The following is a 110,811-nucleotide window of genomic DNA, read 5'->3' on the forward strand; positions in this document are numbered from 1 at the left end:
GTCCACAAGGGCAAGGTCAAGCCGCGCCAGGTGACCACCCTCGCCCTCAGCTTCGACCACCGCCTCGTCGACGGCGAACTCGGCTCCAAGGTCCTCGCCGACGTCGCCGCGATCCTGGAACAGCCGAAGCGGTTGATCACCTGGGCGTAGACACGGCAGCGGATACGGCGGACACAGCCGGGCGACATACCTCGCCCCCGCGGCGGGCCGGGTCACCGACCCGGGTTCCTTCCGCGAGGGCGAGGAGACACCTACCTGCTGGAGACCGGGCTCACGGGCTCAGCCAGAACCTCAGAACTGCAGGGCCCAGGCGTCGATCCGTCCCGAGTCCCATGTGGCGTTGTCGCTGACCCGCAGCCTCCACGTGCCGTTCGCGGTCTCCGAGGAGGCGTTCACGGTGTACGTGGTGTCGATGTCGTTCGCGCTGCCGCCGGTGCCGTACGACTTCAGCGTGTACGCCGTGCCGTCCGGGGCGACCAGCTGGACCTGGAGGTCCCCGATGTAGCTGTGGACGATGCCCACCTCGACGGCCAGGGAGGACGGCGCGTTGCCCGGCACGCCGGAGACGGTCACCGGGGACTCGACGGTCGCGTTGTCCCGGATGGTGTAGTCGCCGGTGTTCTCGAAGCGGTCGCCCGGCGGGGGCGTGGTGCCGCCGTCGCCGACGTTCAGCAGCCGGTTCGGCGAACCGCTGCCCGGGTTCGAGACGACGCCGCTCGTGGCGGCGGACGTCAGCGCGGACGCGACCTGGGCGGGGGTGGCCGAGGGGTTGTCGGCCAGGTAGAGCGCGGCGGCGCCGGCGACGTGCGGGCTCGCCATGGACGTACCGGAGATGGTGTTGGTGGCCGAGTCGCCGGTGCTCCAGGCCGAGGTGATGGACGAGCCGGGCGCGAACAGGTCCAGTACCGAACCGTAGTTGGAGTAGCTCGCGCGGGCGTCGCTCGACGTGGTGGCGCCGACCGTGATCGCCTCCGTCACCCGGGCCGGGGACTTGGTGGAGGCGTTGGTGGACTCGTTGCCGGCCGCGACGGCGAAGGTGACGCCGGAGGCGATGGCGTTGCGGACGGCCGCGTCCAGGGCGCTGTCGGCGCCGCCGCCCAGCGACATGTTGGCGACGGCCGGCTTGACGGCGTTGCGGGCGACCCAGTCGATACCGGCGACGACCTGCGCGGTGGTGCCGGAACCGGAGTTGTCGAGGACCCGGACGCCGACGACCTTGGCCTGCTTGGCGACGCCGTACGCGCTGCCCGCGACGGTGCCGGCGACATGGGTGCCGTGGCCGTGGCCGTCCTGGGCGGTGTTGTCGTCGTCGATGGCGTCGTAGCCGTAGGAGGCGCGGCCGCCGAAGTCGTTGTGGGTGATGCGGACGCCGGTGTCGATGACGTACGTCGTCACGCCCTGCCCGGCGCTGTCCGGGTACGTGTACGAGTTGTCCAGCGGGCGGCTCTGCTGGTCGATGCGGTCCAGGCCCCAGGAGGGCGGGTTGGGCTGGGTGCCCGTGACGTGGAAGGTGCGGTCCTGGACGACGGAGGCGACGGCCGGGTCGGCGGCGAGTCGTTTCGCCTCGGTCTCGGAGGCCTCGACCGCGTAGCCGTTGAGGGCCTTGGTGTACGTGCGCTCGATGTCGGCGCCGTGGCGCTCGGCGACCGCGCGGCCCTCGGAGGAACCGGCCTTCGCCTCGTCCGCCTTCAGGGTCACGATGTAGCTGCCGGCGACCGCGTTCGCCGCGTCCAGGTACTGGACGTGGCCCTCCGCGGCGGCCGGGGCGGCGCCCGCGGGGAGCGCGGACACGAGGCCCGCGGCGAGGGCCGCGGTGGCCGCGGCGCTGACGGCGGCCAGTCTTCGCCGGGTGGTGCGGTGAGTGTGCTGACGCAGCACTGCCATGTGAGGGGTCCTCCTCAGTCGGTGGTGCGTGGTGGGGTTCGTGCACGCCGAGCAGGCCGCCCTCGGCCACGCCAATGGGTCATGAGCATGTCAATCCAGGGCGACTTTTGTGCGTCAGTCGAAAGATTGAGGCTTCCAGAGGATTTGCACAAGGGCCCTGCACGGATGTGCGGGCCCCTGTGCCGACTGAGCGACCCGCCCGCGGGCCTCGCTCCAGACCCACCGGCCAACCGTCGGTCAGCCGTCGGTCAGCCGCCGGTCGGTCGCCGGTCAGCAGCACCGGGCAGCCCCGGCGTGCCGCCGCTCAGTCGTCGGTGTGCCGCCGCTCAGTCCCCGAAGGCAGTGGCCCGGGTGCGCTTCTCCCACGCCTCGACGTCCTCGCGGACTTGGTCAAGGTGGCCGAGTACCGCGCTGACACCGTCATCGCCGAGCGGCAGGCGCAGCGGGGTGCGCTCGGCCGCCAGTGCGGCGAGAACGAGCGCCGCCGCCTTGGCGGGGTCGCCGGGCTGGTTGCCGTCGCCGCCGGAGACCAGCCCGCGGGTCTCGCTCACCTTCGCGTACACGCCGCTGTCCGCGCTCATCCCGGCGTTGCCCGCCCCGAACAGGCCGGTGCGGAAGGCCCCCGGCTCGACGATGAGCACCTTGATGCCGAACTCCCGCACCTCGTCCGCGAGCCCCTCGGACATGCCCTCCAGCGCGAACTTCGTGCCGCTGTAGGCCGAGAAACCCGCGAAGGACAGCTGCCCGCCCATGCTGCTCATCTGCACGATCGCACCCGAGCGACGTTCCCGCATGTGCGGCAGCACCGCCCGCGTCAGCGCGGCCGGCCCGAAGACGTGCACGTCGAACAGGGCGCGCAGCTCGTCCTCGCCCGTCTCCTCGAAGGCGCCGACGTGCGTACGGCCCGCGTTGTTGACGAGTACGTCGACCCTGCCGTGTCGCGCCACCACGTCCCGCACGGCGGCCTCCGCGGCGGCCGTGTCGGCGACGTCGAGGCGCAGCGCCTCCATCCGGCCGGGGTGGGCGTCCACGAGACCGGCGAGCGCCTCGGGGCGCCGTGCCGCACCGACGACCACGTCGCCGTCGGCCAGGGCCGCCTCGGCGATCGCCCGCCCGAATCCACTGCTCGCACCGGTGATCAGCCACACCTTGTCCATGCCGACTCCCTCACGACTCGTAGCTCCGCAATCGCCAACCACCCTGCCCTACAAGCCGGTTGCCCGTCCTAGATTCTCAGTGGCAGCCAATGGCCATGACGGCGGACGCGACCGTCCGAAGCCCTCGCGGGTCTGCGGGTCCGGCACGCGCGGGTCTGGTCAACGGCGCGGTAAAGCAGATGCGAAGCGTGTCCGACACTGTCAGGCTGCGCGCCATGGACCGCGATCTGATCTCTCGGCTGACACGCGCCGATCACTCCGTCAACAGCCCTCTTGACGACGAGTCGGTGCGCCGGCTGCTCCGTCGAACCGTGGACCGGGGCGGTGAACGCGTACTCGACCTCGGCTGCGGTGAGGCGGCCTGGCTCCTGCGGACTCTGACCACGCACCCGGACGTGACCGCCGAGGGCGTCGACACCTCGGCTCCGGCCCTGGCCCGGGCCAGGAAGGAGGCGACCGGCCTGGGAGTCGGCGAACGGCTCGTACTGCACCACCAGGACGCCGCCGAGTTCGCGTCCCCCCAGCCCTTCGACGCGGTGCTCAGCGTCGGTGCCGCCCATGCCTTCGGCGGTCTCCTGCCCACCCTCGACGCCGCCCGCCGGCACCTCGCCCCCGGCGGCCGCGTCCTGGTCGGCGACGCCTACTGGGAGCGCGAGCCCAGCACCGCGGCCCGCGAGATACTGGGCGAGTACGAGGACCTGGCGACCACCGTGGACCGTGTCGTCGCCCACGGCTGGACCCCTGTCTTCGGGCACCTCAGCACACGTCAGGAACTCGACGACTTCGAGTGGCGCTGGACCGGATCCGTGGCGACGTGGGCGCTGGACCACCCCGAGCACCCCGACAGCGCCGAGGCCCTCGAAGTCGCCACCACCCACCGCTCGCAATGGCTGCACGGCTACCGCGACAGCTTCGGCTTCATCACCCTCGTACTCCGCCGGACCTCCGAGTGACCACCGCGGCAGGTCACCGCCCCTCATACCCGAGGACGGTGACCTGCCGTACGAGCCGCTGTTCCCGAGGGCAGTTTTTCGGCCGTGTGCCAAAGCAGCACGCGGCGCTCGAAGATCGCTGGACAACTGCTCGAACGCGAGTCATCCCGCTCTCCTGCGAGAGGATTGGTTTCTGGTCATGCTGATCATGCGTTCTTGATCTACCTGCTCGGGCATGTCTAGCGTCACCCACATGGGGACCAACGCTTACGACGACCTTCTCGCGGACATCTACGACCAGATGTACCCGGACGCGCTCTCCGGCACGGCCGAGACCGTGGAGTTCGTCTCGACGCTCTGCCCGCCCGGGGGGTCCGTGCTGGAGCTGGGTGTGGGCAACGGACGGCTCGCCGTGCCGCTGGCCGGTCGCGGGGTGGACGTGTACGGCATCGACTCCTCGGCCCGTATGCTCGCCGACCTCGCCGTGCGGGACTCCGCCAGTGCCGTGAAGGCCATCGAGGGTGACTTCCTCACGGCCACCACGGGCCGGCGGCACGATGTCGTCCTGATGGCGCTCAACACGTTCTTCTCGCTGCCCGAGCAGGACAAGCAGATCGACTGCCTGCGCGCGATGCGGGAGCATCTCGCCCCCGGCGGGCGGGTGGTCCTGGAGGCCTTCGAGCCCACCCCGTACCACCGGCAGGAGGGCGAGAAGACCACGACCCGCTTCCTCGGTCCGGGCACGGTGATGCTGGAGAGCAGCCACGTGGTCCAGTCGCAGCAGCTCATCGTCCTGATCTTCGCCCTGCTCGCCGACGGCCCGACCCGCACCGCCCACACCGCGCTGCGCTACGCCTGGCCCGCCGAGATCGACGCCATGGCCCGGTGCGCGGGTCTGCGGCTCGTCGAGCGGTACGCGGGCTGGTCGAAGGAGCCCTACGGTCCCGGCAGCCAGCGCCATGTGTCGGTCTACGAGGCGGCGGACGCGGCGTAATGAGCGCCCTGCTGGAACTGGCGGACGTACGGCACGGGTACAGCGGCCGGGCCGTCCTCAACGGGGTGAGCCTGGCCGTCGGCGCGGGTGAGTGCGTCGTCCTGCTCGGTGAGAACGGCTCGGGGAAGTCCACTCTGCTGCGGCTCGCCGCCGGGCAGGAGCTCCCGGAGTCGGGCAGCGTCACCCTGCGCGGCACGGCCGTCTCCGAGGACGACTGGGCCGTACGGGCCACCGTCGCCGCCGTCCTGGACAGCGGGGTGGGCTATCCGGACCTGAGCGTCCGTGAGCATCTGATGCTCGTCGCCCTGGCCCACGGCCTGCGCGACGGGGCGGAGGACGCGGTGGACGAGGTGCTGGCCGAGCACCATCTGACCGAGCGCGCCGACGCGCTGCCACACCAGCTGTCCTCCGGGCAGAACCAGTTGATGGCGCTGGCGCACGCCTTCGTCCGGCCCGCCGAGCTGCTCCTGCTCGACGAGCCCGAGCAGCGACTCGACTCGGACGCCCGGGCCCGGCTGGCCGGACGGCTGCGGTCCGCGAAGGAGCGGGGGACAGCGGTGCTCCTGGCCACCCACAACCGGGAGCTGGCGGACGCCGTGGCCGACGCCGAGTACACCGTGTCCGGCGAGGGCCTGCTGGTCGCGGGTGTGTCCGGTGGCTGAGCTGATGACGCGTCCGGTGCGCACCGTGGACGAGGCCGACGCCGCCCAGCACACCGGCGCGGTCCTGGCCCGGATCCGGCTGGTCCGGGCGGGGCGGCGTGAGGAGCGGCGCAAGAGCATCGCCTACACGCTGTACTGCACGGCGCTGCTCGTCGGCATCTGGGGCGTCCCCCTGCTGGTCGCCGCAGCGCAGGCCGGCGCGGACGGCCGGCTGCGGGGGCCGGTGGCCGAGCGCGTGCTGTCGGCGCTGCCGACGGCCCTGCCCGCCGTGCTGGCCACCGTGGTGCTGATGCTGGCCGGGCGGGCCATGTGGCAGGGGCCGGTGCTGCTGGAGCGGGCAGCGCTGTCGTGGCTGCTGCCGCAGCCGGTGCTGCGCCGCGCCCTGCTGCTGCCCCGTTTCGTCGTGGCGTCGGTGACGACCACGGCGATCGCGACCGCGGTCGGCGCGGTGGCCGGGTTCCTGCTGCACGCCCTCGGGGCGGGCGCCTGGTGGGCCGCGACCGCCGGGGGAGCGATGACGGGCGCGACGGCCGGCTTCGCCGGGACCGCCCTGGCCACCCTGGTCCAGTTGCACAGCGACACCGGGCTGCGGCGCAGGACCTGGATCCGGCGGACGGCGTGGGCGGTGGTGGCGGTCCTCTGGCTGCTCGCCGCCGTCTCACTGGCGGGCGGCTCATGGGCCGGGGAACGGGTCGTGCCCTGGTCGGGGCCGTGGGGCTGGGCCGCGCTGCCGCTGGTGGCGGTGGCGGGCGGGGCCCCCGCGGCAGCCGGGTGGGCCGGGGTCGCCGTGTCGGCCCTGCTGCTGGGTGCAGCGGGCCGGGCGGGAGCCGACGCGGCAGCACGCATCCCGGCCCGGGTGCTGCGCACCCAGGCGGGCACCGCGCTGCGGGTGCAGGCGTCCCTGTACTCCCTGGACCTGCGGCAGGCACGAGCGGCCGTACGAGCCACTCGCTCGCGCACCGTGCGCTCCGCCGTGCGTCTGCCGTTCCCGCGACGGGGGTGGCTGCTCGTCCCGTGGCGGGATGCGACCGCGCTGCTGCGCGCACCGGGGCGGCCGGTGTGGGCAGCGATCTGGGCCGCTGCGGCCGTGGCGCTGCTGTGCCTGGACGACACACCGGCCGCGGTGCCGCTGATGGCGCTGCCGGCCGGGTATCTGGCCGCGGCGCAACTGGCGGAACCGGCCCGTCTGGAGACGGACGACGTCCGGCGCTCGGCGCATCTGCCCTGGCCCGCCCGGGTGCTGGCGCTGTGGCACGGGGTGGTGCCCGCGGCGGGGCTGCTGGTGCTGTTCGCCCTGGGCGCGGCGGCGGCCGCCGGGGCCGGCCTGTGGTCGGACCGGCTGCTGGTGCTGCCCGCGCTGGTGCCCGCGCTGGTCGGTGCCGCGCTGGTGAGCGCCTACCGGGGCGTCGTACCGGTGCATCTGATGATCGGTTCGATGACGCCGCTGGGCGACACGGGGCCACTGGCGGCGCTGCTGTGGCAGGCGCGGGGACCGCTGGTGGCGCTGGGCTGCCTGGCGATCGTGGACGGTCCGGTGCGCGGAGCGGAGCCGGGTGCCGCGGGGCTGCTGTGGCCCCTGGTCGTCGGGGCGGGGATGGCCTGGTGGGTGGGGGTGACGGCGCGCAGGACCATGCGGGGCCGGTGAGCCCACCGGGCACGTCGCTCTGCGACCGCCTCGCTTTACGGCCTTCCTGATCCACGGCCTTCTTGCTCCACGGCCTTCTTGCTCAACGAGTTCGTCCGACCGAATGACTTCGAGGGGGGAACGCCGTTATGACGGTGAACAGCGTGGCGTGGGCTTCGGCGCCGGCCACCGGGCTCGGCTCGTCGGCGACCGTGCACGTGCTGCTGGACCGGCTCGGACTGGGCGGTCTGGCAGGCTCGGACACGACGGCGCCGCTGGGCAGCAACCAGAGCGTGACGGGGACGACGGACACCGGTGTGGACGTCTTCGTCAAGCAGGTGGACGCGCTGAAGCCGGACGCGCGGCAACGGTTCGCCCGTATGCGCGACTTCGAGGAGTTCACAGCCGCCCACCCGGTTCCGGAGCTGCGTACACCGCGGCTGCTGGGCTTCGACGAACCCGAGCTGCTGATCGCCTTCGCCTGGCTGCGCGGCTCCCGGACGGGCAACGCACTGGCCGAGGACGACGCGTTCCCGGAGGAGATGGCGTACCGGACGGGCCGTGCGATCGGCGCGCTGCACGCGGTGGGCGGGCAGGCGGTGGCCCGGGCGCCGCGCCCGCTGGACACCTCACCGCCGATGCTGCCGCCGCTGGCGTTCCTGGAGGCCATCCCGCTGTCCACGTACGTGCTGTCGAGCGGGGCCATGCTCGACGCCTGGCGGCTCCTGCAGAACGACGGCGAGCTGCGGTCCGCGCTGACGGGGCTGCGCGCGCGGGAGCGTGCCGCGGCGCAGGCGCCCGCGCACTGCGACCTGCGGCTCGACCAGCTGCTCTGGCACGAGGGAGACCTGTACGTGTGCGACTGGGAGGAGTTCCGGCTCGCCGACCCGGCCCGGGACGTGGGCAGTTTCGCCGGGGAGTGGCTGTACCGGGCGGTGCTCGGCATCCCCGAGGGCTCGGCGGAGCGTGCGCAGCTCTCGCACCAGGACATCGTCGAGCGGGGTGTGAGCGAACTGACGCGGCTGCGGAGCCGTAACACCGCCTTCTGGGCCGGATACCGGGAGGCGGCCGGCCTGTCCGGCGGCGACGCGGCCGAGGTGGCGGCCCGCGCCACCGGCTTCGCCGGCTGGCATCTGATCGACCGGATGATCGCCTCCGCCGAGCAGCAGCCCAGCCTGGACACGATGAGCCGGGCCGCCTCGGGTATCGGCCGGACGGCGCTGCTCCAGCCGGAGAAGTTCGCCAGGACCATAGGTCTGGAGGGTTGAGATGACCGTCGCGGAGAACACCCGGCAGGGCGCGCTCGATCCCGCCGTCTCGCACGTGCTGGCCGCGGTCTCCCTGTCGCCGGACGGTACGGGTGTGCGTCTGGGCGACCGCGATGTGACGGCGGACCGTCCGCGCCGCCTGTGCCAGCGTCTGGGCACCGCGCTGTACGAGGTCTTCCACGCCGGGCACGCCTTCGGCGACAAGCCCGGGATCCTGCGCCGCGACCCGGCGCTGGAGGTGCCCCTGGCCCAAGCCGTGCCGCATGCGACCACACCGGTGGCCGCACGCCTGCTCGACGGCCCCGCCGAACGGGGCCCAGGTCCCGGCAGCCCAGGTCTCGGCGGCCCAGGTCCCGGCGGCCCGGTGGCCACGGTCGGAGGCGTACGGGTGCGGCTGCCGGACGCGGCACCGCCGGAGCTTGTGGGCGGCGTGTCCGGGGACGGGTACCACGTCCTGCGGTTACCGACCGCGCGGCCCCGGCTGTCCCCGGGCTTCTTCCTGGTGGACGGCTCCCGGGGCAGCTGCGGTCCCGGTCCGCTGGTGCGGCTGTACATCCATCTGACCGACCCCGGCGCGGCCGTGCGGGTCTGGAGCGCGGTGCTCGGCGTGCTGGAGGGGCTCGAGGTCCCCTACCGGTCCAAGATCACCTCCAGCCGGACGCTGCTGCCCCGCCTCGACGGGATGGTGGTCTATCTGGGCGCGGCGGCCTGGCACGCCGTACCCGCCGTCGCAGGGGCCGTGTCCGCGGCGGACGTCGGCCCGGAGACCTCGGCCTTCGCCCGCGCCCTCGCGCCCGGTCTGTCCCTGGCGTGGGAGCCGGACGACGCCCGGCCGGGCCGGTCGGGCGGCAGCTTCGGCCAGCACCGCAGCCTCGCGATCGCCGAGGGAGTCGTGGACGCGATGGCGGACGGCGACCTCTCACGTGCGCACACGTATGTGCTCACTCGGCTGGCCGAATCAGGAATCGACCCCTCCGCATTGCATCGGAATATTGATTCCCCAGATCTTCCTTTTCCCCATTGAACGCCTCCATGGAATATGTAAGCATTACATCGCGTGCGGGGCAGAAAGCTGACCTCCGTGCGATATTCATCCATATTTCCTCAGAGAAAGGTGAATTCCATGGACGCCGTTGAGCTCTTCGAGGGTTACTCCGCCTACGCCAGCACCGAGGAGGTCGCCGCCGCCGACGCTTCGGAGGCGCCGGCCATCACGAGCACCGTCACCTCCTCGCAGGGCTGCGCGATCACCGTCAGCGCCATCTTCGGCTGCTGATCCAGGCGACCGACCAGCGCCTCCGGGCCGGGGACAGTCGGATCCCGGCCCGGAGTGCCCGCGCGGAAGGCAGTAGATGACCGACCTGTCTCCCTCCCGGTCCGTGCTGCCCAACGGCCTTCGCACCGTCCACGGCCGGTACGGCCCGAAAGGCCTCGCGAGCGTCAGCGTGCACTACGGAGTGGGCTTCCGCTCCGAGCCGGAAGGCCGCAGCGGATTCGCGCACCTCTTCGAGCACCTCATGTTCCAGGGCAGCGCCAGCATCGCCCCTTCCCAACATTTCTCGGTTGTTCAGGGATCCGGCGGGACGGCCAATGCGTCAACCCGGCAGGATTACACCGAGTATTACCAGAGCGCACCAGAATCAGCATTGGAAAGAATGCTGTTCCTGGAATCGGACCGCATGGCCGCGCCGAAATTCACGGAGCGGAATCTGAGCACCCAGCTCGCGGTCGTCAAGGAAGAGGTCCGGCGCAATGTCCTGGACCGGCCCTTCGGCGGCTTCCCGTGGACCGAGCTGCCCGGGGCGATGTACCGGAAGTTCTCCAACGCGCACAACGGATACGGCGTCTTCGAGGACCTGGAGCGGGCGACGGTCGAGGACTGCGCCGCCTTCTTCGACGCGTACTACACCCCCTCCAACGCCGTACTCACCGTCGTCGCGGACCTCCCCGAGGAGCACGTCACCCGCTTGGTGACGCGGCACTTCGGCGCCCTGCCCGCGCGGCCCGCCGCGGTGGCGCCCGCACTGCCCGAGCCGCCGCCCGGCTCCACCCGCCTGCGCCGCGTCACGGACGCCCGGACCACGGCTCACGCCACCGCCCTCGGCTTCCGGCTGCCGTCCTTCCGTACCGACCCCCTCGGCTACGCCGCCCATGTGGTGCTCGCCGGAATGCTCACCGGCGACTCCCCCGGCGGCCTCGCCGCAGCCGCCGGAGCCCACCGGCTGCCCGTGACCTCGGTGAAGGCGCAGTGCGGCTTCTTCGCCCCCTTCGACGCGCTCGACCCGGACTCCCTCGTCGTGACGCTCCACCACGACGGCCAGGACCCCCGGCATCTGGCCGCCTTCGTCCAGCGGGAGCTGACCTCCCTGGCGGCGGACGGCCCGCGCCCCGACCGGCTCGCCCGGGCCGTCCGCCTGCTGCGCCTGGGCTGGGCCCGCCGTCACGCCGAACCTCTCCGGCAGGCCCGCGCCCTGGGCGCGTTCACCCTGCTGCACGACCGGCCCGACCTCGTCGCCGAGGTCCCGGCCCTGCTGGCACAGGTGGACCCCGCAGAGGCCGCCGCCGCGGCCGGCCGGCTGGTCTGCCAGGACCCCGCCGCCCTCACCGTCGGCCCTCCACCCCAAGGCGACCCCGCATGAGCAGCCTCCGCACACCGCTGCCCGGCCACGCCCGCTACCGCGGCGCCGCCGAGCTGGCGTCCGCCGCCGCACCGCGGCCGCTGCCCCCGCTCGGCTCCGACGACCGGATCAGCCTGCCCGCCGCCGCCTGGCGTGCGCTGGACTGCGGCCTGCGTGCCGTCGCCGTCCAGGACCCCCACGCGGCGACCGCGGAAGTCCAGCTGCAGCAGCCGTACACCCCGGGCACACCACGGGAGTCGGCGCTCGCGGAACTGCTGGCCGACGCGGTGCTGCGCGGCACCGACCACGAACTGCGCTCCGCCCGGACGGCGGAGTGGTTCATCACCACCGCCCACGTCGACCCGGCCGGCCTCGCGGACCTCCTGCGGGAGTTCACCCTCCCCTTCACTCCGCGGGCCGTCCCCGCCGATCGGGTGGCACTGGCCCGCACCCGGCTGGCGCGGCGCGCCCCCATGCAGGCGTCCAACCCCGCCACCGCCGCCCGTGAGGCGCTGTGGACCAGCCGGTTCGGGCCCCTCGGCTGCTTCGCCGGACTGCCCGGGCCGGACGACATCACCGCCCTCACCGCCGCCGACGTCGAAACGGCGAGGCGGTACATGCTGCGCCTGTCCGGCGCCCATCTCGTCGTGGTCGCGGACCTGCCCCCGGAGCACGCACTGGACCTGGCCGAAGCCGCGTTCGCCGGCATCGACGCCCGGCCCCCCGCAGCGCCTTCCCCCGCCGCCGGGCCGCTGCCCGCCCCGCGCGACCACCAGGTCGTCGTCCACCGCCCCCGCGCGCTCCAGTCGCACTTCCTGATGTCCTTCCCCAGCGTGCCCTGGGAGGACGACCGCTACCCGGCCCTGGCCCTGGCCAACGCCGTCTTCGCCGGATACTTCTCCTCCCGCCTGATGGGACGGATCCGTGAGCGCCTCGGCCTGTCGTGCCATGTGGTGTCGTACTTCGACCAGATGCTCGGCACGCACAGCGTCCTCCTCGAAGGCGCCTGCGCGACCGCCGCCACCGACACGGTGCTGTCCGAGCTGCGCGCCGAGTGGACCGGGATGGCGAACCGCCCACCGGAGCCGTCCGAGGTCGAGGACGCGCGCCGCTACTCGCTCGGCATGATCGCCGCCCTGCGCGCCTCGCCCGCCGCCCTCACCCAGTTCTTCTCGACGCTGTGCTGCTGGGGCATCCCCCTCGACTGGGCGGAGGACTACGCCCGGCGGCTGCGCACCGTCACCCCGGCCGAGGTGACGGCCGCCGCGCGCGCCTTCCTCGGCCCCGGCCCCACGTCCCGCGTCGTGGTCGGCGACGCCACCGTCCTCACCTCCGGAGAGACCCCACAGTGACCAGCTCCCCGTCATCCGGCACGCCCCAGGCCGCGAACCCCTTCGCCGCCCCCGCCCCGGCCCTGACCTTCGAACGCCTGCTCCTGGTGGGCACCGGCGCACTGCACGCCTGGCAACTGCCCACCTGGGTCAGCTGGCTGCGCATGACGTACCCCCGGCTCGACCTGCGCACCGTCGTCACCCGCAGCGCCGAGCGCTTCGTCGCGCGCCAGGCGCTCACCGCACTCGGCGGCCGCGAGACCCTCGTCGACGAGTGGCCGCCGGACACGGACACCGGGGCCGGGGCGCTCCACGTCGAGCTCGCGCAGTGGGCCGACGCCGTCCTGGTCTACCCCGCCACCGTGAACTTCATCAGCCGGTACGCCACCGGCATGGCCGACACCCCCGTCCTCCTCGCCCTGCAGTGCCTTCAAGCCCCGGTCGCGGTCGCCCCCTGCCTCCCCCCGGGCGCCGACCGGAGCGAGACGGTCCGCACGCACCTCGCCACCCTTTCCGCACAGAAGAACGTCGTGGTCGTCCCCCCGGTCCCCGGCCGCAGCATCACCACGGGCCGCGACGACGCCCGCGTGCCGCCCCCCATGCCGGCGGTCGTCGAACAGCTCCAGGCCAGGCACACGGCGCTGCGGACGGAAGCGGCATCGGCATGAACCACTCCGCGCTCGGTCCCCCCGTCCGCGACATGCGCACGGGCCGCCTCCACACCCGCGTCTACCGGTCCGGCGACAGCCACCTCTGGCGCCGCGAGGTCCTCCAGGACGGCATCCCCGCCCGCGCACTCCCCGCGCTCCCGGCCGGCACCGGACTGGCGGCCGCCGAGCTCGCGGAAGACGGCGCGTACGAGTACCGGGTCGCCGGCGGCTCGTCCCTCGGCCACCTGATCTGGCCCCCGACAGCCGACCCCGCGGACCCCGCCCACCGCGACACCCTCACCCCGGCCATGGCGAGTACGGGCCGTGCCCTGCGCTCCCTCCACGCCCAGGGCCCCGTCCTCATCGACCCGGCCCCCGTCCCCCCACCCGTCACCCGCCTGGCACGCTGGCTGCACTCGGCCGACGACCACGCCCACCACCGCCTGACCGCCGTCCTCGGTCCGGCCCGCCTGCGCGAACTCTCGGACTGGTGCGACGTCCTCGCCACCCCCACCCCGGCCCGCCCGTGGACACTCCTGCACGGCGAGCCCTCGGTCGGCCTGATCATCCCGTCCCCCGCACCGGCCCACGCCGTCCTCCTCACCGGCGAGACCCTCTCCCACGGCCCGGCGGCCTTCGACACCGGCTGGCTCATAGGAGAGCTGGCCGAAATGGCCCGCCTCTGCGGCCCCACCCATGCCCCGCCCTTCGCCGCCCTGGCCACCGCACTCCTCACCGGCTACGGCCCCCTCGCCCCCGACGACCTCACCCCCCTCGCCCTCGCAGCGGGCCTGCGCAGCGTCGTCCACGTCGCGGACTACGCGGCGTACGTCGGCTGGACCGACGGCCTGGAACACTGCATCGCCCTGCTCCCCGACCTGGTGGACACGTCGGGCCGAGCCGCTCTGGACGCCGTCGCCGCGCCGCTGTCAACCGCCGCTCCCGAGGCGTGACCGGTGCATCGAGGAGGCTCAGGACCGCCGACGCCGCCCACCAGCGCCTGTGAGCGACCGAGGCCCTCACCGACTCCCGTCCCTCAGCTGACATCCGCCCCTCACCGCGGCCAGGCGGTCAGCAGATCACCGGGGCCGTGGGTGGCGTCGCCGCGGGCAGCCGGTCGTCGGGCAGCCGCTTCAGGTTCTGCGGACTACTGCGGACTACTGCGGACAGCACAACGCGTTCCGGCTCAGTCGGCGGTCCCCGGCTCCACGACCCACTCGGCGTGCAGACCGCTCACCGAAGCAATCATGTCGAAGTCGCCGTCGTAGTGCAGGACCGTGGCTCGATGCCGCTCAGCGGTTGCCGCGATACGGATGTCCTGCGGACTGGCCGCGGACCGGAGGACACCCTTACTCGGATGACATGGGCCTCTCGTCCGTCATACCCAGACGAGCCTGTTCCTCCTCGACGATCCGACGTGCCAGCTCGGTGTCCGACACGTCGACCGCGTCCGGGGTGGCTTCGGCCACGGCGCTGCGGCGGGCATAGGCATCGAACAGGCGCGTCTTGGTCTCCAGCATCTTCACCATGCGTTCGTCGACACCTCCGGTGGCGAGGAGACGGTGCAGGCGAACCGGCCTGACCTGGCCCATACGGTGGGCCCGGGCCACCGCCTGATGTTCGATGGTCGGCTTGATCTGGGGTTCGCAGATGACGACGACGGAGGCGGCCTGCATGTTAAGGCCGACGCCCGCTGCCTGGATCTGCCCCAGGAGCACCGCCGGGCCCTGGACACCGGCGAAGTCGTCGACGATCTCCTGGCGGCGCTGGGCCGGGACGCCGCCGGTCAGCGGACCGAACACCGGAGTGGCCCTGGCGGTTCCGGCCGCAAGGGCCTCCTTCACCACGCCCAGTACGTCCCTGAAGTTGGAGAAGACCACGGTCTTCTGCCCGTTCTCGCCGGCCTCCTGAACGATCTCCCGGAGCCGGTCCAGCTTGGCCGACTTCTCGGGACGCATGTAAGCGGCCCTGCGCATGGCCATGAAGTTGCCCGCGCGCACGGCTTCGCGGTAGGCCTCCTCGTCCGAAGCGCTCAGCTCCTCCCACTCGTCGGTCTGCTGAAGGCTCGGGAGTTCCGTCAGCACGTCCTCCTGGTTGCGCCGCAGGTAGACCGGGGCCACAGCCTTGCGGAAGGCAACCGATCCGGCCAACGCATCCCGTTCGCCCAGGGAGTCCGCGACGTCGCCGTCGAGCATCTGGACCAAGTTGCGGAACTCCACGACCCTGTTCTCCATCGGGGTTCCGGTCATGAGAAGGGCGCGCTCGCAACGCTCCGCCCACAGGCCGACCGCTTGGGACCGCTTGGCCTTCGGGTTCTTCACGGAGTGCGCTTCGTCGACCACCAGCAGCCCGACCTCCCCGCCGCCCGGTGTGGGAAAGCCGCGCAGCGCGTCGAACGTGGTCACCCCGACGCCGCCCCGCCCCTTCCAGTCGGCGAACGCGTAGTGCCGGTCGGGACCGTGGAGCACCATGACGCGCAGGGCGCTGCGGGCCTCGATCTCCCGTGTCCAGTTCACGAGGACGCTCGCCGGGCAGACCACCATGAAGTGACTCTGCCCCTCGGCGGCCAGGTGGGCGAGAACGGCGATCGCCTGGATGGTCTTCCCGAGGCCCATCTCGTCGCCGAGTATCACCTTGCGCTGCGCCAGCGCGAACCGTGCGCCGAACGCCTGGTAGCCGCGCAGGGAGACCCGCCGGTGCGTGTCGTCGAGGTGCTGGGTCCGTACCCGCTCCGCAATCTCGTCCGGCAGGAAGCCCTCTGCGGCAGCCGCGTCCGGCAGCCGCCCGGAGATCTCGGCGAGCAGGCTGTAGTACTCGGCGGAGCGGAGTTCGAAGTCCACCCAGGCCGCGACGTCGGACGAGAGCCCCCGGAGCAGGTCCACCGACGCCTGGGCGAGCAGCTCCGGCAGACCGGCCTGCTCCGCCTCGTCCACCAGCGACCGGGTCTCGGCGACCGCCGCCCACGCGCGAGCCTTCTTCTCCCGGCCGGCCAGGAGCATCCGGACCCTACCGGTGGCGGGCCTCGCGTCGGCCAGCAACGGACCGAGCCGTTCCGCCAGGACGGTCGCCTTGTCGACCGCACGCCGGGCGTCCGGGCCGGCCTCCACCAGGACGTGCAGGGCCATGACGAGCGCGGTGGTGCGCGGTTCCGGCCGGTCCACGTCGATGTGGACGGCCACGGTCTCGTGCACAGCCTCGGAGAGCCTGCGGGCGGCGGCGAGCATCTGGTCGACGGTGCGCTGCCCGACACCGGGAATCTGCCGCAACCGGTAGGGACCCGCTTCGAGAACACTGCCCAGGGTGCGCAGTCCGCTCTTCTCGACGCTCCCCAACCGCAGCCGCCCTTCGGTGACGTCCTGCAGCCGGGCGACGGGAATGGCGTCGAGCTCCCGCTTCACCGCCGCGTCATGGATCGGCTTCAGTGCCGCCCGTACCGCCTCCACCGCCCTTCCGTGGTCACCGACCACTGCCTGCGCCGCCTCATACAGTCGCGCTCCCCTCACGACCGTGTCCCGCTCGCCCCGCCCCACGCTCCCCGCCCTTCTCCGCCCCTCCTCGGCATCTTCCCACCGCCCGCACCGGGCCTCGACCGGCGGTCGCCGCTCCGTACGGATCTACCGAGCCCCGGGGCAGTCATTCATACCTCCAGGCTTACGACCGCCGGTGGCTCGCGTTCGCGGACGCACACCTCCAAAACCTCACCGAATCGGCCTCAGCGCCGAAACTGCCCACGCCGCCGAAACCCAGCGGCGACGACCTCAAGCCCTTCCTCGGTCACTGGAGCCCCTACGGACCCCGCTCCTACTGAGCCGGACCAAGGGAAATCACACCGCCACGAGCCGGACTCGCTCGCCGCACAGCTTGGCCATGTCGTCACTATCGGAAGTCAGCATGACCACGGGGCGGCGCTGTCGCAGCGCGGCCTCGGCGACGGCCGCATCGATCGCGTACTTGTGCCCGTGCAACCCGGCATTCATCAGCAGCTTCGAGGCAGCCCTCGCCTCCTCGTCACCGACCGGGACGACCCGCAGCCCGGAAAGCACCCAGTTCAGGCGTGGCTTGTTCGTACGGGCGTGGACGGCCTCGATGATGGTGAGCGCACTGATCACGACCTCCATGCCGCGCGAGCGCGCCTCAGCGATCAGAGCCACCACCTGTTCTTCGTCAGCGAGCAGCTTCGAGAGTCCCTCGCTGTCGAGGACGAGCGTCCCCTCGTGACTCAGCCTGCGGCGGGCCACTCGGCCTCCTCGGCGAACACCTCGTCGAAGACCTGCCGCGCCCGCTGACGAGCCTGCTCGGAGACCGGCCCCTTGCGGCTCTCGTAGTCCGCCAGGTACTCGTCCAGGACCTGCCCGCGCAGCTCACGCTCGACCGCCTCGGCGATGAACGCGGAGAACTCCCTCTTCCCCACCCGCGCCCGGATCGCCTCCGCGGTCCCCTCCGGCAGCGACAGGCTCACCCGCGTCGCCGGGCCTTCCCCGATGCTGTACGTCGTCTCAGCCATGCCCCTGATTGTGTCAAACGAGTAGGAAAAGCGCAGGCCCGCACTACCTTCACACTCGGCCAGCGCCCCGCTCGCACAATCCCAGCACGGGCACCCCGATCCCATCTCAGCACCATCCCAGCACGGTACGGATGACCAGGATGACGACAGGTGACGAGGGGTCAGCTATCCCAGCACCATCCCAGCACGGGAAAAACCAAGGGCCCGACTCCGAAGAGTCGGGCCCTCTCTGACCTGCATGTTTGCCAGATCGGCGACGTCGCGGTACGTCAGCCGCTACACGTGAAGCGGAATGCCTGCGGGCTGATCCTGACCTGCGGTGGAGCCCCGTCCAGGGCCCTGACCTGGGATTTCCCGGTTGGCATGCGTTGGCTCCCGACGGCCATTTACGGGTGTCCCGCGGACTGGCTGCGGACTGGCTGAGGGTCACTGGCCTGGAAATACATGGCACAGGGGGACAGCCGGTCGATGAGACTGCGCAGGTGAGTCGCCGCTACCCCTGCAGGGCGTCTTCGATGCCGTCCGGGTCGGCGGCCACCTCCGTCGCACGGTGGTTGACGATCACGGTGACATACGAGCGGTCCTCGTCGTCCAGCAGGTGGCCGATGACCGCCAGGACGTGGGCGAGCGAACCCGCGTACGTCTCCAGCGTCTCCGGCAGGTGTCCCCGGTCGGCCAGCCACGCCATGTGGTCCGGCACGGTGCCTGGATCGCTGGCCACCCGGCCGTGCTCACGGCACCAGATGTGGAACAGTTCGGCGCGGTACCGCGGGGCGCGGGGGGTGTTGTGCGGGGTGGCCTGCTGTACACGGCGGGCCACGGCCGACGACAGCGTGCGTCCCGAAGGCGTGACCACCTTGTCCACGCCGGGCGCCGGAAGCGAATCGGCCGCCGCCAGAGGCACCTCCACCGAGGCGTCCAACGACGAATGCGCTGTCCCCGGCCCAAACCCACCCGGCACCTCGTCGACCTCGGCCCAGGCCCCGCCCCTCATGCGCCGGGCCTCGTGCTGGACCGGTCCGGAGCCATCGACCGCGCCATCTCCTCTTCGGTCACGCTCGCTGCCCCTGGTATCCAGGGGCTTTGATTGGAACCATTTCGTTCGGTTCCTCACGGCCCGCTCGATGCCGCCTCGGGCACGCACGGGCCCCTGCCTCGGCTCGCCTTGGCGCCGTTTGCGGCCCTTCCGCGGACGTCATGGTCCCTCGCCGGGCGAGGTGCTGTCGGGGTAGGCCGCCTGGAGGACGTCCGCGAGGTGCCTGATCTTGGCAGGGTCTTCGGTCCCCGACACCACGATGCTGGTGGATCCCAAGGCGATGGTGACGGCGGCCTGATCGTCACCGCGCGACCGGAACCAGTTGGAGACAACCTGAATGAATCCGGGAAGGGCCAGCGTGCCGGAGATCACGATGGCGAGAACATCGAGAGCATCGCCGAGTTTCCCGGGCGTGGGCTCCGGCTTCTCCCATCTGATGCGGCCGATCCTTCGAGTTTCGGGGTCCCGGACGAGGAACGTCCTCAGCTCTTCCAGACCTCCGGCACCGTTCGGCTGAGTGATCTCAATCTTTGCGATCATGATTGCCCCTCCATCTGTTAGGCATGATCCCGACCAGGTCCCCGTCGCCGCCGATTTGGCGGCCCGGAAGGGGGTAGCCGCGTGCTCTGGCGATCCGTTTGGCGTAGCGGTAAAGGGCATCGGCGTCGATGACCGGTGGGCCACCGGGAATTCCATCCGACAGCGCCTTGATGAGCTGCCCCGTGAAGGCGGTGAACCGTTCGCTGCGCGGCGCCAGGGCCGCCGTGGTGGCGTTGGCGGACGTCATGACATACGTTCCGTCGATGGCGGCGGCGCTCGCCAGGTCATCGGGCCCGAGGACGTCCAACGCAGCTCCGCTGTAACAGCTGTCCAGGATGACGACGCGGCTGGAAATCTGGCTGTCTGCGATCTGGATCCGCAGGCTGTTGAAGTCGAGCGCGGACCACGGCCGTGACCGTGAGGAACCCACCAGCCCGAGCAGCAACCGTCCGCGGTCGGTCCAGCCGTGGCCCGAGAAGTAGATGAACAAGGCCCCGCCCGCCGGATCGGCGGCATCCGATGCCTTCTCGATCGCCTCATGGACTTCTGTGGTTGTTGACGGGGCATTGACCACGAAGATGCTGTGCCTCGGAATGCCGAGGCCGTTGGCCATGAGGTCTTCGAGTGACGTGAGATTGTTCGCGATCGACGGGACAGCGGGCATCTCCGCGTAGCCGGAGACGCCAATGAGTACTGCAGCTCCCGTTTGCCAGCAGGGAAGGTGAGTCGGCACCCGTTGCTGCCCAACCAGGGATCGCTGAGAGACCCATTGCATTACTCTCTGTGTCTCGGCCCGACTCTCCCGATCGGCCCTCCCCAGAAGCTCGAGCCAACTGACGCTGTTGTAAGGCTCGCCAGCCCATTCCGCCATGACACTGATTACGGCCAGAAGTTTGTCCCATTGACTGATATGGGGCACAGCAAAGTTGTCGTACGGGCCCAACCACCGGTGCACCGTCGAGAGAGAAGGTCCGCCCGTCGCGGAGGCTGGCAGAAAGTGTTGCGCCTCCCACACGATCTGCCTGACGGAGTATTTCCCTTTGCCACGGCGCGCCTGCTGCGCACGCTCGCGCAGGCCCCGCAGCTCACGGTGGAGAAGCTCCTTGTCTGGCATACCAGCATGCGGGCCGGGAACCTGGACCACGGTGCCCGCCGGACCGTCCACAGAGAAGTGCGTTATCACCTGGGTGGTCGTTTGCTGAAGATTGGCGAAGTGCGCTATCGCCTCCCCTTGGATCGATCGGCCAGTTGCAGGGGCGGCGGGGTCCGTGGGTCCGGCATCAGGGAGGGCGGCCGACTGCGTAGGGGGTGGCTGCTGCGGCGCGGTGACCGGCTCCGGTAGCTGGGCCGCAGCGTGGAAGACCGGGTTGCCTGGGTATTCGCTGTGCGCCGCGCGCGCGAGCAGGGCCTCGCCGTCCGCCAGGACGCCCAAGTCGATCTGGCGGCGCACCTGGGACCAGTACAACCGTGCGGCCAGGTGATTGGACGGCAGCTCGCCCTCCGGGAAGCCGATCGACTGCAGGATGAGCTCGCCCTCATAAGGGATAATTACCCGCTCCAGCTCGTTGTACAGCTCGTCCGGGTTGACCATCGGTTCCTCCCCCGTGATCCACGTCCGCCGACACCTTACAGTCCGTGCCAGCAATTCACTGTGCGTGTTTACCGACTTTGCATGGTATTCGGTAAACCGACACCGGAAGAGGTGGGTCGTGGGCTCACAGTGCGGACCAGCCGTTCAAAGAGACTTCCGAGCCGTTAGCCAGATACTGATGGAGAGCGCTAGCGGTGGTGTCGACGAAGGCTTCGGGAATGGCGTCGGCGTCTACCCAGCGGACCTGGGAGTGCTTGCGGGGTTCGCGGTTTTCGGGTTCGCCTGTCCAGTCGTGGGCGGAGAACACGACCGTGAGGAAGCCGTTGGGGGCTTCCACGCCCCAGGCGCCGTGGATGATGTGGGCGATCTTGAGAGACTCGGGCTTCACGGTGAGTCCCGTCTCCTCGTAGAGCTCGCGCACGGCAGTTTCGGTGATGGGTTCGCCCGGCTCGCTCTTGCCGACGGGGAGGTCCCACATGCCCTGGGCGAACTTGGCGTTTTCGCTGCGCTGAAGGAGGACCACGCGGTTGGTGGCCTTGTCGTGGACGATGACTGCGGCGACCAGCAGGGTCATGGATTCGAGCGCAGGCTTGATGGCTTGTGAGCGGTCGTCGGTCTGCTGGGCCACGGTGTTCCCTTCGTCGGGCGGGTTGTTGGGCATGTTAGGCGAGTGCCTCGCGGGCGCGGCGGGCGAGATCGGCAGCGCCGGGAACGCGGCGGCGTTGGTAGACCGCGAGGGTGGAGCGGATTGAGGTGATCGCCTTGCGGGTGCGGTCGGAGGTCATGCCCTCCATGAGGACCAGGGCTTGGGTCCAGGCGGCGACGGCTTCGTCGGCGCGGGCCTGGGCGGCGAGGCTGTCGCCGAGGTCGGCGTGGGTGAGGGCGTGGACGCGCTTGTACTTCTCCGGGTCCCAGCGGGTGAGGGCATCTCGGTGCTGCTGCTCGGTGCCGATGTGGTCGGCGAGGTCGGTCAGGGTACGGGCAGTGTGACTGGCCACGGTGCCGGCGGCCGGGCCGCTCACGCGGGAGTAGCTGGGCTGGGGGCCGTCATCCCGTATGAGGGCGTCCTCGGCGGCCAGCAGGGCCCGTGCAGCCGACGGGTGCTCGTCGGTGGCTGCGTAGGCGCGGGCGTGGGTGATGTGGAGGAGGGCCTCGGTCTGGCCGTCGACGTGGCCAAGGCCGCGTCGCAGGGCACCTTCGACAAGGTCGACGCAGTAGTGGGGCTGTTTGAGGCTCAGGGCTTGGTGGGCGAGTGCGCGCATCATCCAGGCGGCGTGGCCGTGGGGGTCGGCTTCGCAGGCGAGCTTGTAGCCGACCTGGTAGTAGCGCTGGGCGGCCCCTTCCTGGCCGAGGTCGTGGTGCTTCCACCCTGCGAGGTAGGCGAGTTCGGCGACGGCGCCGAAGGCTGCCCGGCGTAAGGCTTCATTGGGGAAACATCCGCGCAGCATGGGGGCGGCTGTGTCGGCGAGGTACGCGGTGACGGTGGTCAGTCCGTGCCCGCCGCCGAGGCGCTCGTCGGCGGCGCTGAAGGCCGCCGTGATCTGCCGTACGACGTCCACGTCCTCTGCCCCGACCACGGACGTGCCGGTGCGGGCGCGGAGCATGCGGGCAGTGGCTTCGTGGTCGTATCCGAGCGGCATGGCAACGCCGGCGGTGGTGAAGGCCGCGATGGCGAGGAAGCGGCGGCGCTCGACGTCGGCACGGCCCAGGTCGGTAGCGGCGAGGACGGGGTCGGATTCCGCCGGCGCTTCGTCACTGGCCTGGAGGCCGATCTCGGTCTGGGTGATCCTGCGCCCCGCTCGACGGGACAGCGCCTCGGCCAGGTACTGACCTACCCGGCCCGACGGAGCACGAGTGCCGTTCACCCAGTGCGAGATGGCCGACTTGTTGGTCTGAAGGATCTCGCCGTTCTCGGCGGCGATGCGCCGCACGTCTCTGGCGAGAGCCTCGTAGGTGCAGTCGACCGCCTCAATGACGTCACGCAGACGGGAGTTGGGTTCCCTCTGCGCCGCCACGATCGCCTCCACTCCGGAGCTGTAAACCGCGTATACCGCTTCAACTGCCTTCCACCGTACCCACTGAGCGTGACCGCAGGTTCACTTATCAGTAGCCGCCCGGAACAGCGCGACCGTGATCCAGGCTTCCTCTTGGTCCGGGCGGCCTCCCGAACTTCCCTACGCCCACACCAGGTTCGGGCATTCCTGTGCCCGCACCCGGACGAACAGAGACGGAGACCCGGTGACCACCATCGACACCACGACCATCACGGTCAAGCTGCCCGGGGCGTTCGACCCGCGCTGGAGCCGCCTGCCCGGCATCCAGGTCGACGGCCGGCGCATCACGATCGACCCGACCGAGTACTTCTTCCGCTTCGAGTCGAACACCTGGCTCGTCGCCGACTGGGAGCTGGTCAAGGCCCAGCTTCTGGACGTCGACGAGACGACCGAGAGCGCGGTCGAGCAGCTCGCGCTCGACTTCATCAAGCAGCACAGCGAGTCCACCTCCGAGGCCGCCCGCGTCCTGGCCACCGCGTACGAGGTGTACGCGTACCTCTTCCGCGACGACCACCTGGCCGGCCTCGGACTCCCGCAGATCACCGCCGACCACCTGCGGATGCTCCGCGAGGCCGCCACGCTCATGGCGCTCAACAAGGTCGAGCTCGACGGGCACATCTCCAACGTCGGCCCGTGCTGGTTCTTCCCCGCCGCCACCTCCGTCGTCTTCGACCTGGACGACGAAATGGGCGGAATGCTCGACGAGGTCTACCACGGCGGCTGGTTCAACGAGCACCGCCGGATCGAGTCCATCAAGGCTCACACAGCGCTCGGCGGCCGGCTCGTACACGGCTGCCAGTCCGTGCCGGACCAGACCGGCGGCGTGGTCGCACCCTACGGCGCCTCAATGGCGAACTTCCGCGACGACCTCGCCGCGTTCAAGGCGGGCTGGATCGAGCAGGTCTACGCCCACCGCGTGAACCCCGCCGCGTAACCCCACCCGATCAGGCTCCGGGGCGGGCCGGCACCCCTCGCCCGCCCCGGACGCCACCACCCATCCCCGGAGCCCCCACATGACCACGAACCCCAGCGCCGAACTCCTCGACAACCTGCTCACCGCGACCGGCCAGACCACCTCCCGACGGGAGGAGGTACGCGTGTGGTCCATGTCCGGCGTCGAGCGCGTCACCTTCCCCGACGGCTCCACGGCCGTCTTCAAGTACGCCAAGAAGCCCTTCGACAGCGAGGACCAGGCCCTCCGCCTGGCCCACACCCTCGGCGTACCCGTCCCCCGGGTCCATGCCTCCGCCGTCCTGGACGGCTGGCTCGGCATGCTTGTTGAGGACCTTGGCCCCTCTGTACGCGAGGCCGACGACCTCGACGGTGTCGCCGCGGCCGTGATCCTGCACGGCACCCGTACGGCTCCTCCCTTGCCCGTACTCGACCAGGACCGGCTGCGGAAACTGCCGGCCCGGGCGTTGGAGCACCTCGAACGGCTGCGCAAGGCCGACCGGTGGCAGGACGCCGACGAGGTCGAGGACGCGCTCGACCGGATCTCCCAGGCCGCCGAGGCCCGCTCGGCCGGAGCGACGATGGCGCCCTTCGGCTGGGTGCACTCCGAGTTCCACCCCACCAGCCTCCACATCGGCGAGCGCGGCTGGCGGCTGCTCGACTTCGCCCGCGCCTTCACCGGCCCTGGCCTACTCGACCTCGCCAGCTGGCACGGCACCATCGAGCCCCCGCACCCCGTACGCCTGCGCGTCTTCCTGGAGCAGTACGTCACCGCAGGCGGCACCCCCGACGCCCTCGCCCCTCGCGGCGGGCTCACCGCCGAGAACTGGGCCCTGGGCTGGCACCGCATGTGGGCCGTCGAGTGGTTCATGGAGCAGTCCATCCGCTGGATCAACGACCCGGCCACCGACCCCGCCCACATCAAGGCCGTCGGCCGCCACCTCACCGACGTCCTCCACCTCCTGGAGATCTGACGTGCTCGCCCAGGCATCCCCCTGGCACGCCCACGCCCTCCAACGCACCGCCGCCGGACTCGCCGAACCCCTCTCCGTACGCGCCCGGATGGAATGGACCACGAGACCCAGCCAAGGCCCCAGAGCAGAGATCCTCGGCCCCGACCTGCACGGCAAGCGACTCCTGGAACTCGGCTGCGGCCCCGGCCACAACGCCGCCCACCTCGCCACCCGCCACGGCTCCCACGTCACCGGCGTCGACCTGGTCGGCCTCCAGGTCCGCCGCGCCCGCTCCCACTACGGACGGCTGAACAACCTCACCTTCGTCGCCAGCCACGCCCTGCACTACCTGCACGCCTCCGACGAGCAGTTCGACGCGATCTACTCCGTCTTCGGAGCCGTCGGCCTCGTCGCCCCCGAACTCCTACTCCCGGCCATCGCACAGCACCTCACGCCCGGTCGAGTGCTGGCCTTCTCTGTCCCCCACCCGCAGCGCGGCGGCCGCAGGCCCTCCGGCGACGACCGTCCCCGCCGAGACCACGTCACCCTCCCCGACCGCACCCGGCTCCCCATCGCCCGCTGGGAGTTCGACACCGACCGCTGGGAGAAGCACCTCAGCCAGGCCGGCTTCTGGCTCACCTCGGCCCAGGAGTTCCACGACCCCCGCATGGGCCACTGGCCCACCACCCTGCTGATCCGCGCCCGCAAGCTCTGACAGCCGCGTTCATCCGGCCTATGGAGGACCGATGCGCCCGCCCTACCTGCTTCTCGACATCGACGGCGTCCTCATACCCTTCCCAGACGAGCACGGCACGACCCCGGCCACCCACGCCCGCCACGACGTCGTCCCGACCGGCCGCAGCGCCGACAACCCGGTCACCGTCTGGCTCAACCCCGACCATGGCCGCCTGCTCACGGACATCATCCGCACCGGCTTGGTCACCCCGGTCTGGTGCACCAGCTGGCGCCAGGACGCCACCGCCCTTATCGGCCCGCTCCTCGACCTTCCGACCCTGCCGTACGTCGATCTCCCGCGTCCGCAGATCACCACCAGCCACCCCAACGGCTACCTGTGGAAACGCGACCACGTCGACGCATGGCTGGGCGACGCCCCCGCCGTCTGGGTCGACGACGACTTCACCGGCCTCGACCATGAATGGGCGGTGGAACGCACTGCGAAGGGAACGACAACCCTCCTCATTCAGCCCGACCCGCACCTCGGTCTACAGCCCGAGCACCTGACCGAGGTCACGAGGTGGGTCGCGCAGTTACGCACAGCCCACGCCGCCTGACGACTGATGCCCTCGCTGCCACGAGCAGCGAGGGCATCAGGGTGCACTGTGGGCCCTGCACCAGGGCTACTGCCACAAGTCCGCTCCATCGCGCCCACTCGGGTCCATGGCCAAGAGATCTTCGTGCAGGCCCGAGAGGGCTCGACCAGTCGGGGCGCCGTCTTCGGCTGACTCCATGACGAGCCAGCCGACATCGACGCCCGATACGTTCACATCACTCCCGGTGTCCAGCTCATCGAGCGTTGCGAACACTGCCTCATAGGCGACCGCTCGCGCCAGGCGAGCGAGATCCTCCTTGTTCGCCCCAGCAGCAAGAAGCCGCTGGGCAACAGGAAGCTGATCGATGGCATCCGGATCGGCCCAACCGCCGATCGGACCGCGCCACAGACTTCGCAGCAGCATGAACCGCGCGAGGTGTGGAAGGTCCTCGCAGATCTCCGACTTGGCCCAGTCTCCAGCATCGGCTGCGCCGAGTGCTTCGAATCGCGCGCGCAGCGACTCCGCTGCCGCCCTTCCACGCGCGTCCAGACTGTTCAACCAAGCCTGCCACTCGTTTGAGGATTCACTCACCGTGACAGCATGCCCCACGCGTACCTCGGCTGGAGATCCGCCAGCACTATCAGCAGCCTGGCAGCCCAAGCCGATCACTACTCTGTTCGCATGACCGTGAACGGAGATCGCCAGTTCCCCGCCGCGCTCGCCGCTGCCATGGCGGTCCGGCTTGAGTGCATTGGCGAGGACGGTGTCGACTTCGAACCCTACGAGTCCTTCCTAACCGCCGATGAGACCACCGAGTGGTTCCGCGCGTGGACCGGCAACGGCGAGCTGAACGGCGACGACTTCCGCGTGTTTGGCCAGGACGGCACCGGCGGAAACGCAGCGTTGTGGCTGTTCCGTGAAGGTCGGGAACTGGTAGAGCAGCCCGTCGTCTTCCTGGGATCCGAGGGGGAGACAGGCGTCGTCGCTCGCGACCTGGGTGCCTTCCTGTGGCTGCTGGCTGACGGCTTCGGCCCGTGGGAAGCAGCCACCTCGTACGAGCCCGAGCCGGATTGGTCTCCCCAGGCCAATCGCGACCTGGCGGCTATCGCGGAGCGATTCGCTCCGGACCGCCGCGCGTCGGCAGCGGTGATCATCGCGCAGGCCACACGAGAGTTTCCTGACTTCGACGACACCATCATGAAGCTCTGCCGTTGAGTCGGGCCCGATGCCCCGCCACGTCTCGTGGCGGGGCATCGGGCCGGGGTCAGCGGTGCCGACTGCGCTCTTCGGGCCTCGTGGCCGCTGGTGTGGCCGGAGGGCGCGGCGTGGCGGACATGGACGACGTTCCGCTGGTGGTGCTTCGGCTGCGAGCCGCTTGCGTCCGCCGGTTCGGCTGAGCGGTGATGCGCCAGTTGAGGACCTCAGCGGGGTGCTCGGCGCTGTCGAGTTCCCGCTGGGTGCCCACCTCGGCCAGGAGGCGTCGGGGGTTGTGGCCGGCGGTCTCGGCGTGGGCGAGGGTTGTGGTCAGGGCGGTCCAAGCGGGGTCGGTGAGGATCCGGTCGGCGTGGTCGGGGAGGGTTGCACGAACGTCCTGTTCGAAGCGGCGGGCGGTTGTGGCTCCCGGTGCGCGGTGGGTCAGGTCAGCCATGACGGGTGTGGCGGCCTGCTGGTAGCCCGCCTGGAGGTGGCGGAAGGCTTCTTCGGCTGCTGCCGCCTGCTGTTCGTGGCCGCGCTGTTCGTGCCACTTGGCGGCGGCGCGGGCCAGATGCACGGTGGCGAAGAGCAGGGCGATGGCGAGTCCGCCCGGCTCGTTGGAGGCGTAGGCGAGTTCCTTGGCGGCCTTGCGCAGGGCGGTGGCGGCTTGGTGGTCGGCGCGGGTGGCGGAGCGGCGGGCGCGGTTGAACGCCATCGCCGCCGCCTGTAGTTCCGTTCGGTGTGGTCCGGTCGTGGCGCTGGCGATGTTGTAGAGGGCGTCGCCGAAGGCGGCCAGGTGGCCCTGGGCGGCGGCATCGTCACCGGAGTCGAGGACGATGCGTGTCGTGTGTATGGCGGTGGTGGTGTGCCGCCATGGGTCGGCGGGGTCCGCCACATACCGCGGGTGGTCGGCCACCTTCTGGTCGGGGAGGCGTTCGCGGAGGCGGTTGATGGAGAGGTCGGGGGCGAGTTTCGAGCCGCCGTACCAGACGGGTTCGCCGGCCGCGTTGGTGTCGCCTGGGGCGGCGAGGCTGTAGCCGATCACGTCGCCGGTCTCGGGGCCGAGGCGGGTCTTGACCTTGTTGCCGAGCGACTGCAGCACGGAGAAGTAGTCGGCTTCGGTTCGTACGGCGGCGGCGACCGCGTACGCCTGCTCGCGCAGCCAGTGCCGTGCCGTGACCGTCTGGCCCTGGCGCTCGGCCTTGGCGCGTTCGGCGCCGGTAGGGGTGCGGGGCGCGGTGAGGTCGCCGGACTTCAGGCGGCGCAGGCCGAACTCGGCTTCGATCTTGCGGCACTCGGCCTGGGCGCGCTGGCCGTCGTGGTGGGTGCGCGGGCGGCGTCCGTCGGCGCGGACGGTGGTGGCCATGATGTGGATGTGGTCGTCGGCGTGGCGCACGGCGATCCACCGGCATGCCTTCTCGTCGCCTTCGGGAGCGATGCCGGTGGCGTGCACGATGCGGCGGGCGACCTCGGCCCACTCGGCGTCGGTGAGGTAGCGGTCGCCGGGCGCGGTACGGACCGGGCAGTGCCAGACATGCTGAGGTGGCTTCTTGCCACCCAGCTCGCGGGTGCGCAGGTCGACATGGTGGTCGAGGCGCTTGGCGAGCAGGGAGTAAGTGGCTGCCGGGTCGCGGCCCGGGTCGGGGGCGCCGGCCATGTCCCAGGCGGCGACGATGTGAGGGTCGGTGTGCTCGTCGCGGCGGCCAGGGCCGAAGAGGTAGACGATCAGTCCGCGGGTGTCGGAGCCGGTGGAGACGTCAGGAACCATGCGCGGTGCCTTCCATCAGGAGCTGGTCGATCAGTCGGTAGCTGCTCTCGGCCGCTTGCTCGACACGGTCCAGCACCGCCTCGGCACGATCGGGCACCGTCCCTCGGTGGATGGCTGCGGTTATCTGGTTGAGGTTGCCGCCGATGCGGTTCAGCGCGACCGTGTGCGCCTCGACGGCCTCGATCAGCGGGCGGACCGGGTCGTCCTCCGGGCTGCCGACCAGCCCTGTCTTGCCCAGGGCGACGGCGAGGGCGGCGTCGCCGACGAATCCGGCGAACTTCTGACCGCGCTGGTGAGCGGCGGCGCTGATCACGCGGACCGCGGTACGCGTGAAGCGGATGGTCTTCTCCTGGTCGCGCTTCTCCACGGTGCGCTTGCGGTTCATCAGCGCGGGCAGGACGGGGGCATCGAGATCCCGCCAGGAGGGCTGCTCGGCGGGCGGTTGGACATTGGCCGGCGGCTGGGCACGAGGGGTGACGGAGTCGGCTGCGGGCGGGCAGCTGGTCTCGGCTGCACCCTCCTCCGGCTCGGGCGCCCCCTGGCGCTCGGCCTTCTCCTCCGCCACCCTTGGGGCGGGGGCAAGCGCGGACGAAGCCTCGTTAGAGGCTCGTTCGCTCCAGCTTGCTGCTGATCGGCGGGTCAGGCCGAAGAATCCCTTGCGGCAACGGGTGGGGGAGATGTCGGTGCTCGTCTCGGGCATGGTGGTGCTCCGGTGGTCGTGTGCAGTGGGGCTTCGTCACGTCCGTTGCGTCCGTCCCGTAGCTGGTCAGGACAGGTACGGAGGCGGTCGCAGGTACGGAGTGATCCGTATCGGCGAGGAACTCCGTCCCCGCGCTGACCTGCGCGGGGACGGATGCGACGGATTGATGCGGAGCTGGGGTCAGCGAGTGGGCCTGGGGCCGGCAGGCCCACCGGGCGGGCCGATGGGCAGCGTCCCGGACGGAGGGGTCGGCTGCTTGCCCTGGGCTCGACGTGCGACCACGGTCTCGCCGGCTGCGGGGGTCGGCTGGGCAGGGTCGGGGCAGTAGCGGGCCCAGGCGTCGAGGAACTGGTTACGGGCGTACGCCTTCGCCTGCCTGCCGTTCTCGAAGCGGTGGTTGGCCGGGCTGATGCCGAAGTCGCGCAGCAGGTTGGCCAGGTGGTAGGCGTTCAGGCCCTTCGTCCCGTACTCGGCCCACGGCGCCTCGGCGTCCTGGATGAGGGCGGCGAGCAGGTCGTGGCTGCGCAGCGCCTCCTTGTCGCCCTGTTGCTCGAAGACGCGGCGGATGTCCCGGAGCAACCGGGTCTTCAGCGTCGTCTGCTCGTCCTGGGCCACCTCGTTCCTCGTCATCGCCAGGCAGGCGGCACGGGCCTGGGCGGGCCAGTGGCCGCCGGCCAGGTCGGCGACGATGACCAGTGGCTCCCAGGTGTCCGCGGCCCGGTCCTCGACCGGCATCGGTGGCACCAGCCGGTGCGCTGCCCCGCGCAGCGGGGTCAGCCACGCGGCCAGCCGGTCGCGCAGCGCGTTCAGTTCCGGGACGGATTGCCGGGAACGGAAGGGAGCGACCTTCTCGCCGGGCTTGCGCTTCTGCATGCGGAGCACGACGGCGCGGTCCATGATCGTGTCCGGCAGGTCGCCGATGCCAGCCAGCGCGGCCATGGCGAAGGTCGGGAACGCGGTCGGCTTGTGCTCCGGGCCGGAGATCCGCCAGGCGGGGCGATTGCGCTGGTGTCCGGCGTTCAGCAGGCCACGCAGGTCCTCCTTGTCGCCGGCCTTCGGGCCGAAGATGGTGTCGGCCTCGTCCACCAGGAGCGTCGGCGGGTCCTCGCCGATGATCCGGAAGACCACCGCCGGCGAGGTGTTCACGGTCATCATCGGCCGGGACACGGTCTCGTGGAGCACGTCCAGGACACGGGACTTGCCGCAGCCCTTGGTCGGCCCCACCACCGCCAGGCGCGGCGCGTGCTGGAGGGCCGGCTGGACGTGGGAGGCCGCCACCCACAGGGTGACCGCGGTCAGGGCCTCCTCGCTCGGCAGCACCACGTAGCGGCCGATCGCGGCGCGCAGCTCGTCCAGTACGACGGTCCCGTCCTGGTCCCGGTCCGCCGAGAAGCCAGAACGCTCACGATCCTCGGTCCCCGGTCCGGGTTCGGGGACCGTCCCCGGAGCACCGTGGTGACTATGGTCAGCCCGGACCGACGGTCCGGGTTCGCCGGCCGACCGACCGGAACTCTCCGTCCGGTCCTCGGCTTCCGGACCGGGTCCATGGTCCGGGTTCCCGATCCGGTCGGTCAGGCCGCTGAGCTGCGCGTTCTCCGTCGGTCCGGGTTCCTGGTCCGGGTTGTCCGGAACTCCGGTCCGGGTCTCGGTCGTGGGCCGATCCGGTTCCGGACCGACCGGACCAGCGGCACGGTCCCCTCGATCGCCGGTCCCCGGAAAGGCGGGCCGGCCGTCCGCTCGGTCCGGGTTGAGCCACGGAATGCCCTGGCCGGGGACCGCAGCGGCAGGCCAGACGACCTTGTGGGATGTGTTCGAGGTGGCGGAGGACGTAGAGTCCTCCATCGGCGTTCCTCTCAGGTGAGGGACGGGACGGGCAAGGTCCCGCCTCTCACCGGTTCGTGCGTTCAGGGATGGGGACTTGCAGGGGAATCTCCGGCCCTCGGCGTTGGCGCGCCGGGGGCCGTTGCTGTGTCTGGGCCTGTCGGTGGCTCACGAGGCCAGGCCCCATTCGTCCTGGCCGTCGATCAGCGTCTGCTCGTACCGCAGCAGCTCGGCCTCGGGGTACAGGACCCGCTTGCCGACCTTGATGCCGCGCGGCCCCTTTCCAATGTGGCGCCAGTAGCGGACGGTGCTCTCAGCTGTGCGGTAGCGCTCGGCGACCTCGGCGGTGGTCAGGTATCGCATGCATTCCCATTCGGCTAGGTGGCGATTCGATCTGCATAGAGTTGTATCTCGGGATCGGCGGTTAACCAAATCGGGAAGCTCATGTTTCAATTGGGATAGCGACGGCGACGATGGAGGCGTGATGGCAGGCGACAGGCCCGAGGGCGGCGAGGTGCCGCTGCTCTACAGCGAGGGAAACGTGGCCGCGCGCGTGGCGCTGGAGCGCGAGGTCAGAGGGTGGAGCACGACCGAGCTGGCCGAGCGGGTGACCAGAGCCGGCGTCAAGATGAACCAGACGGCGGTCTGGCGTATCGAGAACGGCACTCCCCGCCGGCGCATCAACCTCGACGAGGCCCTCGCCTTCTCCCGCGTCTTCGAGCTTCCCCTCGAAGAACTGATGTCTCCGCCCCTGGAGGGGCTCGACGTCAACAGCCGACGCCTCGTCCAAGAAGCGGTCGAGGCGTTCTACGAAGCCCGAGACGCACGCGACCGCCTGCACCGCGCCGTGGTCGCCATCGCCGACCACATCAAGGCCCACCCCGACCGCTCGCGGGCCATACACGAGCAGTGCCTCCGCCTCATGGGCGACGAGCGCGACGCTCGCACCCTCAGCAACGACATCGAGGACGGCGGCCACTACTGACAACCGACACGAAGGAGAGGCCACTTGGCCAACATCCAGAAGCGCCCCAACGGCAAATGGCGTGCTCGCTACCGCGACCTCGACGGCAAGGAGCACGCCCGCCACTTCGACCGCAAGATCGACGCCCAGCGGTGGATCGACGAGGTCACGGCCAGCCTGGTCACCGGTCAGTACGTCGACCCGCGATCGGCGAAGAAGCCCTTCAAGGAGTACGCGGAGGAATGGCGGGCCATCCAGCCACACCGACCTTCCACGGCCAAGGCCGTGGCCCAGCACCTGCGCTGCTACGTCTACCCGGCCTGGGAGAAGCGGGCACTCGGCGCCATCAAGCCCGGCGACGTACAGAGCTGGGTCACCGGCCTCACCACCACGCACGGGCTGGCCGCCAGCACCTCACGGACGGTCTTCAACACGGTCAACGCCGTCTTCCGGGCGGCCGTCCGTGACCGGATGATCCCTCACAACCCGTGCGCCGAGGCGAAGCTGCCCTCGGTACCACGGAAGAAGATCGTGCCCCTGGCTGTCGAACAGGTGCGGACGCTGTCCGAAGCGATACCCGCCCGCTACAAGGGCCTCGTGCTGCTCGGCGCGGCCACCGGGCTCCGCCCCGGCGAACTGTTCGGCCTCCAGCTCCGGCACGTGGACCTGCTGCACGCGGCCGTCTCGGTCGAGCAGCAGATCCAGCAGACCGCCAAGCACGGCGTGTACGTCTGCCCACCCAAGACCGCTCGCTCGCACCGCACGGTCCCGCTCCCCCGCATGGCGGTGGATGCGATGAAGGCCCACCTGCGGGACTTCCCCGTCGATGGGCCCGAGGGCTGGATCTTCACGGCGCCGCAAGGCGGACCCGTGGTCTACACGCACTTCATGGACGGGTCCTGGCGGCCCGCCTGCGCGAAGGCCGGCATACCGAAGGGCACCGGACCCCACGCCCTCCGGCACCACTACGCCAGCCTGCTGATCAAGCACGGCGAGTCCGTGAAGACGGTCTCCGAGCGCCTCGGCCACACCAACGCGGCCATGACGCTGAACATCTACACCCACCTGTGGCCCGACTCCGAGGAGCGGACCCGGGCCGCGGTCGACAAGGCGTACGCGGACCAGTCCGCCGATGCCCAGCCACAGGTCGACAAAGCGGCGTAACCGCTACCCCGCGCGCGGACCGAAGTCAGCACGCTGCGGACTCTGTGCGGACCGCAAAGGCCGCCCAACCCGCTCCGCCGCAGGTCAGACGGCCTTTCGCCGAACGTATTAGACGTTGAAGCGGAACTCCACCACGTCCCCGTCCTGCATCACGTAGTCCTTGCCCTCCATGCGCGCCTTGCCCTTGGCGCGGGCCTCGGCGACCGAGCCGGTGGCGACCAGGTCGTCGAAGGAGATGACCTCGGCCTTGATGAAGCCCTTCTGGAAGTCGGTGTGGATGACACCGGCGGCCTCGGGGGCGGTGGCGCCCTTCTTGATGGTCCAGGCGCGGGATTCCTTGGGGCCGGCCGTCAGGTAGGTCTGCAGGCCGAGGGTGCGGAAGCCGACGTGGGCGAGGGTGGCGAGGCCGGGCTCCTCCTGGCCGACGGACTGGAGGAGCTCCAGGGCCTCGTCCTCGTCCAGCTCGGCGAGGTCCGCCTCCAGCTTGGCGTTGAGGAAGATCGCCTCCGCGGGGGCGACCAGGGCGCGCTGCTCGTTCTTGAAGTCCTCGTCGGTCAGCTCGTCCTCGTCGACGTTGAAGACGTAGAGGAAGGGCTTGGTGGTGAGGAGGTGGAGGTCGTGGAGGAGCTCGGCGCGCTCGCTGCCCTGGAGGATGCCGTGGGCGAAGAGCGTGTCGCCCTTCTCCAGGATCTCCTTGGCCTCCTCGACCACCTTGACCTTGGGTGCGATGTCCTTCTTGATCCGCGACTCCTTCTGGAGGCGGGGCAGGACCTTCTCGATGGTCTGGAGGTCGGCGAGGATCAGCTCGGTGTTGATCGTCTCGATGTCGTCCTTGGGCGAGACCTTGCCGTCGACGTGGACGACGTTCTCGTCCTTGAAGGCACGGATGACCTGGCAGATCGCGTCGGACTCGCGGATGTTGGCGAGGAACTTGTTGCCCAGGCCCTCGCCCTCGCTCGCGCCGCGCACGATGCCCGCGATGTCGACGAAGTCGACCGTCGCCGGGAGGACCTTCTCCGAGGAGAAGATCTCGGCCAGCTTCGTCAGACGGGGGTCCGGGACGCCCACGACGCCGACGTTGGGCTCGATCGTGGCGAACGGGTAGTTGGCCGCCAGCACGTCGTTCTTGGTCAGGGCGTTGAACAGGGTCGACTTGCCGACATTGGGCAGACCGACGATTCCGATCGTGAGCGACACGTTGCGACTTCCCGTACGTGAGGATGCGGAGGAGGTGGGGCGGGCCGGGCAGGGGGCCGATCCACCAGTCTACGGGGTGTCCGGTGCCTGCCCCGCGCGGTGTCGAACGCTTGGCCAAGCCGTGCCCGACGGCGTGTCTGTCGGGCTATTCGGCACATAAACCGACCTAAGTTGGTCCAGTGGAGCAATACAGGACGCGACCTGCGCAGTACGGACCGCATCGGGGCCGGGCGCCGCTGCCCCCGCAGGGGCGGGGAGCGGGCGGTGCCGCGGCCGGGCGGCCCGTCGGGAAGCCGGTCGGAAAGCCGGTCGGAAAGCCGGTGGGGCGATCCGCCGGGCCGGCTGCGGGCGGCGGGGCGCGGCGGCCGGCCACCGTACGGCCGGCCCGCCCCGGGCCTCTGGTGCTGCGCGCCCTGCACGCCGTGCGCGCCCTGCGGGAAATGCGGGGAACGCGTGCGGTCAGTGGGATGTGTGGGCTGCCCAACCCCCGGTTGACCGGGCTGGGCAGCGGCCTGCTCTGCGCGGCGGTGATGCTCGTGCTCGGCCTTCTCGACCAGCTGCTGTTCGGCGCGTCCCCGACGGTGTACGGCGTGCTGTTCCTGCCGGTGTGCCTGCTCACCGCGCTCTGGGTACGCAAGGGCGACCTGCTGACCGCCCCCGTCGTCGTGCCGATCGCCTTCGCCGTGGGCCTGGTGGCCGTCGCCGAGGGCGGCAAGGGGCCGGGAGGGTGGCTGATGGGGCTGGTGACCGCCCTGGCCACCGAGGCGGGCTGGCTGTACGGGGGGACCCTGATCGCGGGATCGACCGTGATCGTCCGGAGGATCCGGCTGGTGCGCGACCGGGCCGACACCGTCCGGAACAGGCCGCCGGTGTGAGGGCCCGGAACAGGCCGCCGGTGTGAGGGCCCGGTGCCGGCCGCCGGTGTGAGGACCCTGAGCCGCCCACCGCGGCCCGGCCCCCACCGGCTCCGACCACCGGTCCGGCCCACGGTGTGAACGCCGCCGGACCGGCTCACGGTGTGAACGCCGCCGGTCCGGCCCACGGTGTGGCGGCCGGTTCAGCCCGCGGCGGGCCGGCCGGCTGCCTCCGCCGCCCGCATCGCCGCCCCGACGATCCCCGCGTTGTTCTGGAGCTGCGCGGGGACGATCTCCGCCTGGATGCCCTCGATGTGGTGCAGGAACTTGTGCGCCTTGCGGCTGACCCCGCCGCCGATGACGAACAGGTCGGGTGAGAACAGCATCTCGACATGGGCGAGGTAGCGCTGCACGCGGTGGGCCCAGTCCTCCCAGGACAGGTCGTGGTCGTCCTTGACCTTGCTGGAGGCGCGCTTCTCCGCGTCGTGTCCGTCCAGCTCCAGGTGGCCCAGCTCGCTGTTGGGGACGAGGACGCCGTCGGTGAAGACGGCGCTGCCGATGCCGGTGCCGAAGGTGAGCAGGATGACCGTGCCCTTGCGGTCGCGGCCGGCGCCGAAGCGCATCTCGGCGACGCCCGCCGCGTCCGCGTCGTTGACCACCGTCACGTCGAGGCCGCCCAGCCGCTCACCGAACAGGGCGCGCGCGTCCGTGTCGACCCAGCTCTTGTCGACGTTGGCCGCGGTGCGGACCGTGGCGCCGCCCGTGACCACGCCGGGGAAGGTGAGCCCGACCGGTCCCCTCCAGCCGAAGTGCTCGACGACCTGCTTCACCCCGTCGGCCACGCCGTCGGGGGTCGCGGGGTGCGGGGTCAGTACCTTGCAGCGCTCCTGGGCCAGGTCGCCCCTGTCGAGGTCCACAGGGGCGCCCTTGATCCCGGATCCGCCGATGTCCACGCCGAAGATCTGCATGGCACCACGTTACGACGGACGACTGACGGTCACGCCCCGGCCGTACCGGAGCCGCCCCGCTCCGCCACCAGGGACGCCGCCTCCTCGCGCAGGTCGCGGCGGAGCTCCTTGGGCAGCGAGAAGATGATCGACTCCTCGGCGGCCTTGACGATCTCCACGTCCTCGAAGCCGCGCTGCGACAGCCACTCCAAGACCTGCTCGACCAGGATGTCCGGGACGGAGGCGCCGGAGGTGACACCGACCGTGGTGACGCCCTCCAGCCAGGCCTCGTCGATCTCGTCGGCGAAGTCCACGAGGTACGCGTCGCGGGCGCCGGCCTGCTTGGCGACCTCGACGAGGCGCTTGGAGTTGGAGGAGTTGCGGGAGCCGACGACGATCACCAGGTCGGCCTCGGCGCCCATCTGCTTCACGGCGAGCTGGCGGTTCTGCGTGGCGTAGCAGATGTCGTCGCTCGGCGGGGAGATGAGCTGCGGGAACTTGTCCTTCAGCGCGTCGACGGTCTCCATGGTCTCGTCGACGGAGAGGGTGGTCTGGGAGAGCCAGACGACCTTCGACGGGTCGCGGACCTCGACCTTGGCGACGTCCTCGGGGCCGTCGACGAGCTGGATGTGGTCGGGGGCCTCGCCGGAGGTCCCGATGACCTCCTCGTGGCCCTCGTGGCCGATCAGGAGGATGTCGTAGTCGTCGTTCGCGAAGCGGACGGCTTCCTTGTGCACCTTGGTGACGAGCGGGCAGGTGGCGTCGATGGTGGCGAGCTTCCCGCGCTCGGCCTCCTCGTGGACGACGGGGGCCACGCCGTGCGCGGAGAACATGACGATGTTCCCCGGCGGGACCTCTTCCGTCTGCTCGACGAAGATGGCGCCCTTCTTCTCCAGGGTCTGGACGACGTACTTGTTGTGGACGATCTCGTGCCGGACGTAGACGGGAGCCCCGTACTGCTCCAGGGCTTTCTCGACGGCGATCACGGCGCGGTCCACACCCGCGCAGTAGCCACGGGGGGCGGCGAGCAGGACACGGCGGCCGGGCGAAGCAGTCATGGCACCCATCGTAAGGGTGCGTTCGGCGGGTCGGAGATCGCGTGGGTGCCGCGGTGCCGGGGAGACTGGCGGGGACGTCGACGGGGACGTCGACGGGGACGTCGACGGGGACGTCGACGGGGACGTTCCGAGGCACAGTCCGAGGCCCTGGCGGAGGCACGATGTCCGAAGGCGGTACGGCGGCCCAGGGGGCCGGTGGCGAACACCCGAAACACCCGAAACACCTGAAACAGCAGGAACAGCAGGAACACCGGCTGAAGCGCAGCCTGGGCTTCAGGGACCTGGTCGTCTACGGGCTGCTGTTCATCGCGCCCATGGCGCCGGTCGGCGTGTTCGGCACCCTGGACGCCAAGTCGCACGGTGCGGTGGCGCTGGTGTACCTGATCGCCACGGTCGCGATGGCGTTCACCGCGTTCAGCTACGCCCAGATGGTACGGGTGGTGCCCCAGGCGGGGTCGGTGTTCGCGTACGCGCGCGTGGGGCTCGGCAACGGGGCCGGTTTCGTCGCCGGCTGGATGGCGATGCTGGACTACGTCCTCATTCCGGCGGTCGCGTACCTGTTCTCCGGCATCGCGATGGAGGCGCTGGTCCCCGAGGTGTCGCGGTGGGTGTGGACGGCGATCGCGGTGGTCGCCACGACCCTGCTGAACCTGTGGGGGGTGCGTGCGGCGGCCCGGGTGGGCTTCCTGGTGCTCGCCATGGAGATCGTGGTCCTGCTGGTGTTCGTGGTGGCGGCGATCGTGGTCCTCGCGCGCGACGGGGCCGAGCGGGGCTGGTTGTCGCCGCTGTCCGGGGACGGCACGCAGGGGGCGTTCGCGCTGTCGGCGGTGGTCGGCGCGGTGTCGGTGGCGGTGCTGTCGTACCTGGGCTTCGACGCGATCGCGACGTTCGCGGAGGAGGTGACCGGGGGTTCGGCGAAGGTGGCGCGGGCGCTGCTGTTCTGCCTGGCGCTGGCGGGCGTGCTGTTCATCGCCCAGACGTACCTGGTGGCACTGCTGGAGCCGGTGTCGTCGGCGCGGCTGGCGGCGGAGCCGGAACGGCAGGGGGCGGCGTTCTACGACGCGGTGGACGCGTCCGTGGGGACGTGGCTGCACGACCTGGTGGCGGTGAGCAAGGCGATCGGCGCGGCGTTCGCGGCGCTGGCCGGGCAGGCGGCGGCCGGGCGGCTGCTGTTCGCGATGGGCCGCGACCGGCGGCTGCCGAAGGCGCTGTCGCGGACGGACTCCGGGGTGCCGCGCGTGGCGCTGCTGGTCGCGGCCGTGATCACGATGGTGGCGGCGGTGTGGGCGGCGCGGCGGGACGACGGTCTCGACCATCTGGTGTCGGTGGTCGACGTCGGCGCGCTGACCGCGTTCACGATGCTCCACGCGAGCGTGGTGGGCTGGTTCGTGGTGCGGCGGCGCGGCTCGGGCCCGGTCAGCTGGTGGCGGCATGCGCTGGTCCCGGTGCTCGGTGCGGCGATCACCGTCGCGGTGATCGTGGAGGCGTCACGGACCGCGCAGCTGGTCGGGGCGGTCTGGCTGGCGGTGGGGCTGGTGGTCCTGGCGGTGCAGGCGCGCGGGAGGAGAGCGGCGGGAGTGTGAGCCGGCCGGACGTGGCCCGGGAGCGGGCGACGTCGACCGGGGCGGGTTGTCACACCCGGCCGTTACGCTCGATCGCATGGCTGCCAACTCGTCTCCCGAAAGTCCGCTGCCCGTGGGCGAGGTGTCACGGCTGATCGGGGGCTGGATCGACCGGCTCGGCGCGGTGTGGGTCGAGGGGCAGATCACGCAGCTGTCCCGGCGGCCGGGCGCGGGCGTCGTGTTCCTGACGTTGCGCGACCCGTCGTACGACATCTCCGTGAGCGTGACCTGCTACCGGCAGGTGTTCGACGCGGTGGCGGACGTGGTCGGCGAGGGCGCGCGGGTGGTCGTCCACGCCAAGCCGGAGTGGTACGCGCCGCGCGGGCAACTGTCGCTGCGGGCCGCCGAGATCAAACCGGTGGGCGTGGGGGAGCTGCTCGCGCGTCTGGAGCAGCTGAAGAAGGCACTCGCGCGCGAGGGGCTTTTCGCGCCGGAGCGGAAGAAGCCGCTGCCGTTCCTGCCGCAGCTGATCGGCCTGGTGTGCGGGCGGGCGTCGGCCGCCGAGCGGGACGTCCTGGAGAACGCCCGGCACCGCTGGCCCGCCGTCCGATTCGAGGTGCGCAACGTGCCCGTGCAGGGCGTGCACGCGGTGCCGCAGGTGGTGCAGGCGGTGAAGGAGCTGGACGCGAGGGACGACGTGGACGTGATCGTCGTCGCGCGGGGCGGTGGCAGCGTGGAGGACCTGCTGCCGTTCTCCGACGAGCAGCTGGTGCGGGCGGTCGCCGCGTGCCGGACGCCGGTCGTCTCGGCGATCGGGCACGAGCCGGACAATCCGCTCCTGGACCATGTCGCCGACCTGCGCGCCTCCACACCGACCGACGCCGCGAAGAAGCTCGTACCGGACGTCGGCGAGGAGTATGAGCGGGTGCGCCAGCTGCGGGACCGCGCGCGGCGGTGCGTGGCGGCGTACGTGGACCGCGAGGAGCGGGGGCTGGCCCATGCCCTGGCCCGGCCGTCGATACAGGATCCGCACCGGATGATCGACGAGCGGACCGAGCAGGTGGCGGCGCTGCTGGACCGGGGCCGCCGTTCGCTGCGGCACCACCTGGACCGGGCCGACTCGGAGCTGACGCACACGCACGCGCGCGTGGTGGCCCTCTCCCCCGCCGCGACCCTGAAGCGCGGGTACGCGGTGCTCCAGCGGGCCGACGGCCACGCCGTCCGTGACCCGGGCGAGGTGGAGCCGGGCGAGACGCTGCGGGCACGGGTCTCCGAGGGTGATTTCTCCGTACGAGTCGACGCATAGGGTGGGTGGATGACCAGCGAGGTGGAGCAGCCGACGGCCATGTCCGAGGCGCTCGGGTACGAGCAGGCGCGGGACGAGCTGATCGAGGTCGTACGGCGGCTGGAGGCCGGCGGTACGACGCTGGAGGAGTCGCTCGCCCTGTGGGAGCGGGGCGAGGAGCTGGCGAAGGTGTGCCGGCGCCGGCTGGACGGCGCCCGGGCCCGCCTCGACGCGGCGCTGGCCGAGGAGGCCGGGGCGGAGGACGGCGACGGGGACGCGTAGCCGCCCGCGCGAAGCCCATGACGGGCACGCCGCACAGGACGGCGAAGACCGCGAGACCCTCGGCGTACGGGCCGGGCACGGCCTCCTCGGCCCGGGCGGGGCCCCGGCCTACTCGGTGCCGTCCTGCTTGGCACTGTCCTCGGCGAGGGTGTGTGCGACGAGCGCGTTGGCGTGGCCGTGGCCCAGGCCGTGCTCGGTCTTGAGCCAGGAGACGAGCTCCATGTGCCTGGTGAGCGGCGAGGAGCGGATCAGCTCCTTCCACTCCGCGACCGGACGGCCGTACTTCTTCTCGATCGACGGGAAGTAGGAGGCGGGGCCCTTCACGGAGGCGGTCATGTCGATGCGGTCCCATCTGTCCGGGGCGGTGGGCGGTGCAGTACTGCCCTGTACGACCGCTGCGAGCGGCGGAAGTGATCGCCCGGAGCGTGTGATCCGCGTCACCACCCAGGCCCGCGGCTCCTCCACATCCCCACGCACCGCCCGCCCGACGCGCGGGGCGCCACGGCGCCACCCACCCCGCCACCCCGCCCGTCGTGTGAAGCGGATCACCGCCCTCCCACTTTTGGTTGAAGGTTGAACTTCCTTGGCGTAGCGTCGTTCCCGTCAACGGCTCCGCGCCGATCCAGGCGGAGCCGACGCACCCCCGAGGAAGATCACGTATGTCTCTCGTTCTTGACCCCGCCGCCCAGGACCTGCTGTTCCGCGAGGCCCGCACCGCGAACACCTTCACCGACGAGCCGGTGACCGACGAGCAGGTGCAGGCGATCTACGACCTGGTCAAGTACGGCCCGACCGCCTTCAACCAGTCGCCGCTGCGCATCACGCTGGTCCGCTCCCCCGAGGCCCGCGAGCGCCTCGTCGGGCTCATGGCCGAGGGCAACCAGCCCAAGACGGCCGCCGCCCCGCTGGTCGCGATCCTCTCGGCGGACAACGAGTTCCACGAGGAGCTGCCGCAGCTCTTCCCGCACTTCCCGCAGGCCAAGGACGCCTTCTTCAGCGAGCGCCCGGTGCGTGAGGGCGCCGCCGCCCTGAACGCCGCCATGCAGGCCGCCTACTTCATCGTCGGCGTCCGCGCCGCCGGTCTGGCCGCCGGCCCGATGACCGGCCTCGACTTCGAGGGCGTCCGCAAGGAGTTCCTGGACGACGACCACACCCCGCTGATGGTCGTCAACATCGGCCGCCCGGGCCCGGACGCCTGGTTCCCGCGCTCGCCGCGCCTCGCGTACGACCAGGTCGTCACCACGGTCTGAGAGCGGCGGCCCCGGCGGAGTCCGGGGCCCGGCCGCCCCGCGCGCACGACGAAGCCCCCGGTGACGCACCGGGGGCTTCGTCGTGCGCGCGGGGCACCGCGGGCGCGGGGTACGGCGATGGCTCACGCCAGCTTCAGTGCCGCCACCATCTTGTTCAGCTGCTCGAACGAGCCCGTGCCCGCCACGACCGTCGTCGCGCCCTTCACGCCGTCGGTGTCGTGCAGTACGAGCGCGTCGTACCGGCCGCCCGTGTACCGGGTCCACGTCCGGCCGCCGATCTCCTCGGTCGTCCCGGTCCGCTGCGCGCCCTGGCTGGCCTCCTCGATGAAGGCGGACGGCTTCTCCATGGACTGCTCGACCGCCACGTACTCCCCGTCGGGCGCGCGGAAGCCCAGGTGCCAGGCGTCGAACTGGTCACCCCGGTAGCGGACCAGGGTCGGCTTCCAGTCCTTGGACAGCCCCTCGGGCGCGGCCACCGGATACGGCGCGGCGCGGCGCGCGGTGATCAGTTCGACCGAGTAGTCGACCCGCTTGAGGTCGGGCTCGCCGTCGTCGTCGTGCGGGATGAAAAGCCACATGACCAGTCCAGCGAGGACGATGACGCCCAGGGAGAGGACCATGTCCCGGGCCGTCTTCTGCTTGCCGTTCGTACCTGCCACGCCCCCTATCGTCGCAGGTCCCCGATGTGCTCATACGTGGGGTCCCCTGCTCATTCTGTCGGACTGGCGATAGAGTCGGGGCACACCCTCATCCGGCCGTCGTCGTATCAGAAAGGTGCGTTCCGATGACCGAGCATCATCTGCCGTCCGAGCTGGACGTCCCCTCAGAGGCTCCCGACCGCAACCTCGCCATGGAACTCGTGCGGGTCACCGAGGCCGCGGCGATGGCCGCCGGCCGCTGGGTCGGGCGCGGTGACAAGAACGGCGCCGACGGTGCCGCGGTGCGCGCCATGCGGACCCTCGTCCACACCGTCTCGATGAACGGCGTCGTCGTCATCGGCGAGGGTGAGAAGGACGAAGCCCCGATGCTCTTCAACGGGGAGCGGGTCGGCGACGGGACCGGGGCCGAGGTCGACATCGCCGTCGACCCGATCGACGGCACCACGCTGACCGCCAACGGCATGACCAACGCGATCGCGGTACTGGCCGCCGCCGAGCGCGGCTCCATGTTCGACCCGTCCGCGGTCTTCTACATGGACAAGCTGGTCACCGGGCCGGAGGCCGCCGACTTCGTCGACATCAACGCCCCCGTGTCCGTGAACATCCGCCGGATCGCCAAGGCCAAGCGGCGCACCCCCGAGGACGTCACCGTCGTCATCCTCGACCGGCCACGGCACAAGGGCCTCATCAAGGAGGTCCGGGAGACCGGCGCCCGCATCAAGCTGATCTCCGACGGCGACGTGGCCGGCTCCATCCTGGCGCTGCGCGAGGGCACCGGCATCGACCTGCTGCTCGGCGTCGGCGGCACCCCGGAGGGCATCATCTCGGCCTGTGCCGTGAAGTGCCTGGGCGGGACCATCCAGGGCAAGCTGTGGCCCAAGGACGACGGGGAGCGGCAGCGCGCGATCGACGCCGGGCACGACCTGGACCGCGTACTGACCACCGACGACCTGGTCTCCGGGGACAACGTCTTCTTCGTCGCCACCGGCATCACCGACGGTGAGCTGCTGCGGGGGGTGCGGTACCGGTCCGAGACGGCGACGACCGACTCGATCGTGATGCGGTCCAAGTCGGGCACGGTGCGGCGCATCGACTCCGAGCACCGGCTGAGCAAGCTGCGGGCCTACAGCGCGGTGGACTTCGACCGGGCGAAGTGACCCCGCCGGCGGGCGCGACCGGCCACGGACGACCCGCGCCCGCGAGGGGAGGCAAGCCCTCACCTCGCAGGCGCCCCGCACCACGCGGCACAGCCGCACGGTGCCGGCACCCCGCACCCTTGCTGTGGCGCGCATGAGCCCCTGCGGCCCGCGTGAGCCTCTGTGGCCCGCATGAGCCCCCGCGGAGCGAAAAGGGCACCCTCTGTGCGGAGAGGGTGCCCTTTCGCGTGCCTGGGTGCTAACCGGCCGCGGCTATGCGTCCCGCCGTCGTACGGGCCGACTTCTTCTTCAGTTCGACGTCGCGGCGCCGGCGGCGGGCCAGGACCACGCGGCGTTCGGCGGCGGTGAGGCCGCCCCAGACGCCGTAGGGCTCGGGCTGCAGGAGGGCGTGCTCGCGGCACTCGACCATGACCGGGCAGCGCGCGCAGACGCGCTTGGCCGCCTCCTCGCGGGAGAGCCGGGCGGCGGTCGGTTCCTTGGAGGGTGCGAAGAACAGTCCGGCCTCGTCGCGCCGGCACACCGCCTCGGTGTGCCAGGGAGCGTCTTGGTCCCTGTCCCGCACGGGCACCCGCTGGGCCGGAACGGCGGCTACCTGCAGGGACGAATGCGGCGGTTGCAGCACGGTCTACTCCTGACGACGGCTTCGCGAGCGAGAGACGATGCGTCAAGGCTTACCCGTTGTACGCGCGCCTATGCACTGGGTTTCCAACCGCCGCCGGGCGCCGCGCTACACGTGCTTGCGCAAACCCTTCTCCACCTTCCGGTGCACCCGGTCCAGGAGGTCCGCGACGATCCTGCCGCGCTTGGGGCGCGCCTCGACGCTGCCCAGCACGGCCCAGCCGTCCACGTAGATGACGGGGGCCTCGGACTCGGCCGAGTCGAGGGCGTGGACCTCGAAGCTGCCGAGCACCCCGCCGCCCGCGCCGCGCAGCGACACGTTCTCCGGGACGCGCACCTCGACGCTGCCGAAGACGGCGAACGCCTTGACCACGACCTGCTGGTGCGCGAAGACCGCCTCGCTGAGGTCTATCTCGACGCTGCCGAAGACCGCGTACGCGTGGATACGGCGGCTCGCCCGCCAGCGGCCCTTGCGGACGGCGCTGCTGAAGACCGCCACCACGTTCTCGTCGGGGTCCGCCGGGACGGCGCCGGCGGTGGGGCGGTCGGGGACCGGGGCGGCGGCCGTGTCCCGCCCGGCGTGCGCGGCGGGCAGGTCCCGCACGAAGACGTCCAGCTCACCGACGGTCCGGGCGGCCAGCACGCCCTCGACGCGCTCGGCGTGCTCGTCTGCGGTGAGCCTCCCTTCGGCGAGGGCGTCGCGCAGCATGTCGGTGATGCGGTCGCGGTCGGCGTCCGATGCGCGCATCTCGGAGACGCGCGGTGCGGTGCCGCGCGGGGCCGCGTCCTGCGGTCGGGCGTGCTTCTGAAGGTCCACGGCAGCAGCGTACCGAAACGCGATAGATCGCGACCAGCCCTGTGGACAACCTTGTCGCATCCCCGTCCGGGCCGCGCACCACTCCTGTCGCGGCTACTGAGCCTTACCTCACAAGCCCGCCGCCGACGGCAGGTTTTACGCTGGTGGACGCTGCCGATGGAGGCCAGCCGTCGTTGCTGAGGAATCCAGCCGCGCGTCATGCCGAGTGAGGAATGGGCGAGATGCCTGAGTTCGCGTACACCGATCTGCTCCCCCAGGGAGAGGACACCACTCCGTACCGGCTGGTGACCTCCGAGGGTGTCTCCACCTTCGAGGCCGACGGGCGGACCTTCCTCAAGGTGGAGCCCGAGGCGCTGCGCAAGCTGGCCGAGGAGGCCGTCCACGACATCCAGCACTACCTCCGCCCGGCCCACCTGGCGCAGCTGCGCCGCATCATCGACGACCCCGAGGCGTCGGGCAACGACAAGTTCGTGGCGCTGGACCTGCTGAAGAACGCGAACATCGCGGCGGCGGGCGTGCTGCCGATGTGCCAGGACACCGGCACGGCGATCGTCATGGGCAAGCGCGGGCAGAACGTGCTGACGGCGGGCGGCGACGAGGAGGCCCTGAGCCGGGGCATCTACGACGCCTACAAGAACCTGAACCTGCGCTACTCGCAGATGGCTCCGCTCACCATGTGGGAGGAGAAGAACACCGGCTCCAACCTCCCGGCCCAGATCGAGCTGTACGCGACCGACGGCGGCGCCTACAAGTTCCTCTTCATGGCGAAGGGCGGCGGGTCGGCCAACAAGTCGTTCCTCTACCAGGAGACGAAGGCCGTCCTGAACGAGGCCTCCATGATGAAGTTCCTGGAGGAGAAGATCCGCTCGCTCGGTACGGCCGCCTGCCCGCCGTACCACCTGGCGATCGTGGTCGGCGGCACGTCCGCCGAGTACGCGCTGAAGACCGCCAAGTACGCCTCCGCGCACTACCTGGACGAGATCCCGGCCGAGGGTTCGCCGCTCGGGCACGGCTTCCGGGACCAGGACCTGGAGGAGAAGGTCTTCGAGCTGACGCAGAAGATCGGCATCGGCGCGCAGTTCGGCGGCAAGTACTTCTGCCACGACGTGCGCGTGGTGCGCCTGCCGCGGCACGGGGCGTCCTGCCCGGTCGCGATCGCCGTGTCCTGCTCGGCGGACCGGCAGGCGGTCGCGAAGATCACCGCCGAGGGCGTCTTCCTGGAGCAGCTGGAGACCGACCCGGCGCGGTTCCTGCCGGAGACGACGGACGAGCAGCTGGAGTCGGAGGGTGACGTCGTCAAGATCGACCTCAACCAGCCGATGGACGACATCCTGGCCGAGCTGACGAAGCACCCGGTCAAGACCCGGCTGTCCCTGACCGGCCCGCTGGTCGTGGCCCGCGACATCGCGCACGCCAAGATCAAGGAGCGGCTGGACGCGGGTGAGGAGATGCCGCAGTACCTGAAGGACCACCCGGTCTACTACGCGGGTCCGGCGAAGACGCCCGAGGGATACGCGTCCGGGTCCTTCGGCCCGACGACGGCCGGGCGCATGGACTCCTACGTGGAGCAGTTCCAGGCGGCGGGCGGCTCCAAGGTGATGCTGGCCAAGGGCAACCGGAGCAAGCAGGTCACCGACGCGTGCGACGCGCACGGCGGCTTCTACCTCGGCTCCATCGGCGGACCGGCGGCGCGGCTCGCGCAGGACTGCATCAAGAAGGTCGAGGTCGTCGAGTACGAGGAGCTCGGCATGGAGGCGGTCTGGAAGATCGAGGTCGAGGACTTCCCGGCGTTCGTCGTGGTCGACGACAAGGGCAACGACTTCTTCCAGGACCCGGCGCCGGCGCCGACGTTCACGTCCATCCCGGTACGGGGTCCCGGACTCGCCTGACAGCGGTGGTGACGGTTCACCTCCACGGGGAACAGTGGTCGCGTCGCGGACGCTGTGAGACGTGGAGGTGATCGTCGATGACCGACGAGCAGGACAGGACCGAGTACCGCACCGAGCACGACTCCATGGGCGAGGTGCGGGTGCCCGCCCACGCCAAGTGGCGGGCCCAGACCCAGCGGGCGGTGGAGAACTTCCCCGTCTCCGGGCAGCGCATCGAGCGCGCGCACATCGAGGCGCTCGCCCGGATCAAGGGCGCTGCGGCCAAGGTCAACGCCGGGCTGGGGGTCCTGGACGAGGACGTCGCCGCCGCGATCCAGGAGGCGGCGGACGAGGTCGCCGAGGGTGAGTGGGACGCGCACTTCCCCGTGGACGTGTTCCAGACGGGGTCGGGGACCTCGTCCAACATGAACACCAACGAGGTCATCGCCACCCTCGCCACCGAGCGGCTCGGCAGGGACGTGCACCCCAACGACCACGTCAACGCCTCCCAGTCGTCCAACGACGTCTTCCCGTCGTCGATCCACATCGCCGCCACCGCCGCCGTCACCCGTGACCTGATCCCGGCCCTCGACCACCTCGCCGGCGCCCTGGAGCGCAAGGCGGAGGAGTTCGCCGACGTGGTGAAGTCCGGGCGTACGCACCTCATGGACGCCACGCCGGTCACCCTCGGGCAGGAGTTCGGCGGGTACGCGGCCCAGGTGCGGTACGGCGTCGAGCGGCTGGAGGCGTCCCTCCCGCGCCTGGCCGAGCTGCCGCTGGGCGGCACCGCCGTCGGCACCGGGATCAACACCCCGCCAGGCTTCTCCGCCGCCGTCATCGAGGAGGTGGCCCGCGCCACCGGGCTGCCGCTGACCGAGGCGCGCGACCACTTCGAGGCGCAGGGCGCCCGGGACGGCATCGTGGAGACCAGCGGGCAGCTGCGGACCATCGGCGTCGGCCTGACGAAGATCGCGAACGACCTGCGGTGGATGGCGTCCGGGCCGCGGACCGGGCTCGCGGAGATCTCCCTGCCCGACCTCCAGCCGGGCTCGTCGATCATGCCCGGCAAGGTCAACCCGGTGATCCCCGAAGCGGTGCTCATGGTCGCCGCCCAGGTCACCGGCAACGACGCGACCGTCGCCGCCGCCGGAGCGGCCGGCAACTTCGAGCTCAACGTCATGCTGCCGGTCATCGCCAAGAACGTACTGGAGTCGGTGCGGCTGCTCGCGAACGTCTCGCGGCTGCTCGCCGACCGCACCGTCGACGGCATCGTCGCCCACCGGGACCGGGCCCGCGAGTACGCCGAGTCGTCGCCGTCCGTGGTCACGCCGCTCAACAAGTACCTCGGGTACGAGGAGGCCGCCAAGGTCGCCAAGAAGGCGCTGGCCGAGCGGAGGACGATCCGTCAGGTCGTGCTGGACGGCGGGTACGTCGAGCGCGGCGACCTCACGTACGAGCAGCTGGACGAGGCGCTGGACGTGCTGCGGATGACCCGCCCGTGACCGGACGGCCGTCGTGGAGGCGGGCGCCCGCCGTGGACGCGGGCGCCCGTCACGGGCGTTCGTCGCGATCACCGGCGCGTCACGTGGCCCGGGCACCTAATATCTGTCCATGACAGACGGTGAAGCGGTGAGCGCCGCGACGGAAGCGGAGGCGACGACCGGCGGCCCGAAGGCCCCGGCGAGGTACTGGGCGCCCGGCAGCCACATCCTGTGGCGGTACCGGGAGAACGGCGGCCCCCGCCCCCACATCGCACGCCCCGTCACCGTCGTACGGGACGACGCCGGCCTGCTCGCCGTGTGGCTGGCGCCCGGCACCGAGTGCGTGAAGCCGGTGCTCGCCGACGGCACGCCCGTACACCTGGAACCGCTGGCGTCGCGCTACACCAAACCGCGCGCGGTGCAGCGCGACCGGTGGTTCGGCACGGGCGTGCTGAAGCTGGCACGGCCCGGCGAGCCCTGGTCGGTGTGGCTGTTCTGGGACCCGGGCTGGCGGTTCAAGAACTGGTACGTGAACCTGGAGGAGCCGCTGACCCGCTGGGAGGGCGGCGTCGACTCCGAGGACCACTTCCTGGACATCTCCGTCCACCCGGACCGCACCTGGCACTGGCGGGACGAGGACGAGTTCGCGCAGGCCCAGCGGGACCGGCTGATGGACGCCCGGCTCGCCGGGCGGGTGCGTGCGGCGGGGCGCGCGGCGGTGGCGGAGATCCGTGCCTGGGGCTCCCCGTTCGCGGACGGCTGGGAACACTGGCGCCCCGATCCGTCCTGGGCGGTACCTTCACTGCCGGGGGACTGGGACCGCACGCCCGCGCACGCGTCCTCATGAGACCCTTGATACGCCCCCGGGCAGGAAACGTAGGATCGTCCTCCGCAAGGAAGTGCGGCAGCAACCGGCGGAGCGTGCGCTGTGCTTGACCGATCGTCACCGAGGGGCGGCAGGACGTGAGCGAGGGGTACGACGGCAACCCGGACACGGGCCGCAGACGGTCCGCCGGTGACACAGGAACAGCCTCTGACCACGCGGGAATCCCGTTCCCGGGGCACGTATTCCGGGTATCGGGATTTCTGCGGGACGAACTGCACGCGCCGCGGGCAGTCCCGGACGGACGGATTCGACACGCGTGACGGAGCACCCGACCTCCTTCGACCGCCCCCCGACGGGCGGCGACCCCACGGATCCCCGCGGGGCGCTCCTGCCTACCCCCGTGCAGCCGCGCGCCCTCGGTGCCGCGTTACCCGCACAGGGGCGCGCCGGAGAGACACCGCCGGCCGCCGGCGCGGACTCCCCCGCCGCCTTCGAGCACGCCCAGCCGGGTGCCGAGCAGGCCACCGAGCCCGGTACGCACCGCCCGCGGCCCACGCCCGAAGGCGTACCGGTCCAGCCCGGCGGCGCGCAGACCGGAGCCGGAGCGGTTCCCGGCCCCGGGGCGGCCGCGGGGCCGGAGCGCCGCGCCGCGCCGCTCGAACCGGACCGCCGGACCGGGCAGCCCACCGCGCCCGGCCGGCCCACGCCCATGCGGCGGGACGGGGACCGGCTGCGGTTCGTGGGAGCCGCGACCCGGCGGATCGCCCGGGGCATGGACCTCGACGAGATCGTGATGGGGCTGTGCCGGGCCACCGTGCCGACGTTCGCGGACGCCATCCTCGTCTATCTGCGGGAGCCGCTGCCCGTCGGTGACGAGCGGCCCACGGGCCCGCTGGTGCTGCGGTTGCGCCGGACCGACCGGATTCCGGTCGAGCGGGACACCGAGGGTGGGTTCACGCCCGCGGTCCAGCCGGAGCCCTCCGAGCTGGAGACGGTCGGCTCCGAGCTGTGCGAGGTGCGGCCGGGCAGCGCGCTCGCCGAGGTGCTGCGCGGGGTGCGCCCGGTCTTCGCGGACACCCCCGCCGCCCGTGCCGCTCTTCCGGAACTGCTCGGTGACGACGGGGACTTCGCCGTGCCCGACGGCCGGCGGGCGATCCTCGCGCCGCTGCGCGGCCGGCGCCGGGTGATCGGGGCCGCCCTGTTCCTGCGCGGCCCCGAGCGCGTCGCCTTCGACGCCGACGACCTGCTGGTCGCCGCCCAGCTCGCCACGCACAGCGCGCTCGGCATCGACAAGGCGGTGCTGTACGGGCGGGAGGCGTACATCGCCGACGAGCTGCAGCGCACGATGCTCCCGGAGACCCTGCCGCGCTGCACCGGCGTGCGGCTGGCCTCCCGCTACCTCCCGGCCGCGGAGACGGCGCGGGTCGGCGGCGACTGGTACGACGCCATCCCGCTGCCCGGCAGCCGGGTCGCGCTGGTCGTCGGGGACGTCATGGGCCACTCGATGACGTCGGCGGCCATCATGGGCCAGCTGCGGACCACCGCGCAGACCCTGGCCGGGCTCGACCTGCCGCCGCAGGAGGTGCTGCACCACCTCGACGAACAGGCCCAGCGCCTGGGCACCGACCGCATGGCGACCTGCCTGTACGCGGTGTACGACCCGGTCGCGCACCGCATCACCGTCGCCAACGCCGGACACCCGCCGCCCGTGCTGCTGCACCTGGGCGGCCACGCCGAGGTGCTGCGGGTGCCCGCCGGCGCCCCGATCGGCGTGGGCGGCGTGGACTTCGAGGCCGTGGAGCTGGACGCCCCCGCCGGCGCGACCCTGCTCCTCTACACGGACGGGCTGGTCGAGTCCCGCCTGCGGGACGTGTGGACCGGCATAGAGCAGCTGCGGGAACGCCTCGCCGCGACCGCGCAGCTCACCGGGCCCGACCATCCGCCGCCCCTGGAAGCCCTGTGCGACGAGGTGCTGGACATGCTCGGGCCGGGCGACCGGGACGACGACATCGCGCTGCTCGCCGCCCGCTTCGACGGCATCGCGCCCAGCGACGTGGCGTACTGGTTCCTGGAGCCCGAGGACGCGGCTCCCGGCCGGGCCCGGCGCCTGGCCCGGCGCGCGCTGGCCCGCTGGGGCATGGAGGACCTCACGGACTCCGTGGAGCTGCTGGTCAGCGAGGTCGTGACCAACGCCGTGAGGTACGCCACGAAGCCGGTCACGCTGCGGCTGCTGCGCACGGACGTGCTGCGCTGCGAGGTCGGCGACGACGTGCCGCAGCTGCCGCGGCTGCGGCAGGCACGCGCCACGGACGAGGGCGGGCGCGGGCTGTACCTGGTGAACCGGCTGGCCCGGCGCTGGGGCGCGACGCGGCTGAGCACCGGCAAGGTGGTCTGGTTCGAGCTGAACCGGGGCTGAGGTCCGTACGCGTGAGAGGGGCGCCCGGATCTCCGGGCGCCCCTCTCACGCGTTCCCGCGGCTACTGCTTCGGCCAGTCCCCGCCGGGGAAGAGCGGATCCTCCGGATCCGTCGGCTCCCCGCTCGTCGGCGGTTCGGACGACGGGCTGCCCGACGGCGACTGCGACGGCGACTGCGACGGCGGCGCCTCGGTCGTCGGCTCCCTGGACGGCGGCGCCTCGGTCGTCGCCTCGTTGGACGGCGGTGCCTCGGTCGTCTCCTCCTGCGTCGGCGACTGGGTCGGCGACTCGGTGACCGCCGGCGACTTGCTGGGCTTCACCGCGTTGCCCTGCTTGGTCTCCAGGTCGAACTTGCTGGTCCCGTCCATGACGCCGAAGGTGTACGCCGCCCAGATCTCCGCGGGGAAGCCACCACCGTTGACGCGGTAGTCGACGCCGCCCGCCTTGTACATCGGGACCTGCGGGTGCGGCGCCTTGTCGTCCTCACCGAACAGGCCGACCGAGGTGACCAGTTCGGGGGTGAAGCCGGTGAACCAGGCCGACTTGTTGTTGTCGGACGTACCCGTCTTGCCGGCGACCTGCTGGCCGTCGCGCAGCGGGTTCTCCCGCACGGACTTCTTGGCCGTACCGTCGTCGACCACGCCGGTGAGCACCGAGGTCACCGTGTCGGCGGCCTCGCGGCTGATGACCTGCTCGCCGATCGGGTCGGGCATCTCGACCGTGCGGTCCTTGTGCTCCACGGACTTCACGATGGCCGGGGTGACCTTCTTGCCGTGGTTGTCGAGGGTGGCGTAGACGCCGGCCATCTCCAGCGGGCTGGCGCCCATACTGCCCAGGGTCTGGGCGGGCACGGCCTGCACGCCCTCGGTGTCCATGCCGAGGTCGCCGGCGACCTTCATGACCTCGGACATGCCGACGTCGATGCCCATCTGCGCGAAGACGGAGTTGACGGACTTGTTCATCGCGTCCTGGACGGTGATGTCGTCGTAGTCGACGTCGTCCTCGTTGGGGGGCGCGAAGCCGACCTCGCGGTCGCCGTCCATCACGGGGCGCTCGCTCGTACCGTCGTAGATCGTGTTGGCCGTGATCGGCACGCCGTCCTGCGTCTCGGCGTCCTGGTCCACGGCCGCGGCGAGGATCACCGGCTTGAAGGTGGAGGCGGGCTGGTAGTCGTCGCGGGTGGCGTTGTTCGTGTAGTGCTTCACGTAGTCCACGCCGCCGTACATCGCCAGGACCGCGCCCGTCTTCGGGTCCACGGAGACGGCACCGGCCTGGACGTCGGCGTCGACCGCGCGCTTGGCGGGGTCGAGCTTGCTGGTGAGCTTGGTCTTGACCGCCTTCTCCAGCTCGGCCTGCTTCTTCTTGTCGACGTTGAGCGTGACGGTGTAGCCGCCGAGGTCCACCAGGGCCTTGGCCTGCTCCATGTCCTCGGCGGCGCCCTGGGCGACGAGCTGCTTCTTGAGCGAGTAGTTGGCGGCCTCGACCAGGTACCCGGTCTGCCCCTCCATCCCGGCGGCGGCCTTGGGCTCCTTGGGCTCCGGGAACGTCATGTTCTGGCGGTCGGAGCTGCTCAGCCAGTCCTCCTCGACCATGTTGTCGAGGACGTAGTTCCAGCGCTCCTGGACGAGCTTCTTGCCGGTCTCGCTGGCGATCGCCCAGTCGTACTGGTTCGGCGCCTGGAGCAGCGCGGCGAGGTACGCGCCCTGCTCGACCGTCAGCTCCTCGGCGTCGACGCGGTAGTAGGCCTGCGCGGCGGCCTGGATGCCGTAGGCGCCACGGCCGTAGTAGCTGGTGTTGATGTAGCCGGCGAGGATGTAGTCCTTGGGCTTCTCCCGGTCCAGCTTCAGGGAGATGACCAGTTCCTTCAGCTTGCGCGTGACCGTCTGTTCCTGGGACAGGTAGTAGTTCTTGACGTACTGCTGGGTGATCGTCGAACCGCCCTGCGCGCCCTTGCCGGAGAGCGTGTTGAGGACACCGCGCGCGGTGCCCTTGAGGTCGACGCCGGAGTCCTTGTAGAAGGTCTTGTTCTCGGCGGCGACGAAGGTGCGCTGGACCTCCTTGGGCACCTTGGCCAGGTCGACGATCTCACGGTTGCGCTCGCCCGTGCGGGCCATGATGCTGCCGTCGCTGTACTTGTAGACGTTGCTCTGCAGCTCCGCCTCGGGATTCCCCTCGGGGATCTCGATCACCATGTACAGGACGATGAAGGCGCCCATGCCGAGCAGGCAGAGGCCGAAGAAGGTGCCGAGGACCTTCTTCCAGGTGAACAGCCTGCGTATGCCGCTCTTCCCGCCCGCGCCCGACGGACGGCGGCGTTTCGGCGCCGCGCGGCGGCCACCGCGCTGTCGCGCTTTTCTCTCTTCCGCTCGTCCCATGGGTCCGATCCGCTCCGCTTCGTTCACGTGTGCTCACGCGTCACACAGGTTCACCGCTCATATCAGCTCAGAAAGCTAACACCGGGAGATGTGGCAAACGGCTGCGGATCCGGCCTTCTACGGACGTGAGAATCAGCACCCGCTCCCAAGGAACCGACGTACGAGAGGGGTCAAGGGTTGCCATCACGAGGTAAAGTGATATCACTTAGCTAGACCGAAGATAGTCGCCGGGGCGTGCGCGAGCGCGCTCCGCGAGAACGGGGGGACCTCTCATGTCCGCACACGACGCGCACGACGCACACGACACCTCGCAGGTCACGGCGGATGTGCCCGAGATGCCGGCACCACGGGTACGCGAGATACAGGCGCACAGCATCGGCGGCGGCCTGGCGCTGCTGCTGGGACTGATCGGGCTGATCGCCGGCGTCGGCCTGCTCGCCGCCGCCACGGCGGTCGACTCGTCGGGAGGCAAGGCGGCGTTGATCACCCCGGGCGTCGTGATCGCCCTGGCCGCCTTCCTCGCGATGAGCGGGCTGAACATGGTGGCGCCGGGCGAGGCCCGGGTGGTGCAGCTCTTCGGGCGGTACCGGGGGACGATCCGGCAGGACGGGCTGCGCTGGGTGAACCCGCTCACCTCGCGCACCAAGATCTCCACGCGGGTGCGCAACCACGAGACGGCCGTCCTGAAGGTGAACGACGCCTACGGCAACCCGATCGAGCTGGCCGCCGTCGTGGTGTGGCGGGTGGAGGACACCGCACAGGCCACCTTCGAGGTGGACGACTACATCGAGTTCGTCTCCACCCAGACCGAGGCGGCCGTGCGGCACATCGCCATCGAGTACCCCTACGACGCCCACGACGAGGACGGCCTCTCGCTGCGCGGCAACGCCGAGGAGATCACCGAGAAGCTCGCCGTCGAGCTGCACGCGCGCGTGGAGGCGGCCGGCGTGCAGATCATCGAGTCCCGCTTCACGCACCTCGCGTACGCGCCGGAGATCGCCTCCGCGATGCTCCAGCGGCAGCAGGCCGGCGCGGTGGTCGCGGCGCGGCGGCAGATCGTGGACGGCGCGGTCGGCATGGTCGAGGCGGCGCTCGCCCGGATCAGCGAGCAGGGGATCGTGGAGATGGACGACGAGCGCAAGGCGGCGATGGTGTCCAACCTGATGGTCGTGCTCTGCGGGGACCGCGCCGCCCAGCCGGTCCTGAACACGGGGACGCTCTACCAGTGACGACCTCACCCGAGGGCTCCCCGTCCGAGGCCCAGCCGCCCGGCGGCCTCCCGGCCGGGGACCCTGCCCCGAAACGCCGGCCGCCGCAGCAGCGCAAGCAGGTGCTGCTGCGGCTGGACCCCCAGGTGTACGAGGCGCTGGCCCGCTGGGCGGGCGACGAGCTGCGCTCGGCGAACGCCCAGATCGAGTTCCTGCTCCGCAGGGCACTCTCGGAGGCGGGCCGGCTGCCCTCGGACACCGGCCCACTGCCCCGCCGGGGCCGCCCGTCCCGGGGCCGGAGCCCGTCCCCGGGCCCGGGGACGGGCGCGGGCCCGGGACCGGGTCCCGGGCCGGGCCCGGGGACGGGCGCGGGCCCGGGACCGGGTCCCGGGCCGGGCGCGGGGACGGGACCGGGTCTGCCTCCCACGCCCCCCTCGTGACGAAAGCGACGGATGCCCGGCAGGCCGGGCCGCCGCGCCTCACCCCACCTCACCTCCCCCAGGCGCGGCGTCCGCCGTGGCACAACGGTGACAATCGGCCCCGACCTGCACTCCCGTACGCGCCGCCACAGTCTCTGCACACGACGTATACATAGCGCGTATACACCGTGTGTAGAGTGATCGGCATGTCCATCGGTCACACCCTCCTGGGGCTCCTGGAGTCCGGGCCACGCCACGGTTACGACCTGAAGCGTGCCTTCGACGAGAAGTTCGGTCACGACCGGCCGCTGCACTACGGCCAGGTCTACTCGACGATGTCCCGCCTGCTGAAGAACGGCCTCGTCGTCGTCGACGGCATCGAGGCGGGCGGCGGTCCCGAGCGCAAGCGGTACGCGATCACCGACGCGGGGATCACCGACGTACAGCAGTGGCTCGCCACGCCCGAGAAGCCCGAGCCGTACCTCCAGTCGACGCTGTACACCAAGGTCGTCCTCGCGCTGCTCACCCACCGCGACGCCGCCGACATCCTCGACACGCAGCGCTCGGAGCACCTGCGCAGCATGCGCATCCTCACCGACCGCAAGCGCAAGGGCGACCTCGCCGACCAGCTGATCTGCGACCACGCCCTGTTCCATCTCGAGGCCGACCTGCGCTGGCTGGAACTGACCGCCGCGCGCCTCGACAAGCTCCGTGAGGCGGTAACCCGATGACTCCCCCCGCAGGTTCGCTGCTCTCGGCCGAGCAGCTGCGCAAGGCCTACGGCCCCACCCTCGCCCTGGACGGCGCGGAGTTCTCCATCCACCCCGGCGAGGTCGTCGCCGTGATGGGCCCCTCCGGGTCCGGCAAGTCGACGCTGCTGCACTGCCTCGCCGGCATCGTGCCGCCCGACTCGGGGACGATCACGTACGACGGGCGGGAGCTGTCCGGCATGAGCGACGCCCAGCGCAGTGCGCTGCGCCGCTCGGACTTCGGGTTCGTGTTCCAGTTCGGGCAGCTCGTGCCGGAGCTGACGTGCGTGGAGAACGTCGCCCTTCCGCTGCGTCTGAACGGCACCCCCCGCAAGGAGGCCGAGCGGACCGCGCTGACCTGGATGCAGCGCCTCGAGGTCGACGACCTGAGGAAGAAGCGGCCCGGCGAGGTCTCCGGCGGCCAGGGGCAGCGGGTCGCGGTGGCGCGGTCGCTGGTCACCAGCCCCCGCGTGCTCTTCGCCGACGAGCCGACCGGCGCCCTGGACTCCCTCAACGGCGAACGCGTGATGGAACTCCTCACGGACGCCGCCCGCACCACCAACGCCGCCGTCGTCCTCGTCACGCACGAGGCGCGGGTGGCCGCCTACTCCGACCGGGAGATCGTCGTACGGGACGGCAAGTCCCGGGACATGGAGCGCGCCGTATGAGCGTGCGGCAGTGGAGCCGGGACCTGGCCATGGGCGTCCGCTTCGCCTTCACCGGCGGGCGCGAGGGGTGGACCCGGGCCGTGCTGACGGCCGTCGGCGTCGGGCTCGGCGTGGCGCTGCTCCTGCTGACGACGGCGGTCCCGAACGCGCTCGAAGTCCGGCACGACCGGGAGGCGGCGCGCTCCGACATCACCTTCAGCTCCGAGCAGATACCGAAGGCGAACGACACGCTCGTGGTCGCCAGGCTCGACGCGAACTTCCGCGACGACGACGTCCGGGGCCGGGCGCTGGATCCCGACGGGCCGCGGGCACCGCTGCCGCCGGGGGTGGACGAGTTCCCGGCGGTGGGCGAGATGGTGGTCTCCCCCGCGCTGAGGGAGCTGCTGGAGTCGGACTCCGGCGCGCTGCTGCGTGAACGGCTGTCGGACCGGATCGTCGGCACGATCGGGGAGAGCGGGCTGATCGGCTCGGCCGAACTCGCCTTCTACCGGGGCGCGGAAGGGCTCGAGCAGTACATCGATCCCGGCCGGATCGAGCGTATCGACCGGTTCGGCGACCCGGACCCGGGGGAGGAGCAGTCCGACCCGGTGCTGCTCCTGCTGGTCCTCGTCGTCTTCGTGGTGCTGCTGACACCGGTCGCGGTCTTCATCGCCGCCGCCGTACGGTTCGGCGGCGAGCGGCGGGACCGGAGGCTCGCGGCACTGCGACTGGTGGGCGCCGACGGCCGCATGACCCGGCGCGTCGCCGCCGGCGAGGCGATGGCGGGCGCGATCCTCGGGCTGGTCTTCGGCACCGGATTCTTCCTGGTCGGGCGTCAGCTCGCGGGCACGGCCGAGGTGTACCGCATCAGCGTGTTCCCGAGCTATCTCAACCCCTCGCCGCTGCTGGCCCTGCTGGTCGCGGTGGCGGTGCCGGCGGCGGCGGTGCTGGTGACGCTGTTCGCGCTGCGCGGGGTGGTCATCGAACCGCTCGGCGTGGTCCGCGCGGGCCGCCCGGCCAGGCGCCGGCTGTGGTGGCGGCTGCTGCTGCCGCTGGCCGGACTGGCCATGCTCTACCCGATGGTCGGCAACGGGCGCGAGAACGGCGACTTCAACCAGTACCTGGTGACCGGCGGTGTCGTGCTGCTCCTGGTCGGCGTGACCGCGCTGCTGCCGTGGATCGTGGAGACCGTCGTCGCCCGGCTCGGTTCCGGCGGCGTGGCCTGGCAGTTGGCCGTGCGCCGGCTGCAGATGAGCAGCGGCACGGCGGCCCGCATGGTCAACGGCATCGCCGTGGCCGTCGCCGGGGCGATCGCGCTGCAGATGCTCTTCGCCGGCGTGGACGACGACTACACCGAGTCCACCGGGCAGGACGTGTCGTGGGCTCAGATGGAGGCGGTCCTGCCGAGCGAGGTGCCGGCGGCGCAGGCGGCCGACGAGTTCCGGGACACCGAGGGCGTGACGGCGGTCTACGGCTACTCCGAGGGCTATGTCGGCGACCGCCCCCGGACCCCGGACCACGGCACGATGATGACCGTGGGCGACTGCGCGTCGCTGCGGGAGATCGCCCGCCTGACCTCCTGTGAGGACGGGGACGTGTTCGCCGTCCACGGTGCCGAGTGGGACACCGGGGAGGACATGACGAAGCTGGCCGCGCCGGGCCGGAAGCTGTACCTGGACCCGACCTACGAGGGCGGCCCGAAGGGCCGGGAGATCCCCTGGACGGTGCCGCAGGGCGTCAAGGCGGCGGAGCCGCTTCAGCGCCTGCTGGCCGGGATCGACCGGGGCGGCTTCCTGATCACGCCGAAGGCGATGCCGGCCGCGCTCGCGCCCGGCCTGACCGGGCACGCCTACCTCAAGCTGGACGACTCGGTGGCGGACGTGCACGACCGGGTACGCAACACCGCGGCGGCCCTCCATCCGCTGACGGACACCATGACGTGGTCGGCGACGGAGCGGACCGGCCGGTTCGACGCCATCCGCACCGGTCTGTTCGTCGGGGCGGCGTGTGTGCTGGCGCTGATCGGCGCGAGTCTGCTGGTCTCGCAGCTGGAGCAGCTGCGCGAGCGGAAGAAGCTGCTGTCGGCCCTGGTCGCCTTCGGCACCCGGCGCCGCACACTGAGCATGTCGGTGCTGTGGCAGACCGCTGTCCCCATCGCGCTGGGCCTGCTGCTGGCCGTGGTGGTGGGCCTGACGCTGGGCACGGTGCTCCTGAAGATGACGTCCACCCCGGTCGGCGTCGACTGGGCCGGCGTCCTCGCCATGACGGGCATCGGCGCCGCGGTCGTCCTGGTGGTAACCCTCTTGAGTCTGCCGCCGCTGCTGCGGCTGATGCGGCCGGAGGGCCTGCGCACGGAGTGACTCCGCCGGTGCGTGGTGCCGGCCGCCCTCCGGGGCGGGGGACCGCCGCCCGGCCGGGGCGGCCGGTCGCCCGCCCCGGCCGGGCGCGGTGATCGACCCGCGTCCGCTCGGGCGCGGTGATCGACCCGCGTCCGCTCGGGTGGTCGAACCGCCTCCGCTCAGGTAGTCAACCCGCCTCCGCTCAGGTGGCCGACGCCTCCGCCCGGTGGCCGACCCGCCTCCGCCCGGTGGCCGACCCGCCTCCGCTCAGTCGTGAACCGTCCGGACGGGCAGGTCCCCCATCGCCTCCCGCAGGGCCGCCGCCAGTTCCTCGTACTCCGCGGCACGCGCCGCGCCCGTGCGCATGGCGAGGGCGACCCGGCGGGTGGGGGCCGGGTCGGCGAAGGAGCCGGTGAGGAGCTGGCTGGAGCGGGACGTCTCCACGCGGACCGCGGTGCGCGGCAGCAGCGTCACCCCGAGGCCGCCCGCGACCAGCTGCACCAGCGTCGACAGGCCGGCGGCCGACGTCGTCGCGGGGACACCCGCGCGCCCCGCCTCCCGGCAGATGTCGAGCGCCTGGTCGCGCAGGCAGTGCCCCTCGTCGAGCAGCAGCAGCTTCAGTTCGCGCAGCGCCGAGCGCTCGATGCCCTCCCGGCCGCCGAGCCGGTGGTCGAGCGGGGTGACGAGCACGAAGTCCTCGTCGAAGAGGGGGAGCTCCGTGACGCCGGGGACGCCGAGCGGCACCGCCAGCAGGAGCAGGTCGAGGCGGCCGGTCGTGAGGCCGTCCAGCAGGCTCGCCGTCTGCTCCTCGTGGACCTGGAGGTCCAGGTCCGGATAGCGGTCGTGGACCAGGCGCAGCACCGTCGGCAGCAGATACGGCGCCACCGTGGGGATGACCCCGAGCCGCAGCGCACCGGTGAACGGCGCCCGTACCGCCGCCGCCTCCTCCAGCAGCGCGCCGACCTCCGCCAGTACCGCCTTCGCCCGGACCGCGAGCCGTTCACCGGCCGGCGAGAGCAGTACCTTGCGCGTCGTACGCTCCAGCAGGGTGACCCCCAGCGCCTCCTCCAGCGCGGAGACCGCGCCCGAGAGCGCGGGCTGGCTCATGCCGATCGCGGCGGCGGCGTCGCGGAAGTGCAGATGCTCGGCGACCGCGGCGAAAGCCCTCAGCTGGGCGAGGCTCGGCTGCCTCTTCTTAGCCGCCACTCATAACCACCTCCGATCAACTCGACCGAGTGTAGCTATTTCACTAATCAATGCGCCTTGTGCCAACATCAACAGCGTCCAACCCATGGGAAACACTCGCAAAACGGGTGTTTCTTCGCTGCATTTATTGGAGAGCGCGTGCTCACTGTCGGTGACAAGTTCCCCGAGTTCGAACTGACCGCCTGCGTCTCGCTGGAGAAGGGCAAGGAGTTCGGGACGATCGACCACAAGACCTACGAGGGCAAGTGGAAGGTCGTTTTCGCCTGGCCCAAGGACTTCACCTTCGTGTGCCCGACCGAGATCGCCGCCTTCGGCAAGCTGAACGACGAGTTCGCCGACCGTGACGCCCAGGTGCTCGGCTTCTCCGGCGACTCCGAGTTCGTGCACCACGCCTGGCGCAAGGACCACCCGGACCTGACCGACCTGCCGTTCCCGATGATGGCGGACTCCAAGCACGAGCTGATGCGCGACCTCGGCATCGAGGGCGAGGACGGCTTCGCCAAGCGCGCCGTGTTCATCGTGGACCAGAACAACGAGATCCAGTTCACCATGGTGACCGCCGGCTCGGTCGGCCGGAACCCGAAGGAGGTCCTGCGGGTCCTCGACGCCCTGCAGACCGACGAGCTCTGCCCGTGCAACTGGAGCAAGGGCGACGAGACCCTGGACCCGGTCGCGCTGCTGGCCGGGGAGTGATCTGAGATGTCGCTCGACTCCCTGAAGTCCGCCGTACCGGACTACGCCAAGGACCTGAAGCTCAACCTGGGCTCGGTCATCGGCAACTCCGACCTCCCGGCGCAGCAGCTGTGGGGCACCGTGCTGGCGACCGCCATCGCCTCGCGTTCCCCGATCGTGCTGCGCGAGCTGGAGCCGGAGGCGAAGGCGAACCTCACGCCCGAGGCGTACTCGGCCGCCAAGTCGGCCGCCGCCGTCATGGCGATGAACAACGTCTTCTACCGCACCCGGCACCTGCTGTCGGACCACGAGTACGGCACCCTGCGCGCCGGTCTGCGGATGAACGTCATCGGCAACCCGGGCGTCGACAAGGTCGACTTCGAGCTGTGGTCCTTCGCGGTGTCCGCCATCAACGGCTGCGGCATGTGCCTGGACTCGCACGAGCAGGTGCTCCGCAAGGCCGGTGTGGACCGCGAGACGATCCAGGAGGCGTTCAAGATCGCCGCCGTGGTCGAGGCCGTCGGCGTCACGCTGGACGCCGAGGCGGTCCTGGCCGCCCAGTAGTCCCGCGGCGCGGAACACGGCGACGGGCCCCGCTCACCCTCAGGGTGGGCGGGGCCCGTCGCCGTCGTGCGTGCCGCTACGCCGGGGAGCTGCCCGACGGCGGCTCGGTCCCGGGAGACGCCGACGGGGGGTCCGTCTTCGAGGTCGCCGAGGTCTCCGAAGTCGCCGACGTCGCCGGGGAGGCGTCCGTGGACGTCGCCCCGCGCGGCTTCGGCGCCTGCCGCACGGCGGCCTCACGGGAGTACGCCCGCAGATAGCCCACGACGGTGTTGGTCACCGCCACCAGTGGTACGGCGACCACCGCGCCGCCGATGCCGGCCACCATGCCGCCGGCGGTCACCGACAGCACCACCGCCAGCGGGTGGACCCGTACCGCGCGCCCGAGGATGAAGGGCTGCAGGATGTGGCCCTCGATCTGCTGCACCACCAGCACCACGACGAGCGTCATGACCGCGGCGAACATGCCCTGCGTCACCAGCGCCACGACGACCGCGAGCGCGCCCGACATCACCGCGCCGACGAGCGGGATGAAGGCGAACAGGAAGATGAACACGGCCAGCGGGACGGCCATCGGCACGTCCAGGAAGTAGATGCCGAGGCCGATGAAGATGGCGTCGATCAGCGCCACTATCACCGTGCCGCGCACATACGCCGTCAGCGTCCGCCACGCCCGCGGGCCGGCACCGGCCACGGCCGGCCGGGCCGCCGCCGGTACCAGCTTCAGCGTCCAGCGCCAGATGCGCTTGCCGTCGTAGAGCAGGAAGAGCGTCGAGAAGGCGGCCAGCAGGAGGCCCGTGAGCGCCTCGACGACGACCGTGACGCCCTCGAGGCCGGCGGACGTTATCTGGTCGGTGTTGGCGCCGACCGCCTCGCGCAGGTTCTTGGCGATCTCGTTGATCTGCTTGTCGGTGACGTGGAACGGGCTGTTCAGCAGCCAGTTGCGCAGCTCGTCGATGCCGTCCTGGACCTGGTCGGAGAGGTTGTCGATGTTCTCCATGACCTGCCAGGTGACGAACCAGCCGATCAGCCCCATCACCACGAACCCGAGGATCGCGGTCAGGGCGGTGGCCGGCCCCCGGGGCACCCCGTGCCGGCGCAGCCACGCCACGGTCGGCTGGAGCAGTGCCGTGATCAGCAGCGCGATCACGAACGCCAGCACCACCAGTTGCACGGCGCTGATGACCCGCATCAGCACCCACACGGTGCCGGCGAGGACCAGCAGCCGCCACCCGGCCTCCGCGGCGACCCGTACGCCCCAGGGCACGGCCTGCGCCGGGTCGGGCCGGGACTGGAGCACGAGCTGTTGCGACGCGGAGCCGGGCTCCGGATGCGTGTCCTCCGGTGACAGCGACGGCGACGGTGAGGGCGGCACGTGGTCGGCGGCCGGTACCGGTCCGTCGTCGGTGCCCTCCTGCCGGGCCTCTTCGCGGCGCTGGTCCAGCCGCTCACTCATCCGCGTCAGTCCGGCGCCGAGCCGACCGAGCCACCCTGGCACTCGAGACATGATCCGTCCTCTTCCCCCGTCTCTCCCCACCACTCCCCCCTGGAGTCGTTTTCGCTCCGACCGTACATGGCGGGAGCGCGAAAGCCCCTCACCGTAGGACGGTGAGGGGCTGCGCGAGGTTGAGCGGTGGGCCTGGGCGGTGGACCGCGCCGGGCGGGCTCAGTACCAGTGGTTGGCCTGCCAGAAGGTCCAGGCGTCACACGGGCTGCCGTAGCGGCTGTCCATGTAGTTGAGGCCCCACTTGATCTGGGTGGCCGGGTTGGTCCGCCAGTCGGCGCCCGCGGAGGCGTACTTGCCGGCCGGCAGCGCCTGGAAGAGACCGTAGGCGCCGGAGGACGGGTTGACCGCCTTGTAGTTCCAGTCGGACTCGTGGTCGACGATGTTGCTGAAGCACTGCCACTGGCCGCTGGGCACCATCGAACGGGCCATCGACTGGATCTGGCTGATGCTGTAGGAGCTCTGGACGGCGAAGCTGGTGGACTCGCGCTTGGCGTCGCGGCTGGCCGCTTCCCTGTCCGCCTCGCGCTTCTGGGCTGCCTGGGCCGCCTTCTTGGCCTTCTCCTGCTTGGCCACGGCGGTCTGGGCGGCAGCCTTGCGGGCCGCCTCCTCGGCGTCCTTCCTGGCACTCGCGTCCGCGGCGATGGCCTGTACGTCGGCCTGCTGCGTCAGGGACGCGGTCTGCACCTGCGCCTGCTCGCCCATGGGGATGTCCGCAAGCAGCGTCGTACCGGCTGCTGTCGCCTCCGCGTCGTTGCTCTGCGCGGTGCTGCCCGAGGCAACGCCGACGACGCTTCCGACTGCGGTGACCGCCGTGGCCGAGGCCACTGCGAATCCCCGGACCGAGATCCGGCTCACACGGTTTCCTTCCAGCATCGCCCGCTTCGGTGACCCTCGCGGACGCAATCGTGCCCCTGGCGCTGGCCTCCCCAACTACGGGTCACGGGAGGCACGGACCCGGTGGGCAACTCCCCTGCGGGGGAGCGCCGCGTGGTGCTCGGGCGGCATACGACGCTGCTATGGAGTTGAGTCTGGTGCTTCTGTGGCGCCGTACCGCTGGGGGTACAGCTGTGTCGTATGCGGGGCCTGACAGGAAGGAGACTCTGCCGTAACCCGCCGGGGTGAGGCAATTCTGTGCCGCGTGTGAAAGCTCACATCTCGTTTGCGCCAGGGGATTTCCGGAAATCCCCACACGCGAAGGCGCCGCCCGGCTAGGCTCTCGGCCTTTCCGAACGGCGCCGACTTCCCGGTAACCAACCCTTGACGGGTCGGAGTTCGCGGAAGTGTCAGATGTGGCCGTCCTCCAGCATTTCGGTCACGAGTGCCGCGATCTGGGACCTCTCGGAGCGCGTCAGGGTGACGTGCGCGAAGAGCGGATGCCCCTTCAGCTTCTCGATGACGGCGACGACTCCGTCGTACCGCCCGACCCGCAGATTGTCCCGCTGTGCCACGTCATGGGTGAGTACGACCCGTGAGTTGGCCCCGATCCGGGACAGCACGGTCAGCAGGACGTTCCGCTCCAGCGACTGGGCCTCGTCCACGATCACGAACGCGTCGTGCAGCGAGCGGCCGCGGATGTGGGTGAGCGGGAGGACCTCCAGCATGCCGCGGGCGGTGACCTCCTCGATCACCTCCCGGCTGGTGACCGCCGACAGCGTGTCGAAGACGGCCTGGGCCCAGGGGCTCATCTTCTCGGCCTCGGAGCCGGGCAGATAGCCGAGTTCCTGCCCGCCCACGGCGTACAGCGGGCGGAAGACCATCACCTTCTGGTGCTGCCTGCGCTCCAGCACGGCCTCGAGCCCCGCGCACAGCGCCAGCGCCGACTTTCCGGTGCCGGCCCGGCCGCCCATCGACACGATCCCGACGTCCGGGTCGAGGAGCAGGTCGAGCGCGATCCGCTGCTCGGCGCTGCGGCCCTTGATGCCGAACGCCTCCCGGTCGCCGCGCACGAGGCGGACGCTGCCGTCGGGCGTGACCCGGCCGAGGGCCTTGCCGCGCTCCGACTGGATGGTCAGGCCGGTGTGCACCGGCAGTTCGGCGGCCTCGGGGACGTATACGCGTCCCTCCTCGAAGAGGATGTCCACCTGCTCGCCGGGCAGGGCGAGTTCGGACATGCCGGTCCAGCCGGAGGCGTCCGTGATGGCGAGCTCGGCCCGGTACTCCTCGGCGAGCAGGCCGACGGAGGACGCCTTGATCCTGAGCGGGAGGTCCTTGGAGACGACGGTGACGTCGTACCCCTCCGCCTGCAGGTTGCGGGCGACGGCGAGGATGCGGGAGTCGTTGTCCCCCAGGCGGTAGCCGGTGGGCAGCACGCTGGGGTCCGAGTGGTTGAGCTCGACACGGACGGTGCCGCCGAGATCCCCGATCGGAATGGGGGCGTCGAGGCGACCGTGCCGCACCCGGAACTCGTCGAGCAGGCGCAGGGCCTGCCGTGCGAAGTAGCCGAGTTCGGGATGGTGCCGCTTGGCCTCCAGCTCCGTGACCACGACGATCGGGAGCACGACCTCGTGCTCGTCGAAGCGGTTCAGAGCGTTCGGGTCGGCCAGCAGGACGCTGGTGTCGAGAACGTAGGTGCGCCTATCGGGCTTGTGGCGCTTTGTGCTGGTCACCACGGAAGGACGTACCCCCTCGGAAGAGGTCGGGGAGCGACGGAGTGGACGCTGGTCCGGGAGGGCGGGAACGAGCCGACCGGTCGACGGCCGCCCTGCACTGGCGCGGGCCGTGAACCGGCCCTCCGCCGCGTCTTCCGTGCCGCGACCGCACGGTGGGGCTGGTGCAAAGGGCCTCCCGGGCGGACGGCTCCGGGCCGTCCGCTGAGATCCGACACCCGTGGTTCGGGCGTCGACCTGCTTGGTTTATGCCCTCGAACAAGCGCCGCCATGCCACGGCACAGGACGGCGCACCGGTGAACTCCTTGTTACGGGCGTCCCGCCAGGAGACTGCGGCGCGAGGTGACACGCGGGGAGGGAGGAGTGGGCCGCGCCGGGGGGAGCAGTGGGCCGCGCCCGGAGGGTGGGTCGCACGGGGGGGCGACGAGGAGCGGAGCCGGGAGGGTGGAGGCGCGGGGACGCGGAGGGAGCGCAGGAGCAGGGGCGGGCCGGGGACGGAGGGAGCGGGTGCCGGGGGAGGCAGAAAAAACGGGCCGGTCCGTGGGGGGGAGACGGACCGGCCCGAGGGGGGGTTTCCACCATAACCCTTTGTAAGTGATGCTGCGTGCATCGGCGTGCCACAACTACTCTCCGAAGTCGCCCGGCGACGCCCGGATGGCTGCGGAGGCACTCATTCCGCCCTGAATCATGGCCAGAACACAGCGAACCCATGGTTGAGCAGGGCATCCGGTGAGGCCGGAGGGACGCGCGGAGCGGATCGGGAACGGATGCGGAGTGGGCTCGGTGCGCGCCGGAACCCGCCCGGCGAACCGCCCCCGCTTCCCCCCACCGGGTGAACCCACCGGCGAGCGCCCGCTTGACCGGGCACCGCGCAGCCCCCTCCACTGCGCGGTGCCACACGCGCAGCTTTGCTCACGCGAATTACCTGGGCCAGAACCTATGTGATCAGGCAGGGCGCTATCGACCCCAGGAGGGCAATGATGAATAACGATGTGGAAACCCTGTGAGGATCGAAGGGTGATTCCGCACCCTCTCTCCGGACGCGCGGATATTTGCGAAGGTACGTCGCATACGCCCCGAAGATCCGCCGCGTCCGATCCCCATGGAGCCGCGGACCGCACCACTCCCCTCCTGACGTCACCTCACGCCGAAGGCGCCGGGGATCATGTGGGCCGCGGCCGGTGCTCGACTGCCCGAACGGCAGTTCTTGGCCAAGTCTGCCCGAACGGGCGCGTCTGTCGCCCATGTGGCGGACGTGCCCGCGTCGTCGGCCGGGCAGGCCCTAGCGGTGTGGTTTGCGGGCGTCGAAGAGGTGGCGCGTGCTGTGGGCGACGAAGGGGCCTTCGGCCTCGATGCGGTCGTGCAGGTCGCGCAGCCGGTCCCGGTACCCCTCGACGGTGAAGCCGGGGACCATCCACACCACCTTGCGCAGGAAGTGGACGACGGCGCCGATGTCGTGGAACTCCATTCGCAGCCGTTCCGCCCGCAGGTCGACGACCTCCAGACCGGCGGCCTCCGCGTCGGCGCGCTCACGGTCGGGGTGGCGGTGGTTCCGGCTCTCCTCCGGCTGGGGCCCGAGGAAGTACTCGATGAGCTCGAAGACGCTGCCGGGGCCGACGTGCTGGGCGAAGTACGTGCCGCCGGGCGCGAGCACGCGGCTGATCTCGGCCCAGTGCGGCTCGACGGGATGCCGGCTCACGACCAGGTCGAAGGCTCCGTCCGCGAAGGGGAGGGGCGCGTCGTCGGGCGAGGCGACCACGGGGACGCCGCGCGGGCGGAGCAGTGCGGTGGCCTTGGCGACGTTGGGCGGCCAGCCCTCGGTGGCGACGACCAGCGGGGGCCGGTGCGGGGCGGCGGCTTCGAGGGCCTGGTCCAGGACCTCCCCTCCCCCGGTCTGCACCTCCAGTACGGCGGTGGCTCCGGTCAGCCGCATGGCCATGGACCGCGCATACCCCCAGGAGGGCCGGGCCTCGGTGGCCCGCCCCTCGAACCAGGAGAAGTCCCACCCCTCGGTGGGGACGGAGGCTCCCTCGGCGACGAGGTCGTCGAAGGAGCGGGAGGGTGCGGGCGTCATGGACGTGCGATCCGATCGATGCGTACGAGGGTTACGGGGGTGGGGTGCGGTGTCGACGACCGGCGGCGGGGCTCAGCCGACCAGGGGCCGGACCTGCTCGGCGGTGAACCGCACGAACCCCTCGGGGTCCGGCTCGTCACCCGTCGGCTGGAGGACGACGGTGTCGGCGCCGGCCTCGGCCAGCCGCCGGACGGCCTTGGCGACGGCATCCGCGTCCCCGGCGACCCCCAGGTCCGCCACCGAGCCGAGTCCTTCGGCCCGCTGTTCGGCCCGCAGCCGTTCGGCGGCACCGGGCCCGGTGGCCGTGAGGAGATACGCGACCACCTTGTGCGGCTCCGTCCGCCCGGCCGCCGCCCGCCCCTCGTCGATGAGCCGACGGGCCTGCCGCACCGCGTCGGGCGGGTTGGCCGCGGTGAGGATGGTCCCGTCGGCGGCCTCCCCGGCGAGCCGCAGCGAACGGGGTCCGGTGACCCCGGCGAGCACCTCGGCCCCCGGCGGGGGCGGCCAGTCGAGGGCGACGTCGTCGAGCCGGACGTACCGCCCCTCGGTCGTCACCCGCTCCCCGCGCAACAGGGCCCGCAGGGCGAGCAGGTACTCCCGCAGCAGGGTGACGGGCGACTCGGCCCGCGCCCCGACCTGCCCCATCCAGTCCTGTACGCCGTGCCCGACGCCGAGGACGGCACGGCCGGGGAACATCCGGTGCAGGGTGGCGGCCTCCATGGCGGTGACGGCGACGTTCCGCAACGGCACGGGCAGCAGCCCGATCCCGACCCGGAGCCGTTCGGTCCAGGCGAGGGCGGCGGCGGCCGTGGAGATCCCTCCCTCGAGGAAGCAGTCCTCCCACAGCCACAACTCCTCCAGCCCCGCCTCCTCCGCGACGCGTGCGACGGCACGGAGTCGTTCTGGGGCGAGCTGAGGACGGAACACGGCGCCGAGTGCGGTCATGGGGTCTTCCTACCTTTGACGGAGCGGCAGGGCAACGCCTTTCCCGTCGTGCCGCCATGGTGAAGTGGCTCGACGGCTCATGCCTGTTCGTCCCCGGGAGCCGGATCGAGTTCCTGCTCCGGTCGCGGCTGTCCCGACCGGGCTCGCTCCATGTCCGCTCGCGCGTGGATCAGCAGTGCCACGGCTTTGATGCACGCCGAGGCGTCGCCGGAGCGCGAAGCGACGCTCACCAGCGGGAGGGAGCGACACCGGGTCGCATCCTTCCCTCCCGCCGTATACGCCGGGCCTGCTCGGGGGCAGATACGTTCGGTAGGACGGACTGGGCTGCGGGAGGGGCATCGACATGGGACGGCGACGGCGGGACGGGGCAGGGGTGTTGGTCGTGGAAGAAGAGGGCGGCGGCGGGAGTGTCCGTATTCCGCTGGAGATCGCCGGTTCCTACCGCGCGCGCACCAAGGGACTGCTGGGGCGGTCCTTCGTCGACGGGGCCATTCTCCTGTCGCCTGCCAACAGCGTGCACACCTTCCGGATGCGGATGCCCATCGACGTGGCCTACCTCGACCACCGGCTCACCGTCATCGCCGTCCGCACCATGCGGCCGGGCCGGCTGGGGCTGCCCCGCCCGCGTGCCCGGCATGTGCTGGAGGCCGAGGCCGGGGCGATGGCCGGGTGGGGAGTGCGGGTGGGGGCGCGGATGAAGGTAGTGGAAGGTTAGGGCGTCGCCTCATTCGGTTCCGGACCGTACACGCGACGCGCGCTGCTGGTCGGCGCGGTGACGGGCGTGCGTCACAGCGTGCCGAACCATGTCTCCGCGAGCGCGGGCAGCGTTTTCTCGGCAGGCAAACGCAGCTCCCGCATGTACCAAGGGAGGTTGCTGTACACGTGCAGCAACGTGTACGCGAGCAGTTCGGACGGCTCGAAGGTGTGACCGTACGCCTTGGTGAGACGGGCGAGCAGGTCCGGTTCACCCCGGGTGACGAAGAGGCCGACGCCCACGAAGTCATACGCACGGTCACCGATCATCGCCGGTTCGAAGTCGAAGAGCCCGGTCAGCCGCCACCCATCGGGATCGATCAGGAAGTGCTGCTGCATGACCTCGGTGTGCAGCAGGCAACGGTGCGGGTCGCGCGGCAGCGGGACCGAGGCCAGGAAGTCCGGGATCTGCTCCAGCCAGGCGGCCGGCAGTCCGTGGCCACGCTGCTGTTCCACCGCACCGGCACGCTGGCGGTCCAGGAAGGCGCCCCAGTCTCCGGGGCCGAGGACGTCCCCAAGGGGATCGGGATCAAGGGCGTGCAGTACCGCCAGGGCTTCACCGACCTCGGTGACGAGCCGCTCACGGTGACTCAGCGGCACGCGGTCCCAGTCATGGGCCAGGTTCTCGCCGCGGAGCCGGGACATCAGGACGTACTGCCAACCGTTTTCGTACGGGCCGAAGTCACGTACCTGTGGTGTCGGTACCGGCAACAGCCCCTGGATGTAGCTGAGGACACGGCCTTCCGCGATGCCGTCCTGCGCGGCGGCTCCTGGGAACAGCTTGAGAACGTGCTCGTCACCCACCGCGTAGACCGGCTGGGACCCGTCCGGAAAACGAGTCAGCGGTACATCGGCGAAACCCAGGCGCGCACAGATGTCCTCCACACCGGGGCGCATCACCGTCTCGTCGGAGACGACCGCGTCCCACTCTTCATCCGTTTCCACTGGAGGCAGCATGATCGGGACCGTAGGCCAGCGACGGCGGGGAGGCAACCGAAAATCACGGGCCCCTGAGGGCGGCCCGGTCGATCCCGTTCAGTGGTGCCTGTCGACGACGGCACGGACGACGGCGGCGACCTCCTCGCGGTCGGTGGGCCGCGGGTCGACGGAGTTGTGGATGGAGAATCCCTCGACCAGCGCGTCCAGGGCCCGTGCGGTGAGCGGGTCGAAGTGCCTGGCCAGGGAGGACCGGCTGGCCTGCATCCAGGAGCGCATGACGGTGCGCACCTCGGGATTGCGGGTGGCGAAGGCGTAGAGCTCATAACTGAGCAGGAGGTTGCGGTCGGTCCCCCAGACCTTGCCGCAGATGATCTCGACGACCGCCTCCTCGGCCTCCTGGCGGGTCCGCGCGGCCTCCAGAAGGGCGCCGTAGCGTGTGGAGACGGTCTCCGCGAGCCGGGTGAAGGCGTCGGTCAACAGGTGCTGCATGTCGTCGAAGTAGTAGGTGAGTGACCCGAGCGGCACGCCCGCCGCCTCCGCGATCTTGCGGAAGGTCACCTTGATCGCGCCGTGTTCCGCGATGACGTCGAGCGCGGCGTCGAGGATGCGTTCGCGGCGCCGGGGGTCGTTGGGGCCACGAGTGCTGCCTGTCATCGCCGTTGTCCGCCTTGTCTTCTCGGCCGCCGAACCGATGTGTACATTTGTTCATACTCGGTGGGTGACGCGGGTTCGTCGCCCGCCTGTCCCTCATTGTCTCCATCACCGGCGGAGCCCTTCCTTGACAGACCGTGCTGTACGCCGACGCCGCCGGGCCCTGTACCTCTTCTTCTTCCTCAACGGCATCGCCATGTCCTCATGGATCACGCGCACCCCGGACGTCCGTGACCGTCTGGGCGTGTCCACGGGGCAGATGGGGCTGGTGCTGTTCGGTCTGTCCGTCGGCTCGATGGCCGGCATCCTCTGTTCCGGCCGTTTCGTGTCGCGGTTCGGGACCCGACCCGTGACGGCGCTCGGCACACTGTTCGTCATCGCGAGCGTGGTCGTCGTGGGCGCGGGCAGCGCCCTCGGCTCCGCGCCCCTGGTCACCGCGGGGCTGTGCCTGTTCGGCCTGGGGGTCGGGTCGGGCGAGGTGGCGATCAACGTGGACGGTGCCGACGTGGAACGGATCACCGGCACGGCGGTTCTGCCCACGCTGCACGGGTGCTTCAGCCTGGGCACGGTCATCGGCGGCCTGGCCGGCATGGCGGCCACCGCCGCGGCGTTCCCCGCCCACTGGCACCTCCTGGCGGTGGCCGCGGTGACGGCCGCGATCTTCGGGTACGCCATCGGTGCCGTCCCCGCCGGGACCGGGGTCCGTGCCGCGGCGCCCGCTCCGGACTCCACGCGGCCCGCGGGCTCGCAGGTGTGGAAGGACCGGCGGCTCCTGATGATCGGGGCCATCGTCCTGGCCATGGCTCTCGCCGAGGGTGCCGCCAACGACTGGCTGCCGCTGCTCATGGTCGACGGCCACGGTCTGGACGCCGCCGTCGGCTCGCTCGTCTTCGTGGGGTTCGCCGCCGCGATGACCCTGGGACGCTTCGGCGGCGCCTTCTTCCTCAACCGCTACAGCCGGGCGACCGTCGTGCGGGCCAGCGCGGTCTCCGGGGCCATCGGTCTGTGCCTGGTCATCTTCTCCGACAACGCCGCCGTGGCCGCGGCCGCCGTCCTGTTCTGGGGACTGGGCGCGTCCCTGGGGTTTCCGGTGGCCCTGTCGGCGGCGGGCGACTCGGGGCCCGACGAGACCGCCCGGGTCAGCCTCGTGGCGACGATCGGCTACATCGCGTTCCTGGTGGGGCCGCCCATGCTCGGCTTCCTGGGCGATCACTACGGACTGCGTCCGGCGATGGTCGTGGTCCTGGTGTTCGTCGCCACGGCCGTCCTCGCGGCCCCTGCCACCGGTACCCGCGCGTCCCGTCACCGCGAAGCCGATACGGGCCTCCCCGCCGAACTCGCCCTGGAGCGGCCGGGGCAGCGCACCGAGGGATGATCGCGTGACCGGCGCACGTCGGCGACGGCTCCTCCCGTGCCTGCGTTCCGCACCCCGGGGGTCAGCGCGTGTCTCTCTGCTCAGGCCGCCGATCGAGTGGCCCGGCGGTCGGCCCGCTCCAGGGGACCGACCGCCGGCCGTCGCTGATCCGTCCCTCGATTACAGGATTTCGAAGCCGAAAACGCGGTAGGTGTCAGCACCGGTGAAGGGAGCCGACGTGCGGGGCGCGAGCACGTCGACCTCCCAGCCCACGCCCGTCGACCAGAAGACGGCCACCTCGTTGGCGCCCGAGTAGAAGGAGATGACGTTCTCCAGGTTGGGGGTGACGCTGCCGGGGTTCTCCCAGCACCGGGTGTGCTCCGCGCCGTTCTGCAGGTACGTCACCGCGACGTGGTCGTCGCCGGTGCCGCAGTTGACCTCGTCGGTGGCGAACGCGGGTGTTCCCGAAAGCGCGGTGGTCAGCGCGACGGCCGCCAGGGCACCCAGGGCTAATCTGGACCGACTCTTCATCTGCTGCGGTTCCTCTCCATCAGCGTTTCGAGGGACGAGCTTCGACTGCATTTTCGGTGACCGGTGAGCAGATATTCAAGAGTTCAACGAACTCTCGTGAGTGGGCCGGCCGTTACCGCCGGGTCTCCCACTGAGAGACAAGGTCCGGCCGCGGGGTCGGAGGCCGGCGCGGCGGCGTAGTTGCCTGCAGGGCGCGCGAAAGCCCGAGGCTGGTGGCGCGGCTTACCGGGGCCTCGAAGAGGTGACGCGCGCTGTGGGCGACGAAGGGGCCTTCGGCCTCGAACGCAGCCGCTCGGGGGCGGGGGCGATGGCCGGGTGGGGGGTGCGGGTCGGGGCACGAGTGACGGTCGTGGCCGGACTACGTCGCCTACGTCCACGAAGCCGCGCTGCGCATGCCCTACGGCGGAGCCGAAGTAACCCGGCAGCAGCTCCCCCACCTGATCGAACAGTCGGAACGGCACAACATCGATGTGCGCATCGTCCCGACCGGTGTCGGGGGTTCCCAGGCGCGGGGCACGCACTGCTGTACGCGGACGGGGAGGTGCCGGAACTCGACACCGTACAGCTGGACTCCGCGCACGGCCCTGACTTCACCGGTGCGGAGGCGCAACTCACCAAGTACCGTTCCCACCTGGACTGGATGGACAGCGCTGCGTTGGACACGGCAGCCTCGCGCGACTGGTCCACAGCGTCGCCCGCGAACTCTGAAGGAGTCTCGATGACTGGCATCGACTGGGAAGAACCGTTCTGCGGCGAAGGAAACAATTGTTTCCGCCTCGGCACAGATACCCAAGGCAACGCCTACATCGCGGTGGCCGGGCAGGAGGACAGCTACCTGGTCGACAACCGGGACGCGCTTCGGGCCCTGATAGCCGAGATCAAGGAGGGCAAGGCCGACCACCTGCTGTAGAACCCGCAGTGTGTGCGGCGACCGCCCGTGGCATCCAGCGTTGAGTGACGTTCATCAGGTATTTGAGTTAGTGACTGAGGAGGAGCACCCTGCTTTCCCGCCCCCTCCATGCCCACCAGATGACGCGGAAGGTGCTGGACCCCATGGCGAAACTCCGGTTGACCGTAGGGCGGGGGCACGTCGAGGAACTGGCACGCCTGCGTCATCCTGTCGGAGCCGTCGAGGAGCTGATCTGGAACTCTCTCGACGCGGATGCCGAACACGTCACCGTGGAGCTCGAGCGGAACGACTTCGGTGGCGTCGACCGGGTCGCCGTGATCGACGACGGTACGGGTATCGCGGCGGAGAAGTGCGGCGACTACTTCGAGCAGATCGGTACGTCCTGGAAGAAGCGCGCGCAGGCCAGCGAGGTCAAGAAGCGTGTGCTGCACGGGAAGAACGGGCGAGGCCGGGTCAGGGCGTTCGCGCTCGGCAGTGAGGTGCGCTGGACCAGCGTGAGCGGGTCGAAGGGGAACCGTCGCCGCGTAGTCATTGAGTCAGACCGCAGCTCCATGGACGAGTTCGACGTCAGCGATCCCGAGCCGACGACTGATGCGACAGGAACGGCCTTCGAGGCGTTCGGCGGTGAGGATCTCCAAAAGCTGACCGAGGACGCCGCCCGTACCGCGCTGACCGCTGCCTTCGCCCTTCACCTGGAGGCGTACCCGGACATCTCCATCACCTACGACGGCACGCGGCTGGACCCGTCGTCGGAACAGGTTCGTGTGGATACGTACGAGGTGGTGGCTCCTCCCGGAAATTGTCACCCGTCGGCCCAGCTGAAGATCATCGAATGGTCGCGTCCCTTCTCCCGGGCTCTGATCCTGTGCGACGGCCGGGAGATGTCGTTGGCGCAGCTAAAGCCGGAGATTCAGGCTCCGGGCTTCCACTTCACGGCGTACCTCTCCTGGGCGGGGTTCGAGGACGATTCCGCTGGTGACCTCGCCTTTGCGGACTGGACGCCGGAAGGGTCCGCTGTCGAAGTGCTGGCCGAAGCTCGGGAGCGTATGCGTGCGCACTTCCGTTCTCGCGCCGACGAGCGTCGCCAGGAGCTCGTAGACTCGTGGCGCGCGGAAGGCTTCTACCCGTACACAGGCGAACCCAGCAGTGACCAGGAGCGCGCGGAACGCGAGACCTTCGACGCCGTGGCGACCGCGGTCGTCCGGCACCTGCCGGCGAGCAAGAGGGCCCAGAAGGTGTCCTTCGCGCTACTGCGCTCCGTCCTGACCCACGAGCCGGGCGAAGTGCTCCGTATCGCCGAGGAGCTCTTCGCACTCTCCAAGCAGGAGCAGACGGAACTGAGCCGACTGCTGGACCGTACGCCGCTGTCTGCCCTGATCAAGGCGTCGACGGCGACGACCGGACGTCTCGATTTCCTGTCCGCCCTGGAGCACCTCGTCTTCGACCCCGTGGCCAAGGGGCGGGTGAAGGAGCGCACCGAGCTGCACCGGATCCTGGAGAACGAGAGCTGGGTCTTCGGTGAGGAGTACGGACTGCACGTCACCGACCGCAGCCTGAACGAGGTGCTGAGGCAGCACTGCCGTCTCCTCGGCCGGGACGCGCCGGCTCCAGACCCTGTCCTGAGAGAGGACGGAAGCCGGGGCATCGTCGATCTGATGCTGTCCCGCGCTGCCCGGCAGCGGAAGGGGGAGCGCCACCATCTCGTGGTGGAACTCAAGAGGTCGAATGTCACCCTCGGCATGACCGAATTCTCCCAGATCAACAGCTACGCGCAAGCAGTGATGCACGACGACAGGTTCCGGGACCCCAAGGTGACCTGGGACTTCTGGCTCGTCGGCAATGCCATGGACGACAACCTCCGGCAACTCGCCCACCAGTCGGATCGGATGCCCGGGTGCGCCGTCACGCAGCCTGCCTACCGGATCTGGGTGCGTACCTGGGGCGAGATCATCGAGGACGCTCAGGAACGGCTCCGCTTCTACAGCGAGCAGCTTGAGTACCAGTCGTCGACCGAACACGCCATGGACTACCTGATCAGGGAACACGCCGACGCAGTCGCGGACCTGGTGAGCGAAGGCACGGTACCCGTGCCGAGGGCGGGGGAGAGCGGGACGATCGGGGCTACCGCCGGCCCGTGAAGGGCATTTCCCTGCGAATGAGCGCTTTCAGCGCTGACGCTCCAGGGTGAGGACGGCTGCGGTGATTGACGACAGGCGGTTCGGGCTGCAGCGGGCCCTGCGGACAGGTGATGGATGACGGCGGCGACGCAGGAGTGAGCGGTGCCGACCGACTCCCCGAAACCGGCCGCGATCTGCGCCAGGGTGTCGTGCCGGCCGCAGGTGCACCGGGCCGACCAGGGCACTCTGATGCGGCGGCAGCTTGCAGCATCGGTCACCGCACGGGTGACGATGAGCATGGTGACCCACTCGACCAGTGCGTGAGGCAGGTCGAGTGCGGCGGGGTGGACGACCAACGAGGATCCCGCGCCGGTGGGTTGAGACGGAGAACACCTCCATCAACGGCACGGGAGCTTCGTGCGTCGCGGGAAGCCGGCCCGTGAGCCGAAGCTCAGGAGTTGTCACCGGTGACGCCGGATGAGCCGGCGGAGAGGACCGGTCGAGGCACGTTGGTTGTCACCGATCAGGCATCCCATCTGTCACAACCGCCCGTTCGGCAGACTTTCTGGAACCAGTACCGAAGATCCTGAGTTCTCGGATACCTCAGCGATGCCGCGCTCAGGGCTGAGTCCTTCCACAGCGAGGCGGAAGAGGCGGTCGGCCTGGGTCTCGGGGACCTTGTGGTGCTCGGTGGCCAGGGCGATGCCGACGGCGAGGGTCAGCAGGTCGTGAAAAGTGACGTGCGGTGCAACCGCCTTGTCGCGAACGGCCCGCTGGAGCAAGGGAGTTCCGGCCGTTGCGATTCTGCTGCCGCAGGAGTGCGGGGAGGGTTCCTCGGCGGGGGGCTCGTAGCTGAGGGTGTTGGCGAATCCGCGGGCTGAGACGGCGTAGAGGACGAGGGCGTGGAGCCACTCCAGGAGGGCAGTACGGCCGTCCTCGCTCTCACTCAGCCGGTGGGCGCGCTCGCACAGGCCCTCGATGCGCTCCTGGAAGACGGCTTCGAGCAGGGCACGGCGGGTGGGGAAGTGACGGCGCACGGTCGCTGAACCGACGCCTGCCGTGCGGGCGATCTGCTCCAGGGATGCCTCGGCGCCGTGCGCGGCGACCTCGGCTTCGGCGACGGCGAGGATGCGCTGGTAGTTGCGTCGGGCGTCCGAGCGCTGACCGGTCATGATCTCCCCATTGCTAAACGGCGGGCCCCGCCATATCTTAGCGGCAGGCGAAACGGCGGGCCCCGCCGTTTTTGTTCTTCGGTCCGTGAGGAGCAGCAACCATGCCCATCGACAGCGATACCGTTCTGGTCACCGGAGCCACCGGTCAGCAAGGCGGGGCCACGGCCCGCGCACTCCTGGCCGCCGAGGTGCCCGTACGTGCACTCGTACGCGATCCGCGGTCGAAGTCCGCCCGAGCGATCGAGGCGCTGGGCGCCGAGCTGGTGCGGGCGGATCTCTCCGACCGGGCCTCCCTCGGCCCAGCGGTCGAGGGAGTCCGCGCGGTGTTCTCGGTACAGAGGCCGCCCATGACCGAGACCAGCGTGGACTTCGCGGGCGAGCTCGCCCAAGCCACCAACCTGGTGGACGCGGCGAAGGCCGAGGGCGTACGGCAGTTCGTGCAGTCCTCGACCAGTGGAGTCGGTGAGCACACCCGGGCCGCCGGCTGGGCCGAGGGCCGCTGGGCGGCGATGGCGGACTACTTCCACACCAAGCAGGCGATCATCGAGGCGGTGCGGGGTGCGGGCTTTGCCCGCTGGACGGTGGTCAAGCCCGCCTTCTTCATGGAGAACCTGCCCCTGCTGGCACCCAAGGGGCCGCGCGGCGGACTGCTGACGGTACTGAAGCCGGAGACCGAACTGGCCCTGGTGGCCGTGCGGGACATCGGCACGGCTGCGGCGCACGCCCTTCGAGACCCTGACCGGTTCCACCAGGTGGAACTGGAACTGGCCGGTGACCTGCGCACGATGCAGCAGATCGCGCAGGCCTTGTCCGCCGCCTGGGGCGTGCCCGTGACCGCGCCCTCCATGAGCCTGGAAGAGGCCCTCGACGCGGGCATGCCGACGTGGGGAGCCGGACACGAGTGGAACAACACGGTCCTCCAGCCCGCCCGGCCCGAGTTCGCCCGGGAGTTGGACATCCCGGTCACCACCTTCGCCGAGTGGGCGGATGAGCAGCTGACACCCGTGTCCGGCTAGGGCGTATCCGGCGCTGTGACGCTCGGCAGCGCCCGCCGGGGCGGACTGGGGCGAGAAATTGGAGTGGCCCTGCCCCCGGCATCCCGCCGCGGTGGTTGCCGATTTCGCCGGGCACCCGTGGGCCGGCCTGCCGTTCGCCACCCCGGAGACGGTGACGACCGACCACCGATTCGTCCACCCATGATCAGCTGGACAGGCGTTCATTTTCTTACGAGGGCGTCTGAAAACCCCCGCGCCGAGTCAGTCGTCAACCGCCTTGCGAGCATCGTGAGCCCGCCCCGCGATGACCGCGCCGATCACCACGGTCAGTGCGTACACGGTGATGCTCGCGGCGAAGCCTCCCGGTAGCCAGCCCAGGAGGCCGGCGTTGCCGTGGTCGACGAGCTGGCGGATTGCACCCTGGGCTCCGATGACGAGCAACGCCATGCCGAGGGCCTGGTAGAGGCCGTATTTCATGGGACCTTCCTGGGCCTGACCAACGTTTACCATGCACTTGCACTGTAAACCGGTGGTACTCGGTTTTGCAATGCGATCGCATGGTGAAGATGACGAGGAAGGCGGCGTCGTGCCGAAGATCGTGGATCACGAAGCGCGCAGGACGCGCCTCGTCGAGGCCGTCTGGTCACTGGCCGTGCGCGGCGGCATCGAGCAGGTGTCGCTGCGCAAGGTGGCCGAGGAGGCGGGCGTCTCCATGGGCCAGGTCCAGCACTACTACTCCTCGATGCAGACCCTGATCCGCGACGCCCTCGACCGGTCCGTACGAGCCGTGAACGCCACCATCGAAAACGCGGTCACCGCCGCTGACACGAGCAGCCCGGAGGCCGTCCTCCGCGCCTGCCTGCACGCCCTGATCAGCCCGGCCGAGGAGAGCACGCGGCTGATGCGCTTCGCGCTGGCGGCCGCGGGCCGGGCGGTCTCCGATCCGACGATGGCCAAGGTGCTGGCGCCGGGCGACGACGAGCTGCTCACCCTCACCGCCGCCCTCATCACGGCGGCCCGGGAGGAACGGGGCCATGAGCGGCACGGCGAGGAACGTACCGACGCCGACATCTGCTGGTCCCTCGCCACCAGCCTCGGCGTGGACATCGCCCTCGGCTACCGGACCCCGGAAGCCGCCGAACGCGTCCTCGACCACCACATCGAGCAGGTCCTCCGCTAGGGCCTGCCCGGCGGACCTTGCCGGTTCCCACGCCGCCTGCGCATGAGGACAGACCACATCCCCGCTGCACTCACGGCACCACCCCGTGCCGCTGACAGATCCGCCGAACAGACCCTGACGTGCTCCGGCTCAGGTCATCACCCGATCAGTGGCCACGCTGAAAGAGCTCAAAGTCTCGAAGGGTTCCCGGGACGGCCTCGGACATCAGGAGATCAGGCGGAGGAGCACCGAGCCGTGCTCAGTGGTCGTCGCCTGCATCACGACGGAGTCGGGTTGAGGGCTCGGGCGGGTGTGGCTCAGTGCGCCGCAGGAGGTGCCGCTGCCGTTCTCGCGGAGGGTCATGACGCAGCCCTGACCCGGACCGCTCGCCCCGCCCTTGGACTGGCCGTTGCCCGACTTCACCGAGTACTCGATCTTGTTCGGGCCGACCTCGGTCACGGACAGCGTCGCCGGGCCGCCCGGGCCCTGGAAGTGGATCGTCACGGGCTTGGTCACCGCGATCTCGCAGTTGCCGTCGGTGCAGGCGTCGGCGTCATGCCCGTCCGCCGCCGATACGGAAGGTCCGGGCTCTGCGGAGGCCGATTGTGGAGCCGACCGGGACGCCGTGGGCCGATCCGGGGGCGAGGCCGGCGCCGCGTCCGGCTCGTCCGGGCCGCCGCAGGCTGCCACCGTCAGTACCGTCAGCACCGCGAGGGCCATGCCTCGCCCGCGGCCCGGCAGTGAGAGCCGCGGTTTCCTCTCCTCTACGTGATCCCCTTGCTCCGCCATCGGCCGGTCAGGCCTCCGAACGCGGGAAGGAGACCTCGACCCTGCGGTTCTTCTTGCGGCCGGCCTCCGTCGAGTTGTCGGCGATGGGGTAGTCCTCGCCGTAGCCGCGGACCTCGTAGGTGATGTCGGCGTCGTTCAGTGCCTGGGACAGGACGTCGTGCACGGCGTTGGCACGCTGCTTGGAGAGTGCGTCGCCGTGGGCGGAGGAACCGAGGTTGTCGGTGAAGCCGAAGACTCGGACCCTGGTGGCGTTCTGGGCCTTGATCTCCTCGGCGATGCCCGTGATGCGGGACTTCGACTCGGCGCCCAGCTTCGCGCTGTTCTTGCCGAACAGCACCTCGGCCTGGAGCGCGAGCGTCACGCTGGTGTTGGTGTCCTCGCGGCGTTCGTCACCGCTCTGCTCCTCCACGACCGACTTGATGTCCAGCACCTTGGCCTGGGCGAGCGTGGCGCCGTCCGGGATCTTCAGGTCCGGGTCGTTGGGGTCCACCTCTACGGGGGCGGAGGCGGAGGGTTCGGTTCCTGGCGGGTCGTTGGGGTCGTCGTCGGCGTGGGCCGTGGCGGTGCCGTAGAGGGTCGTGGCGAGCATGAGGGTGGCGGTGGTGAGGGCCAGGGTGAGGCGTGGGGTTGGGGTCATGGTGGGCCTCACCCTGAGATGGAGATGGTCGCGCTGGCGAAGGTCGGCAGTTGGAACGTGACCTCGGTGGTGCTGGTGGGCGGCGAGGGGAACTGCATGAAGACAGGAATAGAGGCGCCTGCCTTGATTCTCGGCATGTTCGTAGTGGTAAGGGGGCGGCCATCCGTGTCGCGCAGCACGTAGTAGCGCTTCTTCCCCGCTGAATCAATGAGTGTCGCTCCACCGAGCGATGACCCGTGCTTGATGATTTCCGTCTCACCGCCCGCTGTGCGTACGGAGACACGAGCGGGCTGGTCGCCATCATTCTTCAGCTCTCCGGCGATGGTGACAAACCCCCCGGCGTCCCTGGTGGCCGAGGTGAGCTTGAGGATCAACCCATCCTCACCTTTGAGCTCAGCCAGAGTCTTGTCCGACCCCTCTTGAGCACTCGGATCAGAGCCACTGTCCTTGGAGGCAGGGGCAGAGGTCGAGGACTTCGGCTTCCCGTCCTCGTTGTCACCTCCACCGCAACCAGCCGCACTCAGGGCCAGACCAGCCGCGATTGTCACTGCGACCGCCCCTCTGCGGGCCTTCAGAGTGAACCGAATGTTCATGCCCTGCTTCCCTTGTCCTCGTCGTTCGCTTGTCAGTCGGCCAAATGGACGTTGAACAGATCGTCGGCCTTCGGTAAGTCGTCCAAATTCTTCGGGTCCAGGTCCCATTGCTCGTCTCGGCATGCGAGTTGCGGGAGGACGGCGTCCTCCGCAGTTTCGCCGGCAAACTCGACCGTGCACTGTGACTCGATCACTGCAGTCGCGGACGCCTGTGACCTCTTGCCCTCTGTGCCAGGCACGATGGAATCCCCGACGGGCTCGAGCGTCTCCACCTCTACCGTGAAGCCCAGTGTTCCTTCAGGGATGCAGCTCAGCACACGAGCTTCGTTCCGCGAGGCAAGTTGCTCTCCACGCCAACACGATGGCGCCAGCCCCGCCACGTCGCCATCGAAGATGCCCTGCCATTTGGTCGGATCCTGGACCTCAGCGACCCACATCTCCGCGAGTTGGTCACGGGCGTCGTGGGCCACGGCGAGGGCCGCAGCGTCAGCGGCCGTCTGGGCTCCGTTCCGATTGACCGAGGCCTGGCCGACCGCGAAGTAGGCGAAAGCGAGGAAGAGCAGGCCCCCCACCACCGTGATGAATACGGGGAAGGCCTGCCCTGTGTCATCGCACCTGGGCCGCCGCATCAAATCCCAGTGACCTCGTCGATCTTGTCCACGATCGCGTCGTAAATCGACTGACCGATGTCCGTCCCCGTGATCGCCAGCACAATAGCCACCACCACCGCGATGATCCCCAGATACTCCACAGCCGTCTGCCCCCTGTCGTTGCGGGCGGCGGTGCGGGTCTGCAGGTGTGCGATGGCGGTGCGGAGCCAGTTGGTCATGGTGTTCCCCTCCAGGGTGGACGTTGCCGCGCTCGTCGTGCGGCACGTACGGCGTGAGGACCTTCGAGTCCGAGGGTCCCGGGGCTCCGTCGGGGGCCCCGTCGTGTGCCGTGAGTCGGTCCATCGGGGTCTCGTCGACGCGGCGGGGGGTGGCGGGCTGCCGGCTGGTCACGCCGGACGCGATGCGGTTCGCCATCTCCACCCCTCCTGCGTTCAGTTGGGACCTCGACCTGTCGGGAGTACCAGACACCGACTGTCTCACAGCGGATTGCAAGTGCGAAAGGTAATGCGTGAAAGTAGCCCGACTGGGCTGTAGGTTTCTGCTTGTTGACGTCAACGGTCCGTGTGCACTCGCACTCTTCTGATGTGCTCCCTCCCCTGCTCCCGGTCGCGCGTTCGGCATCATCCCGTTCCCCCCCTACTCCCCCGTGATCGTCCCGAAGTCCGTCCCCGAACCCAGGATCAGCCCGGCGCCGAGGAGGATCATCGTGGCCGGGACCATGAAGGTCGTGATCATCATCGTGGCCTTGGGGACGGCGCGGGCCGCCTTGCGGCGGGCGTTCTGGGCGTCGGTGCGGCGCATGTCCTTGGCCAGGGAGACCAGGGTGTCGACGATGGGTGCGCCCAGTTCCTCGCCCTGCTGGAGTGCCGTCACGAACATCGCCACCTGTTCGGAGTCGTTGCGGCGGCGCAGCTCCGCGAAGGCGTCCCGGCGGCTCATGCCGAGGTCCATCTGGCGGAGGGTGATGCGGAGTTCGTCGGCCCACGGGCCCTCGTAGCGCATCGCCACGCGGTCCAGGGCCTGGCGGAAGCCGAGGCCCGCGCTGACCACGACCGCCAGGACGTCCAGGAAGTCGGGGAGCGTGCGCTCGATGACGTCCTTGCGGATGCGGATCGCCGACCAGATGCCGACCTCCGTCCAGAACGCTCCGAAGGCCAGCAGGAGCAGGGCCACCATGTACTGGCCGCGCAGGACGAAGACCAGGAAGCCGACCGCGCCCAGGAAGCCGTAGACGGCGCGGCGGGCGGCGTAGCGGTCTATGGTCAGGCCGCCGGGGTTGCCGGCCAGGTCGATTCGGCGGCGGTACTTGGCCACCAGGGCCGGGCCCATCACGCGCAGTACGGCGGGGGCGTACCGCATGCCCATGCGGTCGATGAGGGAGTCGACGGCTCCGGTGCGGGTGGAGCCGACCTCCAGGGCGAGGGCGAGGTCGTCGGGGAGCCGGGCGTCGGCCCGGTACATGCGGATGCCGGCGAAGATGCCCCAGACGCTCAGGGCCATGAGCAGTGCGAGGAGTAGTCCCAGTCCCATGTCGAAGGCCCCCTCTCAGACGTCGATGCTGGACATGCGGCGGATGAGGACGAAGCCGACGGCGTAGAGCGCGAAGGCGATGATCACCGCCGCCTGGCCGGCCGGGGAGCCCGTCATGCGTTCCAGCGCGCCGTCCTTCACCCCGTTCATCAGGAACAACGAGCCGACGCCGAGTACGGGTACCGCGTACGACGTCATGCTGACCTGGGCGAGCTGGGTGCGGACCTCGCGGCGGGTCTCCTTGCGCTCCTCCAGCGTTTCGGTGAGGTTGCGCAGGGCGCTGACCACCTGGCCGCCGGCGCGGTTGGACAGGACGAGGGTGGTGACCAGGACGACCAACTCGCGGGAGGGGAGGCGGTCGGCGAGTTCGCCGAGGGCCTCGTCCATCGAGGCGCCGATGGCCAGCTGGTCGGCCACCTTGCCGAGTTCCTCGCCGGCCGGGGCCTCCATCTCCTCCGCCGCCATGCCGATGGCGGTGCGCAGGGCGAGGCCGGCCTGGGTGGCGTTGGCGATGATCCGGGCGATCTCGGGGAGCTGGTTGATGAACTTCTCGATGCGTTTCTGGCGCTGCCAGTTGAGGAACCGCACCGCCGCCGCGACGCCCAGCAGTGCGGCGATCGGGCCGAAGAACGGGGCCAGGGTCGCCTGGCCGATCAGCCCCAGTCCCGCGACCGCCGCGAGCATGTAGACGAGGAACTCGCCGGGGGTCACGTCCAGGCCGGTCGCCGCCAGGCGCGCTTCCAGTTTCCGGCCGGGTTTCGTACGGCGCAGGCGGCGGTCCAGGGTGCGGAAGCGGCGCGGGCGGCCGGCGGGAGAGAGCCGGCCGGCCGCGGAGAGGCGGTCGACCAGGGCTGCCCGCTGGGCCTTGCCGGCGGCGTAGGAGTGCAGGCCCATGACCGCCAGGGCGCAGGTCAGCAGGGTGACGCCGGTGGTGAGCGTGATGAGCGTTTCCAGTTCCATCGGGCCGTTCCTACCTGGTTTCCATCGGGCTGTTCCTACCTGGTTTCCATCGGGCGGTTCCTACCTGGCTTCCATCGGGCGGTTCCTACCTGGCTTCCATCGGGCGGGTCACCTGGCTTCTCGGGTGGCGAGCTGGTCTGCGGTGTGGGCCACGCCGAAGGCCTGCGGGATGGGCTGGCTCGCCATGTAGAGGCGTTCGGCGGTGCGGCGCGGGAGGGGGTAGTACTCGAAGGCGCCGGGGACGCGGCCGTCGGACGTCATCGGCCGGGCGTTGAAGCGGGCGACCGTGGCCAGGCGGTACGGCTCGCCGCCGTGACTGGCCAGCAGGGCGATCTCGGTGATGCGGCGGGCGCCGTCGGCGAAGCGGGTGAGCTGGACGATGACGTCGACGGAGCTGTTGATCTGGTCGTGCAGGGCGACGAAGGGGATTTCGACGTCCGACATGGAGGCCAGGGTCTGGAGCCGCATCAGGGCGTCCTCGGCGCTGTTGGCGTGGACCGTGGCCAGGGAGCCGTCGTGGCCGGTGGACATGGCCTGGAGCATGTCCAGGGACTCGCCGCCGCGGACCTCGCCGACGACGATGCGGTCGGGGCGCATGCGGAGGGAGTTGCGGACCAGGTCGCGGATGGTGACGCGGCCCTGGCCCTCGACGTTCGGCGGGCGGGACTCCAGGCGGATGACGTGCGCCTGCTGGAGCTGGAGCTCCGCCGAGTCCTCGATGGTGATGATGCGTTCGGACTCGGGGATCAGGCCGGAGAGGGAGTTGAGAAGGGTGGTCTTGCCGGTGCCCGTGGCGCCGGAGACGATGATGTTGAAGCGGGCCTGCACCAGGCCGGCCAGCAGGTACAGCATGTGCTCGTCGAGTGAGCCGAGTCCGATCAGTTCCTGGAGGGTGAAGGAGCGCGGGAAGCGGCGGATGGTGAGGGTGGCGCCGGTCAGCGACAGCGGCGGGATGATGACGTTGACGCGCTCGCCGGAGGGGAGGCGGGCGTCGACCATCGGGTTCGACTCGTCCACGCGGCGGTTGACCGTCGAGACGATGCGTTCGATGGTCTGCATCAGCTGGTCGTGGGAGGCGAAGCGGAGCGGGAGCTGTTCGACCCGGCCGCCGCGTTCCACGAAGATCGCGTCCGGGCCGTTCACCATGATCTCCGTGATGGACGCGTCCTCGAGCAGCGGCTCCAGGATGCCGAGGCCGAGGGCCTCGTCCACGACCCGGCGGATCAGCTGCGAGCGCTCGACCGTCGACAGGACCGGGCCCTCGCGGCTGATGATGTGCCCGAGGACCCGTTCGAGGCGGGCCCGCCGCTCGGCCATCGCCAGGGAGCTCATCTCGGCGAGGTCGATCTCCTCCAGGAGCTTGGCCCGGTAGGAGGCGACCAGGTGTCCGTCCTCGCCCCGGCTGCCGTGCTCCTCGGGGGCGTGGATGCGTGCGCGCAGGCTCATGCGTCCGGTGCTCCTTGGTCCTCGTTCACGGGGGTCACTCGTCCGCCGGGTGGTCCAGCGGCATGGTGGCGGTCTTGGTGGCGTCCCCGAAGTCCCAGCCCGGGACGATCGACGGGATGCCGACGGTGGCGGTGACCGTCACCTCGTCGCCGCCGTACGCCGGGGGGCAGTCGGTGCCGTCGGCCAGCCAGCCGCTGACCGCCGCCGCGCACGCCTCCTGGGCGCTCTCCTGGAGCGAGGCACTGCGGGCGCCCGCGCGGGCCGCGGTACCGGCCTGCTGGGCGGTGTACGCGATCAGGCCGAGCTGTACGGCGGCCATGCCGACGATGATCAGGATCGGGAGGAAGCCGAGGTACTCGATGGCCACCTGCCCGCGGTCCATGACCAGGGCCCGAGCTCGGACCCGAGCTCGGACCCGGGCTCGGACCCGGGCTCGAACCCCGCCCCCGCCCCCGCCCCCGCCTCCGCCACTGCCACTGCCACGCGAGGAGTACGGCATCTCAGTCGTCCTCCTCCTCGACGGCTCCCGCGTGCCCGCGCACGGTGAACGGGAAGCTGATGGTGCCCGGGAAGAGGATGGGGACGTCGATCTCCACGTCGGCCGTGACATAGCCGCCCGCCGTGCCGCAGTTCACCCCGGCGCCCCCTTCCCACGCGCCCGGCAGCTTGTCCCGGCCCGCCTCCTGGCAGGCTCCCTGCCGCGCCCCCCGGTCGGCCGCCGTCGCCGCCCGTACCGCCTCGTCCGCAGCATTACCCGCGAGCGTGTACGTGTATCCCACGAGCACGAGCTGCCACAGCACCACCAGCGTGACGATGATCGTCGGCAGCATGCCGAGGAACTCGACGGTGACCTGGCCGTCGTCCCGGCGGCACCGCTGCCACCGTCCCGCCTCCGGCCCGCGTAACCCGCTCATCCCGCACCGTCCTTCCGGCGCCGGAAGCTCACCGACCCCCGGTCGCCGCGGAACCGGCCGCCGCCCTTGCGGTGGTCCGCGTCGGCGGCCCTGACCAGCCCGAGTTCACCGGCGAGGGCCCACAGGGCCTGCTTCACGGTGCTCCTGCTGTCCAGTTCGTGGACGCGGCCGGCGTCCACGGCGGCCTGGAGTTCCTTGAAGTTGGCGGGGACGGCGGTCCGGGCGACCTCCGTCCCGGTGATCTTCCGGATCAGCGAGGGCTGGATCTCCGTGCCCCGGGTGTGCCGGTTGACGACCACGGTCGTCTCCTCGGCCTTGCGGATCTGCAGCCGGTCCCACATCCGCACAGCCCGCTTGGCACCCCGCACGGCGACCACGTCCGGGGTGGTCACCAGCAGCGCCGTGTCCGCCATCTCCACGGCCGCGGCGCCGGCGCCGCCGAGCTGGGCGCCGCAGTCGAGGACGACGACCTCGTAGCGGGAGCGCAGGGCGCTGACGATCTGGCGGGCGGCGCGGTCGGTGACCTCCTCGCCGCGTTCGCCCTCGCCGGGGGCGAGCAGCAGGGCGAGGCCGGTGTCGTGGCGGAAGACGGCGTCGGCCAGGACCCGCGGGGAGATGTCCGTGATGGTGGCGAGGTCGGCCACGGAGCGCCGGAACTGGACGTCCAGGTAGGAGGCGACGTCGCCGGTCTGGAGGTCCATGTCGACCAGGGCCGTCGGCCGGCCCGACGCCTGGGCGGCGAGGGCCAGCTGGATGGCGGTCAGGGAGGTCCCCACCCCGCCCTTCGCGCCGCTGACCGTGACGACGGTGCCGCCGGAGCCGGTGAACACGTCGACGCCGCTGCCGAGGTGCCGGCGTACGCCCACCGACCACTGGGCCACCGCCTGGACGCGGCTGGCGAGTTCCTCGTAGCTGAGCGGCAGGGCGACCAGGCCGCGGGCGCCGTAGTCCATGGCGGCCTGGAAGAGGCCGGGGCCGGGGTCGGAGGTGACGAGGATGACGCCGACGGCCGGGAAGCGGAGGGCGACCTCGCGGATCAGTTCCAGGGCGGGGACGGGGCCGATGCGCTCGTGGACGACGACGACCTCGGGCAGTTCGTCGACCGACTCGGCGGCGAGGCGGGCGAGGGTGTCCACGAGCTGGGTGGAGTCGGTCACCGGGGCGACCGGTTCGGCGTCCGGGAGCTGGCTGAGCAGGGTCGTGATGGACCGTACGGCGTCCGCGTCGCCGACTGCCGGGAGGATCCTCGTGGGCATACGGGCTCTCACTTGTCCTTCGCGAGTTCGTACGTCCGGTCCTTGTCCGGGACCGTGGTGTCGCTGCCGGGCGCCACCAGTGCGAGCCGGACCCGCTGGGCGAACGACTCGGCGTAGGTGATGCGCTGGGCGTCGATGGTGGACAGTGCGAAGGTGATGGGGACGCCGTCGGTGGGTTCCCGGTCGCGGCTGTTCTCGTCGGCCTTCAGCGGGGTGAGCTCGCCGACGTCGATGACCTTGGCGTTGGTCACGATGATCTTGGACTGGTCGGGATCGCCCTCCCGCGCCCCCTCGAAGGTGGCGTACACGTTGACGGAGGAGCCCGGCGTGATCTTGCCGGCGACTCCGGTCGCCGCGTCGATCATGATGGCGACCTCCTGCTGCCCCGGCTGCAGGGCGGGCTGGTCGACGATCATGTCGCTCTGCAGCAGCGAGCCCGCCTTCAGCGTCGTCACCGCGATCTTGCCGCGGACCTGGCCGAGGTCGGTGACGGCGTTCTCCGACAGCCAGCGTTCGGGCATCCTGATCTTCTTGAACTGACCCTCGCCCAGTGGCGTGTAGGGCTGCACGTCGGTTTTGAGCCGGTACGCGGTGACCTCGGGGCCGACCTTGGACTTCACGTCGTTGACGACGGCCAGCACGCCGGCGAACGCGCCGAGGGCGCAGAGGACGGAGAGGATCAGCAGGATGACGCCGCGGCGCTGACGGGAGTTCATGAACCGTGCAACCTCGTTGGGGGATCGGTCGAACCGGGTCGGATGGCGGGGCGGGCGGAGCGCGGTACGGACCTACCCCGTGAGGGCTCGTCTCTCACGGCGACGGCCGAGGGCGGCGTCGCGGCGGTGGCCGAGAGCCGCGTCCCGGCGCCGGCCGAGCGCGGTGTCAGGGTGGTGGCCGAGGGCCGCGTCGTCGCGGGCGTCGTACACCGGCGGTGTCGCGGAGCAGAACACGCAGCGGTCGCCGATGACGTCGATGCCGCACCAGTGGCAGGCACTGCGCCGCACCGAGGTGACCAGCTGGTAGAGGACCGACAGGTCGGGCAGATAGGCGCAGAACTCGGTCAGTCGCCCGGTCCCCCACCAGCCGGAGGACTCGGCGGGCAGCGGCGTCTCGCGCAGTCCCTGTACGTGCCAGGACGGGGCGAGGGTGCCGGTGACCCAGTCGGACGGAAGCTGGCCCTTGGCGACCAGCAGGCTGGTGCCGAACTCGGGTCCGTCGAGGGCGACTTCGGGGCCGATCCGCACCAGTTGCGGCACGGGGTGCGCCATGACGCCGAACTGGCTGCCCGGCATCCAGGACCTGGCGTGCGACTTCAGGCCGACGGAGACACGGTCGAGCCGGGCGACGGAGCCGAGCAGCGCGCCGGAGTGGATGTAGTGGGTGAGGAGCCGGCCGGCCGAGGCGAGGACGCCGGGGCTGAGGTCGCAGGAGGCGAGCTGCCGCAACTGGCGGGCCAGCACGGCGATGCCGAGCGGGGGCAGGGGCGGCCGGAACACCGCGATCCGGTCGGTCTCCAGGAGGGCGCGGACGGTGTGCAGCCGCCGTTCCACGCTCGCCGGTACGGCCTGCGAGCACACCACGATCACGTGCCCGTGCTGGTCGACCAGGGTCTGCAGCTCGGCCAGCGCGTGCTCCAGTGGACGCCGGTCCACGTCCTGGAGCACGGCCGCGGGCAGCGTCCGTTCGTCGTGCGGCGGCAGTGCCATGTCGGCACTGGTCACGGCAATGGCAGTTGGCACGCGCGGCTCCCCGTCTCCCCATGCCCGTCGACGCGCCGGCGTTACCCCGGCACACCCGGATGACTTCACTGCGTGACTACCTGAGCACTGTATCCACGCGTCTGTGACCGGAGAACAGCGTTTCTGTAGCTCTGGAACAACTTGTGTTGCACAAGGTGCGTCAAACCGGGGCAGGTTGAGCATTTCCCCGCCGAGGGCCGGGCGGCTCCGGGGCCGGTTCGCGACGCGTCAAGTCCCGGCCCCGGCGGCGAACTTGGTCCGGACCTACCTCTTGACACCCCCAATTGGTCTGGACCACCTTGTACGTCAAAGCCCCCCACCCCCCACCCCCACTCCCCCACCGGAGGCCCCCATGGAGCAGCCCGTACGCAGACCGCTCGCCAGACGGACGAAGTTCTGGGCGGGAGCCGTCACCGCCGCGCTCGCCCTCTCGGTCACGGCCGTGGGCCAGGCCTCCGCAGCCGACGTCAACAACGCGAAGAACGCCGGCTTCGAGGCCGGCCTGAGCAACTGGACCTGCTCCGCGAACAGCGGCACGGCCGTCTCCTCCCCGGCACGCACCGGCTCCGCCGCGCTCAAGGCGACACCGAGCGGGCAGGACAACGCCCGGTGCGCCCAGACGGTCGCGGTGAAGCCCGACTCGACGTACACGCTGAGCGCCTGGGTGCAGGGCGGGTACTCCTACCTCGGCGTGACGGGCACGGGGACGACGGACGTGTCGACCTGGACCCCCGACTCGGTTTCCTGGAAGCAGCTGTCGACGAGCTTCACCACCGGCTCGTCGACGACCTCGGTGACGGTCTACACGCACGGCTGGTACGGGCAGTCGGCCTACTACGCCGACGACCTGTCCGTCTTCGGCCCGGACGGAGGCGGCGGCGACGGCGGCGGACCCGAGCCCACCGTCCCGGCCGCCCCGGCCGGCCTGGGCGTCTCCGGTACGACGTCCTCCTCGGCCTCGCTGGCCTGGAACGCGGTGTCGGGCGCGACCGGCTACAACGTCTACCGCGACGGTACGAAGGTGACGGCGGTGACCGGCACGTCCGCGACGGTGACCGGTCTCGCGGCCGCCACGTCGTACTCCTTCCAGGTCACGGCGACGAACGCGGCCGGCGAGTCGGCCAAGTCGGCGGCGGTGACGGCCCGTACGGCGGAACGGGGCGACGGCGGGGGCGGCGACCTGCCCAAGCACGCCGTGACCGGCTACTGGCAGAACTTCGACAACGGGGCGGCCGTCCAGAGGATCTCGGACGTCTCCGCCCAGTACGACATCATCGCCGTCTCCTTCGCGGACGCGACGAGCACGCCCGGCGCCGTCACCTTCAACCTCGACACGGCCGGGCTCGACGGCTACACGGTCGACCAGTTCAAGGCGGACGTCCGGGCCAAGCAGGCGGCCGGGAAAAAGGTCATCATCTCGGTGGGCGGCGAGAAGGGCACCGTCTCGGTGAACGACTCGGCCTCCGCGACGAACTTCGCGAACTCCGTGTACGCGGTCATGCAGGAGTACGGCTTCGACGGCGTCGACATCGACCTGGAGAACGGTCTCAACCCGACCTACATGACGCAGGCCCTGCGCGCCCTGTCCGCGAAGGCGGGCCCGGACATGATCCTGACGATGGCGCCGCAGACCATCGACATGCAGTCGACGTCGGGCTCGTACTTCCGCACGGCGCTGAACGTGAAGGACATCCTCACGGTCGTCAACATGCAGTACTACAACAGCGGCACGATGCTGGGCTGCGACGGCAAGGTGTACGCGCAGGGCACGGTCGACTTCCTCACCGCCCTGGCCTGCATCCAGCTGGAGAACGGCCTCGACCCGTCCCAGGTCGGCCTGGGACTGCCCGCCTCCACCCGTGCGGCGGGCGGCGGCTACGTTGCGCCGTCCGTGGTCAACAACGCCCTGGACTGCCTGACCAAGGGCACGAACTGCGGCTCCTTCAAGCCGTCGAGGACGTACCCCGACCTGCGGGGCGCGATGACCTGGTCCACGAACTGGGACGCGACGGCGGGCAACGCCTGGTCGAACTCGGTGGGAGCGCACGTGCACGCGCTCCCGTAGCTCCGGCCCGGACCGGCCTGCCCAACCCGGACCGGCCTGCCCGGCATTCCCGGCCGGACCCTGCGGCTGCTGTTCCCCCTACCGCGACGGCGGCGGGGGGAACAGCCGCACGAGGCTCAGTCGCCCCTTCCCAGGTTCTCGCTCGGCAGGAATCTCTGGCGCACCCAGAGGCCCAGCAGCACCGTCCCGCCGACCAGCAGCGGCACCGGATCATGGGCAGTGGGAGCCAGCACATGGCCCAGCGCCATCACCGTGCAGACCGTCAGGGGAACGAAAGCCGCCGCACCCTCCATCCCCCACCGCAGATTCGGCCGGGCCATGCCCAGGACGCTCGCCCCGCCGGGCAGCCACGGGCCGGTGGCGATCACCAGGAGCCCCGCGGTCTTGCACCCGTCGACCACCTGCCAGGACGCCATCCCCGATTCGTGCGGGTCGACGGTCCACAGCTGCAGGGTGTCGCCGGTCAGCATGAGGGACAGTCCGGCGATCCCCGCCCACAGGGCCGCTCTCCGGTCACTGCGCACGAGACGGCACAGGGCCAGCAGGAAGCTGAGGAACACCAGCTCGGCGGCCCACAGGAACACCACCATCCCCTCCCCCGGCCGCCAGCCGCCACCGGTCCCGCTCAGCAGCACCCATCCCGTCATGAACAGGGCCCCGGCCGCGACGAACCCGTCGAGCACCCGCCGCAGCAGCACGGGCCGGCCGGTACCGGCATCGGCCGCGACCACCAGCCCGGCCGTCCCCAGGCCGACCGCCAGTACCGCTCCGACGACCACCACCGTTCCCAGCAGCGACTGCTCGTCCCGCCCCGGATCCGGTGGGTGGGCGTCGAGCACTTCGGCCACCACCCGGTACAAACCGCCGGCCGCCGCCGAACCCCCCAACAGCAGCAGCCGCGTCCGCACCCGTCCGCTCGTCCACCACGTGCGGAGCACCAGCGAGACCGCCACCGCGCAGCAACCGAGGGACGGCCCGAGAGACATCATCCGCACCACCGCGCTCCCCATCCCCGCCATCAGGCGCGCCTTTCACCGGTTCCCGCCCGCAGGGCCCTTCTTCCGGTCCTGGGGTCCACGCACAGAACGTAGAAGACCCGTCACCTGTCACGAACTGAACAAAGGGCGCATTCACCCGTACCGCGTACGACGAGGGACGCCGGCTGCCGCCAGGGTGACGCACGCCGAAATCACCTGAAACATTTACGGGGGCCCACCGCATCGATGAGGTGAAGGCAGTACAGGGCGACGGTGAGCTCGGGGGAACGCGGACATGAGGCAGGGACGAGCGGACGAGTACGCCGAGTTCGCGGCGGCGCGGGCCGGCCACCTGTACCGGTCGGCGTGTCTGCTCACCGCCGGGGACACGCACCTGGCCGAGGATCTCGTGCAGGAGACCTTCGGGCGGCTGTACGTGCGGTGGGGGCGGGTGTCCCGGGTGGAGAACCCCGCCGCGTACGCGCAGACCGTGCTCACCCGGGCCTTCCTCGCCCATCAGCGGCGGCGCAGCAGCCGGGAACGGGCGACGGACCTCTTCCCCGACCTGCCGGGCGCCGGCGACGGGGACGCGCCGCTGCGGCTGACCCTGCTGGCCGCGCTCGCCCGGCTGCCCGCCAAGGACCGGGCCGTCATCGTTCTGCGGTACTGGGAGGACCGCTCGGTCGAGCAGACCGCCGACGTGCTGAACGTCAGCTCGGCGGCCGTACGGACGCGGTGCTCACGGGCGCTCGGCAAGCTCCGCGAGCTGCTGGGCGAGGACCTCTCGGAGTACGCCAGACCCTGACGCCGGCCCAGACCCTGACGCCGGCCCAGCCCCTGGCGCCGGACCCGGCGCCGGATCCCCGCGCCGGATCCCGGCGCCCGCCTCTCGTCGTATACACACTTCGGCTCTCTCACAGCGCTCACCACGCGGAAAGGGTGGTTCGCCATGCCCGAGAACCAGCACCAGGACCCCTTCGAGGAACGGCTCACCGCCGCCCTGCGCGACACCGGCGGTGACTTCCAGGCCGACGGTACGGCCCTCGTCGCCGGTGGGCGGGTCCGAGGGCGCCGGGCGCTCACGCGGCGCCGGGCCGGCGTGCTCGGCGGGGTCGCCGGCGTCGCCCTGGTCGGGGTGGGCGGGGCGCTGCTCCTGCCGCAGGACGACTCCACCGGCCCCGAGCGCCGCACCGTGGCCTCCGAGACCACCGCCGGTCCGTCCGCGTCGGCATCCCCGTCCGCCCCGGCCCCGTCCCCCGTCTCCGGCGACGCACTCCTGACGTCGCTCAAGGAACTGCTCCCCGAGGGGAGGTTCAGCGAGGAGGACGCCCGGGGCTCGGGCGACGCGCCGGGACCGTACGCGTCCCTCGTGTACGACGACGGGGAGGGCGCGGCCGCGATCAGCATGGGCCTCGACCGGGTCGAGGCCGGAAGCGAGCAGGTCCGGGAGCTGACGGAGTGCCCGGACGAGACGTTCGTCCAGTACGACGCGTGCAGTTCCACCCGGCTGCCCGACGGCTCGCTGCTCAGGCTGTTCCAGGGCTACGAGTATCCCGACCGGCGCGTCGACACCAAGCTCTGGTCCGCCGACCTGGTCACGAGCGAGGGCCAGCACGTCAGCCTGAGCGAGTGGAACTCCCCCGCCCAGAAGGGCGCACCGGTGTCGCGGCAGGACCCGCCGTTGTCCACCGAGGAGTTGAAGGAGGTCGTCACGGCCGACGTGTGGCGCCGGGTGGTGGACGCCGTTCCGGCCGACCCGGAGGTGTCCGGGTCCGCCGGCGCGCCGGTGCAGGCGCCGCCGGACGTCTCCGGCAAGGACATCGGCGAGATGCTCGCCGGGCTGCTCCCCGAGAACCTGAAGGTGGTCAAGCAGGGCGGCCAGGACAGCGGGTTCAGCTACGTCGTCGTCGACGACGGCCGCGGCGGCAGCCTCGTCCAGATCAACGTGCAGCACGGCATGAACGACGTCGCCAACCAGCTCTACGGCTCCGCCGAGACCCTCCCCGACGGCACCCGCGTCGCCGTACGGCAGGGCCCCGGCGACGACCGCGTCGCGGGGGTCGTCATGTGGACCGTCGACACCCTGCGGGCCGGTGAGGACGGCTTCCGCGTGGTGGTCAGTGCGTTCAACAACGACGCCGCGCATGCCGAGCCCACCCGCGAGGCTCCCGCGCTGACGGTCGGCCAGCTGCGGGAGATCGCGCTCAGCCCGGAGTGGGAGAAGCTGCGGTAGCGGACCGGTCCAGCCGGCCTAGAAGAACTCCGCCCAGTTCTGGTCCCAGATCTGCTTCACGCACAGCACCAGGAACAGCAGGCCCGCCACGGCCAGCATGCCGTTGCTCAGCCAGCCGTTGCGCCACTCGCGCGGTGTGCGGGAGGAGTTGAGGAGCCAGATCAGGGTGAGGGCGAGGAAGGGCATGAAGGCGGCGCCCAGGACGCCGTAGATGATGATCAGGCGGAAGGGCTCGTCCTGGAAGAGCAGGATCATGGGCGGGAAGGTGAGCCAGAGCAGGTAGGCGCGGAAGGACCAGGAGCGTTCGCGGCGGCCCGACGCCAGCTCGGTCGCCCGCGCCTCCTGTTCGCCCCGCCGCCGGGCCAGGAAGTCGGCGAACATCAGGCTCACGCCGTGCCAGACGCCGATCAGGGAGGTGAAGGAGGTGGCGAAGAAGCCGATCAGGAAGAGCTTGCCGGTCGCCGTGCCGTACTCGTCCTCCAGGATGTCGCCGAGCTGGATCATGCCCTTGTCGCCGCTCGCGATCGCGATGTTCGCCGAGTGCAGCAGTTCGGCGCCGACGAGGAGCATGGCGATGACGAAGACGCCGGTCGTGGCGTAGGCGACGCGGTTGTCGACGCGCATGACCCTCATCCAGCCGGTGTTGGTCCAGCCCTTCGCGTTGACCCAGTAGCCGTACGCGGCCAGCGTGATGGTGCCGCCCACGCCACCGATCAGGCCGAGGGTGTTGAGGACCGAGTCCTTCTCGTCCGGGATCACCGGGAGGAGGCCGGCGAAGGCGTCGCCGAGGTTGGGGGTGACGCGGATCGCCAGGTAGACGGTCACGACGAACATGACGCCCACCAGGACCGTCATGACCTTCTCGAAGACGTCGTACTTGTTGAACCAGACGAAGACCAGGCCCACCAGCCCGGACGCGATGCCCCACCATTCGAGGCCCATCACGTCCGGGAAGAGGGCCTGCAGCGGCAGGGCGCTGGACGACATCGCCGCCGCGCCGTAGACGAAGCCCCAGATCACCGCGTAGACCGCGAAGAACCACGTCGTCCAGCGGCCGAGGCTCGCCCAGCCGTCGAACAGCGTGCGGCCGGTGGACAGATGCCACCGGCCGCACGCCTCGGCGAGGGAGATCTTCACCAGGCAGCCGATGATCGCCGCCCACAGCAGCGTGTAACCGAAGTTGCTGCCCGCGATGAGAGTGGCCACGAGGTCGCCGGCACCGACCCCGGTCGCCGCGACGACGATGCCGGGTCCGATGTACCGCCAACTGGACTTACGGGGAACCGAATCGACCGCGCCCGGCCCGCCTGTGTCTCTGATGTTGCCCGTGGTGTCCGCCATGCGGGTCAACCAAGCCCATGGCCGCCGGTGGGACAAGAGGGCGCGCGCGGATCTTCACCCGATCGTGCCTACTCCTTGCGACCGGCGTCTGCCTTCGCGTCGGAGCTCACGTCCGGCTTCCCGTCCGGCTTCCTGTCCGGCTCCGGCTCCGGCTTCCCGTCGGACTCCGGCTTTCCGTCCGGCTCCGGCTTCCCGTCGGGCTCGGCTTCGGCCTTCACGTCGTCCGCCGCGTCGTCCGCCGCGTCGGCGTCCGCCTCCGGGAGCTCGTCGGCCTCCGCCTCGCCGTCGTCGAAGTAGGCGTCCAGGACCTCGTCCAGGGCGGCTTCCCACTCCTTGAACCGGCTCCTGGACGTCGCCTCGATCTCGATCGGGTACCAGCGGCGGTCGGGCGTGTGCACGGTGACGGTGAACCGCTTGCCGAAGCGGCCCGTCTCCGTCTCGACGGCCCCGACCTCGTCCCAGCGGAACTCGCAGCTCTGGTCGTCGAGGGCGAGACGTACGCCCCTGCGGTCGGCGACGATCTTCGCCCGGCGGTCGGAGGCCTCGAAGACGGGGCCGGCGGGGGCCTCCTCCTCGTCCGGTTCCCCGGACGACTCGGCGGCCGTCTCGGCGGACGGCTCGACGGTCTCGTCCGCGGGCTGCTCGGCGGACGGCTCCGCGCCGGCGGCTTCCTCCGCGTCGGGGACGTCGTCGGACTCGGTGTCCGCCGCCGTCCGCGCCTTCGCCGGTCTCACGTCCTCCGGTTCGGCGGACACGGGCGAGCTGAGCCCGGGGATGAATGCCGGGTCGAATCCGGCGCCTTCCAGGGGCTGGCTGGTCGATCCTCTGCGCTGCTCCACAGCGGGCAGTATGGTCGACGATCCTGTGCCGGACACAGCCAGCCCCGACTTCGTTATCAGACGCCTACACGAACAGGCTCAGCAACGCCGCCACCACGAACCCCGCGACCGACAGGACGCTCTCCAGCACGGTCCACGTCTTGAGCGTGTCCCGTTCGCTGATGCCGAAGTACTTGGCGACCATCCAGAAGCCGCCGTCGTTGACGTGCGAGGCGAAGATGGAGCCCGCCGAGATGGCCATGATGACCAGGGCGACGAACGCCTGGGAGTGGTCGCCCTCGGCGAGCAGCGGTGCCACGATGCCCGCCGTCGTCACGATGGCCACCGTCGCCGAGCCCTGCGCGACCCGCAGCACCAGGGAGATCAGGTAGGAGAGGACGATGACCGGCAGGCCGACGTCGTTGAAGGTGTCGGAGAGGGCCTGGGCGACTCCGCTGGCCTTGAGGACGGCGCCGAAGACCCCGCCCGCGCCGACCACCAGCAGGATGTTGCCGACCGGCTTCAGCGAGGCCGTCGACACGGTCTCCAGGGACTTGCGGGACCAGCCGCGCCGGATGCCGAGCAGGTAGTAGGCGAGGAACAGGGCGAGGGTCAGGGCCACGAACGGGTTGCCGAAGAACTCGATCACCGAGCGGAGGGTGGACTCGTCCAGGGCGATGGAGGAGAAGGTCGCGGCGAGGATGAGGACCAGCGGGGTGCCGATGATGCCGAGGACGGTGCCGAGCGCGACCGGGCTCTCGTGCGGGGCGACGCCGGCCTTGGACTGCTCGTCGATGACGGCCTGCTTGGCCTCCTCGGCGGCCTCGACCATGTCCTGCGGTACGGGCACGAAGATGCGGCGGCCGATCCAGGCGGAGAACGCCCAGGCGGCGAGCACGGCCGGGATGCCGCAGACGATGCCCATGAGGATCACCCAGCCGAGGTCCACCTTCAGCAGTCCGGCGGCGGCCACCGGGCCGGGGTGCGGCGGCAGGAAGGCGTGGGTCATCGACAGGCCGGCGAGCAGCGGCAGGCAGTAGAGCAGGACCGACTTGCCGGAGCGCTTGGCGGCGGCGTAGACGATGGGCGCGAGGACGAAGATGCCCACGTCGAAGAAGACCGGGACGCCGAAGATCAGGCCGGTCAGGCCCATGGCGAGGGGGGCGCGCTTCTCGCCGAACAGGCCGAGCAGCCGGGTGGCCAGCACCTGGGCGCCGCCGCTGACCTCGAGGATGGCGCCGAGCATGGTGCCCAGGCCGATGATGATGGCGACGTGGCCGAGGATGCCGCCCATGCCGGACTCGATGGTGGAGACGGCGTCGGACTTCTGGACGGTGCCGAAGAGTTCGGTGACCGACAGGCCGGCGAGCAGGCCGACGGCTATGGAGACGGCGAGCAGCGCGACGAACGGCTGCAGCCGCACCTTGATGATCAGGAAGAGCAGGAGCGCGATGCCGATCGCGGCGACGGTCAGCAGGCCCGCCGTGCCGTCGATCAGGTGGAGCAGGCCGCCGGTGTGGGGCGGGGTCTCCGAGGCCGCGAGCTGGAGCGATACAGGGGGCATACGGGGGTCCTCTGGGTAAACACATAAAGCTTTCGGGCAGGGCGGGGCGCGGCACGGCGCCCCGGGGGTGAGGGGCACCGTGCCGTGCGACAGGCAGAGGGAAGGCAGGCAGGAGGATCGGGGAGCGGTCAGCCGAGGACGGCCAGCGCGTCGATCTCGATGAGGAGTCCGGCGGGCAGACCGACGTAGACGGTCGTGCGCGCGGCGGGCGGCTGGGTGAGGCCCTGCTCCTCGAAGTAGGCGTTGTAGATCTCGTTCATCTCGGCGAAGTGGTCCACGTCCGTGAGGTAGACGCGGATCATCATCACGTCGTCCCAGGAGGCGCCGCCCTCTTCGAGGATCGCCTTGACGTTGGCGAGGGTCTGGAGGGTCTGCTCGCGCAGGGTCGGGCCGGCCGGGGTGGGGGCCTTGCCCTCCTCGTGGGGGAGGAAGCCGACCTGGCCGGCGACCTGGAGGATGTTGCCCTTCCTGACGCCGTGGGAGAACTTCGCCGGCGGGGTGGTGTGGGTCGCGGGGGTGAGGGCGGTCTTGTCGGTCATACCGTGTCCTTCTCGGGGTGGCGCTCGGGGTGCTGCACGGGGGTCCTGCCGGAGTACTCGCCGCTGATGGCGTCCGCCGTACGGCGCACCAGCGGGAGCAGGGTGAGGAGTTCGTCGGCGGTGACGACGACGTTCGGCGCGGAGACCGACATCGCGGCCGTCACCCGGCCGTCGGCGCCCCGGATGGGCGCGGCGACGCAGTTGATGGACTCCTCGTGGCCGCCGAGGTCGGTGGCCCAGCCCTGTTCGCGCACCTTGGCCAGCTCCGCGAGGAAGCCATCGGCGTTCGGTGTCGAACGGGCCGTGTACATGGGGTAGTCGAGTTTCTCGACGACGGCTCGGCGCTCGTTCTCGGGGAGGTCGGCGAGCAGCAGCTTCGCCACCGCCGCGACGGTGATGGCGACCGGCTTGCCGATCCGCGAGTACATGCGGACGGGGTAGCGGCTCTCCACCTTGTCGATGTAGAGCACCTCGTTCTCCTCGTGGACGGCGAGGTGGACGGTGTGTCCGCACTGCTCGTTGAGGCGTACGAGGTGGGGGTGGGCGATCTCGCGGACGTCGAGGTTCTCCATCGCCTCCTGGGCGAGGGCGATGAGGCGGGCGCCGAGGCGGTAGCGCTGGTCGGACTGGCGGTAGACGAAGCCGTGTTCGTGGAGGGTGCGCAGGAGGCGCAGCGCCGTGGACTTGTGGACGCCGAGGCGGTCGGCGACCCGGCCCAGGTCGGCGGGGCCCTCGGCGAGCAGCGGCAGGATGCTCAGCGCGCGGTCGACGGTCTGGCTCATGGTGTGCGTACCTCCTCCTCGGCCCTCGCTTCGGCCTGTGTCCAGCCGGGGCCGAGTCGCAGTCTCCCCCACGCCTCGTCGTCGAGGGCGGCCAGGCGGTCGGCGTGGTCGCGTGCCGGGGGTGTGGCGAGGTCGCCGGGGACGGTGAGGGCGGCGGCGGCCATCAGGTGGCCGTGGCGCAGGCGCTCGCGCACGGGCAGTCCGCGCAGGGTGGCGGAGAGGAACCCGGCGGCGAAGGCGTCGCCCGCGCCGACGGCGGCGACGACGTCGACGGTGAGGGCGGGGACGGAGGTGACGTGGGTGGCCTGGGTGCCGTCGGCGCCGGCGGTCCGGTGGAAGGCGGTGGCGCCGGTCGCGCCCTGTTTGACGACGAGCAGCCCGGGCTCGGGCAGGGCGGCGCGGACGGCTTCGGGGCCGCCGAGCCCCCAGGCCTCGTCCTCGCCGACGAAGACGACGTCGGCGCCGCGCGCGAGTTCCAGGAGGACGCGGGAGCCGTCGGTGTCCCCGCGCCAGAGGCCGGGGCGGTGGTTGACGTCGAAGGAGACGAGGGGCCGGCCGGGGCGGCGGGCGGTGAGTTCGCGCAGCAGGGCGTGGCAGTCGGCGGAGAGCGCGGGGGTGATGCCGGAGAGGTGGAGGACGCGTCCGGAGCGGATCGCGTCGAGGTCCATGTTCCGCACCGACATCGCGGAGGCGGCGGAGCCCGCCCGGTAGTACGCCACCTCGTGCGCGTCGGTGGCCCGGTCGCCGGCGGTGCGGAAGTACACGCCGGTGGGGCGGCCGGGGTCGCGGCGCACGGCGGAGACGTCCACGCCGTAGGCGCCGATCGCCTCGACGAGGTGGTCGCCGAAGCCGTCGGCGCCGACCCGGCTGATCCAGCGGGCGGTGTGCCCGGCGGCGGCGAGTACGCAGGCCACGTTGGACTCGGCGCCGCCGATGGCCCGGTCGAAGGAGGGGACGTCGGCGAGGCGGCCGGGCACGGAGGGGAGGAAGGTGACCATGGACTCGCCGAGCGCGACGACGTCCACGGCGTCGGGGGTGGTGCTGCGGGGTCCGTCGGCGGTCACGATGGTCCTGACTCCTGGTGGCGTCTCGCGGGCGGCGGCTCCGTTGACCCCGCGTTCGCCGAGATGTTAGACAGCAGTAAGCGATATACGCAACGGTCGTTGCAGGTGTTGCAACGCACCTGCGACGCATCAGATCAGGGAGGCTCCATGGCCCTCGACCCCGGCCCCTCACACGGCCGCGAAGCCCTCGCCAAGCTGGCCGAGGAGCACGTCGACCACCGCTTCAAGGGCCTCCCGCCGGACGCGTACGGCCTGACCGTCGCCGAGCTGGCCGGACAGCGCCGCAACCTCTTCACCGGCGGTTTCACCACCCCCGTGCTGGCCCTGTCCGCCGAGCGCCTGGCGCACAACCTGAAGCTCATGGAGACGTACTCCGCCCGGCACGGCCTCGCCTTCGCGCCGCACGGCAAGACCTCCATGGCCCCGCAGCTCTTCCAGCGCCAGATCGAGCACGGCGCCTGGGGCATCACCCTCGCCGTGCCGCACCAGGTGCGGGTGGCGCGGGCCTTCGGCGTCCAGCGGGTCTTCCTGGCCAACGAGCTGGTCGACGCCGCCGCCCTGCGCTGGATCGCCTCGGAGCTGGACGCCGACCCGGACTTCCGCTTCGTCTGCTACGTCGACTCCGTGCGCGGCGTCGGGCTGATGGACGCGGCGCTGACGGAGGCCGGTGCCGCCCGCCCGGTGGACGTCGTGGTCGAGCTGGCCGCCGGTGAGGGCGCCCGGACCGGCGTGCGCACCGAGGCGGAGTGCGCCGCGGTCGCCGACGCGGTGGCCGGGGCGCGGACGCTGCGGCTGGCCGGGGTCGCCGGGTACGAGGGCGAGGTGCCGGACGCCGACCCGGAGAAGGTGCACGCCTGGCTGCGGCGGCTGGTGGCGCTCGCCGCCGGCTTCGACGAGGCCGGGCGGTTCGACGGGCTGGAGGAGATCGTGGTGAGCGCGGGCGGCAGCGCCTGGTTCGACGCGGTCGCCGACGTGTTCGCCGAGGTCCCCGCCCTGTCCCTGCCGGTGCTGAAGCTGCTGCGCTCGGGCGCCTACGTCTCCCACGACGACGGCCACTACCGCGAGCTGACCCCCTTCAACCGGGTCCCCGAGGAGGGCGCCCTGGAGCCCGCCTTCCGCCTGTGGAGCCAGGTCGTCTCCCGCCCCTCCCCCGAGCAGGCCTTCACCAACGCGGGCAAGCGGGACGCGGCCTACGACCTCCACCTGCCCTTCGCCCAGGTCGTCCGCCGCGACGGCGCCGAGCGCCCCGCCACCGGCATCGAGGTGACCGGCCTGTCCGACCAGCACGCCTGGCTGCGCACGACCGGCGAGGCCGACCTGGAGGTGGGCGACTGGCTCGGCACGGGCCTGTCCCACCCCTGCACGTCCTTCGACAAGTGGCAGCTCATCCCGGTCGCCGAGGCGGACGGGACGGTCGTCGACTACATCCGCACGTTCTTCTAGAGAAGCCGGGAGAAGCTGGGCATGGAAGAGCTGGTCATCAGGGACGCGGACGTCGTCGACGGCTCCGGCGCCGACGCGTACCGCGCGGACGTCGTGGTCGACGGCGGCCGGATCGTCTCGATCGTCAAAGAGGCGGCGGCCGCCGGCTGCCAGCGCCCCGAGGCGCGCCGCGAGCTGGACGCCGAGGGCCTGGTCCTGGCCCCCGGCTTCGTCGACATGCACGCCCACAGCGACCTGGCGCTGCTGCGGGACCCCGACCACAGCGCCAAGGCCGCGCAGGGCGTCACCCTGGAGGTCGTCGGCCAGGACGGGCTGTCGTACGCGCCGGTCGACGACCGCACCCTCGGCGAGGTGCGCCGCGCCATCGCCGGGTGGAACGGCCCCGGCGACGACATCGACTTCGACTGGCGGTCGGTCGGCGAGTACCTGGACCGGCTCGACGCGGGCATCGCGGTCAACGCCGCCTATCTGATCCCGCAGGGCACGGTGCGCGCCCTCGCGGTCGGCTGGGACGACCGGGAGGCGACCGACGCCGAGCTGGAGCACATGCGGCGGCTGGTCGCCGAGGGCATGGAGCAGGGCGCGGTCGGCATGTCGTCCGGGCTGACGTACACGCCGGGCATGTACGCGAAGGACGCCGAGCTGACCGAGCTGTGCCGGGTGGTGGCGTCGTACGGCGGCTACTACTGCCCGCACCACCGCTCGTACGGGGCCGGGGCGCTGCGCGCGTACGAGGAGATGATCGAGCTGACCCGGGAGGCGGACTGCCCGCTGCACCTGGCGCACGCCACCATGAACTTCGGGGTCAACAAGGGCCGGGCGCCCGAGCTGCTGACGCTCCTCGACGGCGCGCTGGCGGCCGGCGCCGACATCACCCTCGACACCTACCCCTACACCCCCGGCTGCACCACCCTCGTGGCGCTGCTGCCGAGCTGGGCGAGCGAGGGCGGCCCCGAGCGGATCCTCGGGCGGCTCGCGGACGACGACACGGCCGAACGCATCCGGCACCACATGGAGGAGACCGGCTCCGACGGCTGCCACGGCGTGCCCGTGGAGTGGGAGACGATCGAGATCTCCGGCGTGACCGAGCCGGCCCTCGCCGAGTACGTCGGCCGTACGGTCCTGGAGTCGGCGCGGCTGCGCGGCGAGACCCCGTGGACGGTCGCCCGCCGCCTCCTGCTGACCGACCGGCTGGCGCCGACCATCCTCCAGCACGTCGGCCACGAGGAGAACGTCCGCGCGATCATGCGGCACCGCGTCCACACCGGCGGCTCGGACGGCATCCTCCAGGGCAGCAAGCCGCACCCGCGCGCCTACGGCACCTTCCCGCACTACCTGGGCCACTACGTGCGCGAGCTGGGCGTGCTGTCGCTGGAGGAGTGCGTCGCCCACCTCACCTCGCGCCCGGCGGCCCGGCTGCGGCTGCCGGACCGGGGGCTGGTCCGCGAGGGGTACCGGGCCGACCTGGTGCTCTTCGACCCGGCGACGGTCGCCGCGGGCAGCACGTACGAGGACCCGCGGCGGCTGCCGACGGGTATCCCGTACGTGCTGGTCGACGGGCGCTTCGTGATGGAGGACGGACGGCGGACGGACGTACTGGCGGGGCGGTCGGTCCGCAGGACGCCCCGCTGACCGACCGCCCCGGCCCGCCCGGGCCGTAACGGTCCGGGCGGGCCCGTCCCGTTACGGCTTGGGCACGGCGCAGCCGCTCGCCCCGAGGTCGAGCTTGTTGTCCACGCCGAAGCAGGCGGGGAACAGGTAGGTCTGCTGGGCGTAGTTGATGCCCTGGCGGACGGTGACCCGGCCGTTCTCGTCGACCTCGCACGGGTTGTTGACCGTGCAGCGCTCGCCGCTCTCGTTGCCGGTGTTGTTGACGGCGACCACCGCGCCGGTGGCGCTGTCGACGACCGGTGAGCCGGAGGTGCCGCCGATGGTGTTGCAGGCGGAGGTGTAACGGACCGAGTCCTTCCAGGTCCAGTCGCCCTCCTTCATGCGGTACGCGAACCCGTCGACGGAGCAGTTGTATATCCGCTTCCAGTAGCCGGAGACCACGCTGATGGCCGTGCCGGCCGTCGGCCGGGTCCCGCTCAGCGTCAGCGCGTCGATCCCGTAGGAGCTCTTGATCTGCGCGTACGTCGTGCGGAGCCGGTAGACCGCCGCGTCCGTGTCGGTCATGGTCGCGTACACGAGCCGGTCGGCGCGCAGGGTGGCGACCCTGGTCCCGGAGGCGTTCAGCAGCCCGAAGGTGCGGCTGGACGCCCGGTCGACGAGGACCTGGCCGGGCGCCGGGAAGCCGCTCTCCAGGCAGTGCCCGTTGGTGAGCACCAGCGCCGGGTCGTCGGCCGCCGAGTCGGGCATGCGGACGACGGAACCGGAGCAGTTGCTGAGCGAGACGGTGCCGGCGAAGTCCACCGCGCCGGCCCTGGGCGCGGTGAGGCCGGACAGGGTGTCCGCCGCGGCACCGACCACGCCGTTGACGGCGTCCGTCAACGTGGCCGGGCCCGCGCCCGTGGTCGTGTCCGCGCCCGTGGGGGCGGGCGCGGCGGCGACCGCGGGTGCCGCGCCCGCCCCGGCCAGGGCCAGGGCGCAGAGCGCGACGACGAGAGGTTTTCTCATGGGGGTCCCCTCTTGCGACGTCGGGCGGCCGGAAACCCTCCGGCCGCCCTGGGATTGTCATGCGCATTGTCATCATGCGGACGACGAGGGGGCAAGGTCCGTTTGCGACGACCGGCGCCACCGTGGGGGCACGGACCACCGGCGCCGGACACAGGCGCCCGGACGGCCCGCCGCGGACACCGTGCGCGGCACCGCACTCCCGGGCCCGGACGACCGCCGCACCCGCGCCCACCTGGGACGTTCCCGGCCCGACCCGCGGCCCGGCCGGTCGCCGACGCCTCCCGGACCAGGGTCGCCCGTCCCCGTGGAGGCGGCGGGGGGCGCCGTGGGGAGGGCCGGTGTGGAGGTGATGGAGACACCGCCCGAGGGCGCGGACGACGGCCCGTCGGCCGGATCCGCACCGTCCGGCACGCCGTTCACCCCGTCGGCGCACGGAGACGACTACGGAGACGGCTACGGAGACGGCTACGGAGACGGCCCCGACAGGGCCGCGCACCGGGGAACACGAGGGGCGCCCGGGCCGACGCGCGCACCCACCCATCCGGAGCGACGCGTTCCACGTGGCGGACGACACGGCCCGCGGGGCGATACCGGGCCGTAAGCTCCCAGGCATGCAGGTGATCCAGTCGACCAAGCTCGCCAACGTCTGTTACGAGATCCGGGGCCCGGTGCTCGAGGAGGCGATGCGGCTGGAAGCGGCCGGTCACCGGATCCTCAAGCTGAACACCGGCAACCCGGCGGCGTTCGGCTTCGAGTGCCCGCCCGAGATCCTGGAGGACATCCTCCGCAACGCCTCGACGGCGCACGGCTACGGCGACGCGAAGGGCCTGCTGGCCGCCCGCCGCGCCGTGGTCATGCACAACCAGACCCTCGGCATCGAGACCGACGTCGAGCACGTCTACATCGGCAACGGCGTGTCCGAGCTGATCGTGATGGCGATGCAGGGCCTGCTGGACGACGGCGACGAGGTGCTCGTCCCCGCGCCCGACTACCCCCTGTGGACGGCGGCCGTCGCGCTCTCCGGCGGTACGGCGGTGCACTACCGCTGCGACGAGCAGTCCGACTGGATGCCGGACCTCGCCGACGTGGAACGCAAGGTCACCGACCGCACCAAGGCGATCGTCGTCATCAACCCGAACAACCCGACCGGCGCGGTCTACGACGAGGCGGTCGTCAAGGGCCTGACGGACATCGCCCGCCGGCACAACCTGCTGGTCTGCTCGGACGAGATCTACGACAAGATCCTCTACGACGACGCCCGGCACGTCCCCACCGCCTCCGTCGCGCCCGACCTGCTCACCCTCACCTTCAACGGCATGTCGAAGGCGTACCGGGTGGCCGGCTACCGGGTGGGCTGGATGTCGATCTCGGGGCCGCGCGCCCACGCCGACTCCTACATCGAGGGCCTGACGACCCTGGCGAACATGCGCCTGTGCGCCAACATGCCGGGCCAGCACGGAGTGGTCGCGGCGCTCAGCGGACGCCAGACGATCAACGACCTGGTCCTCCCCGGCGGCCGGCTGCGCGAGCAGCGGGACGCGGCGTACGAGCTGCTGACCCAGATCCCGGGCGTGAGCTGCGTGAAGCCGAAGGGGGCGCTGTACCTCTTCCCGCGCCTGGACCCCGACGTCTTCAAGATCAAGGACGACCGGCGGATGGTCCTGGACCTGCTGCGCCGCGAGAAGATCATGGTCGTCCAGGGCACCGGCTTCAACTGGCCCGAACCCGACCACTTCCGGGTCGTCACGCTCCCCTCGGTCACCGATCTGCGGGACGCGGTGGGCCGTATCGGCCGGTTCCTGGACGGTTACGGGCAGCCCTGAGACCTGCCTTTTCGTCAACGAATCAACTTTAGACAGAATCTAAGCTAGGATGGATTCCTGTTAGCACCCAGGAGGCCATCCATGTACGAACCGATCCGTGCCAAGTCGGTCCACAGCACGATGGCCGGCACCCCCCACGACTTCCCCCACCGCTCCCGTGAGGAAGAGCTGGACATCCAGCTCGCGGGCCATCTCGCCGCACTGCTCACCGTCACCGACGAGCTGCGCGCGACGGCACCCTCGGCCGATCTGGACGCCGCGGCCGAGCGGCTCGCCGAGCAGGTGACCCGCCTGCGGGGAGGACGTACGCCGGCCCGCGCGTCGGCGACCGCGAAGGGCCGCACGCCGAACGCGGCGGCCCTGCACCGGCGGGCGCACTCGCGCGCCGGCCGCGCCCTGGTCGTCGCCGCCTCCCGCGCCGACACGTCGGCCGCGATCCTCGCCGCCGAACGGATGGACGCGCACACCGCGGCCCTGCAGCCGCCCACCCTCGCGTCCCACTGAGCCCACCCGGGCTCCCTCGAACGGCCCCGGTCCGCGTGCACCCGCAGCGACGCGCGGACCGGGCGCCACACACCCCACACCCGCGGGCGGGGTACCCAGGGCGCGCTGCCCCGGGTACCCCGCCCGCGGGTGCGCGTGGTCAGCGGGTGACGCGGACCGTCGCCGACGCGGTGGACCCCTCGTGCAGGTCGTCGCCGGGCCAGCTGACCGTGTAGGTCGTGTCCCGGCGGGTGCGCGGCAGGTCGTCGATCGCGAAGGTGCCGTCGGCGGCGGCCGTCACCGACGACAGGGTGCCGGTGCCGAGCCGGTCGGTGCGCTCCACCTTCAGTACGGCCCGCTCGGGCAGCGCCCTCCCCTGCGCGGTGAACGTGCCGGTGATGTGGACGCCGGTACCCTTCGACGCCTCCGCCGGGGCGGTGAGCGCGATCGAGCTGGCCGCCCTGCCGACGGACACCGTGCGGGTGACGTCGGTGGCCGGACGACGGGTGAGGTCGCCGAGGAACGACACGGTGTACGTGGCGTCGCCGAGCAGGTCCGGCTCGTCGAGGACGGTGAAGGTGCCGTCCGCCTTGACGGACGCGGTGCCCAGCTCGTGGGTGCCGCCCGCGTCGGTGCGGGTCGCCGTGACCTTCAGCGGCTCGGCGGGGGCGGGGCCGTCCAGCTCCAGCTTCCCGCGCACCGCCAGCGCCTCACCCACGACCGCCCCGGCGGGGCTGTGGGTCAGCCCGCCGGTGAAGCGGGTGTCGTACTGGACGGCCGGCGGCTGGACGACGTGCAGCCAGTACTGGTTACCGGCGGTGTTGGTGGTGACCGCGAACAGCCGGGAGCCGTCGGCGGACCACTCCAGTCCGCGCGGCGCCACCCGGTCACCGTCGAGGCTGCCCTCGAAGGCGAACTCCAGCGGAGCGGTCGCGTCACCCGGGTCGGCGGGCGAGAGCAGCAGGTCGGGCGTGGCCCCGGAGGCCGAGGCGCCGCGCGCGAGGTACTTCCCGTCGCCGCTGAAGGCGACGGCGGAGGCGGAGGCACCGGACGGCAGCGCCGGATAGCCGGCCGCGGCGTCGGACAGGTCGGCGGTGTTCAGCAGCCGGGTCCCGGCGGCGGCGTCCGCGACGGCGACCTTGGTGCCGTCCGCGGAGAACGCCATGTCCTTGAGGTCCAGGGCGCCCTTGCCCTCGCCGTCGGCGAAGCGGCGGCCGGCCGTGCGCACCAGGGTCGTCCCGCTCGCGTCGAACACCGCGACGAACGGGTCGGCGGCCTTGGCGTTCGCGGGCTGGCCCATCATCAGCCGGTCACCGGGGCCCGCCTCGAGCTGGAGCTTGCCGTGGTCCTGCCATCCGCTGCGCTGCCAGGTGTTGTCGGGCTGGGTGTAGTCCAGGTACGTGAGCGCCGTGTCGCACTCCGAGGTGTAACCGGCGTACGGCGCGGTGTGGTACGCCCTGCCGCCCGCGAAGGCGAGGCTGCGCCCGCAGATGTCGGTGCCCGCCGTCCCGCCGGCGAGCGGCTGGTACGTGGTGGTGTCGTACCGCAGGATCGCGTCCCTGCCACCGGCGTAGAGCACGCTGCCGTCGTCGTTCAGCGCGAGTCCGGAGACGTGGCGCTGGGTGGTGATGGTGGTGACGCGCTCGCCGGAGAAGTCGTAGACGGCGATGAGTCCGCTGTAGGACGAGTTCCCCGTGTGGCTGTCGGCGACGTACACGCGCTGGTGCGCGGAGTCGACCGTCAGCGCCGAGAACGAGGAGATCGGCAGCTTGGCCACGAGGTCGGAGGCCGCCGCGTGCGCGGCGGGTGCGGCGGCGACGGTCAGGCCGCCGGCGGCGAGCGCGACGGTGAGCAGCGCGGCCGTGAGACGGCCGGTGCGTCTGGTACCTCGAACAGTATTCAACTGTGCCCCCCACAGGCTGTGTTGGCGACCCGCGCGGAAGGCCGTCCTCACCCGCGAAACGGGGGAACAGCCGTTCGGGTCGTACAAGATCGGGAGCGTACACCGGCACACCGCGCATCGCGGCGGGTTTCCGGCGGCGTGGCGCCGCGCCTCCACCCCGGCCGGACACCCGAAGCGCACGGCGGAGCCGGCGTTCGTCCGCCAGGTGCCGGGGGACCGGGAGTTCGCCGTCCGCCCCGGGGCTCCGGTGCTCGACGGCAGGAACGTCACTGCTCCCGGGCGTTCCTCCGAGTCGCTGACCTCTTGTGTCGCGGGGCGGTCGGGTGACACCGTGCAGCGCGACAGGAGAGGCATGCGATCACCAGATGTACCGCGCGGTGGCGGGGGTGCGGGCGAGCACGACGAGTTCGACGCCTTCTACGCCGAGAGCGTCGGCAGGCTCATCGGCCAGCTGTACGCGATGACGGGCGACCTCGCCGAGGCCCAGGACGTGGTCCAGGAGGCCTTCGCCCGGGCCTGGGAACGCCGGGCCGAGCTGGACCTGAACGGCGCCCCCGAGGCGTGGGTGCGCACGGTGGCCTGGCGGCTGGCGGTCAGCCGGTGGCGGCGGGTGCGCACCGCGCTGGCCTTCGCCCGGCGGCAGGGCCCGCCCGCCACCGCCCCGCCACCGGAACCGCACCACGTGGTGCTGGTTCAGGCACTGCGGCGGATCCCGGAGGCTCAGCGACGGGCCGTGGTGCTGCACCATCTGTGTGACCTGACGGTGGAACAGGTGGCCGCCGAGGTCGACTCCCCGGTCGGTACGGTCAAGGTGCACCTGAGCCGGGGGCGCGCGGCGCTGGCACGGCTGCTGGCCGACACCGATCTGGATCCCCGGACGAGCCGCCTG

General features: G+C 71.1%; 107 protein-coding genes and 2 pseudogenes (1 of these 109 only partly in view). 51 read left to right on the plus strand and 58 right to left on the minus strand.

Going from position 1 to position 110,811, the window contains the following annotated elements:
* Positions 1–150, plus strand: a 150-nt coding sequence (locus ACP4J0_RS02355) for a 2-oxo acid dehydrogenase subunit E2 (protein ID WP_389455262.1), incomplete at its 5' end; no start/stop codon positions are given.
* Positions 151–291: 141 nt separating this feature from the next.
* On the opposite strand, the gene ACP4J0_RS02360 is transcribed toward ACP4J0_RS02355, so the two are convergent.
* Both ACP4J0_RS02360 and ACP4J0_RS02365 read right to left on the minus strand, forming a co-directional pair.
* A complete protein-coding gene (locus tag ACP4J0_RS02360; protein ID WP_426596920.1) occupies positions 292–1,884 on the minus strand; it encodes a S8 family peptidase in 1,593 nt (530 codons plus the stop codon).
* 326 nt (positions 1,885–2,210) lie between these two features.
* Positions 2,211–3,041: an oxidoreductase gene (locus ACP4J0_RS02365; RefSeq protein WP_426596921.1), complete on the minus strand. Its 831-nt coding sequence runs from the start codon at positions 3,039–3,041 to the stop codon at positions 2,211–2,213.
* A 215-nt stretch (positions 3,042–3,256) separates the two neighbouring features.
* On the opposite strand from ACP4J0_RS02365, the gene ACP4J0_RS02370 reads away from it, so the two are divergent.
* The 11 genes from ACP4J0_RS02370 to ACP4J0_RS02420 all read left to right on the plus strand — a co-directional run bounded on the left by ACP4J0_RS02370 (position 3,257) and on the right by ACP4J0_RS02420 (position 14,073).
* Entirely contained in the window at positions 3,257–3,994 is a 738-nt protein-coding gene (locus ACP4J0_RS02370) for an SAM-dependent methyltransferase (RefSeq protein WP_426597267.1), read from the plus strand.
* Between the two features lie 232 nt (positions 3,995–4,226).
* Positions 4,227–4,967, plus strand: coding sequence for a class I SAM-dependent methyltransferase (locus ACP4J0_RS02375; protein ID WP_426596922.1), 741 nt, complete (start codon positions 4,227–4,229; stop codon positions 4,965–4,967).
* Positions 4,967–5,629 (plus strand): ABC transporter ATP-binding protein, encoded by a 663-nt coding sequence (locus tag ACP4J0_RS02380; RefSeq protein ID WP_426596923.1) that lies wholly within the window; start codon positions 4,967–4,969, stop codon positions 5,627–5,629. The genes ACP4J0_RS02375 and ACP4J0_RS02380 overlap by 1 nt, the downstream gene beginning before the upstream one ends.
* Positions 5,622–7,274 carry a DUF6297 family protein gene (locus tag ACP4J0_RS02385; RefSeq protein WP_426596924.1) on the plus strand — a complete coding sequence of 551 codons (1,653 nt, stop codon included), beginning with the start codon at positions 5,622–5,624 and terminating at the stop codon, positions 7,272–7,274. The genes ACP4J0_RS02380 and ACP4J0_RS02385 overlap by 8 nt, the downstream gene beginning before the upstream one ends.
* Before the next feature lie 128 nt (positions 7,275–7,402).
* On the plus strand, positions 7,403–8,521 hold the full coding sequence (gene lxmK, locus ACP4J0_RS02390; RefSeq protein WP_426596925.1) for a class V lanthionine synthetase subunit LxmK: 1,119 nt from the start codon (positions 7,403–7,405) through the stop codon (positions 8,519–8,521).
* Position 8,522: 1 nt separating this feature from the next.
* Entirely contained in the window at positions 8,523–9,545 is a 1,023-nt protein-coding gene (locus ACP4J0_RS02395) for a T3SS effector HopA1 family protein (RefSeq protein ID WP_426596926.1), read from the plus strand.
* A 99-nt stretch (positions 9,546–9,644) separates the two neighbouring features.
* The gene (locus ACP4J0_RS02400) at positions 9,645–9,797 is read left to right on the plus strand and encodes an LxmA leader domain family RiPP (RefSeq protein ID WP_184823924.1); all 153 of its coding nucleotides are present in this window, start codon (positions 9,645–9,647) and stop codon (positions 9,795–9,797) included.
* A 76-nt stretch (positions 9,798–9,873) separates the two neighbouring features.
* A complete protein-coding gene (locus ACP4J0_RS02405) occupies positions 9,874–11,160 on the plus strand; it encodes a M16 family metallopeptidase (RefSeq protein WP_426596927.1) in 1,287 nt (428 codons plus the stop codon).
* Positions 11,157–12,491, plus strand: a complete 1,335-nt coding sequence (locus ACP4J0_RS02410) for a M16 family metallopeptidase (protein WP_426596928.1) — start codon at positions 11,157–11,159, stop codon at positions 12,489–12,491. The genes ACP4J0_RS02405 and ACP4J0_RS02410 overlap by 4 nt, the downstream gene beginning before the upstream one ends.
* The gene (locus tag ACP4J0_RS02415; RefSeq protein WP_426596929.1) at positions 12,488–13,138 is read left to right on the plus strand and encodes a flavoprotein; all 651 of its coding nucleotides are present in this window, start codon (positions 12,488–12,490) and stop codon (positions 13,136–13,138) included. Before ACP4J0_RS02410 ends, ACP4J0_RS02415 begins: the two co-directional genes overlap by 4 nt.
* Complete coding sequence (locus ACP4J0_RS02420; RefSeq protein WP_426596930.1) at positions 13,135–14,073, plus strand: hypothetical protein; 939 nt, start codon at positions 13,135–13,137, stop codon at positions 14,071–14,073. Before ACP4J0_RS02415 ends, ACP4J0_RS02420 begins: the two co-directional genes overlap by 4 nt.
* A gap of 233 nt (positions 14,074–14,306) precedes the next feature.
* Here the strand turns inward: ACP4J0_RS02420 and ACP4J0_RS02425 are convergent.
* The 9 genes and pseudogenes from ACP4J0_RS02425 to ACP4J0_RS02465 all read right to left on the minus strand — a co-directional run.
* Positions 14,307–14,438: pseudogene (locus tag ACP4J0_RS02425) on the minus strand (VapC toxin family PIN domain ribonuclease); the annotation flags it as partial.
* 31 nt (positions 14,439–14,469) lie between these two features.
* Positions 14,470–16,623, minus strand: coding sequence for a DEAD/DEAH box helicase (locus ACP4J0_RS02430; RefSeq protein WP_426596931.1), 2,154 nt, complete (start codon positions 16,621–16,623; stop codon positions 14,470–14,472).
* Between the two features lie 321 nt (positions 16,624–16,944).
* Positions 16,945–17,358 carry a PIN domain-containing protein gene (locus ACP4J0_RS02435; protein ID WP_426596932.1) on the minus strand — a complete coding sequence of 138 codons (414 nt, stop codon included), beginning with the start codon at positions 17,356–17,358 and terminating at the stop codon, positions 16,945–16,947.
* The gene (locus ACP4J0_RS02440; RefSeq protein WP_103541406.1) at positions 17,340–17,624 is read right to left on the minus strand and encodes a hypothetical protein; all 285 of its coding nucleotides are present in this window, start codon (positions 17,622–17,624) and stop codon (positions 17,340–17,342) included. Before ACP4J0_RS02440 ends, ACP4J0_RS02435 begins: the two co-directional genes overlap by 19 nt.
* Positions 17,625–18,117: 493 nt before the next feature.
* Entirely contained in the window at positions 18,118–18,444 is a 327-nt protein-coding gene (locus tag ACP4J0_RS02445; RefSeq protein ID WP_426596933.1) for a hypothetical protein, read from the minus strand.
* A 375-nt stretch (positions 18,445–18,819) separates the two neighbouring features.
* A complete protein-coding gene (locus tag ACP4J0_RS02450; protein ID WP_426596934.1) occupies positions 18,820–19,200 on the minus strand; it encodes an effector-associated constant component EACC1 in 381 nt (126 codons plus the stop codon).
* Complete coding sequence (locus tag ACP4J0_RS02455) at positions 19,184–20,791, minus strand: caspase, EACC1-associated type (protein WP_426596935.1); 1,608 nt, start codon at positions 20,789–20,791, stop codon at positions 19,184–19,186. Before ACP4J0_RS02455 ends, ACP4J0_RS02450 begins: the two co-directional genes overlap by 17 nt.
* Before the next feature lie 124 nt (positions 20,792–20,915).
* Positions 20,916–21,452 carry an NUDIX domain-containing protein gene (locus tag ACP4J0_RS02460; RefSeq protein ID WP_426596936.1) on the minus strand — a complete coding sequence of 179 codons (537 nt, stop codon included), beginning with the start codon at positions 21,450–21,452 and terminating at the stop codon, positions 20,916–20,918.
* 1 nt (position 21,453) lies between these two features.
* Positions 21,454–22,806, minus strand: a complete 1,353-nt coding sequence (locus tag ACP4J0_RS02465; protein WP_426596937.1) for a tetratricopeptide repeat protein — start codon at positions 22,804–22,806, stop codon at positions 21,454–21,456.
* A 223-nt stretch (positions 22,807–23,029) separates the two neighbouring features.
* Here ACP4J0_RS02465 and ACP4J0_RS02470 point away from each other — a divergent pair, with 223 nt between their 5' ends.
* From ACP4J0_RS02470 to ACP4J0_RS02485, 4 genes are all read left to right on the plus strand, one after another.
* Positions 23,030–23,779, plus strand: coding sequence for a hypothetical protein (locus ACP4J0_RS02470; RefSeq protein ID WP_426596938.1), 750 nt, complete (start codon positions 23,030–23,032; stop codon positions 23,777–23,779).
* A gap of 79 nt (positions 23,780–23,858) precedes the next feature.
* Positions 23,859–24,770, plus strand: coding sequence for a phosphotransferase family protein (locus tag ACP4J0_RS02475; protein WP_426596939.1), 912 nt, complete (start codon positions 23,859–23,861; stop codon positions 24,768–24,770).
* Between the two features lies 1 nt (position 24,771).
* Entirely contained in the window at positions 24,772–25,464 is a 693-nt protein-coding gene (locus ACP4J0_RS02480; RefSeq protein WP_426596940.1) for a class I SAM-dependent methyltransferase, read from the plus strand.
* Between the two features lie 31 nt (positions 25,465–25,495).
* The gene (locus ACP4J0_RS02485) at positions 25,496–26,041 is read left to right on the plus strand and encodes an HAD domain-containing protein (RefSeq protein ID WP_426596941.1); all 546 of its coding nucleotides are present in this window, start codon (positions 25,496–25,498) and stop codon (positions 26,039–26,041) included.
* Positions 26,042–26,107: 66 nt separating this feature from the next.
* Here the strand turns inward: ACP4J0_RS02485 and ACP4J0_RS02490 are convergent, their stop codons facing one another.
* Positions 26,108–26,611 (minus strand): hypothetical protein, encoded by a 504-nt coding sequence (locus ACP4J0_RS02490; protein ID WP_426596942.1) that lies wholly within the window; start codon positions 26,609–26,611, stop codon positions 26,108–26,110.
* A 90-nt stretch (positions 26,612–26,701) separates the two neighbouring features.
* Here ACP4J0_RS02490 and ACP4J0_RS02495 point away from each other — a divergent pair, with 90 nt between their 5' ends.
* Positions 26,702–27,235: an SMI1/KNR4 family protein gene (locus ACP4J0_RS02495; RefSeq protein ID WP_426596943.1), complete on the plus strand. Its 534-nt coding sequence runs from the start codon at positions 26,702–26,704 to the stop codon at positions 27,233–27,235.
* 49 nt (positions 27,236–27,284) lie between these two features.
* On the opposite strand, the gene ACP4J0_RS02500 is transcribed toward ACP4J0_RS02495, so the two are convergent.
* The 4 genes from ACP4J0_RS02500 to ACP4J0_RS02515 all read right to left on the minus strand — a co-directional run bounded on the left by ACP4J0_RS02500 (position 27,285) and on the right by ACP4J0_RS02515 (position 31,866).
* The gene (locus tag ACP4J0_RS02500; protein ID WP_426596944.1) at positions 27,285–28,982 is read right to left on the minus strand and encodes a relaxase/mobilization nuclease domain-containing protein; all 1,698 of its coding nucleotides are present in this window, start codon (positions 28,980–28,982) and stop codon (positions 27,285–27,287) included.
* Positions 28,972–29,547 (minus strand): hypothetical protein, encoded by a 576-nt coding sequence (locus ACP4J0_RS02505; RefSeq protein WP_426597268.1) that lies wholly within the window; start codon positions 29,545–29,547, stop codon positions 28,972–28,974. The genes ACP4J0_RS02500 and ACP4J0_RS02505 overlap by 11 nt, the downstream gene beginning before the upstream one ends.
* A gap of 315 nt (positions 29,548–29,862) precedes the next feature.
* A complete protein-coding gene (locus ACP4J0_RS02510) occupies positions 29,863–31,005 on the minus strand; it encodes a DUF3631 domain-containing protein (RefSeq protein ID WP_426596945.1) in 1,143 nt (380 codons plus the stop codon).
* 666 nt (positions 31,006–31,671) lie between these two features.
* A complete protein-coding gene (locus ACP4J0_RS02515; protein ID WP_109781179.1) occupies positions 31,672–31,866 on the minus strand; it encodes a helix-turn-helix transcriptional regulator in 195 nt (64 codons plus the stop codon).
* Between the two features lie 121 nt (positions 31,867–31,987).
* Between ACP4J0_RS02515 and ACP4J0_RS02520 the strand changes: the two genes are divergently transcribed.
* Positions 31,988–32,488 carry a helix-turn-helix transcriptional regulator gene (locus ACP4J0_RS02520; RefSeq protein ID WP_426596946.1) on the plus strand — a complete coding sequence of 167 codons (501 nt, stop codon included), beginning with the start codon at positions 31,988–31,990 and terminating at the stop codon, positions 32,486–32,488.
* Positions 32,489–32,512: 24 nt separating this feature from the next.
* Positions 32,513–33,631: a tyrosine-type recombinase/integrase gene (locus ACP4J0_RS02525; protein WP_426596947.1), complete on the plus strand. Its 1,119-nt coding sequence runs from the start codon at positions 32,513–32,515 to the stop codon at positions 33,629–33,631.
* A 108-nt stretch (positions 33,632–33,739) separates the two neighbouring features.
* Here ACP4J0_RS02525 and ychF read toward each other — a convergent pair whose 3' ends face one another.
* Positions 33,740–34,828, minus strand: coding sequence for a redox-regulated ATPase YchF (gene ychF, locus ACP4J0_RS02530; RefSeq protein WP_426596948.1), 1,089 nt, complete (start codon positions 34,826–34,828; stop codon positions 33,740–33,742).
* A 320-nt stretch (positions 34,829–35,148) separates the two neighbouring features.
* On the opposite strand from ychF, the gene ACP4J0_RS02535 reads away from it, so the two are divergent.
* Entirely contained in the window at positions 35,149–35,703 is a 555-nt protein-coding gene (locus ACP4J0_RS02535) for a DUF6542 domain-containing protein (protein ID WP_426596949.1), read from the plus strand.
* 182 nt (positions 35,704–35,885) lie between these two features.
* Here the strand turns inward: ACP4J0_RS02535 and ppgK are convergent, their stop codons facing one another.
* Both ppgK and ACP4J0_RS02545 read right to left on the minus strand, forming a co-directional pair.
* Complete coding sequence (gene ppgK, locus ACP4J0_RS02540; protein WP_426596950.1) at positions 35,886–36,650, minus strand: polyphosphate--glucose phosphotransferase; 765 nt, start codon at positions 36,648–36,650, stop codon at positions 35,886–35,888.
* A gap of 29 nt (positions 36,651–36,679) precedes the next feature.
* Entirely contained in the window at positions 36,680–37,696 is a 1,017-nt protein-coding gene (locus ACP4J0_RS02545; protein ID WP_426596951.1) for a 4-hydroxy-3-methylbut-2-enyl diphosphate reductase, read from the minus strand.
* A gap of 152 nt (positions 37,697–37,848) precedes the next feature.
* Between ACP4J0_RS02545 and ACP4J0_RS02550 the strand changes: the two genes are divergently transcribed.
* The 3 genes from ACP4J0_RS02550 (at position 37,849) to ACP4J0_RS02560 (ending at position 40,816) form a co-directional block, all read left to right on the plus strand.
* Positions 37,849–39,270 carry an APC family permease gene (locus ACP4J0_RS02550; RefSeq protein ID WP_426596952.1) on the plus strand — a complete coding sequence of 474 codons (1,422 nt, stop codon included), beginning with the start codon at positions 37,849–37,851 and terminating at the stop codon, positions 39,268–39,270.
* Between the two features lie 76 nt (positions 39,271–39,346).
* Positions 39,347–40,555 carry an exodeoxyribonuclease VII large subunit gene (xseA, locus tag ACP4J0_RS02555; RefSeq protein ID WP_426596953.1) on the plus strand — a complete coding sequence of 403 codons (1,209 nt, stop codon included), beginning with the start codon at positions 39,347–39,349 and terminating at the stop codon, positions 40,553–40,555.
* A 9-nt stretch (positions 40,556–40,564) separates the two neighbouring features.
* Positions 40,565–40,816, plus strand: coding sequence for an exodeoxyribonuclease VII small subunit (locus tag ACP4J0_RS02560; RefSeq protein WP_426596954.1), 252 nt, complete (start codon positions 40,565–40,567; stop codon positions 40,814–40,816).
* A 108-nt stretch (positions 40,817–40,924) separates the two neighbouring features.
* Here ACP4J0_RS02560 and ACP4J0_RS02565 read toward each other — a convergent pair whose 3' ends face one another.
* On the minus strand, positions 40,925–41,152 hold the full coding sequence (locus ACP4J0_RS02565; protein ID WP_426596955.1) for a DUF4287 domain-containing protein: 228 nt from the start codon (positions 41,150–41,152) through the stop codon (positions 40,925–40,927).
* Between the two features lie 323 nt (positions 41,153–41,475).
* Between ACP4J0_RS02565 and ACP4J0_RS02570 the strand changes: the two genes are divergently transcribed.
* Positions 41,476–42,066, plus strand: a complete 591-nt coding sequence (locus ACP4J0_RS02570) for a malonic semialdehyde reductase (RefSeq protein WP_426596956.1) — start codon at positions 41,476–41,478, stop codon at positions 42,064–42,066.
* 122 nt (positions 42,067–42,188) lie between these two features.
* On the opposite strand, the gene ACP4J0_RS02575 is transcribed toward ACP4J0_RS02570, so the two are convergent.
* On the minus strand, positions 42,189–42,725 hold the full coding sequence (locus ACP4J0_RS02575) for a DUF4245 domain-containing protein (protein WP_426596957.1): 537 nt from the start codon (positions 42,723–42,725) through the stop codon (positions 42,189–42,191).
* A 125-nt stretch (positions 42,726–42,850) separates the two neighbouring features.
* Between ACP4J0_RS02575 and glpX the strand changes: the two genes are divergently transcribed.
* A complete protein-coding gene (gene glpX / locus ACP4J0_RS02580; RefSeq protein ID WP_426596958.1) occupies positions 42,851–43,882 on the plus strand; it encodes a class II fructose-bisphosphatase in 1,032 nt (343 codons plus the stop codon).
* 238 nt (positions 43,883–44,120) lie between these two features.
* Here the strand turns inward: glpX and ACP4J0_RS02585 are convergent, their stop codons facing one another.
* Positions 44,121–44,504, minus strand: coding sequence for a WhiB family transcriptional regulator (locus ACP4J0_RS02585; protein ID WP_426596959.1), 384 nt, complete (start codon positions 44,502–44,504; stop codon positions 44,121–44,123).
* Positions 44,505–44,609: 105 nt separating this feature from the next.
* Positions 44,610–45,317, minus strand: a complete 708-nt coding sequence (locus ACP4J0_RS02590; RefSeq protein ID WP_426596960.1) for a DUF1707 SHOCT-like domain-containing protein — start codon at positions 45,315–45,317, stop codon at positions 44,610–44,612.
* A 221-nt stretch (positions 45,318–45,538) separates the two neighbouring features.
* Here ACP4J0_RS02590 and ACP4J0_RS02595 point away from each other — a divergent pair, with 221 nt between their 5' ends.
* The 4 genes from ACP4J0_RS02595 to ACP4J0_RS02610 all read left to right on the plus strand — a co-directional run bounded on the left by ACP4J0_RS02595 (position 45,539) and on the right by ACP4J0_RS02610 (position 51,908).
* Positions 45,539–47,206 carry a fumarate hydratase gene (locus tag ACP4J0_RS02595; RefSeq protein WP_426596961.1) on the plus strand — a complete coding sequence of 556 codons (1,668 nt, stop codon included), beginning with the start codon at positions 45,539–45,541 and terminating at the stop codon, positions 47,204–47,206.
* Between the two features lie 77 nt (positions 47,207–47,283).
* The gene (locus ACP4J0_RS02600) at positions 47,284–48,687 is read left to right on the plus strand and encodes a class II fumarate hydratase (RefSeq protein ID WP_426596962.1); all 1,404 of its coding nucleotides are present in this window, start codon (positions 47,284–47,286) and stop codon (positions 48,685–48,687) included.
* A gap of 109 nt (positions 48,688–48,796) precedes the next feature.
* Positions 48,797–49,513 (plus strand): cytidylyl-2-hydroxypropylphosphonate hydrolase, encoded by a 717-nt coding sequence (gene fomD, locus ACP4J0_RS02605; protein WP_426596963.1) that lies wholly within the window; start codon positions 48,797–48,799, stop codon positions 49,511–49,513.
* Positions 49,514–49,808: 295 nt separating this feature from the next.
* Positions 49,809–51,908, plus strand: a complete 2,100-nt coding sequence (locus ACP4J0_RS02610; RefSeq protein ID WP_426596964.1) for a SpoIIE family protein phosphatase — start codon at positions 49,809–49,811, stop codon at positions 51,906–51,908.
* Positions 51,909–51,969: 61 nt separating this feature from the next.
* Here the strand turns inward: ACP4J0_RS02610 and ACP4J0_RS02615 are convergent, their stop codons facing one another.
* Positions 51,970–54,282: a transglycosylase domain-containing protein gene (locus ACP4J0_RS02615; RefSeq protein ID WP_426596965.1), complete on the minus strand. Its 2,313-nt coding sequence runs from the start codon at positions 54,280–54,282 to the stop codon at positions 51,970–51,972.
* 272 nt (positions 54,283–54,554) lie between these two features.
* Here ACP4J0_RS02615 and ACP4J0_RS02620 point away from each other — a divergent pair, with 272 nt between their 5' ends.
* The 5 genes from ACP4J0_RS02620 (at position 54,555) to ACP4J0_RS02640 (ending at position 59,665) form a co-directional block, all read left to right on the plus strand.
* The gene (locus ACP4J0_RS02620) at positions 54,555–55,511 is read left to right on the plus strand and encodes an SPFH domain-containing protein (RefSeq protein WP_426596966.1); all 957 of its coding nucleotides are present in this window, start codon (positions 54,555–54,557) and stop codon (positions 55,509–55,511) included.
* Positions 55,508–55,930 carry a hypothetical protein gene (locus ACP4J0_RS02625; RefSeq protein WP_426596967.1) on the plus strand — a complete coding sequence of 141 codons (423 nt, stop codon included), beginning with the start codon at positions 55,508–55,510 and terminating at the stop codon, positions 55,928–55,930. Before ACP4J0_RS02620 ends, ACP4J0_RS02625 begins: the two co-directional genes overlap by 4 nt.
* A 185-nt stretch (positions 55,931–56,115) precedes the next feature.
* Positions 56,116–56,640, plus strand: a complete 525-nt coding sequence (locus ACP4J0_RS02630; RefSeq protein WP_426596968.1) for a PadR family transcriptional regulator — start codon at positions 56,116–56,118, stop codon at positions 56,638–56,640.
* Complete coding sequence (locus ACP4J0_RS02635) at positions 56,637–57,326, plus strand: ABC transporter ATP-binding protein (protein WP_426596969.1); 690 nt, start codon at positions 56,637–56,639, stop codon at positions 57,324–57,326. The genes ACP4J0_RS02630 and ACP4J0_RS02635 overlap by 4 nt, the downstream gene beginning before the upstream one ends.
* A complete protein-coding gene (locus tag ACP4J0_RS02640; protein ID WP_426596970.1) occupies positions 57,323–59,665 on the plus strand; it encodes an ABC transporter permease in 2,343 nt (780 codons plus the stop codon). Before ACP4J0_RS02635 ends, ACP4J0_RS02640 begins: the two co-directional genes overlap by 4 nt.
* Positions 59,666–59,911: 246 nt before the next feature.
* On the opposite strand, the gene ACP4J0_RS02645 is transcribed toward ACP4J0_RS02640, so the two are convergent.
* A complete protein-coding gene (locus tag ACP4J0_RS02645) occupies positions 59,912–60,850 on the minus strand; it encodes a LysR substrate-binding domain-containing protein (protein WP_426596971.1) in 939 nt (312 codons plus the stop codon).
* Positions 60,851–60,988: 138 nt separating this feature from the next.
* Here ACP4J0_RS02645 and ACP4J0_RS02650 point away from each other — a divergent pair, with 138 nt between their 5' ends.
* Together ACP4J0_RS02650 and ACP4J0_RS02655 are read left to right on the plus strand one after the other, a co-directional pair.
* A complete protein-coding gene (locus tag ACP4J0_RS02650; RefSeq protein ID WP_398134877.1) occupies positions 60,989–61,543 on the plus strand; it encodes a peroxiredoxin in 555 nt (184 codons plus the stop codon).
* A gap of 6 nt (positions 61,544–61,549) precedes the next feature.
* Complete coding sequence (locus ACP4J0_RS02655; RefSeq protein ID WP_398134878.1) at positions 61,550–62,086, plus strand: alkyl hydroperoxide reductase; 537 nt, start codon at positions 61,550–61,552, stop codon at positions 62,084–62,086.
* Between the two features lie 76 nt (positions 62,087–62,162).
* On the opposite strand, the gene ACP4J0_RS02660 is transcribed toward ACP4J0_RS02655, so the two are convergent.
* From ACP4J0_RS02660 to ACP4J0_RS02680, 5 genes are all read right to left on the minus strand, one after another.
* A complete protein-coding gene (locus tag ACP4J0_RS02660) occupies positions 62,163–63,590 on the minus strand; it encodes an AI-2E family transporter (RefSeq protein WP_426596972.1) in 1,428 nt (475 codons plus the stop codon).
* Positions 63,591–63,749: 159 nt separating this feature from the next.
* Entirely contained in the window at positions 63,750–64,445 is a 696-nt protein-coding gene (locus ACP4J0_RS02665) for a transglycosylase SLT domain-containing protein (protein ID WP_426596973.1), read from the minus strand.
* A gap of 428 nt (positions 64,446–64,873) precedes the next feature.
* Positions 64,874–66,199, minus strand: a complete 1,326-nt coding sequence (locus ACP4J0_RS02670) for a PhoH family protein (protein WP_426596974.1) — start codon at positions 66,197–66,199, stop codon at positions 64,874–64,876.
* Positions 66,200–67,478: 1,279 nt separating this feature from the next.
* Entirely contained in the window at positions 67,479–68,270 is a 792-nt protein-coding gene (locus ACP4J0_RS02675) for a class I SAM-dependent methyltransferase (protein WP_426596975.1), read from the minus strand.
* Between the two features lie 72 nt (positions 68,271–68,342).
* A complete protein-coding gene (locus ACP4J0_RS02680) occupies positions 68,343–69,215 on the minus strand; it encodes an LLM class flavin-dependent oxidoreductase (RefSeq protein WP_426596976.1) in 873 nt (290 codons plus the stop codon).
* A gap of 343 nt (positions 69,216–69,558) precedes the next feature.
* On the opposite strand from ACP4J0_RS02680, the gene ACP4J0_RS02685 reads away from it, so the two are divergent.
* On the plus strand, positions 69,559–69,930 hold the full coding sequence (locus ACP4J0_RS02685) for a DUF192 domain-containing protein (RefSeq protein ID WP_426596977.1): 372 nt from the start codon (positions 69,559–69,561) through the stop codon (positions 69,928–69,930).
* 71 nt (positions 69,931–70,001) lie between these two features.
* Here the strand turns inward: ACP4J0_RS02685 and ACP4J0_RS02690 are convergent, their stop codons facing one another.
* Both ACP4J0_RS02690 and ACP4J0_RS02695 read right to left on the minus strand, forming a co-directional pair.
* Complete coding sequence (locus tag ACP4J0_RS02690) at positions 70,002–70,925, minus strand: phosphotransferase family protein (RefSeq protein WP_426596978.1); 924 nt, start codon at positions 70,923–70,925, stop codon at positions 70,002–70,004.
* Between the two features lie 78 nt (positions 70,926–71,003).
* Positions 71,004–71,561, minus strand: a complete 558-nt coding sequence (locus ACP4J0_RS02695) for a TetR/AcrR family transcriptional regulator (RefSeq protein WP_426596979.1) — start codon at positions 71,559–71,561, stop codon at positions 71,004–71,006.
* Between the two features lie 37 nt (positions 71,562–71,598).
* Here ACP4J0_RS02695 and ACP4J0_RS02700 point away from each other — a divergent pair, with 37 nt between their 5' ends.
* Positions 71,599–72,933, plus strand: a complete 1,335-nt coding sequence (locus tag ACP4J0_RS02700; RefSeq protein ID WP_426597269.1) for an MFS transporter — start codon at positions 71,599–71,601, stop codon at positions 72,931–72,933.
* A 159-nt stretch (positions 72,934–73,092) separates the two neighbouring features.
* Here ACP4J0_RS02700 and ACP4J0_RS02705 read toward each other — a convergent pair whose 3' ends face one another.
* Positions 73,093–73,443, minus strand: coding sequence for a hypothetical protein (locus tag ACP4J0_RS02705; protein WP_426596980.1), 351 nt, complete (start codon positions 73,441–73,443; stop codon positions 73,093–73,095).
* A 392-nt stretch (positions 73,444–73,835) separates the two neighbouring features.
* Between ACP4J0_RS02705 and ACP4J0_RS02710 the strand changes: the two genes are divergently transcribed.
* The 3 genes from ACP4J0_RS02710 to ACP4J0_RS02720 all read left to right on the plus strand — a co-directional run bounded on the left by ACP4J0_RS02710 (position 73,836) and on the right by ACP4J0_RS02720 (position 76,491).
* Positions 73,836–74,165, plus strand: a complete 330-nt coding sequence (locus tag ACP4J0_RS02710) for a Scr1 family TA system antitoxin-like transcriptional regulator (protein ID WP_426596981.1) — start codon at positions 73,836–73,838, stop codon at positions 74,163–74,165.
* Entirely contained in the window at positions 74,162–74,353 is a 192-nt protein-coding gene (locus ACP4J0_RS02715; protein ID WP_426596982.1) for a hypothetical protein, read from the plus strand. The genes ACP4J0_RS02710 and ACP4J0_RS02715 overlap by 4 nt, the downstream gene beginning before the upstream one ends.
* Positions 74,354–74,472: 119 nt before the next feature.
* Positions 74,473–76,491 (plus strand): ATP-binding protein, encoded by a 2,019-nt coding sequence (locus ACP4J0_RS02720; protein WP_426596983.1) that lies wholly within the window; start codon positions 74,473–74,475, stop codon positions 76,489–76,491.
* Between the two features lie 130 nt (positions 76,492–76,621).
* Here ACP4J0_RS02720 and ACP4J0_RS02725 read toward each other — a convergent pair.
* Both ACP4J0_RS02725 and ACP4J0_RS02730 read right to left on the minus strand, forming a co-directional pair.
* Positions 76,622–76,826: pseudogene (locus ACP4J0_RS02725) on the minus strand (transposase family protein); the annotation flags it as partial.
* 183 nt (positions 76,827–77,009) lie between these two features.
* Entirely contained in the window at positions 77,010–77,642 is a 633-nt protein-coding gene (locus ACP4J0_RS02730) for a TetR/AcrR family transcriptional regulator (RefSeq protein WP_426596984.1), read from the minus strand.
* 101 nt (positions 77,643–77,743) lie between these two features.
* On the opposite strand from ACP4J0_RS02730, the gene ACP4J0_RS02735 reads away from it, so the two are divergent.
* Complete coding sequence (locus ACP4J0_RS02735) at positions 77,744–78,658, plus strand: NmrA/HSCARG family protein (RefSeq protein ID WP_426596985.1); 915 nt, start codon at positions 77,744–77,746, stop codon at positions 78,656–78,658.
* A gap of 240 nt (positions 78,659–78,898) precedes the next feature.
* On the opposite strand, the gene ACP4J0_RS02740 is transcribed toward ACP4J0_RS02735, so the two are convergent.
* Positions 78,899–79,114 carry a hypothetical protein gene (locus ACP4J0_RS02740; protein WP_426596986.1) on the minus strand — a complete coding sequence of 72 codons (216 nt, stop codon included), beginning with the start codon at positions 79,112–79,114 and terminating at the stop codon, positions 78,899–78,901.
* A gap of 109 nt (positions 79,115–79,223) precedes the next feature.
* Here ACP4J0_RS02740 and ACP4J0_RS02745 point away from each other — a divergent pair, with 109 nt between their 5' ends.
* On the plus strand, positions 79,224–79,817 hold the full coding sequence (locus tag ACP4J0_RS02745; protein WP_426596987.1) for a TetR/AcrR family transcriptional regulator: 594 nt from the start codon (positions 79,224–79,226) through the stop codon (positions 79,815–79,817).
* 204 nt (positions 79,818–80,021) lie between these two features.
* Here ACP4J0_RS02745 and ACP4J0_RS02750 read toward each other — a convergent pair whose 3' ends face one another.
* The 13 genes from ACP4J0_RS02750 to ACP4J0_RS02810 all read right to left on the minus strand — a co-directional run bounded on the left by ACP4J0_RS02750 (position 80,022) and on the right by ACP4J0_RS02810 (position 90,238).
* Positions 80,022–80,516, minus strand: coding sequence for a hypothetical protein (locus ACP4J0_RS02750; protein WP_426596988.1), 495 nt, complete (start codon positions 80,514–80,516; stop codon positions 80,022–80,024).
* Positions 80,517–80,592: 76 nt separating this feature from the next.
* Positions 80,593–81,222: an OmpA family protein gene (locus ACP4J0_RS02755; RefSeq protein WP_426596989.1), complete on the minus strand. Its 630-nt coding sequence runs from the start codon at positions 81,220–81,222 to the stop codon at positions 80,593–80,595.
* 8 nt (positions 81,223–81,230) lie between these two features.
* Entirely contained in the window at positions 81,231–81,815 is a 585-nt protein-coding gene (locus ACP4J0_RS02760; protein WP_426596990.1) for a hypothetical protein, read from the minus strand.
* Positions 81,816–81,847: 32 nt separating this feature from the next.
* Positions 81,848–82,444 carry a pilus assembly protein TadG-related protein gene (locus ACP4J0_RS02765; RefSeq protein ID WP_426596991.1) on the minus strand — a complete coding sequence of 199 codons (597 nt, stop codon included), beginning with the start codon at positions 82,442–82,444 and terminating at the stop codon, positions 81,848–81,850.
* Positions 82,444–82,644 carry a Flp family type IVb pilin gene (locus ACP4J0_RS02770; RefSeq protein WP_426596992.1) on the minus strand — a complete coding sequence of 67 codons (201 nt, stop codon included), beginning with the start codon at positions 82,642–82,644 and terminating at the stop codon, positions 82,444–82,446. The genes ACP4J0_RS02765 and ACP4J0_RS02770 overlap by 1 nt, the downstream gene beginning before the upstream one ends.
* Before the next feature lie 418 nt (positions 82,645–83,062).
* Positions 83,063–83,956 carry a DUF5936 domain-containing protein gene (locus ACP4J0_RS02775; protein ID WP_426596993.1) on the minus strand — a complete coding sequence of 298 codons (894 nt, stop codon included), beginning with the start codon at positions 83,954–83,956 and terminating at the stop codon, positions 83,063–83,065.
* A 15-nt stretch (positions 83,957–83,971) separates the two neighbouring features.
* A complete protein-coding gene (locus ACP4J0_RS02780) occupies positions 83,972–84,916 on the minus strand; it encodes a type II secretion system F family protein (protein WP_426596994.1) in 945 nt (314 codons plus the stop codon).
* Between the two features lie 108 nt (positions 84,917–85,024).
* On the minus strand, positions 85,025–86,362 hold the full coding sequence (locus ACP4J0_RS02785) for a CpaF family protein (protein ID WP_426596995.1): 1,338 nt from the start codon (positions 86,360–86,362) through the stop codon (positions 85,025–85,027).
* Positions 86,363–86,396: 34 nt separating this feature from the next.
* Positions 86,397–86,744: a TadE/TadG family type IV pilus assembly protein gene (locus tag ACP4J0_RS02790; RefSeq protein WP_426596996.1), complete on the minus strand. Its 348-nt coding sequence runs from the start codon at positions 86,742–86,744 to the stop codon at positions 86,397–86,399.
* Between the two features lie 118 nt (positions 86,745–86,862).
* Positions 86,863–87,276 (minus strand): TadE/TadG family type IV pilus assembly protein, encoded by a 414-nt coding sequence (locus ACP4J0_RS02795; RefSeq protein WP_426596997.1) that lies wholly within the window; start codon positions 87,274–87,276, stop codon positions 86,863–86,865.
* The gene (locus ACP4J0_RS02800; RefSeq protein WP_426596998.1) at positions 87,273–88,532 is read right to left on the minus strand and encodes an AAA family ATPase; all 1,260 of its coding nucleotides are present in this window, start codon (positions 88,530–88,532) and stop codon (positions 87,273–87,275) included. Before ACP4J0_RS02800 ends, ACP4J0_RS02795 begins: the two co-directional genes overlap by 4 nt.
* 8 nt (positions 88,533–88,540) lie before the next feature.
* Complete coding sequence (gene cpaB / locus ACP4J0_RS02805) at positions 88,541–89,248, minus strand: Flp pilus assembly protein CpaB (protein WP_426596999.1); 708 nt, start codon at positions 89,246–89,248, stop codon at positions 88,541–88,543.
* Positions 89,249–89,320: 72 nt separating this feature from the next.
* Positions 89,321–90,238 (minus strand): hypothetical protein, encoded by a 918-nt coding sequence (locus ACP4J0_RS02810; protein ID WP_426597270.1) that lies wholly within the window; start codon positions 90,236–90,238, stop codon positions 89,321–89,323.
* Between the two features lie 385 nt (positions 90,239–90,623).
* Here ACP4J0_RS02810 and ACP4J0_RS02815 point away from each other — a divergent pair, with 385 nt between their 5' ends.
* Complete coding sequence (locus ACP4J0_RS02815) at positions 90,624–92,336, plus strand: chitinase (RefSeq protein WP_426597000.1); 1,713 nt, start codon at positions 90,624–90,626, stop codon at positions 92,334–92,336.
* A gap of 116 nt (positions 92,337–92,452) precedes the next feature.
* Here the strand turns inward: ACP4J0_RS02815 and ACP4J0_RS02820 are convergent, their stop codons facing one another.
* Positions 92,453–93,355, minus strand: a complete 903-nt coding sequence (locus ACP4J0_RS02820; protein WP_426597001.1) for a hypothetical protein — start codon at positions 93,353–93,355, stop codon at positions 92,453–92,455.
* A 253-nt stretch (positions 93,356–93,608) separates the two neighbouring features.
* Here ACP4J0_RS02820 and ACP4J0_RS02825 point away from each other — a divergent pair, with 253 nt between their 5' ends.
* Both ACP4J0_RS02825 and ACP4J0_RS02830 read left to right on the plus strand, forming a co-directional pair.
* On the plus strand, positions 93,609–94,118 hold the full coding sequence (locus ACP4J0_RS02825; protein ID WP_426597002.1) for a SigE family RNA polymerase sigma factor: 510 nt from the start codon (positions 93,609–93,611) through the stop codon (positions 94,116–94,118).
* Positions 94,119–94,262: 144 nt separating this feature from the next.
* Positions 94,263–95,546, plus strand: a complete 1,284-nt coding sequence (locus ACP4J0_RS02830; RefSeq protein WP_426597003.1) for a hypothetical protein — start codon at positions 94,263–94,265, stop codon at positions 95,544–95,546.
* Positions 95,547–95,564: 18 nt separating this feature from the next.
* Here ACP4J0_RS02830 and ACP4J0_RS02835 read toward each other — a convergent pair whose 3' ends face one another.
* The 6 genes from ACP4J0_RS02835 to ACP4J0_RS02860 all read right to left on the minus strand — a co-directional run bounded on the left by ACP4J0_RS02835 (position 95,565) and on the right by ACP4J0_RS02860 (position 101,654).
* The gene (locus ACP4J0_RS02835) at positions 95,565–96,887 is read right to left on the minus strand and encodes an Nramp family divalent metal transporter (protein ID WP_426597004.1); all 1,323 of its coding nucleotides are present in this window, start codon (positions 96,885–96,887) and stop codon (positions 95,565–95,567) included.
* A gap of 68 nt (positions 96,888–96,955) precedes the next feature.
* Positions 96,956–97,726 carry a hypothetical protein gene (locus tag ACP4J0_RS02840; protein ID WP_426597005.1) on the minus strand — a complete coding sequence of 257 codons (771 nt, stop codon included), beginning with the start codon at positions 97,724–97,726 and terminating at the stop codon, positions 96,956–96,958.
* 64 nt (positions 97,727–97,790) lie between these two features.
* Positions 97,791–99,269 carry a GntP family permease gene (locus ACP4J0_RS02845; RefSeq protein WP_426597006.1) on the minus strand — a complete coding sequence of 493 codons (1,479 nt, stop codon included), beginning with the start codon at positions 99,267–99,269 and terminating at the stop codon, positions 97,791–97,793.
* Positions 99,270–99,397: 128 nt separating this feature from the next.
* Entirely contained in the window at positions 99,398–99,808 is a 411-nt protein-coding gene (locus tag ACP4J0_RS02850; RefSeq protein ID WP_121748914.1) for a RidA family protein, read from the minus strand.
* Positions 99,805–100,590 carry an IclR family transcriptional regulator gene (locus ACP4J0_RS02855; protein WP_426597007.1) on the minus strand — a complete coding sequence of 262 codons (786 nt, stop codon included), beginning with the start codon at positions 100,588–100,590 and terminating at the stop codon, positions 99,805–99,807. The genes ACP4J0_RS02850 and ACP4J0_RS02855 overlap by 4 nt, the downstream gene beginning before the upstream one ends.
* Entirely contained in the window at positions 100,587–101,654 is a 1,068-nt protein-coding gene (locus ACP4J0_RS02860) for a sugar kinase (RefSeq protein WP_426597008.1), read from the minus strand. Before ACP4J0_RS02860 ends, ACP4J0_RS02855 begins: the two co-directional genes overlap by 4 nt.
* Before the next feature lie 147 nt (positions 101,655–101,801).
* Between ACP4J0_RS02860 and ACP4J0_RS02865 the strand changes: the two genes are divergently transcribed.
* Positions 101,802–103,097: an amino acid deaminase gene (locus ACP4J0_RS02865; RefSeq protein WP_426597009.1), complete on the plus strand. Its 1,296-nt coding sequence runs from the start codon at positions 101,802–101,804 to the stop codon at positions 103,095–103,097.
* A gap of 21 nt (positions 103,098–103,118) precedes the next feature.
* Complete coding sequence (locus ACP4J0_RS02870; protein WP_426597010.1) at positions 103,119–104,729, plus strand: N-acyl-D-amino-acid deacylase family protein; 1,611 nt, start codon at positions 103,119–103,121, stop codon at positions 104,727–104,729.
* Between the two features lie 51 nt (positions 104,730–104,780).
* Here ACP4J0_RS02870 and ACP4J0_RS02875 read toward each other — a convergent pair whose 3' ends face one another.
* Positions 104,781–105,713 carry a S1 family peptidase gene (locus ACP4J0_RS02875; RefSeq protein WP_426597011.1) on the minus strand — a complete coding sequence of 311 codons (933 nt, stop codon included), beginning with the start codon at positions 105,711–105,713 and terminating at the stop codon, positions 104,781–104,783.
* Between the two features lie 611 nt (positions 105,714–106,324).
* Between ACP4J0_RS02875 and ACP4J0_RS02880 the strand changes: the two genes are divergently transcribed.
* Both ACP4J0_RS02880 and ACP4J0_RS02885 read left to right on the plus strand, forming a co-directional pair.
* Complete coding sequence (locus ACP4J0_RS02880; RefSeq protein ID WP_426523796.1) at positions 106,325–107,536, plus strand: pyridoxal phosphate-dependent aminotransferase; 1,212 nt, start codon at positions 106,325–106,327, stop codon at positions 107,534–107,536.
* 81 nt (positions 107,537–107,617) lie between these two features.
* Positions 107,618–108,040: a hypothetical protein gene (locus ACP4J0_RS02885; RefSeq protein ID WP_426597012.1), complete on the plus strand. Its 423-nt coding sequence runs from the start codon at positions 107,618–107,620 to the stop codon at positions 108,038–108,040.
* Positions 108,041–108,179: 139 nt separating this feature from the next.
* On the opposite strand, the gene ACP4J0_RS02890 is transcribed toward ACP4J0_RS02885, so the two are convergent.
* Positions 108,180–109,922: an Ig-like domain repeat protein gene (locus ACP4J0_RS02890; protein ID WP_426597013.1), complete on the minus strand. Its 1,743-nt coding sequence runs from the start codon at positions 109,920–109,922 to the stop codon at positions 108,180–108,182.
* A 352-nt stretch (positions 109,923–110,274) separates the two neighbouring features.
* On the opposite strand from ACP4J0_RS02890, the gene ACP4J0_RS02895 reads away from it, so the two are divergent.
* Positions 110,275–110,811 carry the 5' portion of a SigE family RNA polymerase sigma factor gene (locus ACP4J0_RS02895; RefSeq protein ID WP_426597014.1) on the plus strand. The gene runs 21 nt beyond the window's last position, so the window shows 537 of its 558 coding nt (coding positions 1–537); it begins with the start codon at positions 110,275–110,277; its stop codon lies off the right edge, out of view.

The organism is Streptomyces sp. WG7 (assembly GCF_049975785.1).
GTDB lineage: Bacteria > Actinomycetota > Actinomycetes > Streptomycetales > Streptomycetaceae > Streptomyces.

Excerpts from the sequence above, each read along its gene's own strand:
- ACP4J0_RS02545 (WP_426596951.1), bottom strand. The coding sequence starts at position 37,696 with ATGGGTGCCATGACTGCTTCGCCCGGCCGCCGTGTCCTGCTCGCCGCC.
- ACP4J0_RS02630 (WP_426596968.1), top strand. The coding sequence starts at position 56,116 with ATGTCCATCGGTCACACCCTCCTGGGGCTCCTGGAGTCCGGGCCACGC.
- ACP4J0_RS02855 (WP_426597007.1), bottom strand. The coding sequence starts at position 100,590 with ATGAGCCAGACCGTCGACCGCGCGCTGAGCATCCTGCCGCTGCTCGCC.
- ACP4J0_RS02365 (WP_426596921.1), bottom strand. The coding sequence starts at position 3,041 with ATGGACAAGGTGTGGCTGATCACCGGTGCGAGCAGTGGATTCGGGCGG.
- ACP4J0_RS02550 (WP_426596952.1), top strand. The coding sequence starts at position 37,849 with ATGTCCGAAGGCGGTACGGCGGCCCAGGGGGCCGGTGGCGAACACCCG.
- ACP4J0_RS02420 (WP_426596930.1), top strand. The coding sequence starts at position 13,135 with ATGAACCACTCCGCGCTCGGTCCCCCCGTCCGCGACATGCGCACGGGC.
- ACP4J0_RS02450 (WP_426596934.1), bottom strand. The coding sequence starts at position 19,200 with ATGATCGCAAAGATTGAGATCACTCAGCCGAACGGTGCCGGAGGTCTG.
- fomD (WP_426596963.1), top strand. The coding sequence starts at position 48,797 with ATGACAGACGGTGAAGCGGTGAGCGCCGCGACGGAAGCGGAGGCGACG.
- ACP4J0_RS02865 (WP_426597009.1), top strand. The coding sequence starts at position 101,802 with ATGGCCCTCGACCCCGGCCCCTCACACGGCCGCGAAGCCCTCGCCAAG.
- ACP4J0_RS02565 (WP_426596955.1), bottom strand. The coding sequence starts at position 41,152 with ATGACCGCCTCCGTGAAGGGCCCCGCCTCCTACTTCCCGTCGATCGAG.
- cpaB (WP_426596999.1), bottom strand. The coding sequence starts at position 89,248 with ATGAACTCCCGTCAGCGCCGCGGCGTCATCCTGCTGATCCTCTCCGTC.
- ppgK (WP_426596950.1), bottom strand. The coding sequence starts at position 36,650 with ATGCAGATCTTCGGCGTGGACATCGGCGGATCCGGGATCAAGGGCGCC.
- ACP4J0_RS02410 (WP_426596928.1), top strand. The coding sequence starts at position 11,157 with ATGAGCAGCCTCCGCACACCGCTGCCCGGCCACGCCCGCTACCGCGGC.
- ACP4J0_RS02455 (WP_426596935.1), bottom strand. The coding sequence starts at position 20,791 with ATGGTCAACCCGGACGAGCTGTACAACGAGCTGGAGCGGGTAATTATC.
- lxmK (WP_426596925.1), top strand. The coding sequence starts at position 7,403 with ATGACGGTGAACAGCGTGGCGTGGGCTTCGGCGCCGGCCACCGGGCTC.
- ACP4J0_RS02770 (WP_426596992.1), bottom strand. The coding sequence starts at position 82,644 with ATGACCAACTGGCTCCGCACCGCCATCGCACACCTGCAGACCCGCACC.
- ACP4J0_RS02700 (WP_426597269.1), top strand. The coding sequence starts at position 71,599 with ATGTGTACATTTGTTCATACTCGGTGGGTGACGCGGGTTCGTCGCCCG.
- ACP4J0_RS02460 (WP_426596936.1), bottom strand. The coding sequence starts at position 21,452 with ATGCCCAACAACCCGCCCGACGAAGGGAACACCGTGGCCCAGCAGACC.
- ACP4J0_RS02360 (WP_426596920.1), bottom strand. The coding sequence starts at position 1,884 with ATGGCAGTGCTGCGTCAGCACACTCACCGCACCACCCGGCGAAGACTG.
- ACP4J0_RS02485 (WP_426596941.1), top strand. The coding sequence starts at position 25,496 with ATGCGCCCGCCCTACCTGCTTCTCGACATCGACGGCGTCCTCATACCC.
- ACP4J0_RS02375 (WP_426596922.1), top strand. The coding sequence starts at position 4,227 with ATGGGGACCAACGCTTACGACGACCTTCTCGCGGACATCTACGACCAG.
- ACP4J0_RS02850 (WP_121748914.1), bottom strand. The coding sequence starts at position 99,808 with ATGACCGACAAGACCGCCCTCACCCCCGCGACCCACACCACCCCGCCG.
- ACP4J0_RS02785 (WP_426596995.1), bottom strand. The coding sequence starts at position 86,362 with ATGAGCCTGCGCGCACGCATCCACGCCCCCGAGGAGCACGGCAGCCGG.
- ACP4J0_RS02815 (WP_426597000.1), top strand. The coding sequence starts at position 90,624 with ATGGAGCAGCCCGTACGCAGACCGCTCGCCAGACGGACGAAGTTCTGG.
- ACP4J0_RS02515 (WP_109781179.1), bottom strand. The coding sequence starts at position 31,866 with ATGCGATACCTGACCACCGCCGAGGTCGCCGAGCGCTACCGCACAGCT.
- ACP4J0_RS02750 (WP_426596988.1), bottom strand. The coding sequence starts at position 80,516 with ATGGCCCTCGCGGTGCTGACGGTACTGACGGTGGCAGCCTGCGGCGGC.
- ACP4J0_RS02495 (WP_426596943.1), top strand. The coding sequence starts at position 26,702 with ATGACCGTGAACGGAGATCGCCAGTTCCCCGCCGCGCTCGCCGCTGCC.
- ACP4J0_RS02475 (WP_426596939.1), top strand. The coding sequence starts at position 23,859 with ATGACCACGAACCCCAGCGCCGAACTCCTCGACAACCTGCTCACCGCG.
- ACP4J0_RS02780 (WP_426596994.1), bottom strand. The coding sequence starts at position 84,916 with ATGGAACTGGAAACGCTCATCACGCTCACCACCGGCGTCACCCTGCTG.
- ACP4J0_RS02680 (WP_426596976.1), bottom strand. The coding sequence starts at position 69,215 with ATGACCGCACTCGGCGCCGTGTTCCGTCCTCAGCTCGCCCCAGAACGA.
- ACP4J0_RS02825 (WP_426597002.1), top strand. The coding sequence starts at position 93,609 with ATGAGGCAGGGACGAGCGGACGAGTACGCCGAGTTCGCGGCGGCGCGG.
- ACP4J0_RS02790 (WP_426596996.1), bottom strand. The coding sequence starts at position 86,744 with ATGGACCGCGGGCAGGTGGCCATCGAGTACCTCGGCTTCCTCCCGATC.
- xseA (WP_426596953.1), top strand. The coding sequence starts at position 39,347 with ATGGCTGCCAACTCGTCTCCCGAAAGTCCGCTGCCCGTGGGCGAGGTG.
- ACP4J0_RS02380 (WP_426596923.1), top strand. The coding sequence starts at position 4,967 with ATGAGCGCCCTGCTGGAACTGGCGGACGTACGGCACGGGTACAGCGGC.
- ACP4J0_RS02830 (WP_426597003.1), top strand. The coding sequence starts at position 94,263 with ATGCCCGAGAACCAGCACCAGGACCCCTTCGAGGAACGGCTCACCGCC.
- ACP4J0_RS02400 (WP_184823924.1), top strand. The coding sequence starts at position 9,645 with ATGGACGCCGTTGAGCTCTTCGAGGGTTACTCCGCCTACGCCAGCACC.
- ACP4J0_RS02560 (WP_426596954.1), top strand. The coding sequence starts at position 40,565 with ATGACCAGCGAGGTGGAGCAGCCGACGGCCATGTCCGAGGCGCTCGGG.
- ACP4J0_RS02570 (WP_426596956.1), top strand. The coding sequence starts at position 41,476 with ATGTCTCTCGTTCTTGACCCCGCCGCCCAGGACCTGCTGTTCCGCGAG.
- ACP4J0_RS02660 (WP_426596972.1), bottom strand. The coding sequence starts at position 63,590 with ATGTCTCGAGTGCCAGGGTGGCTCGGTCGGCTCGGCGCCGGACTGACG.
- ACP4J0_RS02520 (WP_426596946.1), top strand. The coding sequence starts at position 31,988 with ATGGCAGGCGACAGGCCCGAGGGCGGCGAGGTGCCGCTGCTCTACAGC.
- ACP4J0_RS02685 (WP_426596977.1), top strand. The coding sequence starts at position 69,559 with ATGGGACGGCGACGGCGGGACGGGGCAGGGGTGTTGGTCGTGGAAGAA.
- ACP4J0_RS02720 (WP_426596983.1), top strand. The coding sequence starts at position 74,473 with ATGACGCGGAAGGTGCTGGACCCCATGGCGAAACTCCGGTTGACCGTA.
- ACP4J0_RS02845 (WP_426597006.1), bottom strand. The coding sequence starts at position 99,269 with ATGCCCCCTGTATCGCTCCAGCTCGCGGCCTCGGAGACCCCGCCCCAC.
- ACP4J0_RS02885 (WP_426597012.1), top strand. The coding sequence starts at position 107,618 with ATGTACGAACCGATCCGTGCCAAGTCGGTCCACAGCACGATGGCCGGC.
- ACP4J0_RS02755 (WP_426596989.1), bottom strand. The coding sequence starts at position 81,222 with ATGACCCCAACCCCACGCCTCACCCTGGCCCTCACCACCGCCACCCTC.
- ACP4J0_RS02760 (WP_426596990.1), bottom strand. The coding sequence starts at position 81,815 with ATGAACATTCGGTTCACTCTGAAGGCCCGCAGAGGGGCGGTCGCAGTG.
- ACP4J0_RS02500 (WP_426596944.1), bottom strand. The coding sequence starts at position 28,982 with ATGGTTCCTGACGTCTCCACCGGCTCCGACACCCGCGGACTGATCGTC.
- ACP4J0_RS02440 (WP_103541406.1), bottom strand. The coding sequence starts at position 17,624 with ATGGCTGAGACGACGTACAGCATCGGGGAAGGCCCGGCGACGCGGGTG.
- ACP4J0_RS02870 (WP_426597010.1), top strand. The coding sequence starts at position 103,119 with ATGGAAGAGCTGGTCATCAGGGACGCGGACGTCGTCGACGGCTCCGGC.
- ACP4J0_RS02675 (WP_426596975.1), bottom strand. The coding sequence starts at position 68,270 with ATGACGCCCGCACCCTCCCGCTCCTTCGACGACCTCGTCGCCGAGGGA.
- ACP4J0_RS02710 (WP_426596981.1), top strand. The coding sequence starts at position 73,836 with ATGCCCTACGGCGGAGCCGAAGTAACCCGGCAGCAGCTCCCCCACCTG.
- glpX (WP_426596958.1), top strand. The coding sequence starts at position 42,851 with ATGACCGAGCATCATCTGCCGTCCGAGCTGGACGTCCCCTCAGAGGCT.
- ACP4J0_RS02705 (WP_426596980.1), bottom strand. The coding sequence starts at position 73,443 with ATGAAGAGTCGGTCCAGATTAGCCCTGGGTGCCCTGGCGGCCGTCGCG.
- ACP4J0_RS02715 (WP_426596982.1), top strand. The coding sequence starts at position 74,162 with ATGACTGGCATCGACTGGGAAGAACCGTTCTGCGGCGAAGGAAACAAT.
- ACP4J0_RS02370 (WP_426597267.1), top strand. The coding sequence starts at position 3,257 with ATGGACCGCGATCTGATCTCTCGGCTGACACGCGCCGATCACTCCGTC.
- ACP4J0_RS02730 (WP_426596984.1), bottom strand. The coding sequence starts at position 77,642 with ATGACCGGTCAGCGCTCGGACGCCCGACGCAACTACCAGCGCATCCTC.
- ACP4J0_RS02810 (WP_426597270.1), bottom strand. The coding sequence starts at position 90,238 with ATGGCACTGCCGCCGCACGACGAACGGACGCTGCCCGCGGCCGTGCTC.
- ACP4J0_RS02405 (WP_426596927.1), top strand. The coding sequence starts at position 9,874 with ATGACCGACCTGTCTCCCTCCCGGTCCGTGCTGCCCAACGGCCTTCGC.
- ACP4J0_RS02795 (WP_426596997.1), bottom strand. The coding sequence starts at position 87,276 with ATGAGCGGGTTACGCGGGCCGGAGGCGGGACGGTGGCAGCGGTGCCGC.
- ACP4J0_RS02820 (WP_426597001.1), bottom strand. The coding sequence starts at position 93,355 with ATGGCGGGGATGGGGAGCGCGGTGGTGCGGATGATGTCTCTCGGGCCG.
- ACP4J0_RS02600 (WP_426596962.1), top strand. The coding sequence starts at position 47,284 with ATGACCGACGAGCAGGACAGGACCGAGTACCGCACCGAGCACGACTCC.
- ACP4J0_RS02695 (WP_426596979.1), bottom strand. The coding sequence starts at position 71,561 with ATGACAGGCAGCACTCGTGGCCCCAACGACCCCCGGCGCCGCGAACGC.
- ACP4J0_RS02800 (WP_426596998.1), bottom strand. The coding sequence starts at position 88,532 with ATGCCCACGAGGATCCTCCCGGCAGTCGGCGACGCGGACGCCGTACGG.
- ACP4J0_RS02595 (WP_426596961.1), top strand. The coding sequence starts at position 45,539 with ATGCCTGAGTTCGCGTACACCGATCTGCTCCCCCAGGGAGAGGACACC.
- ACP4J0_RS02620 (WP_426596966.1), top strand. The coding sequence starts at position 54,555 with ATGTCCGCACACGACGCGCACGACGCACACGACACCTCGCAGGTCACG.
- ACP4J0_RS02875 (WP_426597011.1), bottom strand. The coding sequence starts at position 105,713 with ATGAGAAAACCTCTCGTCGTCGCGCTCTGCGCCCTGGCCCTGGCCGGG.
- ACP4J0_RS02690 (WP_426596978.1), bottom strand. The coding sequence starts at position 70,925 with ATGCTGCCTCCAGTGGAAACGGATGAAGAGTGGGACGCGGTCGTCTCC.
- ACP4J0_RS02640 (WP_426596970.1), top strand. The coding sequence starts at position 57,323 with ATGAGCGTGCGGCAGTGGAGCCGGGACCTGGCCATGGGCGTCCGCTTC.
- ACP4J0_RS02880 (WP_426523796.1), top strand. The coding sequence starts at position 106,325 with ATGCAGGTGATCCAGTCGACCAAGCTCGCCAACGTCTGTTACGAGATC.
- ACP4J0_RS02740 (WP_426596986.1), bottom strand. The coding sequence starts at position 79,114 with ATGAAATACGGCCTCTACCAGGCCCTCGGCATGGCGTTGCTCGTCATC.
- ACP4J0_RS02765 (WP_426596991.1), bottom strand. The coding sequence starts at position 82,444 with ATGCGGCGGCCCAGGTGCGATGACACAGGGCAGGCCTTCCCCGTATTC.
- ACP4J0_RS02775 (WP_426596993.1), bottom strand. The coding sequence starts at position 83,956 with ATGGGACTGGGACTACTCCTCGCACTGCTCATGGCCCTGAGCGTCTGG.
- ACP4J0_RS02735 (WP_426596985.1), top strand. The coding sequence starts at position 77,744 with ATGCCCATCGACAGCGATACCGTTCTGGTCACCGGAGCCACCGGTCAG.
- ACP4J0_RS02655 (WP_398134878.1), top strand. The coding sequence starts at position 61,550 with ATGTCGCTCGACTCCCTGAAGTCCGCCGTACCGGACTACGCCAAGGAC.
- ACP4J0_RS02835 (WP_426597004.1), bottom strand. The coding sequence starts at position 96,887 with ATGGCGGACACCACGGGCAACATCAGAGACACAGGCGGGCCGGGCGCG.
- ACP4J0_RS02635 (WP_426596969.1), top strand. The coding sequence starts at position 56,637 with ATGACTCCCCCCGCAGGTTCGCTGCTCTCGGCCGAGCAGCTGCGCAAG.
- ACP4J0_RS02395 (WP_426596926.1), top strand. The coding sequence starts at position 8,523 with ATGACCGTCGCGGAGAACACCCGGCAGGGCGCGCTCGATCCCGCCGTC.
- ACP4J0_RS02615 (WP_426596965.1), bottom strand. The coding sequence starts at position 54,282 with ATGGGACGAGCGGAAGAGAGAAAAGCGCGACAGCGCGGTGGCCGCCGC.